The organism is Pseudomonas sp. P1_A1 (genome assembly GCF_056406935.1).
In genome coordinates this window covers 286,333-383,883 of the sequence record NZ_JBFTZE010000003.1, presented here as the reverse complement: position 1 = coordinate 383,883, position 97,551 = coordinate 286,333, and the positions used below count along the sequence as shown (strand labels likewise).

At 58.8% G+C, this 97,551-nt stretch carries 86 protein-coding genes and 3 pseudogenes (1 of these 89 only partly in view); 31 read left to right on the top strand and 58 right to left on the bottom strand.

Annotation, left to right across the window (positions count from 1 at the left end; all coding sequences use genetic code 11):
• Window positions 1–129 precede the first annotated feature (129 nt).
• Together treS and glgB are read left to right on the top strand one after the other, a co-directional pair.
• On the top strand, window positions 130–3,471 hold the full coding sequence (gene treS / locus AC1D2Q_RS06875; RefSeq protein WP_477812710.1) for a maltose alpha-D-glucosyltransferase: 3,342 nt from the start codon (window positions 130–132) through the stop codon (window positions 3,469–3,471).
• Between the two features lie 2 nt (window positions 3,472–3,473).
• Window positions 3,474–5,705: a 1,4-alpha-glucan branching protein GlgB gene (gene glgB, locus AC1D2Q_RS06870; protein ID WP_477812709.1), complete on the top strand. Its 2,232-nt coding sequence runs from the start codon at window positions 3,474–3,476 to the stop codon at window positions 5,703–5,705.
• Window positions 5,706–5,768: 63 nt separating this feature from the next.
• Here glgB and AC1D2Q_RS06865 read toward each other — a convergent pair whose 3' ends face one another.
• From AC1D2Q_RS06865 to AC1D2Q_RS06805, 13 genes are all read right to left on the bottom strand, one after another.
• The gene (locus tag AC1D2Q_RS06865; protein WP_477812708.1) at window positions 5,769–6,833 is read right to left on the bottom strand and encodes an autotransporter domain-containing protein; all 1,065 of its coding nucleotides are present in this window, start codon (window positions 6,831–6,833) and stop codon (window positions 5,769–5,771) included.
• Between the two features lie 426 nt (window positions 6,834–7,259).
• Window positions 7,260–8,060 (bottom strand): endonuclease/exonuclease/phosphatase family protein, encoded by an 801-nt coding sequence (locus AC1D2Q_RS06860; protein ID WP_477812707.1) that lies wholly within the window; start codon window positions 8,058–8,060, stop codon window positions 7,260–7,262.
• A 120-nt stretch (window positions 8,061–8,180) separates the two neighbouring features.
• A complete protein-coding gene (locus tag AC1D2Q_RS06855) occupies window positions 8,181–8,939 on the bottom strand; it encodes a PIG-L deacetylase family protein (protein WP_305412580.1) in 759 nt (252 codons plus the stop codon).
• A gap of 267 nt (window positions 8,940–9,206) precedes the next feature.
• Window positions 9,207–11,363: a glycogen debranching protein GlgX gene (gene glgX / locus AC1D2Q_RS06850; RefSeq protein WP_477812706.1), complete on the bottom strand. Its 2,157-nt coding sequence runs from the start codon at window positions 11,361–11,363 to the stop codon at window positions 9,207–9,209.
• Window positions 11,364–11,456: 93 nt separating this feature from the next.
• Window positions 11,457–11,801 (bottom strand): DUF2934 domain-containing protein, encoded by a 345-nt coding sequence (locus AC1D2Q_RS06845; protein ID WP_477812705.1) that lies wholly within the window; start codon window positions 11,799–11,801, stop codon window positions 11,457–11,459.
• A 21-nt stretch (window positions 11,802–11,822) separates the two neighbouring features.
• Complete coding sequence (locus AC1D2Q_RS06840; protein WP_477812704.1) at window positions 11,823–14,618, bottom strand: malto-oligosyltrehalose synthase; 2,796 nt, start codon at window positions 14,616–14,618, stop codon at window positions 11,823–11,825.
• The gene (malQ, locus tag AC1D2Q_RS06835; protein WP_477812703.1) at window positions 14,615–16,693 is read right to left on the bottom strand and encodes a 4-alpha-glucanotransferase; all 2,079 of its coding nucleotides are present in this window, start codon (window positions 16,691–16,693) and stop codon (window positions 14,615–14,617) included. The genes AC1D2Q_RS06840 and malQ overlap by 4 nt, the downstream gene beginning before the upstream one ends.
• On the bottom strand, window positions 16,690–18,486 hold the full coding sequence (gene treZ, locus AC1D2Q_RS06830; protein ID WP_477812702.1) for a malto-oligosyltrehalose trehalohydrolase: 1,797 nt from the start codon (window positions 18,484–18,486) through the stop codon (window positions 16,690–16,692). The genes malQ and treZ overlap by 4 nt, the downstream gene beginning before the upstream one ends.
• Window positions 18,487–18,499: 13 nt before the next feature.
• Window positions 18,500–20,086, bottom strand: a complete 1,587-nt coding sequence (gene glgA / locus AC1D2Q_RS06825) for a glycogen synthase GlgA (RefSeq protein ID WP_477812701.1) — start codon at window positions 20,084–20,086, stop codon at window positions 18,500–18,502.
• 568 nt (window positions 20,087–20,654) lie between these two features.
• Window positions 20,655–21,608 (bottom strand): D-2-hydroxyacid dehydrogenase family protein, encoded by a 954-nt coding sequence (locus AC1D2Q_RS06820; RefSeq protein WP_477812700.1) that lies wholly within the window; start codon window positions 21,606–21,608, stop codon window positions 20,655–20,657.
• Window positions 21,609–21,644: 36 nt separating this feature from the next.
• The gene (locus tag AC1D2Q_RS06815) at window positions 21,645–22,091 is read right to left on the bottom strand and encodes a YqaA family protein (RefSeq protein WP_477812699.1); all 447 of its coding nucleotides are present in this window, start codon (window positions 22,089–22,091) and stop codon (window positions 21,645–21,647) included.
• On the bottom strand, window positions 22,091–22,537 hold the full coding sequence (locus tag AC1D2Q_RS06810; RefSeq protein ID WP_123722935.1) for a DUF411 domain-containing protein: 447 nt from the start codon (window positions 22,535–22,537) through the stop codon (window positions 22,091–22,093). The genes AC1D2Q_RS06815 and AC1D2Q_RS06810 overlap by 1 nt, the downstream gene beginning before the upstream one ends.
• Window positions 22,538–22,867: 330 nt before the next feature.
• Complete coding sequence (locus AC1D2Q_RS06805; RefSeq protein WP_477812698.1) at window positions 22,868–23,863, bottom strand: aldo/keto reductase; 996 nt, start codon at window positions 23,861–23,863, stop codon at window positions 22,868–22,870.
• A 115-nt stretch (window positions 23,864–23,978) separates the two neighbouring features.
• Here AC1D2Q_RS06805 and AC1D2Q_RS06800 point away from each other — a divergent pair, with 115 nt between their 5' ends.
• Entirely contained in the window at window positions 23,979–24,905 is a 927-nt protein-coding gene (locus tag AC1D2Q_RS06800; protein ID WP_477812697.1) for a LysR family transcriptional regulator, read from the top strand.
• On the opposite strand, the gene AC1D2Q_RS06795 is transcribed toward AC1D2Q_RS06800, so the two are convergent.
• From AC1D2Q_RS06795 to AC1D2Q_RS06770, 6 genes are all read right to left on the bottom strand, one after another.
• Window positions 24,894–25,853 carry a GNAT family N-acetyltransferase gene (locus AC1D2Q_RS06795; protein WP_477812696.1) on the bottom strand — a complete coding sequence of 320 codons (960 nt, stop codon included), beginning with the start codon at window positions 25,851–25,853 and terminating at the stop codon, window positions 24,894–24,896. The two genes, AC1D2Q_RS06800 and AC1D2Q_RS06795, sit on opposite strands and share 12 nt — an antisense overlap.
• On the bottom strand, window positions 25,853–27,142 hold the full coding sequence (locus AC1D2Q_RS06790) for an AMP-binding protein (RefSeq protein ID WP_477812695.1): 1,290 nt from the start codon (window positions 27,140–27,142) through the stop codon (window positions 25,853–25,855). The genes AC1D2Q_RS06795 and AC1D2Q_RS06790 overlap by 1 nt, the downstream gene beginning before the upstream one ends.
• 39 nt (window positions 27,143–27,181) lie before the next feature.
• Entirely contained in the window at window positions 27,182–29,584 is a 2,403-nt protein-coding gene (locus tag AC1D2Q_RS06785) for an aldehyde dehydrogenase family protein (protein WP_477812694.1), read from the bottom strand.
• Between the two features lies 1 nt (window position 29,585).
• Window positions 29,586–30,716, bottom strand: coding sequence for a LuxE/PaaK family acyltransferase (locus AC1D2Q_RS06780; RefSeq protein ID WP_477812693.1), 1,131 nt, complete (start codon window positions 30,714–30,716; stop codon window positions 29,586–29,588).
• Window positions 30,717–30,737: 21 nt separating this feature from the next.
• Window positions 30,738–31,979: an MFS transporter gene (locus tag AC1D2Q_RS06775; protein ID WP_477812692.1), complete on the bottom strand. Its 1,242-nt coding sequence runs from the start codon at window positions 31,977–31,979 to the stop codon at window positions 30,738–30,740.
• A 298-nt stretch (window positions 31,980–32,277) separates the two neighbouring features.
• Entirely contained in the window at window positions 32,278–32,415 is a 138-nt protein-coding gene (locus AC1D2Q_RS06770) for a hypothetical protein (protein WP_477812691.1), read from the bottom strand.
• A gap of 158 nt (window positions 32,416–32,573) precedes the next feature.
• Here AC1D2Q_RS06770 and AC1D2Q_RS06765 point away from each other — a divergent pair, with 158 nt between their 5' ends.
• Complete coding sequence (locus AC1D2Q_RS06765) at window positions 32,574–32,762, top strand: hypothetical protein (protein ID WP_018926107.1); 189 nt, start codon at window positions 32,574–32,576, stop codon at window positions 32,760–32,762.
• On the opposite strand, the gene AC1D2Q_RS06760 is transcribed toward AC1D2Q_RS06765, so the two are convergent.
• Window positions 32,752–33,153, bottom strand: coding sequence for a hypothetical protein (locus tag AC1D2Q_RS06760; protein ID WP_018926106.1), 402 nt, complete (start codon window positions 33,151–33,153; stop codon window positions 32,752–32,754). The two genes, AC1D2Q_RS06765 and AC1D2Q_RS06760, sit on opposite strands and share 11 nt — an antisense overlap.
• A gap of 234 nt (window positions 33,154–33,387) precedes the next feature.
• Here AC1D2Q_RS06760 and pvdQ point away from each other — a divergent pair, with 234 nt between their 5' ends.
• Window positions 33,388–35,733 carry a bifunctional acylase PvdQ gene (gene pvdQ / locus AC1D2Q_RS06755; protein ID WP_477812690.1) on the top strand — a complete coding sequence of 782 codons (2,346 nt, stop codon included), beginning with the start codon at window positions 33,388–33,390 and terminating at the stop codon, window positions 35,731–35,733.
• 56 nt (window positions 35,734–35,789) lie between these two features.
• Here pvdQ and AC1D2Q_RS06750 read toward each other — a convergent pair whose 3' ends face one another.
• Together AC1D2Q_RS06750 and AC1D2Q_RS06745 are read right to left on the bottom strand one after the other, a co-directional pair.
• The gene (locus tag AC1D2Q_RS06750; protein WP_477812689.1) at window positions 35,790–36,791 is read right to left on the bottom strand and encodes a FecR family protein; all 1,002 of its coding nucleotides are present in this window, start codon (window positions 36,789–36,791) and stop codon (window positions 35,790–35,792) included.
• Window positions 36,792–36,889: 98 nt separating this feature from the next.
• Window positions 36,890–41,713 carry a dermonecrotic toxin domain-containing protein gene (locus tag AC1D2Q_RS06745; protein ID WP_477812688.1) on the bottom strand — a complete coding sequence of 1,608 codons (4,824 nt, stop codon included), beginning with the start codon at window positions 41,711–41,713 and terminating at the stop codon, window positions 36,890–36,892.
• Between the two features lie 229 nt (window positions 41,714–41,942).
• On the opposite strand from AC1D2Q_RS06745, the gene AC1D2Q_RS06740 reads away from it, so the two are divergent.
• Window positions 41,943–42,983 carry an Ldh family oxidoreductase gene (locus tag AC1D2Q_RS06740; RefSeq protein ID WP_477812687.1) on the top strand — a complete coding sequence of 347 codons (1,041 nt, stop codon included), beginning with the start codon at window positions 41,943–41,945 and terminating at the stop codon, window positions 42,981–42,983.
• A 23-nt stretch (window positions 42,984–43,006) separates the two neighbouring features.
• Here the strand turns inward: AC1D2Q_RS06740 and AC1D2Q_RS06735 are convergent, their stop codons facing one another.
• Window positions 43,007–43,324, bottom strand: coding sequence for an ElaB/YgaM/YqjD family protein (locus AC1D2Q_RS06735; RefSeq protein ID WP_477812686.1), 318 nt, complete (start codon window positions 43,322–43,324; stop codon window positions 43,007–43,009).
• Window positions 43,325–43,490: 166 nt separating this feature from the next.
• Between AC1D2Q_RS06735 and AC1D2Q_RS06730 the strand changes: the two genes are divergently transcribed.
• Window positions 43,491–43,742: a hypothetical protein gene (locus tag AC1D2Q_RS06730; RefSeq protein ID WP_007983592.1), complete on the top strand. Its 252-nt coding sequence runs from the start codon at window positions 43,491–43,493 to the stop codon at window positions 43,740–43,742.
• On the opposite strand, the gene AC1D2Q_RS06725 is transcribed toward AC1D2Q_RS06730, so the two are convergent.
• Window positions 43,735–44,655: a LysR family transcriptional regulator gene (locus tag AC1D2Q_RS06725; protein WP_477812685.1), complete on the bottom strand. Its 921-nt coding sequence runs from the start codon at window positions 44,653–44,655 to the stop codon at window positions 43,735–43,737. The two genes, AC1D2Q_RS06730 and AC1D2Q_RS06725, sit on opposite strands and share 8 nt — an antisense overlap.
• An 85-nt stretch (window positions 44,656–44,740) precedes the next feature.
• Here AC1D2Q_RS06725 and AC1D2Q_RS06720 point away from each other — a divergent pair, with 85 nt between their 5' ends.
• Together AC1D2Q_RS06720 and AC1D2Q_RS06715 are read left to right on the top strand one after the other, a co-directional pair.
• Window positions 44,741–45,664: a carbon-nitrogen hydrolase family protein gene (locus AC1D2Q_RS06720; RefSeq protein ID WP_477812684.1), complete on the top strand. Its 924-nt coding sequence runs from the start codon at window positions 44,741–44,743 to the stop codon at window positions 45,662–45,664.
• Window positions 45,665–45,732: 68 nt separating this feature from the next.
• The gene (locus tag AC1D2Q_RS06715) at window positions 45,733–47,295 is read left to right on the top strand and encodes an alkaline phosphatase D family protein (RefSeq protein WP_477812683.1); all 1,563 of its coding nucleotides are present in this window, start codon (window positions 45,733–45,735) and stop codon (window positions 47,293–47,295) included.
• An 8-nt stretch (window positions 47,296–47,303) separates the two neighbouring features.
• Here the strand turns inward: AC1D2Q_RS06715 and AC1D2Q_RS06710 are convergent, their stop codons facing one another.
• Together AC1D2Q_RS06710 and AC1D2Q_RS06705 are read right to left on the bottom strand one after the other, a co-directional pair.
• Complete coding sequence (locus AC1D2Q_RS06710; RefSeq protein ID WP_477812682.1) at window positions 47,304–47,777, bottom strand: LEA/WHy family protein; 474 nt, start codon at window positions 47,775–47,777, stop codon at window positions 47,304–47,306.
• Window positions 47,778–47,926: 149 nt separating this feature from the next.
• The gene (locus tag AC1D2Q_RS06705; RefSeq protein WP_477812681.1) at window positions 47,927–48,820 is read right to left on the bottom strand and encodes a LysR family transcriptional regulator; all 894 of its coding nucleotides are present in this window, start codon (window positions 48,818–48,820) and stop codon (window positions 47,927–47,929) included.
• Window positions 48,821–48,921: 101 nt separating this feature from the next.
• On the opposite strand from AC1D2Q_RS06705, the gene AC1D2Q_RS06700 reads away from it, so the two are divergent.
• The 6 genes from AC1D2Q_RS06700 (at window position 48,922) to AC1D2Q_RS06675 (ending at window position 54,030) form a co-directional block, all read left to right on the top strand.
• On the top strand, window positions 48,922–50,013 hold the full coding sequence (locus AC1D2Q_RS06700) for a polyamine ABC transporter substrate-binding protein (protein WP_477812680.1): 1,092 nt from the start codon (window positions 48,922–48,924) through the stop codon (window positions 50,011–50,013).
• Between the two features lie 22 nt (window positions 50,014–50,035).
• On the top strand, window positions 50,036–50,995 hold the full coding sequence (speB, locus tag AC1D2Q_RS06695; RefSeq protein ID WP_477812679.1) for an agmatinase: 960 nt from the start codon (window positions 50,036–50,038) through the stop codon (window positions 50,993–50,995).
• Window positions 50,996–51,108: 113 nt separating this feature from the next.
• Window positions 51,109–51,825: a helix-turn-helix transcriptional regulator gene (locus AC1D2Q_RS06690; RefSeq protein ID WP_477812678.1), complete on the top strand. Its 717-nt coding sequence runs from the start codon at window positions 51,109–51,111 to the stop codon at window positions 51,823–51,825.
• Between the two features lie 52 nt (window positions 51,826–51,877).
• Complete coding sequence (locus AC1D2Q_RS06685) at window positions 51,878–52,219, top strand: nuclear transport factor 2 family protein (protein WP_007897370.1); 342 nt, start codon at window positions 51,878–51,880, stop codon at window positions 52,217–52,219.
• A gap of 70 nt (window positions 52,220–52,289) precedes the next feature.
• Window positions 52,290–53,408, top strand: a complete 1,119-nt coding sequence (gene zapE, locus AC1D2Q_RS06680; protein ID WP_477812677.1) for a cell division protein ZapE — start codon at window positions 52,290–52,292, stop codon at window positions 53,406–53,408.
• A 130-nt stretch (window positions 53,409–53,538) separates the two neighbouring features.
• Window positions 53,539–54,030 (top strand): GNAT family N-acetyltransferase, encoded by a 492-nt coding sequence (locus AC1D2Q_RS06675; protein ID WP_477812676.1) that lies wholly within the window; start codon window positions 53,539–53,541, stop codon window positions 54,028–54,030.
• Between the two features lie 112 nt (window positions 54,031–54,142).
• Here AC1D2Q_RS06675 and AC1D2Q_RS06670 read toward each other — a convergent pair whose 3' ends face one another.
• A complete protein-coding gene (locus AC1D2Q_RS06670; protein ID WP_477812675.1) occupies window positions 54,143–55,888 on the bottom strand; it encodes a phosphoethanolamine transferase CptA in 1,746 nt (581 codons plus the stop codon).
• Between the two features lie 207 nt (window positions 55,889–56,095).
• Window positions 56,096–56,278, bottom strand: coding sequence for a DUF6026 family protein (locus AC1D2Q_RS06665; RefSeq protein ID WP_476213779.1), 183 nt, complete (start codon window positions 56,276–56,278; stop codon window positions 56,096–56,098).
• A gap of 272 nt (window positions 56,279–56,550) precedes the next feature.
• Between AC1D2Q_RS06665 and gnd the strand changes: the two genes are divergently transcribed.
• Genes gnd through AC1D2Q_RS06650 form a run of 3 tightly spaced genes read left to right on the top strand, consistent with a single transcriptional unit; the run spans window position 56,551 to window position 59,869 of the window.
• Entirely contained in the window at window positions 56,551–57,531 is a 981-nt protein-coding gene (gene gnd / locus AC1D2Q_RS06660; RefSeq protein ID WP_477812674.1) for a phosphogluconate dehydrogenase (NAD(+)-dependent, decarboxylating), read from the top strand.
• Entirely contained in the window at window positions 57,528–59,051 is a 1,524-nt protein-coding gene (zwf, locus tag AC1D2Q_RS06655) for a glucose-6-phosphate dehydrogenase (protein ID WP_477812673.1), read from the top strand. The genes gnd and zwf overlap by 4 nt, the downstream gene beginning before the upstream one ends.
• Window positions 59,048–59,869 carry a Cof-type HAD-IIB family hydrolase gene (locus AC1D2Q_RS06650; protein WP_477812672.1) on the top strand — a complete coding sequence of 274 codons (822 nt, stop codon included), beginning with the start codon at window positions 59,048–59,050 and terminating at the stop codon, window positions 59,867–59,869. Before zwf ends, AC1D2Q_RS06650 begins: the two co-directional genes overlap by 4 nt.
• Window positions 59,870–59,924: 55 nt before the next feature.
• Here AC1D2Q_RS06650 and nhaB read toward each other — a convergent pair whose 3' ends face one another.
• The 3 genes from nhaB to AC1D2Q_RS06635 form a co-directional block, all read right to left on the bottom strand.
• On the bottom strand, window positions 59,925–61,427 hold the full coding sequence (gene nhaB, locus AC1D2Q_RS06645) for a sodium/proton antiporter NhaB (RefSeq protein WP_477812671.1): 1,503 nt from the start codon (window positions 61,425–61,427) through the stop codon (window positions 59,925–59,927).
• A gap of 67 nt (window positions 61,428–61,494) precedes the next feature.
• Window positions 61,495–62,784, bottom strand: a complete 1,290-nt coding sequence (locus tag AC1D2Q_RS06640; RefSeq protein WP_477812670.1) for a hypothetical protein — start codon at window positions 62,782–62,784, stop codon at window positions 61,495–61,497.
• 283 nt (window positions 62,785–63,067) lie between these two features.
• Window positions 63,068–63,334 carry a hypothetical protein gene (locus tag AC1D2Q_RS06635; protein ID WP_477812669.1) on the bottom strand — a complete coding sequence of 89 codons (267 nt, stop codon included), beginning with the start codon at window positions 63,332–63,334 and terminating at the stop codon, window positions 63,068–63,070.
• Between the two features lie 343 nt (window positions 63,335–63,677).
• On the opposite strand from AC1D2Q_RS06635, the gene AC1D2Q_RS06630 reads away from it, so the two are divergent.
• Window positions 63,678–65,003: a sigma-54 dependent transcriptional regulator gene (locus tag AC1D2Q_RS06630; RefSeq protein ID WP_477812668.1), complete on the top strand. Its 1,326-nt coding sequence runs from the start codon at window positions 63,678–63,680 to the stop codon at window positions 65,001–65,003.
• Between the two features lie 67 nt (window positions 65,004–65,070).
• Here the strand turns inward: AC1D2Q_RS06630 and AC1D2Q_RS06625 are convergent, their stop codons facing one another.
• The 9 genes from AC1D2Q_RS06625 to AC1D2Q_RS06585 form a co-directional block, all read right to left on the bottom strand.
• Window positions 65,071–66,351 carry a coiled-coil domain-containing protein gene (locus tag AC1D2Q_RS06625; protein WP_477812667.1) on the bottom strand — a complete coding sequence of 427 codons (1,281 nt, stop codon included), beginning with the start codon at window positions 66,349–66,351 and terminating at the stop codon, window positions 65,071–65,073.
• Window positions 66,352–66,397: 46 nt separating this feature from the next.
• Complete coding sequence (locus AC1D2Q_RS06620; protein ID WP_477812666.1) at window positions 66,398–67,225, bottom strand: hypothetical protein; 828 nt, start codon at window positions 67,223–67,225, stop codon at window positions 66,398–66,400.
• A 32-nt stretch (window positions 67,226–67,257) separates the two neighbouring features.
• Window positions 67,258–67,941: a C39 family peptidase gene (locus AC1D2Q_RS06615; RefSeq protein ID WP_477812665.1), complete on the bottom strand. Its 684-nt coding sequence runs from the start codon at window positions 67,939–67,941 to the stop codon at window positions 67,258–67,260.
• Between the two features lie 62 nt (window positions 67,942–68,003).
• Window positions 68,004–69,311, bottom strand: coding sequence for a heme utilization protein (locus AC1D2Q_RS06610; protein ID WP_477812664.1), 1,308 nt, complete (start codon window positions 69,309–69,311; stop codon window positions 68,004–68,006).
• 52 nt (window positions 69,312–69,363) lie between these two features.
• Complete coding sequence (locus AC1D2Q_RS06605) at window positions 69,364–69,936, bottom strand: adhesin (RefSeq protein ID WP_477812663.1); 573 nt, start codon at window positions 69,934–69,936, stop codon at window positions 69,364–69,366.
• A gap of 1 nt (window position 69,937) precedes the next feature.
• A complete protein-coding gene (locus AC1D2Q_RS06600; protein WP_477812662.1) occupies window positions 69,938–70,375 on the bottom strand; it encodes a hypothetical protein in 438 nt (145 codons plus the stop codon).
• A 317-nt stretch (window positions 70,376–70,692) separates the two neighbouring features.
• Window positions 70,693–71,274, bottom strand: a complete 582-nt coding sequence (locus AC1D2Q_RS06595) for an AAA family ATPase (protein ID WP_477812718.1) — start codon at window positions 71,272–71,274, stop codon at window positions 70,693–70,695.
• Window positions 71,271–71,834, bottom strand: a complete 564-nt coding sequence (gene pnuC, locus AC1D2Q_RS06590) for a nicotinamide riboside transporter PnuC (RefSeq protein WP_428632937.1) — start codon at window positions 71,832–71,834, stop codon at window positions 71,271–71,273. The genes AC1D2Q_RS06595 and pnuC overlap by 4 nt, the downstream gene beginning before the upstream one ends.
• Window positions 71,835–71,955: 121 nt before the next feature.
• The gene (locus AC1D2Q_RS06585) at window positions 71,956–73,590 is read right to left on the bottom strand and encodes a methyl-accepting chemotaxis protein (RefSeq protein ID WP_477812661.1); all 1,635 of its coding nucleotides are present in this window, start codon (window positions 73,588–73,590) and stop codon (window positions 71,956–71,958) included.
• A 295-nt stretch (window positions 73,591–73,885) separates the two neighbouring features.
• Here AC1D2Q_RS06585 and AC1D2Q_RS06580 point away from each other — a divergent pair, with 295 nt between their 5' ends.
• Both AC1D2Q_RS06580 and AC1D2Q_RS06575 read left to right on the top strand, forming a co-directional pair.
• The gene (locus tag AC1D2Q_RS06580) at window positions 73,886–74,716 is read left to right on the top strand and encodes an undecaprenyl-diphosphate phosphatase (RefSeq protein WP_477812660.1); all 831 of its coding nucleotides are present in this window, start codon (window positions 73,886–73,888) and stop codon (window positions 74,714–74,716) included.
• Entirely contained in the window at window positions 74,713–75,141 is a 429-nt protein-coding gene (locus tag AC1D2Q_RS06575; protein ID WP_477812659.1) for a DUF1294 domain-containing protein, read from the top strand. Before AC1D2Q_RS06580 ends, AC1D2Q_RS06575 begins: the two co-directional genes overlap by 4 nt.
• 9 nt (window positions 75,142–75,150) lie before the next feature.
• Here AC1D2Q_RS06575 and AC1D2Q_RS06570 read toward each other — a convergent pair whose 3' ends face one another.
• On the bottom strand, window positions 75,151–75,510 hold the full coding sequence (locus tag AC1D2Q_RS06570) for an MmcQ/YjbR family DNA-binding protein (RefSeq protein WP_477812658.1): 360 nt from the start codon (window positions 75,508–75,510) through the stop codon (window positions 75,151–75,153).
• Window positions 75,507–76,415, bottom strand: coding sequence for a LysR substrate-binding domain-containing protein (locus AC1D2Q_RS06565; protein ID WP_477812657.1), 909 nt, complete (start codon window positions 76,413–76,415; stop codon window positions 75,507–75,509). Before AC1D2Q_RS06565 ends, AC1D2Q_RS06570 begins: the two co-directional genes overlap by 4 nt.
• Before the next feature lie 130 nt (window positions 76,416–76,545).
• Here AC1D2Q_RS06565 and AC1D2Q_RS06560 point away from each other — a divergent pair, with 130 nt between their 5' ends.
• Window positions 76,546–77,157 (top strand): FMN-dependent NADH-azoreductase, encoded by a 612-nt coding sequence (locus AC1D2Q_RS06560; protein ID WP_477812656.1) that lies wholly within the window; start codon window positions 76,546–76,548, stop codon window positions 77,155–77,157.
• Window positions 77,158–77,326: 169 nt separating this feature from the next.
• Window positions 77,327–78,364 carry an alpha/beta hydrolase family protein gene (locus AC1D2Q_RS06555; RefSeq protein WP_477812655.1) on the top strand — a complete coding sequence of 346 codons (1,038 nt, stop codon included), beginning with the start codon at window positions 77,327–77,329 and terminating at the stop codon, window positions 78,362–78,364.
• A gap of 49 nt (window positions 78,365–78,413) precedes the next feature.
• Here AC1D2Q_RS06555 and AC1D2Q_RS06550 read toward each other — a convergent pair whose 3' ends face one another.
• From AC1D2Q_RS06550 to dapF, 4 genes and pseudogenes are all read right to left on the bottom strand, one after another.
• Window positions 78,414–79,601 carry an MFS transporter gene (locus AC1D2Q_RS06550; protein WP_477812654.1) on the bottom strand — a complete coding sequence of 396 codons (1,188 nt, stop codon included), beginning with the start codon at window positions 79,599–79,601 and terminating at the stop codon, window positions 78,414–78,416.
• Between the two features lie 169 nt (window positions 79,602–79,770).
• Entirely contained in the window at window positions 79,771–81,360 is a 1,590-nt protein-coding gene (locus tag AC1D2Q_RS06545; RefSeq protein WP_026286413.1) for an ABC-F family ATPase, read from the bottom strand.
• Window positions 81,344–81,615: pseudogene (locus AC1D2Q_RS06540) on the bottom strand (hypothetical protein); the annotation flags it as partial. The pseudogene AC1D2Q_RS06540 and the gene AC1D2Q_RS06545, both read right to left, overlap by 17 nt.
• A gap of 217 nt (window positions 81,616–81,832) precedes the next feature.
• Window positions 81,833–82,669, bottom strand: coding sequence for a diaminopimelate epimerase (gene dapF, locus AC1D2Q_RS06535; protein ID WP_477812653.1), 837 nt, complete (start codon window positions 82,667–82,669; stop codon window positions 81,833–81,835).
• Window positions 82,670–82,823: 154 nt separating this feature from the next.
• On the opposite strand from dapF, the gene AC1D2Q_RS06530 reads away from it, so the two are divergent.
• The gene (locus AC1D2Q_RS06530) at window positions 82,824–83,165 is read left to right on the top strand and encodes a hypothetical protein (protein ID WP_305412645.1); all 342 of its coding nucleotides are present in this window, start codon (window positions 82,824–82,826) and stop codon (window positions 83,163–83,165) included.
• On the opposite strand, the gene AC1D2Q_RS06525 is transcribed toward AC1D2Q_RS06530, so the two are convergent.
• A complete protein-coding gene (locus AC1D2Q_RS06525) occupies window positions 83,135–83,347 on the bottom strand; it encodes a hypothetical protein (protein ID WP_305412646.1) in 213 nt (70 codons plus the stop codon). The genes AC1D2Q_RS06530 and AC1D2Q_RS06525 overlap by 31 nt on opposite strands.
• A gap of 182 nt (window positions 83,348–83,529) precedes the next feature.
• On the bottom strand, window positions 83,530–84,207 hold the full coding sequence (locus tag AC1D2Q_RS06520) for an SOS response-associated peptidase family protein (RefSeq protein WP_477812652.1): 678 nt from the start codon (window positions 84,205–84,207) through the stop codon (window positions 83,530–83,532).
• Window positions 84,208–84,441: 234 nt separating this feature from the next.
• Between AC1D2Q_RS06520 and lpxO the strand changes: the two genes are divergently transcribed.
• The gene (gene lpxO, locus AC1D2Q_RS06515; protein WP_477812717.1) at window positions 84,442–85,341 is read left to right on the top strand and encodes a lipid A hydroxylase LpxO; all 900 of its coding nucleotides are present in this window, start codon (window positions 84,442–84,444) and stop codon (window positions 85,339–85,341) included.
• Window positions 85,342–85,420: 79 nt separating this feature from the next.
• Here the strand turns inward: lpxO and ku are convergent, their stop codons facing one another.
• Window positions 85,421–86,281, bottom strand: coding sequence for a non-homologous end joining protein Ku (ku, locus tag AC1D2Q_RS06510; RefSeq protein ID WP_477812651.1), 861 nt, complete (start codon window positions 86,279–86,281; stop codon window positions 85,421–85,423).
• A gap of 205 nt (window positions 86,282–86,486) precedes the next feature.
• Between ku and AC1D2Q_RS06505 the strand changes: the two genes are divergently transcribed.
• Both AC1D2Q_RS06505 and AC1D2Q_RS06500 read left to right on the top strand, forming a co-directional pair.
• Window positions 86,487–86,846 carry a hypothetical protein gene (locus AC1D2Q_RS06505; RefSeq protein ID WP_477812650.1) on the top strand — a complete coding sequence of 120 codons (360 nt, stop codon included), beginning with the start codon at window positions 86,487–86,489 and terminating at the stop codon, window positions 86,844–86,846.
• 51 nt (window positions 86,847–86,897) lie between these two features.
• Window positions 86,898–88,055, top strand: a complete 1,158-nt coding sequence (locus AC1D2Q_RS06500) for a PQQ-dependent sugar dehydrogenase (RefSeq protein ID WP_477812649.1) — start codon at window positions 86,898–86,900, stop codon at window positions 88,053–88,055.
• A 32-nt stretch (window positions 88,056–88,087) separates the two neighbouring features.
• On the opposite strand, the pseudogene rimI reads toward AC1D2Q_RS06500, so the two are convergent.
• Window positions 88,088–88,534 (bottom strand): annotated as a pseudogene (gene rimI / locus AC1D2Q_RS06495) (ribosomal protein S18-alanine N-acetyltransferase); the annotation flags it as partial.
• A gap of 200 nt (window positions 88,535–88,734) precedes the next feature.
• Here rimI and AC1D2Q_RS06490 point away from each other — a divergent pair.
• On the top strand, window positions 88,735–90,213 hold the full coding sequence (locus tag AC1D2Q_RS06490) for a RimK family protein (RefSeq protein WP_173861192.1): 1,479 nt from the start codon (window positions 88,735–88,737) through the stop codon (window positions 90,211–90,213).
• On the opposite strand, the gene AC1D2Q_RS06485 is transcribed toward AC1D2Q_RS06490, so the two are convergent.
• Entirely contained in the window at window positions 90,188–90,505 is a 318-nt protein-coding gene (locus AC1D2Q_RS06485) for a DUF2834 domain-containing protein (RefSeq protein WP_477812648.1), read from the bottom strand. The two genes, AC1D2Q_RS06490 and AC1D2Q_RS06485, sit on opposite strands and share 26 nt — an antisense overlap.
• Window positions 90,506–90,752: 247 nt before the next feature.
• On the opposite strand from AC1D2Q_RS06485, the pseudogene ilvA reads away from it, so the two are divergent.
• A pseudogene (gene ilvA, locus AC1D2Q_RS06480) lies at window positions 90,753–91,748 on the top strand (threonine ammonia-lyase, biosynthetic); the annotation flags it as partial.
• Between the two features lie 30 nt (window positions 91,749–91,778).
• Here the strand turns inward: ilvA and eco are convergent.
• Window positions 91,779–92,261: a serine protease inhibitor ecotin gene (eco, locus tag AC1D2Q_RS06475; protein WP_477812647.1), complete on the bottom strand. Its 483-nt coding sequence runs from the start codon at window positions 92,259–92,261 to the stop codon at window positions 91,779–91,781.
• Between the two features lie 389 nt (window positions 92,262–92,650).
• Between eco and AC1D2Q_RS06470 the strand changes: the two genes are divergently transcribed.
• Complete coding sequence (locus AC1D2Q_RS06470; RefSeq protein ID WP_477812646.1) at window positions 92,651–92,920, top strand: DUF1652 domain-containing protein; 270 nt, start codon at window positions 92,651–92,653, stop codon at window positions 92,918–92,920.
• Here the strand turns inward: AC1D2Q_RS06470 and AC1D2Q_RS06465 are convergent.
• From AC1D2Q_RS06465 to AC1D2Q_RS06455, 3 genes are all read right to left on the bottom strand, one after another.
• Window positions 92,917–93,315: a hypothetical protein gene (locus tag AC1D2Q_RS06465; RefSeq protein ID WP_477812645.1), complete on the bottom strand. Its 399-nt coding sequence runs from the start codon at window positions 93,313–93,315 to the stop codon at window positions 92,917–92,919. The genes AC1D2Q_RS06470 and AC1D2Q_RS06465 overlap by 4 nt on opposite strands.
• A 90-nt stretch (window positions 93,316–93,405) precedes the next feature.
• Window positions 93,406–93,675, bottom strand: coding sequence for a DUF2790 domain-containing protein (locus tag AC1D2Q_RS06460; RefSeq protein ID WP_477812644.1), 270 nt, complete (start codon window positions 93,673–93,675; stop codon window positions 93,406–93,408).
• A gap of 138 nt (window positions 93,676–93,813) precedes the next feature.
• Entirely contained in the window at window positions 93,814–94,380 is a 567-nt protein-coding gene (locus tag AC1D2Q_RS06455; RefSeq protein ID WP_477812643.1) for a hypothetical protein, read from the bottom strand.
• Between the two features lie 372 nt (window positions 94,381–94,752).
• Between AC1D2Q_RS06455 and AC1D2Q_RS06450 the strand changes: the two genes are divergently transcribed.
• Window positions 94,753–95,049: a hypothetical protein gene (locus AC1D2Q_RS06450; RefSeq protein ID WP_105341879.1), complete on the top strand. Its 297-nt coding sequence runs from the start codon at window positions 94,753–94,755 to the stop codon at window positions 95,047–95,049.
• A 68-nt stretch (window positions 95,050–95,117) separates the two neighbouring features.
• On the opposite strand, the gene AC1D2Q_RS06445 is transcribed toward AC1D2Q_RS06450, so the two are convergent.
• The 3 genes in view from AC1D2Q_RS06445 to tssI are tightly spaced (at most 14 nt apart) and all read right to left on the bottom strand, a layout consistent with a single transcriptional unit that may run on beyond the window.
• Window positions 95,118–95,765: a DUF2931 family protein gene (locus AC1D2Q_RS06445; protein WP_477812716.1), complete on the bottom strand. Its 648-nt coding sequence runs from the start codon at window positions 95,763–95,765 to the stop codon at window positions 95,118–95,120.
• A gap of 14 nt (window positions 95,766–95,779) precedes the next feature.
• Entirely contained in the window at window positions 95,780–96,430 is a 651-nt protein-coding gene (locus tag AC1D2Q_RS06440) for a DUF2931 family protein (RefSeq protein ID WP_477812642.1), read from the bottom strand.
• Window positions 96,423–97,551: the final stretch of a type VI secretion system tip protein TssI/VgrG gene (tssI, locus tag AC1D2Q_RS06435; RefSeq protein WP_477812641.1), read on the bottom strand. Its footprint extends 2,354 nt past the window's final position; 1,129 of the gene's 3,483 nt are visible here — the last part of the coding sequence; the start codon falls outside the window, past its right edge; its stop codon occupies window positions 96,423–96,425. Before tssI ends, AC1D2Q_RS06440 begins: the two co-directional genes overlap by 8 nt.

Genomic DNA, 97,551 nt, shown 5'->3' with positions numbered 1-97,551 from the left:
TGCGTGGGAACGCCGCCCTGGACGCTCTGCGTCCGCCGCTGTGACGCAGAGCGTCACTGTATGCATTCCCACGCAGAGCGTGGGAACGATCTCGGCCAAGGCGTTCTCTAGTATTCACAGGAGTTACAAATGGCGAAGAAACCCAGGTCAGCCACCTTTATCAAGGATCCGCTCTGGTACAAGGATGCAGTGATCTATCAGGTTCACGTTAAGTCTTTTTTCGACTCCAACAATGACGGGATCGGCGACTTTCCCGGCCTTATCGCCAAACTCGATTACATTGCCGATCTGGGCGTCAATACCATCTGGCTGTTGCCGTTCTACCCCTCGCCACGCCGCGACGATGGCTACGACATCGCCGAATACCGTGGCGTGCACGCCGACTACGGCACCCTGGCCGATGCCAAGCGCTTTATTTCCGAGGCGCACAAACGTGGCTTGCGGGTGATTACCGAACTGGTCATCAACCACACCTCGGACCAGCACCCGTGGTTCCAGCGCGCGCGCAAGGCCAAGCCCGGCTCGGCGGCCCGCGACTTCTATGTCTGGTCCGATGACGATCAGAAATACGACGGCACCCGCATCATCTTTCTCGACACCGAAAAGTCCAACTGGACCTGGGACCCGGTGGCCGGTCAGTACTTCTGGCACCGCTTTTATTCCCACCAGCCGGACCTGAATTTCGACAACCCGCAAGTGATGAAAGCGGTGCTGTCGGTGATGCGCTACTGGCTGGACATGGGCATCGACGGCCTGCGGCTGGACGCGATCCCGTACCTGATCGAGCGCGACGGCACCAACAACGAAAACCTCCCCGAGACCCACGACGTCCTCAAGCAGATCCGCGCCGAGATCGACGCCAATTACCCCGACCGCATGCTGCTGGCCGAGGCCAATCAGTGGCCGGAAGACACTCAGCTGTATTTTGGAAACACCGACGCCAAAGGCCAGAACGGCGACGAATGCCACATGGCCTTTCACTTCCCGTTGATGCCGCGCATGTACATGGCGCTGGCCCAGGAAGATCGTTTCCCGATCACCGACATTCTGCGCCAGACCCCGGAAATCCCCGCCAACTGCCAGTGGGCGATTTTCCTGCGCAACCACGATGAGCTGACTCTGGAGATGGTCACCGACAAGGAGCGCGATTACCTGTGGAATTACTACGCGGCCGACCGTCGGGCGCGGATCAACCTGGGGATTCGCCGGCGTCTGGCGCCGTTGGTGGAGCGTGATCGCCGCCGCGTGGAACTGCTCAACAGCCTGTTGCTGTCGATGCCCGGTACACCGACGCTGTATTACGGCGATGAAATCGGCATGGGTGACAACATCTACCTCGGCGACCGCGACGGTGTGCGCACGCCGATGCAATGGTCAATCGACCGTAACGGCGGCTTTTCCCGCGCCGACCCGGCCAGCCTGGTGTTGCCGCCGATCATGGACCCGCAATACGGCTATCTGTCGGTCAACGTCGAAACCCAGGCCGGCGACCCTCATTCATTGTTGAACTGGACCCGGCGCATGCTCGCGATACGCAAGCAGTCCAAGGCCTTCGGTCGCGGCACGCTGAAGATGCTGTCGCCGAGCAATCGACGGATTCTGGCCTACACCCGCGAATTCACCGGCGCGGACGGCAAGCACGAGATCATTTTGTGCGTGGCCAACGTGTCCCGCAGCGCGCAAGCGGCGGAGCTGGATTTGTCGGCGTATGTCGGCATGGTCCCGGTGGAGATGCTTGGCGGCAACGCGTTCCCGCCCATCGGTCAGTTGAATTTCCTGCTGACGCTGGCGCCTTACGGTTTCTACTGGTTCGGCCTGGCAGCGGAAAATCAGATGCCGAGTTGGCATGTGGAACCTGCGCAAAGCCTGCCGGACTTCACCACCCTGGTGCTGAAGAATCGCATGGAAGAGCTGCTTGAGGCACCGTCCCGCCGGACGCTGGAACAGGCCATTCTGCCGAGCTGGCTGCAGAATCGCCGCTGGTATGCCGGTAAGGACGGCACCATCGACAGCGTCAGCCTCGCCTACGGCGTGCGCTTCGGCGACCCGCAGCATCCGGTGCTGTTGAGTGAAATCGACGTCACCAGCGCTGGCCAGACCAGTCGCTATCAGTTGCCGTTCGGCTTTATTTCCGAGGAGCAGGTTGGCGCGGCCTTGCCCCAGCAATTGGCGCTGGCCAGGGTTCGGCGCGGTCGGCAGGTCGGCCTGATCACCGACGCCTTCAGCCTCGACAGCTTTGTTCATGCGGTGTTGCAGGGGCTACAGGCCAGCACGGTGCTGCCGTCGGACGGAGGCGAGATCCGTTTCGAGCCAACCGACGAATTGGCCAAACTGGGGCTGAGCGCGGAGTCGCAGGTGCGTTACCTGTCCGCCGAGCAATCCAACAGTTCAGTGGTGATCGGCGCCAGTCTGGTGTTGAAGCTGCTCCGCAAGGTCGCGTCGGGGGTGCATCCGGAACTGGAAATGAGCGCGTATCTGACCCATGCCGGTTTCAAAAATATTTCGCCGCTGTTGGGGGCGGTGATCCGTCGCGATGCGGCGGGCGAGGACACGCTGTTGATGATTGCCCAAGGCTATTTGAGCAATCAGGGCGATGCGTGGGAATGGACCCAGAACAACCTCGAACGGGCGCTTCGCGATGAACTCGCCGATGCCGTGTCCGAGCAGGAGCAGCACTACAACGCCCTCGGCGAGCTGAAGGATTTTGCCGGCATGCTCGGCCAGCGCCTGGGGGAAATGCATCAGGTGCTGGCGACCCCGAGCGTCAACCCGGACTTCGCCCCACAAATCACTAGCCAGAAAGATGCGCTGGCCTCGGCCAAGGATGTGGCGGCGCAACTGGAGCACGCGCTGAAGTTGCTCAAGCAGCATCAAACCGAACTGAGCACGGCGGACCAGACATTGGTCAGCCGATTGCTGGACAACAAAAAAGCCATTCTCGGTCATGTCCAGGAGTTGGGTGAAAAGGCGTTGGGCGGCTTGCGCATTCGCGTCCACGGTGACTTGCACCTGGGGCAAGTGCTGGTGATCAAGGGCGATGCCTACCTGATCGATTTTGAGGGTGAACCGGCGCGGCCGCTGCATGAGCGCCGTGGCAAACACAGCCCCTATAAAGACGTTAGCGGCGTGTTGCGTTCCTTCGATTACGCCGCGGCGATGGCGATAAATGTACACAACGTCGACAACACGGCGGATGCCCAGGCGGCGCGTCAACGGGTCGCCGAGCGTTATTTGAAAGAGGCGCGACAATCATTTGTCGACGCTTATCGGCTGGCGGCAGCTAGTCTTGCTCATGCATGGCAAGATCCTGAAGGCGAGGATGCTGCGCTGGCGTTGTTCGGTCTGGAGAAGGCGGCTTACGAAGTGGCCTATGAGGCTGAAAACCGCCCCACTTGGCTACCGGTGCCGTTGCACGGTTTATATGGATTATTGAGTGGGCTTAAACCCTTTTCCGATCTTGGTGGAGAGTAGTCATGAGTTTCTCGAACAAGGAACAGGGGCACGTTGAAGAGGCGCTGCTGCCCAGGGCGCGGGACATCGACGCATTGGTACGCGCCGAACATCAGGATCCCTTTGCAATTCTCGGCCCGCACAGCGATGGCGCTGGCGGGCAGTTCATACGGGCCTATCTGCCGGACGCCTTGAGCGTGCAGGCGGTGGACAAGGCCTCCGGAGAAGAACTCGGTAGCCTGGAGACGACCCAGACTCCGGGACTGTTCGTCGGGCACTTCGAGCGGGCCCAGCCTTATTTGTTGCGAACCCGTTGGGCCGGCGGCGAGCAACTCGCCGAAGACCCTTACAGCTTTGGCCCGTTACTCGGCGAGATGGACTTGTACCTGTTCGCCGAGGGCAATCACCGGGATCTGAGCAGTTGCCTCGGCGCGCAGCTGAAGACGGTCGATGGCGTGGATGGCGTGCGCTTCGCCGTGTGGGCGCCGAATGCCAAACGGGTGTCGGTGGTCGGCGACTTCAACAACTGGGATGGTCGCCGGCATCCGATGCGTCTGCGCCATCCTACTGGTGTCTGGGAACTGTTCATCCCGTGCCTGCAGGCAGGGGAGGCCTACAAATACGAAATCCTGGGAGCTCACGGTATTCTGCCGCTCAAGGCCGATCCGGTGGCCCTGGCCACAGCGCTGCCGCCAGACACCGCCTCGAAAGTCGCCTCACCGTTGCAAATCGACTGGCAGGACCAGGGCTGGATGCTGTCCCGGGGCGAGCGTCAGCGAACCAGTGCGCCGCTGTCGATCTACGAGTTGCATGCTGGCTCCTGGCAATGCGAGCTGGATGACCTGGGCGAAGTCGCCCGTCAGTACACCTGGCCCGAGTTAGCCGAGCGGCTGATTCCTTATGTGAAGGAGCTTGGTTTCACCCACATCGAACTGATGCCGATCATGGAGCATCCGTTCGGTGGCTCATGGGGTTATCAACTGCTGTCGCAGTTCGCCCCGAGCGCCCGTTACGGCTCGCCGGATGATTTCGCTGCTTTCGTCAATGCCTGCCACCAGGCCGAAATCGGCGTGATCCTCGATTGGGTGCCGGCGCATTTCCCGACCGATGTCCATGGCCTGGCGCAGTTCGACGGCACCGCGTTGTACGAGTACGGCAACCCGATGGAGGGCTTTCACCAGGATTGGGACACGCTGATCTACAACCTGGGCCGCACCGAGGTGCACGGCTACATGCTGGCGTCGGCGCTGCACTGGCTCAAGCATTTTCATGTCGATGGCCTGCGGGTCGACGCAGTGGCGTCGATGCTGTATCGCGATTACTCGCGCAAGGCTGGCGAGTGGGTGCCCAACCGTCACGGCGGCCGGGAAAACCTGGAAGCCATCGATTTTCTGCGCCATCTCAACGACGTAGTGGCTCTGGAAGCACCGGGCGCACTGGTGATCGCCGAAGAATCCACGGCGTGGCCGGGTGTCAGCCAGAGCACGCAACAGGGCGGGCTGGGTTTTGCCTATAAGTGGAACATGGGCTGGATGCACGATTCGCTGCATTACATTCAGCAGGATCCGGTGTACCGCGCCCATCATCACAACGAACTGAGTTTCGGCCTGGTGTATGCCTGGTCCGAGCGTTTCATCCTGCCGATTTCCCACGACGAAGTGGTACACGGCAAGCATTCGCTGATCGACAAAATGCCTGGCGACCGTTGGCAGAAATTTGCCAATCTGCGGGCTTACCTGAGTTTCATGTGGACCCATCCCGGCAAGAAACTGTTGTTCATGGGCTGCGAATTCGGCCAGTGGCGTGAGTGGAATCACGATCAGCAACTGGACTGGTACTTGCTGCAATATCCGGAACACCAAGGTGTGCGCAAACTGGTCGGCGACTTGAATCGGTTGTATCGCGAAGAGCCGGCCCTGCACGATCAGGACGATGTGCCGCAGGGCTTCCAGTGGTTGATCGGCGACGACGCGATCAACAGCGTTTATGCCTGGCTACGCTGGAGCAAGGAGGGCAGGCCGGTGTTGGTGGTGGCCAACTTCACCCCGGTGCCGCGTCAGTCCTACCGCATCGGCGTGCCGTTTGCCGGGCGCTGGGTCGAGTTGATCAACAGCGACGCCGACACCTATGCCGGGTCCAATTACGGTAACGGTGGCGGGGTGTTCACCGAGGAAGAACCGAGCCATGGGCAGGCACTTTCCCTGGTGTTGAATTTGCCGCCGTTGGCGGTGTTGATTCTGCGGCCGGAGGGTTAGCATCCTGATCGTTCCCACGCAGAGCGTGGGAACGATCATCGACACACATCTTGAAACTTTCACTCACCAACGCATCCGCACCCCAAGGCTGCCAATCAACCCGTTCAAATCATTTTCAACCACATTGCTGCTGTAGTCGGCGCTGACATACAGGCTGACCGAAGGCGTCACTCTGGCCACCAACCCCAGACCCACGTCTACTGTCGATGAATTGCGACTGCTGCTGATTTTGTCGACCTGATCCAGGCTCACGGTGTTGCCCGTGTAGACCGTGTGCCACAAATTGGTCCGCACATAGGGTTCGACCGGCAGGCCGTTGATATCGTAATTGCCTTTCAAGCGTGCACCGACCCGACCGCTCCAGGAGGTCAGGTCGCTGGACGAGGCGTTGCCTGACCCGGCATACGGCGTATCCAGCGTGATGCGTTGATTGATCAACTGCGCCTGGGGTTCAACCACCCAGTTTTCGCTCAGGCCAATCGGGAAACCACCTTCCAGCGACACTGTCACCGCGCTGCCTTCGGTGGTTTGTCGCACGCCCTGGTCGTTGCGGCTAAAACCGCTGACCCGGCCACCGCTGGCCGTCAAGTCGACGTGCCAGCCTTGCGGCCCGGTCAGGCTCCAGTAGGCACCAAGGCTTTGGCCTTGAAGGTTGAGCGTGTCATGGCTGGGGTCGGCGAGGGCGCGACTGGTCAGCAGGCCGTTGTCGTTGCCCTGGAATTGAGCGGTGCCGCCGATCAGTCCGACCCGTTGGGTACTACCGCTGTTGCTTTGCACGGTCAGGAGCGCCGGGCCTTTGAATTCGCTGGCGCCGGGGATCGTGCCCTGGGCCAGATAATCGGTTTGGGCCTGCCGCGACGTCGGGCCATAGGCGTGGTCCCAGGCCAGGGGCGCGGCGTCTTCGATCGTCAGGCGTGAGCTGGGTAAGTCTGAGTTGACGCGTAAGTGGTCGGGATACGTGGCCAAGCCGAAGGGCAAGGTAGTTGTCGGCAGTTGCTGGCTGTACCAGGGCGTGGTTCCGTCCTCGACAGGTGACGCTCGCACCTCCATGGATGAGCACAGCAGGAGTGAACCGGAGACAACGCAGAAAGTGAATTTTATCTCTTGTGAGGTGAATGAAGTTCTCATGGAGGTCTACCTTGCAATCGCATGCGTATCTCGCTTTGGCGTCTCTCCTACCCCGAATGAGGGGCGACCGAATGGATTGAGGCAAGGTCCGACCCGCCCGTTTTAGGGGTGTCTGGAGGCATGCCCCTGATGGATTTCCGGGGGTAGTAAGGACTAGCTAAGAAGACCGATGGCGCTGCGTCAAGAAAATGGCCGATAAGTGGTACGGCTATTTTAGAGTCTGTAAATGACTGATTTTTGGCGCTGATCTAAGTTATTGTTTGTGCAAAAAATCATGCTGAAAGGTGCGGCCCAGACGTGTTGGGTAGTGGGCTATCGATTGCATGAAGGAGGAGCTGTGCAAAATTCATGAGCAAGTCGGGTACGCGATTGCTGTCATTTTTTCTGTTGCAGGCGGCAGTTCTTGGCGCCTGTTGCTTGACGGTGTTACAGACGTACCTCCACCGCCAGCGGTAAATGATCCGACAGGTGCGTCCAGGGCTTGTAGCCGAGTATGCGCGGCTCATGACTGCTGGCATTGCGCAGGTAGATGCGGTCCAGGCGCAGCAGGGGAAAACGCGCCGGGTATGTTTTCGCCGGTCGACCGTGGTGGCGTTCGAACGCTTCATGCAGGTAGTCGCGTCGGGCGAGGGTGGCATTGCCTTGCAACTGCCAGTCGTTGAAGTCGCCGGCAATGATGACCGGGGCGTCGTCTGGCAACGATTCGAGTAACAGGCAGAGCAACTGCAGCTGGAGTTGTCGATGGCTTTCCAACAGGCTCAGGTGCACGCAAATGGCATGCACTTCGGCATGGCCCGGCACATCCAGCACACAGTGCAGCAAACCGCGCCGCTCGGGGCCGGTGATCGAGACATCGAGGTTGCGAAATTCGCGGATCGGGTATTTCGACAGCAGGGCATTGCCGTGATGGCCGTCGGGGTAGACCGCGTTGCGACCGTAAGCGAAATCGCTCCACATGCTGTCGGCCAGGAATTCGTACTGTGAGGTCGGTGGCCAGTCGTTGTAGCGGGAAGAATGCCGGTCGTGCTCACCGACCACTTCCTGCAGAAACACCAGGTCCGCCGACGTACTGCGTACCGCTTCGCGCAGTTCCGGGAGGATGAAACGTCGGTTGAGGGCGGTGAAACCCTTGTGAGTATTGACCGTCAGCACTCTGAGTCGATGAATCGCCGAGGGCGTGTTCGATGGCACTGATTCGACGGCTTGGCGTTCGGCATCGTGGGTCACGTTCACTCCTCTGAATCAGGGCTGCTGTATGTATGCGACTGATGCGTGGGCGAGCAGTTCAAACACATTCACCGCAACCCCGTAGCAGCTGCCTCGCAAGCTCGACAGCTGCTACAGGCATCAGACAAACACAATTTCATACGGCAACCGCATGCGTTCCAGAATCACTCGCGGCAGCAGCGGGGCGATGCCGATCGCCGGTTCGCCGTCGAGCTGGCTGGCGTAGGCATAGGTGGCGTGGCTTTTGCGCGCGACAGTCCAGGTGTCGAGGCGTAGCTTGCGCGCGCGATGCCAAGGAAGCTGCCCGTGGTCGCGCATCGGCCAGTGCCAGGCCCAGACCGGTATTTCGTTGAGCGTCGCCCCGACCAGGGCGGCGGCCCTGGCGCTGGCCCGGCCGACAGCGTCGTGGTCGACGATGCCGTCTTCGCGCCAGGTGGTGAACACCACATCGCCGGGGCGCAGGTAGCGGACGATGAATTGGGTCAATTCAGACTCTCGCTCGGCCAGAGCGTTGTCGGTGAAGCCGCCGCGAATCCACTTCAGGCTGTGCATCGGCAAGCCGAGTCGACGCAAGGCTTCGACACTTTCCTGGGGGCGAAACACGCTCAGGCGTTTTTCCGACCACTGTCGCGACCCCGGATGGCTGGCGCTGCCGTCGGTGATCGAGATCAGTTGCAGAGGATGACCAAGGGAGCACAACAGTTGCAGCAGGCCGCCGCAGGTCACCACTTCATCACCGGGATGCGGGGCGATCACCACCGCGCGAGCTCCGGCCGGGACCAGTGTTTCGGTGTTAATGACAGGGATGTTGTCCAGTTGCGGCGCGCTGTTCCAGATCTGCGCAGGCAAGCTGTTTTCGCTGATGGAAACCGGTTTCATAGGCGCTACGTCCTTGTTCTGTCTGGCCCTCAGTCGTGCGCAATGCTTGCGGGAGCAAGCCTGGCAGACCCGTGAAGGCGGGTAGATAGCAATGTGCGGCGCTCCGAACCCTGGATTGCCGCGGTAGAGTATTGCCCATGAAACGCTATTCGTCGCCTCAGCCTTTGGTCTGATGCGGTTTTTTTAACCGGACCTGTGTCAGGCTTCGCAAATAATTCCCGAAACCTCGAAGGAAGCACAATCCTCGCTCCTACAAGATGCACCTGATCACTCTTCTTCCTCATGCTGCAGTTCAAACAACAGCAGCGAACGGCCGGTGACCGAATATTGGCGACCAAATTCAAAGCGTTCCTGGCCCCGAATCGACGGTTGATTGGTATCGATCATACAGGTCCAGAAACCGCCGTCAGGCACTTCCGGCAGCAGGAAGTTGACGATGTCATGGTGGGCGTTGACTACCAGTAACAGGGTTGCGTCGGCACCCTTGCGGCGAATGCCGGTTTCCTGGGCGCGGCCATCGAGCAGTATGCCCATGCAGCGACCGTGGCCTTCTTCCCATTGTTCATTGGACATTTCGCTGCCGTCCGGGGCCAGCCAGGTCACGTCCTTGACGCCGATGTCTTCGTTGTAATTACCCACCAGAAAGCGCCCGCGCCGCAGGATCGGATAAGCCAGGCGCAACTTGATCAAGCGTTTGACGAACTTGAGCAGCGCCTTGCCGTCTTCGCTCAGGTCCCAATTGACCCAGCCGATCTCGCTGTCCTGGCAATAGGCATTGTTGTTGCCTTCCTGGGTGCGGGCGAACTCGTCGCCGGCCACCAGCATCGGCGTGCCCTGGGACAGCAGCAACGTGGCGAAGAAGTTGCGCATCTGCCGCTGGCGCAGGGCATTGATCTCGGGATCGTCGGTGGGGCCTTCGACGCCGTGGTTCCAGGACAAATTGTTGTTGCTGCCGTCCTGATTGTTCTCGTCGTTGGCCTCGTTGTGTTTGTCGTTGTACGACACCAGGTCGTTGAGGGTGAAGCCGTCATGGGCGGTGATGAAGTTCAACGAGGCATACGGTCGACGGCCGCGCTGGTTGAACATCTCGCCGGAGGCGGTCATGCGGCTGGCGAAGTCGGCGAGCTGGCCGTCGTCGCCTTTCCAGAATGCGCGCACGGTGTCGCGGAACTTGTCGTTCCATTCGACCCAGCCCGGCGGGAAGTTCCCGACCTGATAACCGCCGGGGCCACAGTCCCACGACTCGGAAATCAACTTCACCTGACGCAGCACCGGGTCCTGACGGCAGGCGACGAGGAAACTGTGTCGTTCGTCGAAGCCGTCGTGGTAGCGGCCGAGAATGGTCGCCAGGTCGAAACGGAAACCGTCCACGTGCATTTCCGTGGCCCAGTAGCGCAGCGAGTCGGTGACCATTTGCAGCACGCACGGGTGGCTCAGGTCCAGGGTGTTGCCGGTTCCGGAATCGTTGATGTAGTAGCGCTTGTCGTCGGGCCTCAAGCGGTAGTAAGAGGCGTTGTCGATGCCACGCATCGACAGGGTCGGTCCTTGTTCGTTGCCCTCGGCGGTGTGGTTGTAGACCACGTCGAGGATCACTTCCAGATTGGCCTCGTGCAGGTGCGCGACCATCTCCTTGAACTCGGCGATCTTGCCGCTGGCCAGGTAGCGCGGGTCCGGGGCAAAGAACGCGATGCTGTTGTAACCCCAGTAATTGGTCATGCCTTTGTGCAGCAGATGCTGGTCATTGACGAAGGCATGGATCGGCAGCAGCTCCACGGTCGACACGCCGAGCTTGCGGATGTGTTCCAGCACGTCATCGACCATCAACCCGGCGAAGGTGCCGCGCAGGTTCTCGGGGACGGCGGGGTGACGCATGCTGAAACCGCGTACGTGAGTCTCATAAATGATCGTCTTGTCCCATGGCACGCTGACCCGATGGTCGTGGCCCCAGGTGTGGGCGGGGTCGATCACTTTGCATTTGGGCACGAAAGGCGCGCTGTCCCGTTCATCGAAACTGAGGTCGGCGTCGGGGTGGCCGATGGTGAAGCCGAACAACGCTTCGGACCATTTCAATTGGCCGACCAGCTGTTTGGCATAGGGGTCGATCAGCAGCTTGTTCGGGTTGAAGCGATGACCGTTGGCCGGGTCATACGGCCCGTAGACGCGATAGCCGTAGATCAACCCCGGGTGGGCGTCGGGCAAGTAGCCGTGGTAGATCTCGTCGGTGTATTCCGGCAGCTCGATACGTTCGAGTTCCACCTCGCCGGCATCGTCGAAGATGCACAGTTCGACCTTGGTCGCGTTAGCCGAAAACAGCGCGAAATTGACTCCCAGGCCATCCCAGGTCGCGCCTAGCGGGAAGGGTAAGCCTTCACGGATTCGCGAGGCCTCGTGAGGTTCGGGCGCGGTTTTCTTTGGACTGGTCATAGCTGCTCCTGCAACGGTATTTTTCGAGGGCGAATGCGCTCTCGGTGGCGAGCGGGCTCGCCACGAAGTCAATCAGGACAAGACAGTGAAGCGTCAGACCTCGGGTGGTTTACGCGCGGCGCGAGGCTTTTTTACGGTGGCTTTTTCGCCCGGCGGGATCACTGTCGAAGCGGCGGCGGGTTTGGCTTTGGGCTTGGCACGGGGTTTGGTTTCGATGCCCTTGGCATTGACCAGCTTGCCGTCGGGTTTGCCGACCGCGGGCTTGGCGCTGGCGGTTTTGCTGCTGCTCGCTTTGGCTGGTTTGCCGGGCGCCAGCGCTTCGGCCTCGGCCAGTTTGCAGGCCATCTCCCAATGGCGCGCTTCCTGGCCCTCGGGTTTTCCTTCGGATTCCCAGATTTGATAGGCAAATTCGCGAATGCGTTTTTCGTCGGTACTCATCGCAATGCTCCTGAACTGAACTCAAGTTTGGGTAGTTTGGATAAAGAGATTGACCGGGAAATCCCCCAGCGCGGCGCCGACCATCAGCTCCCTGTGTTTTGTGACTGCGACGCTGGTAAAAAGTCCCTTCAGATTTTCTTCGGCAGCCGCGTACGGCAATTTGATTCGGGTATCGCCCCACAGCGACGCGTCAATCTGTGGTTCGGCACTGTTTTCCAGCAGTTCGGCACAGCGTATCGGTACTGCCACGACAGCCCGTTTTCCCTGCCATTCTCGAGCAAACGCCAGCACCCGGTGAGCCTGGCTGCCGATCACTTCAAGGGCTTGATAAGTGCCTTTTTGAAACAACCCGACATGCTCGGCACGCCGGTTCAGCGCCCGGGCGATCAAGGTTTGCTTGATGCGCCCGTCACGCCAGTTCGCCAGCAGATCGGGCAGGTCAAGCGGTAGGTGCATGGCCTGCTGACGGCTGACGTAATCCACCGGCCGGCGGTTATCCGGATCGACCAGCGAGAAGTCCCAGAACTCGTTGCCCTGATAGAGATCCGGCACCCCCGGCACGGTCATTCGCAGCAAGGTTTGCGCCAATCCATTCAGTGCACCCGGGACGGCTATGCGTTGAGCGGCTGCATCAATGGCCGCGCGCAATGGCTGACCTTCGGGGCTCAGCAGCAGGCGTTCGAGAAACCCGTGGGTCGCCTGTTCATACGCCTCGTTTGACGCGCTCCAGCTGCTTTGCAACTTGGCTTCGCGCAGGGCTTTGCGTTGCCACTGCCAGAGGCGTTTGGCGTAGTCTTCGAGCGCAGGTTGATCGTCGCTACACAATTCCAGTGGCCAACTGCCGAGGATTGCTTGATAGAGAATCAGCTCGTCGCCCGCCGAGGGCGCGCCGGGGTCGCTGCGCAGTTCGCCCGCGAGGGTTCGCCAGTGCTCGACCTGTTCGGCGTACCAGGCGCTGCGCTCGCTCAACACCGCCAGCCGCGCGCGGGTGTCTTCACCGCGTTTGTGGTCGTGGGTCGCGGTGGCCAGCAGGTTGTCGGGGAACTCGGTGAGGCGATTGGCGCAGGCGGCATGGAAGTCGGCAACCGGGGCGCTGAACTGCTCGGTGTTGTAGCCGACATCGTTGCGCGACAGCAACACCGCCGAGCGATAAAGCGCGGTGTCTTCCACCGCTTTGGCCGCCGTCGGTGAGGTCAGTTGCTGGAAGCGCACGCACGCATGCTTGAGCAGTTTGCGTGAACGGCCCACCGGGCGCTTGCGCCAGGGTTGGCCACCGAGCCAGCCGGCCAGGCAATCGAGCACCGGCCAGTCGGCCTCGCCAAGGGTTTGCCTGGCACCGGCCATGGCCTGCTGGAAAAACGCCTCGTCCTGGGCCGCGCGACCCAACGGGCTGATGTAAGTGCGGTACACCGGGAAGTGCACGATCAGTTCCTGCAAGGCCCGCCGGATCGCGCCGAGGGTCAGGTCCCGGGTCATCAGGTCGTCCCGGGCCACTTGCAACAGGGCGTGGGCAACACTTTCGAAATCCCCGGCGAGGGAGCCGTTGAGTATCTGCTGGCGCGCCAGTTGTGCTTCCTGGCGGAAATCGGCGGGCCGCTCGCTGTGCCGGCTCCAGAGTTCGCCCAAGGTCTGTGCGCCTTCGGGGTCGTGTTGCAGCAGCGACAACTGGTTCATGAGTTCGTAACCGGTACTGCCATCGACGCACCAGTCGCGGTGCAGGGTTTCGCCTTCGCCGAGGATCTTTTCGACGTAGATCGGCAGGTGTCGGCCGGGTGCCAGATGATCGACCCGACGTCGCAGTTTGCGGCAGTAGCCACGCGGATCGGCGAGGCCGTCGATATGATCAATGCGCAGTCCGTCGACCAGACCTTCGGCCACCAGCTCGAAGATTTTTGCATGGGTCGCCTCAAACACCGCTGGCCGTTCGACGCGCAGGCCGCCCAGTTCATTGATATCGAAAAAGCGCCGCCAGTTGATGTCGTCCGCCGCGGTGCGCCAACTGGCCAGGCGATAACTCTGGCGCTCCAGCAGCGTGTGCAGGCGCTGGAAACCGTCGGGAGTGAGCGAGTCGTAAGTGTCGAGGGTGTGCTGGATGGCGTGCAGAATGGCCGGATCACTGGCCAGTTCCCGCAGCTCGGCTTTCAGTGGAATCGCCAGGCTGTACACGTCGGACTGATAACTCAAGGTGTCGAAGCGGTCTGCCAGGGATTTGAGCCGTTCAGCCTGCTCGGCATTCAATCGGTCATCGGCCTTGAGCAGTTCGCCGTAGTCGGTGGGGCATATCGGGAAGTGGTGTTCATAGTGCTCGACATGAAAGGCACCGCGCCGGGCATCGAAACGCAAGGGCAGGGTGCCGTCTTGCAGGGCGATGCCGTAGTCGCTACCTAGAAAAGGCAGCAGCAACTGGCCTTCCATCAACGGGTCGGGTGAGTGCCATTGAATGTCGAAGAACTCGCCGTAAGGGCTCAGCCGCCCCCATTCCAGCAAGTCGAGCCACCAGGGATTATCGCCCCCGCCGACAGCCATGTGGTTGGAGACGATGTCGAGAATCAGCCCCATATGATGTTCGCGCAACGCAGCGACCAAACGGCGTAACGCCGCTTCGCCGCCCAGTTCAGGGTTGACCGTGGTCGGGTCTACCACATCGTAGCCGTGCATGGAGCCCGCGCGGGCGGCGAGCAGCGGCGAGGCATAGAGATGGCTGATGCCCAGGCTGGAAAAATACGGCACCAGCGGCACCGCCTGATCCAGGGTGAAGCCTTTATGAAATTGCAGCCGCAGGGTCGCCCGCAGCGGCTGGCTGAGCGGTTGATTCATTGGTCACGCTCGGCCGCCTGAAGTCGCGCACAGGCGAGCAGTTCCAGGCGTCGAGCGGCATCCGGATCATCGAGCAGGGTTTCGCTGTCGCCGGGCAATCGGCGGGACCAGTTGGGGTGGGTGTCGGTGGTGCCGGGCAGGTTGGCCTGCTGTTCGATACCCAGGGCATCCTCCAGTGGCAGCAACACCAGCGGCGCGCGGGTATGACCGAGGAACCGGATGGCGGCGTCGAGCACCTGATCGGTTTCATGGGACTCTTCACGGAAATTCTGCGGGTCCTGACTCAGCACCCGACGCAAGCCTTCGCGCTCGCGTTCGCGATGTTGGCGCCATTGGATTTCACCCGTGGCGTCGACCAGGTCCAGGCGCGCGCTCCAATCGATATCGCGGCCATGCCACCAGCCATTGAGCGTCGGCAGGTCATGGGTGCTGGTGGTTGCCAGCGCATTGTCGGGCCAGTCGAGAATCGGCTTGAAGTGGGCGTTGTCCTGTTCGAACAGCAGCACGCGCATCCCGAGGATCGAGCGCGCGATGAGTTTTTCGCGCAGGCCATCAGGCACGGTGCCGAGGTCTTCGCCGAGGACGATGGCCTGATGCCGATGGGATTCGAGGGTCAGGAGGCGCAGCAGATCATCCACCGGATAATAAAGGTACGCTCCGTCGCTGGGCGGTGCGTCTTTAGGGATCACCCACAGCCGTTGCAGGCCCATGACGTGATCGATGCGCAGGCCGCCGGCATGGGCGAAATTGGCCCGCAGCATTTCGATAAACGCGCGAAAGCCGTTACGCACCAGACCTTCGGGGGAAAACGCGGAAATCCCCCAGCCCTGGCCGGTGCGGTTGAGGATGTCGGGTGGCGCACCCACGGTCAGCGAGGCGAGCAATTCGTCCTGGCGACTCCAGGCCTGGCTGCCGCCGCCGTCAGCGCCCACCGCCAGGTCGGCGATCAGGCCGATGCCCATGCCGGCACCACGGGCGGCGGTTTGTGCGCGCTCAAGGCTGCGCGCAATCAGCCATTGGCAGAACGCGTAATAGCCGATGCGGGCCGAGTTCTCTTCGGCAAATTGCGCCAGAGCGACGCTGCGCGGGTTACGCCATTGCTCGGGCCACTCGCGCCAGTCGAGGCTTTCACCGCGCCTTGCACGGGCTTCCTGGATCGCCTCGAAGCGGCAATGATTTTCCAGCGCTTCGCCACCGGCGTGACGGAAGCTGCTGAAGTCGGCATGCAAGGGGTGTGCGCCGTGGGTGAATCCTTCGTACAAGGCTTCCAGCAAGCGATGTTTGGCCTCGGCGGCGGTGGGCCAGTCGATCAGCGGCAATGCTTCGAGATGCTTGAGTTCGGCGGCCAGACCCGTGGCGTCGATCGCGGTGCGCAGGGCACGCTCACCGAGAATTGCACCGGGCGCCGCGTACAGGCTATTGAGGAACAAACGGCTGGACGGCGAGTAAGGGCTGTAACGCTGGGTGTCGCCGCTGAACATCGCATGCAGCGGGCTGATCGCCAGTGCTTCGGCGCCCCGTTCGCCGGCCACCCGGGCCAGGTCCTCAAGCGCCTGGGTGTCGCCGAAACCGCCATCGCCGGGCCGGCGCAGCGCATACAACTGCACGCTCAGGCCCCAGGCACGCGGGGTTTGACTGTCAACGGCGTCGCCGACGCTGTAGCAGCGCTCGGGCGCCACCGCCAGGGTGAACGACTGATCGTCGATGCTGACGTGCTGATAACCCACCGGCACCAAACCGGGCAAAACGGCGTTGTCATCGAGCTTGAGGTTGAGCCGCGAGCCGTCTTCGAGATGGATTTCACACGGGGTTTGCGGTGCGAAGTAGTGGGCCAGATCAAGGCCGACGCCCACGTCGCAGGTCAGCAGCGGCGGCAGATGGCGGGTTTGTTGCACCTCCTGCAGTTGCAGCAGGCTGGCATCGATTTCCTGGGCGGTGCTGGCGGGATGGCCAAGCCCGGCCAGCACTGAACGCAGCACCGCCGGGGTCACTTTCTGTGGACGGCCATTGGCGTCGATCCAGTCGACGGCCAGGCCGGCTCGGCTGGCCAGTATTTCCAGTTGCGTATCGCTCATGGGCGCTCTCCATCCGGGGGTAGCAAAGGGGCTGCGGCCGTGAGGCTGACGAGCGCGCAATACGGGGCAAGCATGCCCCGATTCAACAGACCGGCCGAGTGCGGCGGGTATTCGAACAGCAGTGTCGCGTCGGCCTGTGGGGAGTGGACCACGGGTGCGTCGCTGAGGTTCAGGTCAATGCGCAACTGACTGCCATCGCCCAGCCGCCAGCGTGCCGACACCGCACCCTCGGCCAGTACCTGCGCCCCCAGCGCGTGGGCGCCGGGCAGGTGCGGGATGATATGACGGTGGCGGATTTGCAGCAGTCGACGATACAGCTCATGAATGGCCGGTTGCCGGGTGGCGGTCAGCTTCGGCCGCGACGCTTCGAAAGTCTGCATCGCGTTCGGGTCGGGAATCTGCTCGCGTTTGTGCGGGTCGGCAAAGGCGCTGAAGGCCGCGAATTCGTTGCGTCGACCTTCGCGCACCAACTCCGCCAGCTCACCGTGGTGGCTGGTGAAGAACAGGAACGGTTGTTCGGCGGCGAACTCATCGCCCATGAACATCAGCGGGATCATCGGCGACAACAGCAGTAACACGGTGGCGGCGTTGAGCGCCTCGGAACGGGCCAGTTGATGCAGCCGCTCGCCAAAGGCGCGGTTGCCAATCTGGTCATGGTTCTGCAGGAACAACACGAAGGCTGTCGGCGGCAAGTGACCGCTCGGCTCACCGCGCGGCGTACCGTGACGGGTGATGTGCCCCTGAAACACGAAGCCCTGGCTCAGGCAGCGGGCGAGTTGTTCGGTGGGGTTCTGGGCATAGTCGGCGTAATAGGCATCGGTTTCGCCGGTGAGCAAAACGTGCAGGGCATTGTGGCCGTCGTCGTTCCACTGTGCGTCGAAACCTTGCTCCAGCAGGCTGGCCTGGTTGTGCTCGTTTTCCGCGATGAGCCACACGTGGCGCGGCGGGTCGATATGCTGGCGAACCCGCCGTGCCAGCTCCTGGAGGAAATCCGGGTCTTCGATGGCATGTACCGCATCCAGGCGCAGGCCGTCGAAGCGATATTCCAGCAACCACATCAACGCGTTGTCAATAAAGAAGTCGCGCACCTCGCGCCGCCGGAAGTCAATGGCCGCGCCCCACGGCGTGTGTTGGTCTTCGCGGAAAAAGCCTTTGGCGTAGCGATGCAGGTAATTGCCGTCCGGGCCGAAGTGGTTGTAGACCACGTCGAGAATCACCGCCAGGCCATGGCCGTGGGCCGTGTCGATCAGGTGCTTGAGTTGTTCGGGCGAACCGTAGGAGGCCTGCGGTGCGTAAGGCAGAACCCCGTCATAGCCCCAATTGCGCTCGCCGGGAAACTGCGCCAACGGCATCAGTTCGATGGCGGTAATCCCCAATTCGACCAAGCGCGCCAGATGCTGCTCGACCTCGCTGAAACCGCCGAGCGCACCGACATGCAGTTCGTAGATCACCGCCTCGTTCCATGGCCGACCTTGCCAGGCATTGTGTTGCCAGCGATAGGCGAGGGGATCGACCACCACGCTGTGGCTGCCGATATCGCCCGCTTGCGCGCGGGAGGCCGGGTCAGGCACCTCCAGTTCGCCATCGATGTTGTAGCGGTAGCGGGTACCCGCGGGGCAGCGGGTCTTGAGCACAAACCAGCCATCGGCCTGAGGCAGCAGTGGCAGGGATTGTCCGTTTTCCAGTTCAAGACTGACGTAATACGCATCTGGCGCCCACAAGGCAAAACGCGTGTGTTCAGCGTCCAGCATGATTGCGCCGTGGGGCCAGGTTTCAAGAGTCCGTAACGGCATCGTTGAAAACCTCTTACTGTTTGCCCGATTTACCCAGCGCTTTAGCCACCAGTTGTTCGTAGAGTTCGGCGTAGGGCTCGACCGCCTTGCACCAGTTGAAAGGCGCCGCCATGGCCCGGCAACGCATGGCGTTGAGCAGGCCGGGGAAGGCGAATACCTTGAACGCGCGGCTCAGGGCTTCGCGATAGCTCTCCACGGTGGATTCGTCGAAAAGAAAACCGGTCACGCCGTTTTCAATGGTGTCGGCCAGGCCGCCGGTATTGCGCGCCACCGGCAATGAGCCGAAGCGCTGGGCGTACATCTGGCTCAGGCCGCAAGGTTCGTAACGCGAAGGCATCAGCAGGAAATCACTGCCGGCAAACATCCGGCGGGCGTCGGTTTCATTGAAACCGATGTGCACGCCGATTTGCCCGGGGAAGCGCAACGCCAGCTCACGCATGGCTTGTTCTTCTTCCGGTTCGCCGCGGCCGATGATCGCAATCTGGCCGCCATTGGCGACAATGTATTCGGCCACCGCTTCGGTCAGGTCCAGGCCTTTCTGGTAGACAAGCCGCGAGACCACCGCGAACAGCGGGCCTTCGGAATCATCCAGGCCGAACAACCGGCGAACGTGCGCCGCGTTGACCGCTTTGCCGTCCCAGTCGCCGATGCCGAACGGGTGGAACAGGTGGGGATCGGTGGCTGCGTCCCAGCTTTCATCGATGCCATTGGGAATCCCGCTGAGCAGCCCTTGCTGGGTCTTGGCGGCGAGAAAACCGTCGAGGCCGCAGCCGAAGGCCGGCGTGGTGATTTCCTGGGCATAGGTGGCGCTGACGGTGGTGATGTGGCTCGAGTAGGCCATGCCGGCCTTGAGGAACGACATCTTGCCGTAAAACTCCATGCCTTCCTGCTGCAAGGCATGCACGGGAATACCGAGTTCCGGGCATGAGCCGAGGCTGGTCACGCCCTGGTACGCCAGGTTATGGATGGTGAACAGGGTCGGGGTGCGTTGGCCACGCCAGTGCATATAGGCAGGGGCCAGGCCGGCGGGCCAATCGTGGGCGTGCACCAGATCCGGGCACCAGTGAATTTGAGCGAGGTTGGCCGCGATATCGGCGGCCGCAAGGCCCAGGCGGGCGAAACGAATATGGTTGTCCGGCCAGTCGCGGCCGTTGTTGGCGCCGTAGGGCGAACCTTCGCGCTCGTACAGTTCTGGGCAGATCAACACGTAAATGACCAGGCCGTCGGGCATGTCCATGCGCCCGATCTTGCAGGGCGGCAACGCGGCGTGCCCGCCCAGTTCACCGATGATATGAATCGGATTTTCGCTGTTCAGCACTTGCGGGTAACCGGGGATCAACACCCGGACATCGTGCAGGTGAGCCATGGCTCGCGGCAGCGCGGCGGAAACGTCTCCCAGGCCACCGGTCTTCACCAGATCGGCAATCTCCGAGGTGACGAACAATACTTTTTTCTTGTTGGGATTCTGACGGACTACCGGTGCCAACGCCTTGGTGACCGGGATGCTGACCGATTTGGCTTTAAGGGCTCCCACGGTGCTGGCTTCGCCGACCTGTTGATGAGCACGTTCTCCCTGAACATCTAACGCCGTATTGATCATATGCATCTCCCCGTGTTGTTGATCTGATTCCAAACCTGGCACAAACGGTGTTGGCCAATTCCTGTGGCCGGGCGCAAACGCGCTACGCATCGGTGAGCAAGTGCTGCCCATGCGCTGAAGCTCAATGGGTGAAGTGGCTGTTGCAAGGAATGCACCAGTCGCTGTGCCCTACCTTTCAGCTGACCTGACGCCAGTACCAAAAGTTTCTATTTATTTCACCGAATGACCAGTCGGTTTTATTCCCCGAAAACAGTCTAGGCCAGAACCTGGAGGGGGGTGGTCAACCGGACAAATTGTTCGACAATCGGTTGGAGGAAGGTACAAAACACACGGGGTTTATGGGGGAACGCACCGACGAAGGGCAGGTTTGTTTTTTTGGGTGGGTCAAATCGGGACCGCGAGGTCACGATAGTTGGGCACGATGGAATAGGGGTTGCACCATTGCGGTGCGCAGGATTTAGGGGGTGTGATGGCATTGAGGGCCTCTTCGCGGGCAGGCCTCGCTCCCCAAGGGAATGCATTTCACTTTTGGGAGCGAGGCTTGCCGGCGAAGAACGATAACGCAGTCTCAGCCCAGCAACCGAATCGGCGCCCCGGCCCTCCAAGCCTGAATGTCCTCGATCATCTGCGAAAAGAACAGCTGATAGTTCTGCCGGCTGACGTACCCGACATGGGGCGTGGCCAACACATTGTTCAGCGTTCTGAAGGGATGATGGCGAGGCAGCGGCTCGTGCTCGAACACGTCCAGGGCCGCGCCCGCCAGGCGCTTTTTCTGTAGCGCCTTGATCAGCGCCGACTCATCGACAATCGGCCCGCGCGCAGTATTGACCAGCCATGCCGTGGGCTTCATCCAGTCCAGCGCCTGAGCGTCCACCAGCCCGCGACTGCGCTCGCTGAGCACCAGATGGACCGACAGCACATCGGCCTGCTCGAACAGTTCCTGCTTGCTGACATAGGTCACGCCGACTTCGGCCGCTCGTTCACTGGTGAGGTTTTCGCTCCACGCAATGACGCGCATGCCGAACACCAGGCCGAACCGGGCGACCCGTTGACCGATGCTGCCCAGGCCGAGGATCGCCAGCGTCTTGCCCTGCAAGTCGCCGCCCAGGCCTTGCTGCCAAAGGCCCGCGCGCAACGCGTTGGCTTCGGCCACCAGGTTGCGGGTCGCGGCCATGATCAGTGCCCAGGTCAGTTCTGGCGCGGCATGTCTGTAGCTGTCGGTGCCGCAGACCTGGATGCCCAGCGCGGTGGCGGCTTTCAGGTCCAGGGCGGCGTTGCGCATGCCGCCGGTGACCAACAGTTTGAGGGTGGGCAAGCGGCGCAGCAGGTCTTCGTCGAACCGGGTGCGCTCGCGCATCACGCAGATCACCTCGAATGCGCCCAGACGCTCGGCCAGGGTTTCGTTATTGGCCGGGTAGTCATGGATAAAACTCACCTGGCCGATGTTGTCCAGCACTGACCAGTCCACCACGTCGCGCGCCACGTCCTGCCAGTCATCGATCACCGCAATCTGCACCGCCATCAGCCTTACCTCTTCAACGAACGGGATTTGTTTTGTTCAGCCAGTCGGGAAACCCATCCAGCCTAGTGTGGCCATTGCCAGCACGCCATAGCGGGCACCCTTGGCGAGGGTCACGATCATCAGGAAACGCCCCAGCGGTTCACGCATGACGCCGGCCACCAGCGTCAGCGGGTCGCCAATGATCGGTACCCAGCTCAGCAGCAAGGACCAATGACCGTAGCGCTGATAATGCTTTTGGGCTTGTTGAAGATGACGAGGGCTGACCGGAAACCAGCGCCGCTCGCGAAACCGCTCGATGCCGCGCCCCAGCCACCAGTTAAGCAGCGACCCCAGCACGTTGCCCAGCGTTGCCACTGCCAGCAGTGACCAGAGCCAATACCGGTCGCTGAGCAACAGCCCCACCAGCACCGCTTCGGACTGCAAGGGCAGCATGCTGGCGGCGCCGAACGCCGCGAGAAACAGCCCGATGTAGGCGCCGAACATCAATGGGCGGGGTAGTCCGCCACCACCACATCAGTGCCGTCCTTTTTCAGGCCAATCACCTGATAGGCATCACTCATGCCGTCCATTTCCATGCCGGGCGAGCCCATCGGCATGCCGGGGGCGGCAACTCCCAACAGATCGTCACGCTTGCTCAAGGCCAGCACCTGATCGGCCGGCACATGGCCTTCGACGAATTTGCCGTTGATCAAGGCGGTGTGGCACGACGCCAGGCGAGGCGGCACGCCGTGTTGTTGCTTGAACTGGCTCATATCGGCTTCGACGTGGTCTTCGACCTTGAAGCCGTTGGCTTCCAGATGGCTGACCCATTTTTTGCAGCAGCCGCAATTGGCGTCGCGGTGAACTTCGATCGGGATCAGGTCGGCGGCCTGGGCCAGGGAGGAAATGAAGAGGGCGCTCAGGGCGGCCAGACGCAGGTGGGTTCGCATGGGAGTTTCGTCTCGGGTTGCGGCCAAAAAGATGCATTTTGACTCTTTTATCCGACTGGGTATTGCGCGAGTGTTTCGAAGTTATACAAGGTCGGCTAGCCAGATCATCACAGATCAATGCTGTCAGCTGAATGAGCGAGGAATGACAAAATTGTCAGGTGTGCCCCCCTGAGCGTCGAAAACCGGCGCTCAGGGGACTTACTGTAAAACTTGCAAGCCTACGGCAAGGGCAACGGGACAACACTACCCACTGACAAGGGCGTGAAGGCCAGGGCCTGACGTGGTCGGTTGCGTTGGCCCGCTCGAACTGCCCAGCGGGCCAGACAACGGCTACCGATCGAGCAACTTCATGACCTCTTCCGGATAGCGCAAGCCAGCGGTGGCATTGGCCGGGAATATCGCTTCAAGGGCCTGCAACTCTTCGCGGCTCAGTTTCACCTCCAGCGCGGCCACATTTTCCTCCAGGTATGTACGCTGTTTGGTGCCCGGAATCGGGATCAGGTAATCCCCTTGAGCCAAGACCCAGGCTAAGGCCAATTGGCCGGCTGTCACGCCTTTGTCGGCGGCCAGCGTTTGTACCTGCTGCACCAGCAACAGGTTCTTGGCAAAGTTTTCCCCTTGGAAACGCGGGCTGAAGCGACGGTAGTCGTCGGCGGCGAAGTCATCCGGGCTTTTCAGTGCCCCGGTCAAAAAGCCCCGGCCCAATGGGCTATAAGGTACAAAGGCCACGCCCAGGCGCTGGCATGCGGCCAGGCAACCGTTCTCTTCCTGATCGCGGCTCCACAGCGAATATTCACTTTGCAGGGCGCTGATCGGATGAACCTTGTTCGCTCGCTCCAGAGTGGCGACCGAGGCCTCACTCAATCCCAGGTAACGCACCTTGCCGGCCTTCACCAGTTCGGCCATGGCACCGACGGTTTCCTCAATGGCCACCTGCGGATCGATGCGGTGCTGGTAATACAAATCCAGGGTTTCCACGCCCAGGCGCTTGAGGGTGCCGTCGATTGCCGCGTGAATGTATTCCGGGCGACCGTTGACGCCACGCGCGCCGGGGTTGGACGGGTCGCGGACAATGCCGAACTTGCTGGCCAGGAACACTTGGTCACGCTTGCCGACAATCGCCTTGCCGATCAGCTCTTCGTTGGTGTGTGGGCCGTACATGTCTGCCGTGTCGAGCAGGTTGATCCCCAACTCCAGCGCGCGATGCAGCGTTGCCGTGGCTTCGCGGGTGTCCACGCCGGTGGTGTAGAAATCGGTCATGCCCATGCAACCCAGACCGATGGCTGACACCTGTGGTCCGTTCTTGCCCAGTTGACGTGTTTGCATGAAATGAACTCCCTGTGGATGTAGGCGCTTAGTGTCGATCTCGACAGAACGAAGATAAACCGGCTAAAAGTGCTATCACTGTTCGTAATTTCTAAATAATCATCGAGCCCTGACCATGGATCGTTTAAACGCCATGCGTGTATTCACGCGAATCGTCGAACTGGGCGGCTTCGCCAAGGCGGCGGACAGCCTGCAATTGCCGCGTGCCTCCGTGACCATTCTGATCAAGCAACTTGAGGCCCACCTGGGCGTGCAACTGCTGCAACGCACCACCCGGCAAATCAGCCTGACGCTCGATGGCGCAGCCTATTACCCGCGTTGCGTGCGGTTGCTGGCGGATCTGGAGGAAACCGAAGCCGTGTTTTCCGCTGCTCGCCACAACCCCAAAGGCCTGTTGCGAGTGGATATGCCGGCGGGAGTGGGGCGTTTGATGGTGATCCCGGCATTGCCGCAATTCACTGCACGCTATCCCTTGATCGAGCTGGAAATCGGTTTGAATGACCGGACTGTGGATCTGATCCGCGAAGGTGTCGATTGCGTGTTGCGGGGCGGCTCGGCCCTGGACGAATCACTGGTGGCGCGACCTCTGGCCACACTGGATCAGGTCACGTGTGCGAGTCCCGAATACTTGCAACGTTGCGGGACTCCTCGGTGTCTGGAGGATCTGAAGGGGCATCGGATGGTGGAGTACTTTTCCAATAGCACGGGCAAACGCTACGGACTGGAGTTTGTCGTCGATGGGCAGTTGCGGTTGATCGACCTGCCCAAGCACGTCGCGGTCAACAGCTCCGATGGCTATCTGGCAGCGTGTGAGGCGGGATATGGCTTGGTCCAGGCTCCGTATTATCACGTTGCCCGTCAATTGAAGGAGGGACGTTTGATCGAGGTCCTGAGGGATGTGCCGCCACCGGGTATGCCGCTGACGGCGCTCTATCCTCCTCATCGCCAGTTGTCCCGGCGGGTTAGGGTGTTTGTCGACTGGCTGGTGGAACTTTGCGCTCATTCGGATAATGGTTTTTACAGAGAAGACTCACGCGGCTGAGCGGGCACCGATGGGGACGTCGGCGCAGCGGTGGCCTATCGTGGCGTTGGCGTTCTGCTGTAGATCGTCATGCAACTGTTGCATGTGTGGGCAGTTCAGGTTGAGGGGGCGAGACTGGACACCTCGATGAAACAGCGCGAACCAACCATTGTCGCCTGGCGTAGGCATCAGGCCGGTGAAGGCGAAGCCCAGCGCCGAAAAGCTTCGCAAGTCTTGGGCGAAGTGCCGGGACAGTTCGAGTCGTGCCGAGATCAGCCAGTGCCTGGGCAGTCGCCAGAGTTGATCAAGCAAATCTTTGTTCAAACGCTGAATGACAATGTCGACTCGATGCTGGTTTTGCTCGATTTGCAAGGGCATCGCGAGGCGCGACGTGTCCTGGTGAGTTCCGAACACCGAGCACAAGTGCTGCATAAACGCTCGGCAGCTTTCGGGCCAGGAGATGTCGGGGAGCGGCCGTGTGTGTCCTTCGATTATATGGCAGCCCATCACCATGGTTTCCCGGAGTGGTTCGACAAATGGCGAAGGGACGTAATCGGGAAGCAGTCCAGTGCTGTGAAAACCGATTTTTTTTGCCATGCGTTGCGTGTAGGGATGGTGGGTCACTTGCTTGATCGAGACGTTTTCAAGCCCCAGAGCAGCTGCCTGCCTCAGCAGTTCGCGGCTCAGACAGGTCGCGAGACTCTGTCCCTGGGCAGACGGATGTACCACGGTGAGGGCCAGTTCCGCGGTATTCGAATGCGTGTCGCGTCGCAACGCGGCATGCCCGAGAACGCCAGCGTCGTCCACAGCCAGCATTGATTGCCAGTGACCCTCGGCATTGTGCCGACTGATCATGCTCGGCAGGTAAACATCCGGCTGAGGGTAATCATCGCCGTAGACTTCTTGAAACAATCGGCTCACTGCGTTTGCGTCGCAGGGACGGTAGGCGCGAACTATCAACCGGGTCATCACGCGAACTCCGGCGGGGCAACGTCATACACTCGCAAATCCAGCACCCGCAGTTGTTTGCCCGAGCGGGGGTGGAGCTTCAGGTCTGTGGCTGCGCAGGACAGTACCTGAAACTCCAGCAGACCCTCGCGGCCCAGGTCGTTGATGGCAGGGTATTGGGCAAGCAGCGCTTCACGTAATGCGCGAAGCACCGATTCGACGGGTTGTAACTGAAGTTCGGGCACCCACTTCACGCTCAACAAGTCCTTGGGGCCGGTCTGTTCGATCAGCAATTGCCATTGTTCGCTGTGTGCTACACGCTGAACGATCTCGTGTATTTCTTCGGTGAACAGCGACAACACACCTACTCGTATTCGTTGACTGTGGGCGCTGCGACCTTTGAGCGCGAATTTACGCATTGGGGTTTTGGTCGGCTCGCGCCAACAGGCACGGTCGCCCACCGGGTAACGCAGCAGCGGCATGAGCCGGCGTGACAGGTTGGTCAGTACCAACAAACCGGTGCGATCGCATTCCTCAATCACTTCACCGGTGTGTTCATCGACGATTTCCAGCAGGGTTTGTTGATCGAACACCCGATGCTCGCCCAATGCACAGTCGCGACCGCTGGCACCTATGAGCCCGGCGTCTACGCTGGCATAACCCATGGAGGCGATACGGGCATTGGGGAACACTTCCCCGAGGATTGCCAACTGCGGGGCAAACAGGCTTTCACCGCCATACAACAGCGTCTCGACCCCATACAACACCTGCTGATGCTGCGCCAGGTAGGCGCAGAATCGCAGCAGTTGTGCCGGTACTCCGACCAGAACGTTGATCCGATACCGCTCTATGGCATCTGCCAATACGTCCGACTCGACGTTCCCGGTAAATGGAAACTCACAGATGGATCGCTCGACATGGGCCAGGGAGTCGTGGACGAACAAAAAGCTGGCGTAGAGATCCCCTGAAAAAAACAGGTTGGCAACCCGGTCGCCATTGTTCAGTTGAGCTGAGAGGCTGGCGCCGAACGTGCTGACCAATGCTTGCCATTCCTCGGAGGAGTAAACCGCAAGTTTGCCCTGGCTGGTCGAGCCTCCGGTTTTAAATACCAGTGCGTCATCGACCTCTCCGGTCAGGACTGCCCAATGACTCAAGTCGTTGCTACCGGACCAATAGTCGGCCACATTGGTTAATGGCAGATCTTTTAAAGTAAGCCCGTTCGCGGGCAAGTGTTCCAGGTGTTTACGGTAGAAGTTGGAGTGTTGTCTTATATAAGGTACAAGTTGTTCAAGCGAGTAAGTTGGCTTCACGGCGTTCTCTTTTATAGTGAGCGTCTTGCGTCGACTTTTTTATTTTCGTTGATCGATAATTAACGGTGTTTTGCCACTGTGTTTGTTTCGGGTGAATGCTTGTTCAGTGCATGTCGTCACCTCCACAATTAAAAGTTCAGCGCGCACCGCATTCGCCAAGGCTTCGTGGGTCAGCAGTTTTTCGTGTACCCACGCGGCGTCTGCATCCGCGCGAACGTGCATTCGTTCGATCCCGTCGGCGTTGTAATCCAGGACCACTTGAATGGGGGATTCCACACTGAGCTCCAGCGCCGCAGGCTCAATGAATTCCGTGCCAATGCGCACCAGTTTGCCGTGCCGCTGCAGCAGTTCGAATCGTGGCGTCTCCAGTCCGCAAGGGCAGGCTCCGGGTATCCAGCGGCCGGTGTCCCCGATGTCATATCGGCGCACGTGCTGACCTTGCCGGGCGCGGGACGTAAACAGCAGCCGGCCGATCTCATGGGTCTGTACCGGCACATCCTGTTCGAGATCAACGATTTCCAGATGCTGGGTTTCGCTCATCAAATGGAATACGCCGTCCGCCGTTGCCCGGCAGGCGTGCCCCAGGGGGCCGGCATCGACGGAGCCATACATGGCGGAGCGAATCGTCGACACCCCACAACTTTCCATCAGGCGCCGACTGGCTTCTCCCGGATGTTCGCCGCCAAGGAATACTTTTCCGATACCGGCATAAGCGCGAAGTCGGGCCTGCTCTTTGAGAAACAGGCGATGCAGCGTACTGGGCATGCCGATCAGCACGGTGACACGCTGTTCCACGATCAGCCGGGCGATTTCGCTGAAGTCATCGTCCTGAGGAGCCCCCATGGGCAAATGCACAACACCCATCTGTTGAAGAATGTTGGAAAAACTGAAAAACCCACCATAAAGGTTGCCGCCGTAGAACAGGTTCATCACCCGGTCCAGTGACGGATCGAGGCCGACGCAGAACATGCCATCGGCTGCGGCGCGCATTTGTCGTTGAAAGTCTTGATAGCTGAATCCAGCCAACGCCGGCGTCCCGCTGCTTCCGCCGGAACGGAAGTACAGCTGTGCTGCGGACCCGATCGGCTGGGCCATAAAAGTGCATTTGTCCATGATCGCGTCATTAGATGTGTCAGGGGCAGGCGGAACCGGGTCGAGCGTCGCACGGCCCGTCGACACATGCGGGGGCAAACTCACCGAGAGGCGGCGACTCAGACGCGACAGCGCGTAGACGCCATCGTGGGGCTCACCGGTGTATCCGTCATGGATCGACTCGCAAGGCGCAATGCGACTGACGCCGGCATTGATCAATGTTCGAACGAACTCAGGCGTTTTTGCTGGGGGGCACATCAACGCGCAGCTTTGCAGGAAATTGCGCCAGGGCTGCAGCGTCTCGGCGAGCAGATGCTGCGGAACCGGTTTAAGCATAATCGTACGAAACAGTGGTGACGGCGCGAGCGTTTGATGGTGCTCCCAGATGACACGCCATCCGAGGCCGGTCCACACCTGGCCGGTCTGATTGGCAAAGCACTGGTCGAGCTGCGCCATGGCGGTTCGGGTAGTGATTTCCGATGCTTCCTGATCTGTCGGCGTTAACGCCGGCCAGTGTGGGGCGCGACGGATGAAGGCTTCGGCCAGTCGATCTCCGAGGTTCTGCAAGACGGCCGGATCGTTGCTGTCCACCAGCACCCATTGAGGGCTGGAACACGCCTGCTGATCCAGTCGACAGACTTCATCCACCAACGCATCGAGCGCCGAAGGGGTCGCCGCGTCAGGTGACAGATAGGCGAAGCTGATTTTGTGTCCCCAATCGATCCAGCGACAGCCGGACGGGATCTGCTGACGGATAGATTTAAGCGCCGTTTCTCCGCCCCAGGCGGACACTCCATCGGCCTTGGCGCAGAGTTGAGCAATGCACGAGGTGTTCACCGGCAGAACCGCTACGAATTCGGCCAGTCTGCCGCTGGTGTCGCACCGCACAAGGGCGGCGAGCAACTGTGCGGTCAAACCCTGATCGCTGGAGCTGGGGCGAAGCCAGTTGATGTTGCCGGCCAGCAGGCTTTCGAGGATCGCGCAGAACGCCAGCATCGGCGCATTGCCCGGGGTGATATGCACCACCAGCCCCAACGGGTGCCAGCTTTCGAAGCACGGCTGCCGGTAATCGATACGTCGCAGCGAACGCGGTTGCATGCCCAGTTCCCGCTCAAGCTTGGTGCTCAGGTTGCCGTGTTGGCAGAAATCGATAAGCCCTTGATATTGATCGTCGTCGAGGGGCAGATCCAGGCTACGAGTTTGCAACTGCGCCGCAAAGCGAGCGGCGGAGTCGATGACGGTCTCGCTATCGATCGGTGCAGAAAGCAGTCGCGGCAATGACTCTTGAAGGAGTTGCAGGGCGCTTTGCGGGGTGATGTCGTCACGCAACTGGCCATTGATCAGGTACATATCAAGCCTCCCCGATCAGTTCTGAAGCGGCCATGGCACAGCTGCGACTGGCGGTAGTGCCGGCACGTCCATGCAGCTCAAACCAATCGGTCGCCAAGCCGCATCCGCAACTTGTGCCGGGGTGCAATGTCGCCAGATCGCCCATGACCACAGCATGAGCAGGGCTGGATGAGATGTACGGGGAGACGAATTCCAGCAAGCCGCGCTGGCCGTAGGGCTGGACAGTGAAATCGTATGGGTTGCGCACGAAAACCTTCGAGTAAATCGGTACATGAAAATGATGGTGGGCACACTGGATATAGGGCACGGCATGCTCTACTGCGCCGTAACCGTCCCGACAGCGGGGCAGGTCGATACCCAATTGCCGGTTGATTCGGGCATACAACTTATGCAGGGGAATCTCCTGCGCGGCCTGGGTTTTCCAGCCACCCCCCAGAAACACCAATGACTGGGCAGGCAACTGCAAATCGGCCACGCAGGTGTCCTCCATGCATTGAAGTGCATGTGAAAGGAATGCCGGAAAACCGAGAATGCGAACGGGCAATCCTTCCTCGGCAAACTCCTGCAAGGCACGAATTACACCGAAAGGGTCGAATTCGTGGCCTTTTCCGGTCAGGCGCAAGCCGTAAACGACTCGGTTGACGGGGGCGTAGCTGCAAAGAAACTGATCGGTGTAGGCCGTGCCCAACGTGATGGCCGCCTCGGGTTCATAGCTCAGGAGCAGGTAATTGCAGGGGGTGTGCGGAGTATCCCAGCCGTAATGCCGGAAGATGTGGCTCACCATGCCTTGTGCCGCGGTCATGCTGCGATGGTCGTAGCGCATGCGACTCTTCTGGCCGCTGGTGCCGGATGATGTCAGCTCCAGCGCGTCTTCGCCTGAGGGGCCGAATACCAGATGACGTTTGAAGTAATTGGCGAAAATCGGCGGCAGCCTTGACCAATCGTCCAGTGTCTCCAGGGTGTTGGCATCAAGACCGTTGGCGTTCAGCCAGCGTTCGTATCCGGGCGTGTGATGGCAATGAAACAGACTGATTTCCCCCATGGCCTGATCGAACAGACCTTCTGGCATGGATTCCAGGCAATAGGGTTGCGTCAACGCGCAAAGCGCATCGGTGTGAGGTAGATGGATCATCAAAAGACCTGTGGGGTGGTGTCAGACGGCAAGCGTGATATGAGAGCGGCGCAGAAACAGTCGCAAGGGCGCCAGGCACGAGAGTCCCGCGAGACCGGCCATCAGGGCGAAGGTTTCAAGGCTGTCACCGGCACCCAGTGCGGCAATAATCGAGCCGCCGCCACCCATGACGGCGATGGAGATCATGCCGATCATGGCGGAGACCAGGCCTTTGCTGTCGTCGCTGGAGAACAGGGCGAGCCGGTACAGCGCGGCATTGCTCATGCCAAGACCGATGGCGTAAAGCGATAGGCAACTGACCAACAGCACCGTTGAAGCACCGGTGAACGTTATGGTGATCAATGCAATGAGCCCGCCGCAAAATGGCCAGAGCGCATATCGAATCAGTTGGGGCAGTTCAGTGTTGGCAATCAATCGGTTGAGTATCAGATTGCCGAGAATGACGGCCGCAAATACCGGGATTTGCCACAGGCCATACTGCAGAGGAGAAAGTCCCTGGCTCTGGATCAGCAAGATTGGCGCCAAGCCGATCCAGGCAATCAACGGCAAGCTCATGAGTCCCAGGGCGACGGTAGCGCTCAGGAATTGTGTGTTGGTGAGCAACGCGGCGTATCGGCGCACAGTGCCACTCCATTCAAAGGGCACTGCGGCCAATTGTTGACCGTCCTGGCGCACAGTGCCCACGGTTTCCGGCATGAACAGGTAAAGCCCGAGCCAGACCGTCGCGCCGCCGACACCCAACACTAAAAACAGCTCCCGCCAGGAAAGCCATTCCAGCGCCAGGCTGCCAAGCAGGGGGCCGAGCAGCGGGGAGAGCAGCGCAACGTTCCCCAGCAACGCCATGATTTTTACCGCATCGGCTTCACAGAAGACTTCTTGCAGGGCTGGATAACTGACTGCAATGACAAATCCCAATCCGATGCCCTGAATCAGGCGCAAGCCGTTGAAGGCAAGAATGCTCTGCACGTAGAACGCCATGGCACAGGCCAGGGCGAACACTGCACAACCGATGAGCAACAGCCTGCGACGACCGAAGTGATCGGACAATGGTCCGATAAGCCACTGCAGCAGAATGCCGCCAATCAAGTAAAGATTGAAGGCATATGGAACGTGACTCGGACTGGCATCCAGCTGATGGGTTACGGTCAACATGGCCGGCATAATCATATCGCTGGCCATATAAGTCAGCAGCTCGAAAAGAGTGATCGCAAGACAAAAACCAAATAATCGAGGCGGACTTATATCTATCAAAGGCTTGCGCATGGTGTTCCTGTTGGTGCTAGAAGTTGGATAAGGCAGTAGCGCAAGAGTAACCGTGGTACATGAATAATTACATGTGCTTATTTGAGGCTAAGAGTTTCAAAATTTTTCGTTATGTGTCTGATTGGAAGTTAAGGGGAAAGATGAGTGGGGTTCGGTAAAAAAAATACAGCGAAATAAGAATAGTCCTACACAAAAAATGCCCGCTATAGAGCAGGCATTTGTACGCGACTTGTAGGATAAGTTCTTGCTCTTGTGAGTGAATAGCAAGTTATTCACTGGTCAAGAAAGCAGTTTAGCGTTATCGATGCTGATAGTAGCCGTGTCCGTCACGGTCGTAATGGTGGCCGCCATGCCAGCCGTTATTAGGAAAAATGATGCAGCCACTCAGGGTCAGGAGGGCGAGCAGTGGAATCAGCCGTGTGATTCGACGGAGCATTGTAAAAATCCTCATGGTTATCGCCGCAATGAAGTCAAAACTCTTCATCGGCTGTAACATGAGACCCCGTTTGCAGCCCCGCATTCGTACAGAACTGTAGGGGGTTGGTATGCAATTGGATACAAACCGGATACATTTTTTTGGTTCAGGAACCCGTAATGACCCAGTCGCAACGTTTGAAATACTCGATTCTGATTTCCCTGGTGGTACTGGGGATCATGTTCGGCCTTTCCTGGCTGCAGAACGCAGGGTTCATCAGCGAGAAGCTGTTCCAGTACATCGCCATTGGCGTGGCGGTGGTCGTGGTGGTCATCAATGGCGTGATGCGTCGCAAGGTCAAGCCTTGAGCGACGCCTGCTGGCCTGATTGCTCACCATGAAGGACAGCTACAGCCTGTGGATGCAGGCTGTAGCTTTTGTCCGGATTGAGCGTGATCACGCCTTCACTGCACAGGCGTTTCAACACTTCGCGGACACTGAGAAAGGACAGGGGAATGTCCAGGTCCAGCAAATGACTGTGCACACCGCGCACACCCAGGCTGCGGTCGCCTTCGGCGGCGCTTAGCAAGGCGTCGATGACTTTCAGGCGAATCAGGCTGGTCCGCAGGCCAAAGCACTTGAGCAAAAACCTGATCCGTTCGTTGCCCTGGCGTTCGGTCTGTTGATTGCAGGCACCGGAGCTCATGGCGCTGCCCTTTGATGCATGGCTACCATCCGTTGGCAGTTGCGGGTTGTACATGCAAAAACTCCTTTCCAGAGCCTGATCATGAAAATGTGATGGGTGCTCTTGATCAATAAGACGAACGAGCCGGGAAATAATGAAGACCTGCATGTAGAAAATTTGTCGCCGCGACGTCAGCGCTCTGTGAGAAGGGCATTGGGGATGCCCTCAAAGACCTAATTTTTTTGGTGTTTGCTTCGTTTTTCTGGAAGGCGCATTGCGTGTCATACGTCTTTTCGATCAGGAGCGAGCGTGATTATTTCCAGGCAGTTAACCAGGTTGAGCCTGGCGGGTGTGTTTCTGGGGCTGAGCTTTGCGGCAAACGCGCGCAGTCAGCCAGAGCAGGCGACGGCCGACATCCGTCGAACCAGTTTCGGCGTACCGCATATCCGCGCCGAAAACGAGCGCGGGCTCGGCTATGGCATTGGCTATGCCTACGCTCAAGACAACTTGTGCTTGCTGGCCAATGAGATCGTCACCGTCAATGGCGAGCGTTCGCGGTATTTTGGCCCGGAGCAGGTGACGCTCGAGGAGCGCGGCAACCTGGCCAGCGATCTGTTTTTCAACTGGCTGAACACCCCTGAGGCTGTCGCCGGTTTCTGGCAGGCGCAAACTCCGGAAGTCCGTGAGCTCATTGAAGGTTATGTGGCGGGTTACAACCGTTCGCTGACAGAGCGTCGAGCGCAAGGTTTACCGCAGCAATGCCAGGCTGAATGGGTGCGCGCAATTACCGCCCAGGACCTGGTCAAGTTGACTCGTCGATTGTTGGTCGAAGGCGGCGTGGGCCAGTTTGCCGAAGCACTGGCCGGTGCGACTCCGCCTAAAACCATCGCTCATGCGGCAGACGACCCGGCGTCGTTCCAGTTGGCGGTTTCGCGCATGCAACGCTTCGCTCTGGATCGCGGCAGTAACGCCGTGGCGATTGGCAGCGAGCGTTCGTTCAACGGTCGTGGAATGCTGCTGGCCAACCCACATTTCCCTTGGGGCGGCGGGATGCGTTTCTATCAGATGCACCTGACCATTCCCGGCAAACTGGATGTGATGGGCGCCGCGTTGCCCGGTCTGCCGATGATTAACATCGGGTTCAATCAGCATCTGGCATGGACCCACACCGTGGATTCGTCCAAGCACTTCACCTTGTATCGCCTGCAACTCGATCCGAAGGAGCCGACCCGCTACCTGCTCGATGGCAAGTCCTTGCCGATGAAAAAGCAGACCCTGGCAGTCAGCGTGAAGCAACCCGATGGCCAGACCCGGCAGATTTCCCATGTGGTCTATAGCTCGGCGTTCGGGCCGATTGTGCAATGGCCCGGAAAACTGGACTGGAACAATCAGTTTGCCTACAGCCTGCGCGATGCCAACCTGGATAACGACCGGGTCTTGCAGCAGTGGTACGCGATGAACCGGGCCGCAAGCCTCAAGGATTTACAGGCTTCGGTGCACAAGATTCAGGGGATTCCATGGGTCAACACCCTGGCGGTGGACGATCAGGGGCAGACGCTTTACATGAACCTGTCGGTGGTGCCGAACGTCAGCGCCGAGAAGTTGGCCAAGTGCAGCGATCCACGGGCCGGATTGCAGATGATCTTGCTCGATGGCTCCAACAGCGCCTGCGCCTGGGACATCGACCCGCACGCCGCGCAACAAGGCATTTATGCCGCAGACAAATTGCCGCAACTGTTGCGCAAGGATTTTGTGCAGCATTCCAACGATTCGGCCTGGATGGCCAACCCGGCACAACCGCTCACCGGTTTCTCGCCATTGATCAGTCAGGACAGCCAGCCATTGGGGCTGCGTTCGCGCTTCGCCCTGGAGCGCCTGAGCTTTTTAAACAAGGCGGGTCCTATCGCGGCGGCGGATCTGCAACACATGGTGATGGACGATCAGGTGTATCAGGCGGCCCTGGTGATGCCAGACCTGCTGCAATTCTGTGCCGCGGACCTCGGCACCGATGCGCCGACGCTGACGCCCTTGTGTGCCAGTCTCAAGGCTTGGGATCACCGAGTGAATCTGGACAGTGGGCTGGGCTTTTTGCATTTTCAGAACGTCATGCTGGCGTTGCAGCAAACCCCTGACTTCTGGCGTGTGGCGTTCGATACGAAGGATCCGCAACACACCCCGAGTGGCCTGGCCACCGAACGGCCGGAAGTCGCCAAAGCGGTTCGGGCGGCGATGCTGGCTTCGGTAGAAAAGGTCGAGACCCTTGGCCTGAAGGCCGACAGCCGCTGGGGCGATATCCAGGTGGCCAGCAGTGGCGGGCAGCAAACGCCGATCCATGGCGGGCCGGGCACGCTGGGGGTGTATAACGCCATTCAAAGTGTGCCGAGAACCGACGGCAAACGTGAAGTCGTCAGTGGCACCAGCTATTTGCAGGTGGTGACGTTCGATGACAAGGGGCCGCAGGCTCAGGGTTTGCTGGCATTCTCGTTGTCCAGTGACCCGGCGTCGAAGTATTCCCGGGACCAGACACAGGCCTTTTCGAAGAAACAGTTGAGTGTGTTGCCATTTACCGAGCAGCAGATCACGGCTGATCCGCAGTACCAGGCTCAGACGATCCGCGAGCAGGATGAAAAAGCAGGGAAGATCGCCGCGCAGTAACAGCGATAGCGTTTAAATGAAAAAGTGAAGGCCGCACCCCGCAAGGGTGGCGGTCTTCAGCTTTTTGGGGCTTGTTGCGGCATTGAGTTGAGGACCGGATTGCCGTCCTGGTTGCGGGTCAGGTAGACCGGCAGCACCTTGGGCAGCGACGCCACCAGGTTATTGAGCTCTTTGATGTTGTAGATACCGCCGAGGCGAATCGAACCAGCGCTGTGGTCCGCGAGCATCACCGGTTTGTTCAGATAACGATTGATCAAGGGCAGGGCGTCGGTCAGCGCCAGATTATCAAGCACCAGTTTGCCGCTGCGCCAGGCCAGCGACTGGTCGTTGGCATAGGTCTGGCTGATTTGTGGCGTGAAGTCGCCGTGCCTGTAACGTGCCTGCATCGCAGGTTCCAGGCGTAGACCGTCGCCGGGCAGGGCGTCGTTGCTGGTCACCAGCACGGAACCCTCGATCAGGTTCACGCGTACCTGGTCTTCATACATCCAGACGTTGAATTGGGTGCCGGTGACGCGAATCCTGCCGTCGCCCGCCCTGACAGTGAACGGGTGCTGCAGGTCGTGGCTGACGCTGAAGAAGGCTTCGCCTTTTTTCAGCGTGACACGTCGTTGATCCTTGTAATTGCTGAACGTCAGTTCACTGCCCAGGTTCAGTTCCACCTGGCTGCCGTCACCCAGCGTGACCTGACGAACATTATCGGTCGTCTCGAAATGCTGGTACGCATTGGGCAGCCACCCCAGGTTCCATCCGGTATACGCCGCCAGTGGCAGCGCCAGGGCGCAGACGGTGGCGGCGATGCCGAAGGTTCGCCAGGGCGTTGCCAGTTTGAGCCGAACAGCCGGTGTGACGGATTCGGGACGAGGCAAATCCCCCGCAACATCCCAGATCTCCAGCATGGCTTCGTACTCGAAGGCGTGCAGCGGATGAGCATCACGCCATTGCTCGAACGCCAGGCGTTCTTCTGCCGTGCAGTCGGTGGCGTGCAGACGCATGCACCAGTGCGCAGCGGCATCGGTGATGGCGTCGTATTGGGCTTGCGAGAGAGAGTGGTCGGTCATTGACTCATCCTGATTTCCTGCATTCTAACCTTGAGGGGAAGTCTGCGAGAACAACCGTCATGGCATTTCCCCATCAAAGTGGCGCTTATTTTTCTGGTTCAAGGAGTGCTGGTGTGCAATTGGCGCCCTAATTGACCGATTAACCAGGACACGCTATCAGCATTGCCGAGTTGCACAGCCAGTCTGGTCGTTGAGTCCCCCATGAAGCGCTTTCGGGCATCGTCCAGAGTCTGTTTACCCGTTAATTTCAAAACATGTTCCAGCATCCGATCAGTATTCTCGTAAGTAGTACTGCCAAAATCTTCCCATAGCCCGGAATCAGCATTCTGGAGCTTGAACAGTTGATTCAAGGGTGACTTGCTCGATAATGCGGTCCGCTGAACATCAGTCAACGTTTTTTTGAGTTCCCTGGCCCGGGAGCTCGACGTTTCTATCAGGTCGGCAAAAGGTCTGGAGGCGTCGAGATAACCAAGGTCTTCTGTGCCGCATACCATGTGCGACAGTTCGTGGATCAAGGTGGAGGCACGGGCATGAGGCCGGATGGGGAAGGATGCATCAGACATATAATTGCGGTAATGGTCGAAATACGGGAGAAAGAATTTCTCTGCCAGATAGACTTTCCGCTTGCGGTCCGAAGGAATCGTGAAGGCAAAGGTGGTTTCCCTGTCTTCATGGACTTTCCCGACCACAAATCGCTTGGACTTGGCATCCCTGAGTGTGGGATCCAACAACGCACCAAAAATATCGCCGACGACTTTTTCGAGCATCGTCATATGCTCCGGCAGCACTGTCGGCACATCGAGAAACTCCATAATGAGCTGATGTACAGGAGTAACCTTGTTACCCGGGGTTTTGAGTAGTTGCAGGTTGCGAAAAGCGTTCCAGGCATACGTAGTCGCCTGGTCAAGACTTTCGTCGATCAATCGAGCCCTGACGGGAAACAGCATGCGGATTTCTGCCATCCCATCGGCTTCGACATTCATGCCTCCCCTTACCGTAAGAGCTGTCTCCAATCGGTTGAGCATGCTGTAGCGCGGCGCCAGCGCTTTCAAATCCAGCACCCATTGTTTGGAGGTGTTCTGGCGTAGATTGGGACCGTGGGCATCGTCGCCTCCGATGCGCCAGCGAGCACCCTGTTTTTCGAGTGGATACACTTTGCCTTCAACCGGACCATAGTGTTTTTTTGTCGTCGGATGGGTATAGAGCCCAAGCGTCGGGTTCGGCGTCAACGAGCCCAGGTCGACATCGGGACTCTCATAACGCTGCAAGTGAGTGCGTTCGGGAGCGGTGATATCGACGTCTTTCCATTTGAACCGGGTGTCGGGTGTTGCGGGTGTCGGCTCATTCACGGCTGAAGATGTGGGCGTCTGGTTTTCCATCGATTGACGCAAGGTGGCGAGTTGCGCGATGCCGCTGATGAATGCCTTTATCGCGGCGCCCCACTTGTGCGTTTGCAGGTCTTCGGCGGACTGTTTGATGTCCCGGTAACTGCGCCATACCGTGATCGGATAAGCGAGTTTTCCCATGAAAAACGTAAAAGCCTGATGCAAGTCCTCACCCAATACATGCTTGATGGTTGCCCATTCGCCCTGAGCATGGTTGTCCGACTGACACCCCAGTAAACGGGCGAGTAACGCAGCATTGTCGTTGAACAAATGCCTGAACAGGTTTCCCTTGATCGGACTGGACGCCAGGGTGACTTCGTTGAGGCGATGACTGGTGTGCGCCATCCGGGTTTCCACCAGGATCCGATCAGGCTGGGGCAGATTCATGAGTACCCAGTTGTGCAGCGCACCCCGGGTCTTCATTTCTGTCACCAGTTGTTGTTCATTTTCATATTCTTTCACCCCGTGCCGAGGACTATAGGGCGCTATAAGGACCTGTGGTCCTGCGCTGTCCGACGTTGAGCCGATCAAATAGAGGCCTGGCACTTTGATTGTCTGCCCGCGCTTGATACCTATGAACTCAAGTGGGCGGATGATCGCCGTTGCGCCGTCGATTGCGGCACGGGCGATGGCGTCGGGCATGTCCATGACTTGCCGGATCAGATCAAACCCGGTCTCGCTCAGGCGCTCCTGCAGTTTTTCCGAATGGGCGTAATGCATCAATTGCCAGGGCAATTGTGTGGCGAACCGCTTTCTGCGATCCGCCGCGTCGACGTGCGTATCGGCAAACGCTGTGCTCAATATCGCTTGCTGATGCTCGCCCAGCTTCAGGTTACGTATCAGGTCTTTGATGTAGCTTTGGTCCATGTCGTCAGGAATGGCGGTGGCATTAAGCGGCACCATTTTGAAGACGGTTTGTTCCAGATCCTTAATGTGGGTCAACGCAAACTCGGTCAGGGTTTGTATCACTGCCCCAGATGTCGGACGGGGGCTGATGTGTATCTCCACATTGTCTGGGTCAATGTCGAAGGCATCTGTCTTGAGTTGCTTCTGCAATTCATGGTGTGCCGTGCGCGCCAACGTGCGAATGCCACTCAAGTAGTCTTTGTCATCGGTGGCGTTATTCAGATATTGCTGAAGCAGTTCGCCGTGCAGCATCTGGTCTGCGATAGAGGCCTTTGCCAGCCATGCCGGAAGCATTTGCTGGGTTGTCAGGGACCGGGCGATGTCCGTTGCACGTTGTAACCCCGTCTTCGGTTCGCGCAGTGCCACCAGGTTCAGCAGTCTGGATAGGTTCGTGACGGGAAGCGGTGTCTTCAGTGCATTCTCGATGGACGTCAGGTCGAGGTGGACATTGGGCTTTTGTACATGATCGAAGAAATTGCCGTGCACCCGTTGCAGCGGCGCCAGGTTCACTATCTGCCTGGGCAATCGCTGGCCGCGTTCGAGGTTTTCCAGCAGTGTGGTTCGTTCATCTTCGTCTTGCAGGCGTCTTTCAAGTTCGGTCAGCAAGGGTTTGAGTGACGGGAATGCTTCGAAGCCAAGCGCCGGGGTCCATACAATGGCCTTGCCCGAATGTGTCGGGTCCAGTCCGCCTCGTTCAGTCAGCACAAAACAACTGGCGAGTTTCAATAAGTCGGCGGAGTCACCCACCTTAAGCGCCAGAGAAAACACGTCGGGCAGAAAGCCGTTAAGTGCCGCGCGTTGCAGGCGCACCGGGGTATCGAGCACCGTTTTGATGATCGCCTGTTCCGTTGCACCTAACGTATGGGCGACGGTTCGCAGTTTGAGTTCGCTGCGCAGTGCCGTTGACAGGGTATGGGTAAAGTTCGATTGCAAGCCTTCCAGCGATGAACCGACGATACGCTGCGCTTCAGCGACCGTGCGGGTCGTGGCGGGAATGGCGGGGTGGTTTTCAAGGCGTTGTTCGAGCGCCTGTTCGACCGTGGAGAGCAGGCTCAGCTGTGCTTTGGCTGATTCGGCGCGCACTGTGGCCGGTTGCGCGCTCCAGCGCTGGTCTGCCTGGGTGCTCCAGCGCCCGGCAGTGTCGGGGACCAGCAGCCGATCGTCGATCAGGCCTCGAACATCCAGCGCTTTGTCGAGCAGGGCGTGGAGGTTGAGCGTGCCTTCGCTTTCACGGTACCGGCTCAAGGCGTAGCTCAGGTTTTGCAATTGTTTGGCAAGCACGTCTGCCATCAGTTGTTCAAACACCGGACCGACAATCGGTTCACCGATAATCACTGGATCGTGGGGTTTCAGGTCAAGAAACGTACCGCGTTCATCCAGCGACATGAAATTGAGCAGCGTGTCTTCATGGCCTTCGCTTTTCAGCATGCGCAACACGATGCTCTTGATGGCGGGCAGGTCGCTCGTGGCTTCGATGCCTCGGGATTGGGTGTACAAAAAGCCGAGAGTATCGTCACCGCCGATCATCAAGGTCGAGGCCAGTTCCGCATAGTGCTTGTAGGGGGCGGTGATGCGCATTTTTTCGATACGCAGAGAAGCGCCCGGGGTGGGCGTGAGGCTGACGCTCATCAGGCGCAGGTATTGCTGTGTGGACAGAATACCTTGCTGGCGTTTGAGCAACAGATTCACGTGATAAGTGTCGCGCATGCACTCGGTCAAAAACTCCGAGCGTGATCGTCCGCCATTCATGGGCGTGTTCCAGAACGTCTCGAGCAAGCTTTGCAGGTGCGGTGTAAAACTTTGCGCGATTTCCGTGATCGCACTTTCCCATGCCTGGTTATCGGCGTCGCTGCTTACGCCATGTCGGGGGTGGGAAAAAATTCGGTAGTCGCCAACAGGCCATTGATTGGTCAGGTAATACTGCAGGAGGGCGTCACCCAGCGGTAGCGCGGACATCTTATGGCTATATTCGGTATTGTCGAAGGCGGAAACGGTGTTGATAAAGCTCTCCAGTCGCGTGTGGCGCTGGTCCAATCCAGGGAAGGATCTGGCCAAGGCAACCTTGAGGGTTTCATCGAGCATCGACTGCAGGGTTGGAGTCTTTATCAGCTCGCCCATCATCTCTTGGATGTTGTGCGCTCCATTGCGCTCAAGGGCGGCCTCCTGATCCTGAAATACCGCCCCTTCGATGGCCTGTGTCGTGATGTCTGGCGTGGCGGCTGCCAGCACAGCGGTGCGTTGTTCGATTGAGAGATAGCGCAGTAATTCTCTCTTTCCGGTGTCCTGCACCAGCCACTCCTTGAGTTTGCTTTTCACGTCGTCCATGTCGGCGAATTTGATCAGCCCTTTCCAGGGTGTGTAGAGCGTTACCTCGCCATCATTGGGCCGGCTTATGGCAAAGGCACCGGCCAGTGGAATGTCGGCCGCGCCGCTCTGGCTTAGAAGTAGTCGGTCAACGTGCATAGGTTTGCTGTGTGTCGTGCGCGCTACCTGGGTAGGGAGGTAAACACCCTTTAACCATTTCAGGTCATCAAGGGTGAAGTTCAGCGCTTTCTCGCGGTCGCCGGGTTGCCTGGCATTGGATGCACGTTCTGCTTCGTCGAAAAAATACGGCAGTGGTGGAGCGGTCATGATTTTTCCTCGATGGGCTGCGATCGATGGAGATCGCAGGTCGTTGGGTCGAGGGAAAACAGTAGGGCCAATGGAAAGTCCGGGTGCGGTGCATATTGCTTGAGCTGATCCTTTGTCGCAGGCTTGACAGGACGCCGGTAATACAGCGCTTAATCGACGACTTTTTTCGGTTGCCCTGCAACCTCGTTTGACCTGTTGCCCATACCCAATAATAAAACCGGAGCTTCAGATGACCGCATCGCCTGAAATGGCCGTCAACTCGAACACTCAATCGCTCGATTTCGACGCGCTCGTTCAATTGCTCGAACAGATTTTCCTGCGCCATGGCACCTCAGCCGATGTCGCCAGAACCCTGGCCCTCAACTGCGCCGGCGCCGAACGTGACGGGGCTCACAGTCACGGTGTTTTCCGTATTCCCGGTTATGTGTCGACGTTGCAGAGTGGCTGGGTCAATGGCCATGCCGTGCCGGTGGTCGAGGACGTGGCCTCGGGTTTTGTCCGGGTGGACGCCGGCAATGGATTTGCCCAACCGGCCCTCGCGGCGGCGCGGTCCTTGCTGGTGGAAAAAGCCCGCAGTGCCGGCATTGCGGTGTTGGCGATCCGCAATTCCCATCATTTCGCCGCCTTGTGGCCGGACGTCGAGCCGTTTGCCGATGAAGGACTGGTGGCGCTGAGCGTGGTCAACAGCATGACCTGCGTGGTGCCGCACGGTGCCGATCGTCCGCTGTTCGGGACCAACCCGATTGCCTTCGCCGCGCCCAGGGCCGGCGGTGCGCCGATTGTCTTCGACTTGGCGACCAGCGCCATCGCCCATGGCGACGTGCAGATCGCCGCGCGTAAAGGCGAACGCTTGCCAGCGGGCATGGGGGTGGACAGTCTCGGCCAGCCGACCCAGGACCCGAAAGCAATTCTCGAAGGTGGCGCGTTGCTGCCGTTTGGCGGGCACAAGGGCTCGGCGCTGTCGATGATGGTGGAGTTGTTGGCGGCGGCGTTGACCGGTGGCAATTTCTCTTTCGAGTTCGACTGGTCGAACCATCCAGGGGCCAAAACCCCCTGGACCGGGCAACTGCTGATCGTGATCGACCCGAGCAAATCGGCGGGGCAGAATTTTGCCGAACGCAGTCAGGAACTGGTTCGGCAGATGCATGGTGTGGGGCTCAAGCGTTTACCGGGGGATCGGCGTCACCTGCAGCGTGCCAAAGCCAATGTTGAAGGCATTGCGCTCGATCCACAGACGCTGGCGAATCTGCGGGAACTGGCCGGGTTCTGAGCCTGTTCCCACAGATCGATGGTTCAACGCCGGCCCAACAACAGACCAACCACCAGGCCGAAACCCGCAGAGATGGCCACGGTTTGCCATGGATGGCCGCCAATGTAGGTTTCGGTGGCGTCGACCGCGGGTTTGGTCCGGTCACGAACACTGGTTATCGAGTCCCGGGCCTGCTGGAGTTTCTGGGCGATTTGTCCGCGAAGGGTGTCGGCTTCCTCACCAACCAGTGAAGCACTGCTTTTCAGCAGTTTTTCCGACTCTTCGATCAGGGCCTGAAGTTCGCTGAAGACCTGATCCTTGATTTGATCTTCGGCGACTTTATCGATGATTTTGCGCGCCATTGGAGTACTCCTTGCAGGTGAATGGACAGTGAACAATGGAGTCTGCCGCCATGGCAAAAGTTGCAGCCATTTTGCGCGGTGACTCACCCCTGACGAAAAATCCAGGGCAGGACATTTCTTCCTACAGTGTAAGATGTCGCCTATTTTACGCAGCAGGTAATTCCCCATGAGCTTCAATCTGGCCGACAAACCCCTTGCCGAGCGCGCCGCGCTTGAAGATGAGAAATCCCGTCTGTTCGAACTCTGGCAAAACAACCTGGGCAAAGCCAAGGGCGAAGCCGCACGCTTGTTCGGTGAGCGCGCCAAGCGCAAAGGCAAATGGGCCGAATGGGTACGCGCCGAACTCGACGGCATGTCGCCGCCGGAATTCGCGAACATGGTGCGCAGTGAAGTCAATCGCCTGATGGCCGCTAAATAAACGCCCCGGAAAAAATCGCGACAATCGCCTCACGCACTTTCAACACCACCGGATCGAGTTGCGTGCTGGTGCGCCAGCCCAGTTCGATCGGGTAACGCGGCAGCGCCAAAGGGCAGGGGAGCAACGCCAATCCGCACAGCGCCGCAATACTTTGCGCCGCATGGGCCGGAATGGTCGCCACCGCCTGACTGCCCTTGAGCAGATACGGCAACGCGGCAAAGTGGGTGGTCGACGCGCATACCCGCCGATTCAATCCCAGCGCCGCCAGACCTTCATCGGTAATCCCGATAAAACCACCCGAAGACACCAGAATGTGTTCGCGGGTGACGAACTCATCAAGACTGAGACTCTGTTGTCCCTCGGCCAGACTGAGGGGATCCACCAGGCACAGATAACCCCCTTCACCCAGCACCTGACGGCTGAGCAAACGCTCGGCAAACCCGCCTGCGGTGATCGCCAGATCGATGCTGCGTTCCATCAAGGCCCGGGCGACGATCTGGCTATGGGTCTGGCGAAAGATCAGCCGCAGCTTCGGCGCACGGTGAGCGATTTCCTCGATCAATCGTCGCCCGTAGGCGATTTCGAAATCATCCGACAAACCTACGGTCACCGAGCGCCCGTCGTATTGATGGGCCGCCGGATCGACCATAGCAAGGCTCTGGCGGCATTTGTTCAGCGCATCGCTAACTACCGGTTTGAGCTGGTTGGCCTTGAGCGTCGGCGCAAGACCTCGGCCAGTGCGCACGAACAACTGATCGCCATACACCTCGCGCAACCGGCGCAACGCCGCGCTGACCGCCGATTGCGTCACGCCAAGACGCAGCGCGGCACGGCTGGCGCTGGACTCCTCATGCAGTGCTTCGAAGACTTTGAGCAAGTTGAGATCGACGGTGGCGATATTCATTTGGTTCATATCATTCAGCAGTGAGTCGGGCTTTATTCATGATCCTGTGGCGCCGGAGAATGAGCAACACCTCATTCCTGACGGAGCCACCGTAATGCCCAAGTCAATCGTTGCTGCCCTGCAAATCGGTGCCTTGCCCGGCGGCAAGGCCGACACCCTCGATCAAATCCTCTCCTGGGAAACCGCCATTATCGAATCCGGCGCGGCGTTGGTGGTCATGCCTGAGGCGTTGCTCGGTGGCTACCCCAAAGGCGAGAGCTTTGGCACGCAACTCGGCTATCGACTGCCGGAAGGTCGTGAAGCGTTTGCCCGGTATTTCGCTAACGCCATCGACGTGCCCGGCGCCGAGACTGACGCCTTGGCCGGATTGTCCTCACGCACCGGCGCCAATCTGGTGATCGGCGTGATCGAACGCGCCGGCAGCACCTTGTACTGCACCGCGCTGTATTTCGACCCGCAGGCAGGGCTGGTTGCCAAGCACCGCAAACTGATGCCCACCGGCACCGAGCGACTGATCTGGGGCAAGGGCGATGGCTCGACCTTGCCGGTGATCGACAGCCAGGTCGGGCGAATCGGCGCGGTGGTGTGCTGGGAAAACATGATGCCGTTGCTGCGCACCGCGATGTACGCCAAGGGCGTGGAGGTCTGGTGCGCGCCGACTGTGGACGAGCGCGAAATGTGGCAGGTCAGCATGCGCCACATCGCCCATGAAGGACGCTGCTTTGTGGTCAGCGCCTGTCAGGTCCAGGACTCGCCGCAAGCCTTGGGCGTGGACATCGCCAACTGGCCGGCGGAGCGCGCCTTGATTGCTGGCGGCAGCGTGATTGTCGGGCCGATGGGCGACATCCTCGCCGGGCCGCTGCGTGGTGAGGCAGGTTTGCTGACTGCGCAAATCGACACCGATGATCTGATCCGCGCCCGTTATGACTACGACGTGGTCGGGCACTATGCGCGCCCGGACGTGTTTGAGTTGACGGTGGATGAGCGAGCCAGACCGGGCGTGCGGCTCAACGCATAATCCGTCGGGGGGCGTGATTGTCGTCTAGTCTCCAGGCGTTCACACCCCCGTCAACGGATGGACTCGCCATGAGTTTGTTACTCGGCCCGATTCTGCAGTTTCGTGGCATCAATAATAATGTCTACAACGTGTCTGCCCTGGTGGTTTCACCCTTGGGCGAGCCACCACCCACGGTAAAAGTGCCCAAGGGTGTGACTGCCGACACACCCTTGGCCATCGCCGATATCCCGCTGCTCAACCCTAAGTCCCGCGTCTGGCGCGTCGATTTCAAAGCGGCGCAGGATCAGGCCGTTGCCACCAGTTACACGGTCATCGTAGACGGTGCGCAGGCCAACTTCGTCGTTCCGGCCAAGGGCCAGTCGCCGCGCATTGCCTATGTGTCGTGCAACGGTTTTTCCGACCCCAAGGAGATGGAGAAGGTCGACCGGAACAACGAGCGTTGGGAGCACATGTGGGGCGCTCACCAGGGCGAGCCCTATCATCTGCTGTTGATGGGCGGCGATCAGGTTTACAGCGACGACATGCGCAGCAGTGTGCCGTCGATGAAAGCATGGTTCGCCAAACCCTTCGCCGACCGTCAAAAGGCCGCTTACAGCAAGGTAATCGAAGCCGATCTGGATAAGTTTTTCGCCAGGCTCTACCTGGAATGCTGGAAACAGCCCGAGATGGCCAAGGTGTTCGGCGCCATTCCGACGGTGATGATGTGGGATGACCATGACATCATCGATGGCTGGGGTTCCTACGATGAGATATTGCATTCAAGCCCAGTGTTCCAGGGGCTGTTTGCCACGGCCAAACGCTATTTCAGGATTTTCCAGCAACAACTGATCCAGACGCATCCTCACCTCAAACCATCCGCTGATACCCATCCCTGTGCGATTCCTGGCACTGCTGATGGCTTTCACCTGGGGTTCACCGGCCTTGGCGAGTTGGCCTTGCTGGTTCCCGATTTACGCAGCGAACGTGCACCGGACTTGACCACCCCGCAGGCCCAACAAACCCGGGTCATTTCCCCGGTCAGTTGGGATGCGATTTATGCCTGGCTGGACAAGGTCCCGGCGCACAAACACCTGTTGCTGATGTCGAGTATTCCGGTGGGTTACCTTGATTTACAGGCGGCTGAAAAGACGCTGGACCTGATGTCGGGGCAACAGGAACTCGAGGACGATTTACGCGACCACTGGCGAAGCCTGCCGCACCGCAACGAACGCAAGCGCTTGATCATGCGGCTGCTGGATTTCGCCAATGCCCAATCATGCAAGGTCACGTTGGTATCCGGCGACGTTCATGTGGCCGGAGCCTGTGTGATCGAATCGAAGTTGCCCCGGCATGGCAGCGATGGTGCGGGGAAAATCTACCAATTGATTTCCACCGGCGTCGTCCATCCTGCGCCGCCGGTGTTGGCGGTGCACTTTCTGGAGTCCATCGGTGGCAATCAGGAGCAGATCGATTACGGCATCACCGGAACCATGTTGCCCGTCGGCGCAAGGGGCCGTTACCTGATCGCCGCACGAAACTGGCTGGCGATAGAGCCGGATGAAGGCGGCAACGGCAAGACCCGACTGTGGGCCAACTGGCACGTAGAAGGTCTGAAGCATAGTGTGACGCAGGTGATCGACCCCGTTACATAGCGGGGGCGTTACCAGGTGCCGGAGATCGAGCCCGGCAGGCTGAGCTTGCCGCTATCGACAAAACGCATGGTGCCGAATGCACCGCCGGCCAGTTTGCCGCGCAGTACATAGGGCAGATTGTCCAGTGTTTGCGTCTGACTCAGCCCGAGGGTCTGACGCAGCACCGAGAAGGCCGAAACGCTCACCGGCACCACGATCACTGCTTCGGAGAATCGTGGGATCGAGCCCGACTGATCGCTGACGCCGGAAGCTAGCGGCTGGCCATTAACCTCCAGGTCCAGCGCCACGCCGTTGTAGGCGATCGCCGTTTCATTAGGGTTTTGCACGCGCAGTTTTATCGCGAAGCGCACTTCCAGTTCCTGGCTTTGCAGCGGCTCGATACCGACCACGTTGATGTGCAGCGGGTCGCGACTGGGGAACAGGGCGCAGGCGCTCAGGGAGAGCAATAGAAGGGATAGGGACAGGGCTAGCAATCTGCGCATGGACGGGCTCTCGTAGAGAAAAAGGCCGAACCGCTCAAGGCTCGGCTTTCGAGCATTACGGACGGTTCAACTGTGCGACAGCCATCGGTGACGCGGGTTCACCCTTGGCCGCAACATCCGGGTTCTGCAGTGTGGCGAGTCCCTGCTATTCAAGCAAACGCCGCCAGCAGATCCTCTTCAAACGCCTTTTGCGCATCCCCCGGCACCTGCGCGCGATGGCGCGCCAGGTGGAACGCCACTTCGAAGCTCATCTCGCCCTGGCGCACGGCACGGAGCAACCCTTTGTCTTCCCAGCTACGGGCGAAGTGATCGGGCAAATACCCAACATGCTTGCCGGACAGAATGAAAGCGAGGGTGCCTTCGACCTGCTCGGACCGCGCCGAACACAGCTTCCCGTGGAACGGCTCGTCGCTGCGCAGGAAACGATAGGGATGATCGACCCGGTCGCAGGCCTGGAGCGCTTGATCGTCAGGTGCGTCATCGGTGAACAGCGGATGCCCGGAGGCGCAGTACAGGTGTTGGGTTTCGGTGAACAGTTCACGGTAGTCAAAAGCACGCTGCGCCTGTGAGAAATAGCCGATCGCCAGGTCCAGCCGTTGTTGCAGCAACAGCCGTTCCATTTCACCGGGCATGGCGCTGATCAACTCGATACGCACCGATTCGTCCCGTTCGCGAAAGCGTCGGATCGCCTCGGCCACCCGTTGCAGCACCGACTGATCAAGCGCTTCGGACAAACCCAGGCGCACTTCGCCGATCAAACGTCCGGCCACACCGTTGGATTGATGGCGGAACGCTTCAATGGATTGGAACAAGGCACGGCTGGCAACGAGCAACTGTTCGCCCTTGGGCGTGATCTTGAACCCGCCCTTGCCGCGACTGCACAGGCGATAACCGAGCCGGGTTTCGAGCTTGGCCATCTGCTGGCTGATGCTCGACTGGCTCAGCCCCAGGTCACCCTGGGCCGCGCTGAAGCCTCCGTATTCCACCACGCTGACAAACAGGCGCAGCAGGTGCAGGTCCAGATCATGCAGTTGACCGAGCATCAAACATTACTCCGCAATAAAGTCAGGATAACTAACCTGGTATTTTTTCAATGTAACCGACGACGCATCCTGCAACCACTTCCTCCAGTCAGGTGTTCGTCATGGCTCCGCTTTTCAAGCTGTGTTTACCCGCGCTGTTCCTCGCCATGGCTGTGCCGGCCCAGGCTGAGGAAAAAGTCCTCAATCTCTACAGTTGGGCCGATTACGTGGCGCCCGAGACCTTGCAACGGTTCGAAAAGGAAACCGGCATCCATGTGCGCTACGACACGTTCGATACGCCGGAGGTCCTGGAAACCAAACTGCTCACCGGCGGCAGCGGTTACGACGTGGTGGTGCCGTCGTCCAGCGTCCTGGCGCGCGGCCTGGCGGCGGGAGCGCTGAAGGAAATTCCTCACGATGGCCTCAAGAGTTACGCCAACCTCGACCCGGACATGCTGGAAAAACTGGCGGCGGTCGACCCCGGCAATCGCTATGGCGTGCCTTACACCTGGGGCACGCTCGGGCTAGGGATGAATGTCGAAGCGGTAAAACAACGTTTGCCCAACGTCCCGCTCAACAGCCTGGACCTGCTGTTCAAGCCCGAATACGCCAGCAAACTGAAAGACTGCGGCATCGCGATTCTCGATTCGCCGCAAGAGGTGATTGGCCTGGCGCTGCATTATTTGGGTAAAGATCCCTACAGCACCGACAAGGCTGATCTGACAGCCGCCGACGCCCTGTTGCGTCAACTACAGCTGTCTGTGCTGTACGTCGCCACCGGGCGGCAGATCAACGATCTGGCCAATGGCAGCGTCTGCCTGGCACTGACCTACAACGGTGACGCGAGCATGGCCGCCGATCAGGCGCGCAAGGCCAACAAACCGTTCGAGGTGGCTTACCGCATTCCACGTGAAGGCACGCTGGTGTGGCAGGACAACCTGGCGATTCCCAAGGACGCGCCGCACCCCGAAGCCGCCCGAGCCTTCATCGAGTTCATGTTGCGCCCCGAATCCGTTGCCGCACTGACCAATACGCTGTTCTTCGCCACGGCCAATCAGGCGGCGACGCCACTGGTGGATGAGGCGGTGCGCAGCGATCCCGACATCTACCCGCAGGCCGAGGTGCGTGAGCGGCTTTACGCCGACCGCAGCATGAGCCTCAAGGACATGCGTCAGCGCACCCGCCTGTGGACCACTTTCCGTAGCCACCAATAAGCCAACAATAAGGAACACACCCATGGACGTCCCTGCACAGAACGATCAGGCCATGACCCGCGACAGTCTTTACGGGACTGCCGCCGAAAGCACCTACGCCGGTATCACCAGTTTCATGCGTCGGCGCTACAGCCGCGACTTGCGTGGCGTCGACGTGGTGGTCAGCGGCGTGCCGTTCGACACCGCCACCAGCAACCGCCCCGGTGCGCGTTTCGGACCACGCGGCATTCGGGCGGCGTCCACCGGGATCGCCTGGGAGCGCCATTGGCCGTGGACGTTCGACCCGTTCGATCACTTGGCGGTCATCGACTACGGCGACTGCGCCTTCGATTACGGCGCGCCGCATTCGGTGCCGGAAAGCATTGAAGCCCACGCCGGGCACATCCTGGATAACGGATGTGCGATGCTGACCTTCGGCGGCGATCACTTCATCAGTTATCCGCTGCTCAAGGCCCATGCCCGCCAACATGGCCCGCTGTCATTGATTCACTTCGATGCCCATAGCGACACCTGGCCGGATGAAGAGGGCAAGCGCGTCGATCACGGCACGATGTTCTGGCATGCGGCCAGGGAAGGGCTGGTGGATCCGTCGCGTTCGGTGCAAATCGGCTTGCGCACCACCAATGACGATCATCAGGGCTTTCAGGTGCTGGATGCGCGGCAGGTGCATCGGCAAGGGTGCGAGGCGATTGTCGAGGCGATACGTGCGCGAGTCGGCGATCACCCGGTGTATTTGACCTTCGACATCGACTGCCTCGACCCAGCCTTTGCGCCCGGCACCGGGACGCCCGTGTGCGGCGGCTTGAGCACGGTGCAGGCGCTGGAGATTCTCGGCGGTTTGCGCGGGATCAATCTGGTGGGGATGGACGTGGTGGAGGTGGCGCCGGCCTACGACCACGGCGACATTACCTCACTGGCCGCGGCGACCTTGGCCATGGAAATGCTGTGTTTGTATGCGGCCAGGCATAAGGTCGATCGGTAGTCCTGATTTGTGGTGTCTGGCGTGACACCTTCGCGGGCTGGCATCGCTACTGCCACTTTCTGACAGCAGCCTCTGCTAAGCTCCGGCGACTTCCAGAAAGGAGCCTGCCGACCGTGTCGCGAACCACTCGTTTACTGACCTTGTTACAAGTGCTGCGGGGCAAAAGTCGTCCGGTGACTGCCGCGACATTGGCCAGCGAGCTGGAGATTTCCGAACGCACGCTATACCGCGACATCGCTGAACTCACTGCACTCGGCGCGCCGATTTTTGGCGAGGCGGGGATCGGCTATGTGTTGCGCAGCGGTCTGTTTCTGCCGCCCTTGATGCTCAATGCCGATGAGACCGAAGCCATCGTGCTCGGTTTGCGCTACGTGGATCAACGCGGTGATGAGGTCTTGAGTAAAGCCGCGGCCGATGCCCTGGCAAAAATCGCCGCGGTGCTCGACCCGACGGCTCAGGATGCCTTGCGTAACCCGACAGTGCTGCCGGGGCCGCCGGGTTGTGGCTATCCGCAAAATGCCGTGCCGTTGAATGTGTTTCGCCAAGCCATCCGCGATCAGGCCAAGTTGCATATCGATTACGCAGACGCCAACCAGGTGCCCAGTCAGCGGCTGATCTGGCCACTGGCCCTGGGGTTTCTCAATGAAGTGCGGATCATCGTCGCCTGGTGTGAGTTGCGCGGTGCCTATCGCACGTTCCGCACCGACCGGATCTCGGCCGCCAGTGAACAGGGTGAGCGCTATCCGGGGCGGCGCAGCGACCTGTTGCGCACTTGGCGCAAGCAGATGCAACTGGACGAAGCAGGGCGTTTCACTCCTGACAAGAACTGACACTGGCTTGTTTTAGCATGGCTCCAGAATCAACTCACAAGGAGCCGTAAACATGTCCAATCCAGCCTCTTCACTGGCCCCCGCCATTGCCGCCTACATTGCTGCCGCCAATGCTCGCGACACCTCGAGGGTCGCCAGTTTTTTCGCTGAGGATGCCAACGTGTTCGATGAGGGGCAGCATCAGGTCGGCACACAAGCCATCGCCCAATGGATGCAAGACACTGCGCAACGTTATCAGCCGCGGGTCGAGGTGCTCGACGTTCAACTGCGCACCGGCAAAGTGCTGGTGCACAACCTGATCTCCGGCACCTTTCCCGGCAGCCCGCTGGAACTGCGGTACATGTTCCGCCTCAATGAACAGGGCAAGATCGCCCGGCTGGACATCTCGCTGTAACCACCGGCTTATGTAGCAGCTGCTACGGGCCAGGCTTGGCGAGCCGCTATAGAGACGTATACTGCCGCGCATGAATGTCGACTCTCCCTTAAGCGCCTGGCAACACGCCATCGAACAGAAGGGCTTCGTCCAGGACGAAGCCCAGGAACATGCCGTGTGGGCGCTGCAAAAATGCCACGAAGCCTTGCAGGAAGGTCGTGCGCCCATCACCGGCGTGTACCTCTGGGGCCCGGTCGGGCGGGGCAAGACCTGGTTGATGGATCAGTTCTATCAAAACCTGCGCGTCCCGGCCCGGCGGCAACACTTTCACCACTTCATGGGCTGGGTGCATCAGCGCTCCTTCCAGTTGACCGGCACCGCCGACCCGCTGAAGGCCCTGGCCCGCGAGCTGAGCCAGGAAGTGCGGGTGCTGTGTTTCGATGAACTGTTCGTCAACGACATCGGTGACGCGATCATTCTCGGGCGCTTGTTCCAAGTGATGTTCGAGCAGGGCGTGGTAGTGGTCTGCACCTCCAACCAACCGCCGGATCAGCTGTACGCCGATGGCTTCAATCGCGACCGCTTCGTGCCGGCGATTACTGCGATCAAGCAGCACATGCAGGTCATTGCGGTGGACGGTGGGGAAGATCATCGTCTGCACCCTGGCGCTGCTCTGCAACGTTACTGGGTGAACATTCCGGGTCAGCCTGGTGCCCTTGGTGAAGTGTTCAAGGCCTTGACCGTCGGCCAGTCGCTGTCCAGCGCTCCGGTGCAGATCGGCTACCGTTCGGTCAATGTCATGCAGGCCAGTCGAACCGTGCTCTGGTGCCGTTACGCCGAGGTCTGCGAGCAGCCTTTTGCCGCCATGGACTTCATGGCCCTGTGCGACACCTTCAGCGCTATTCTGTTGAGTGACGTGCCCAATCTCAGCGCGCAAAAACGCGAAGGACGCATCGCCCGCGGTACTGAAGACGGTGTCGAGCGGGTGGCGGCAGGGGATCGCGAGTTGCCGCAATTGTCGGTGCATGACGACGGCGTGCGGCGGTTCATTGCCCTGGTGGACGAATGCTACGACCGCAAGGTGCCGCTGTACCTCGAAGCGCAGGTGCCGATGGAGGCGTTATATACCGAGGGCTATCTGGAATTCCCGTTTCGCCGCACCCTCAGCCGTTTGCAGGAGATGCAGCTAAAACGTTTTGCCGAGGCTTGATGTCCGGGAGAAGGTGCAACGGGGTGAGAGGATCCGGTTGTCGGCACCCCGGCGCTCGCGATAAGGTCGCAGGACCTTTCAGTGCGCAAGAAGCGAACTGGGGCAACTTCATGTGTGATCGAGGGTGGAAATGGAATCCGCAGAAATTCTTGTGCTTCAGGCCAGTTACAGCAACCCGACACATGCCGAGGCGATTTGTCTTGTACTGAACCATTACGCCGAAGACCCGATGGGTGGCGGTCAGTCGTTGCCCACCCATGTGTTGCAACAACTGCCGGGGGAGCTGGCCAAGCGGCCCCATGCGTTCAGTGTATTGGCGTTTGTCGGTGGCGAGCCGGCAGGGCTGGTCAATTGCTTCGAAGGCTTTTCGACCTTTGCCTGTCGGCCATTGGTCAACGTGCACGATGTGGTCGTGGTGTCGAAGTTTCGCGGGTTGGGACTGAGCCAGAAAATGCTGCACAAAGTCGAGGACATCGCACGTCAGCGCGGCTGCTGCAAAATCACCCTGGAAGTGTTGGAAGGCAATCCAGTGGCCCAGGCGTCTTATGGCAAATTCGGTTTTTCACCCGGCATGTTCGACCCGGCGCACGGCCGGATGCTGTTCTGGACCAAAGCGCTTTAGCCCTTCGAGCCATAAAAAAGGGCGCCCATCAGGACGCCCTTAAGTCATTTGTAGCAGCTGCCTCGCAAGCTCGACAGCTGCTACAGCGCTCCAGGTCGCGGGCCCCTCAAAACTACTGCTTGGCAACCGCCGGGCTGACAGGCTCGACCTTGGGTTTCATCAGGCTGAAGTCGATCAACGGCCGCTGCTCACGCTCGTAAGGGTTGCCGATCATCAATGGCCGAGGCTTGAAGCTGTCGCTGACCAGGCTTTTACCGCGGTCCAGTTCATCGAAACTCAGGCCGGCCAGATCCGCCCAGGTGTGAATCAGCTGGGAGCTGCTGTACGGTCGACCCAGATCAGCGGCAAAACTCCAGTCATGGGTTTCGCGCCATTTCGGCGAGGCCCAGGCCATGAATGGAATGGTGTACATCGGCGCGGTCGGCTTGTTCTCGTTGCGGCCCAGGGTGTTGTGGCCAGCGGAGTCGAACACGTCTTCGCCGTGGTCGGAGAGGTACAGCAGGAAGCCGTTCGGATCGGTCTTGGCATAGTCCTTGATCAGGCTCGAGACCACGAAGTCGTTGTACAACACCGCGTTGTCATAGCTGTTGTACGTCGGCACTTGATCATCACGTACGCCGTCCGGCACGCCTTTGCGGTCGGTGAACTTGTTGAACGTCGGCGGGTAACGGTACTGGTAGCTCATGTGCGTGCCGAGCAAATGCACGACGATCAGCTTGCGTGGCGCCGCATCGGCCAGCGCCTTGTTGAACGGCTCGATCACATCGCCATCGTACTGGGCGGCGTTCTGGTTGCGGTTGTTGTTCAGGTACGCCTGCTCGTCGGCCTGTTCGGAGAAGGTCGTGAGCATGGTATTGCGCTTGGTCATGGTCTGCTGGTTGGTGATCCAGAAGGTTTTGTAACCTGCCTGTTTCATCATGCTGACCAATGACGGCGTCGTCAGGTAGAGATCCGGGTTTTCTTCGTCGGCGAACGTCAGCACCTGCTGTAGCGCTTCGATGGTGTAGGGGCGTGGGGTAATGACGTTATCGAAAACCGCCAGTTGGTCCTTGAGCTTATCCAGTTCCGGGGTGGTTTCCCGCGGGTAGCCGTACAGGCTCATGCGCTGACGGTTGGTGGACTCGCCGATCACCAGCACCAGGGTCGCCGGCTGATTGGCCATCGAGTCGGTGAAGTTCTTCAGCGGCGGAATCTTGCTGGCGCTGTCGAGCATGTCTTGCATGCCGGCCAGGGTACCGAGATAACGGTGATAGGCCACGGCCATCTGCCACGGCACCGCGGGCTCGATGCGGGTTTCGAATTTATCGAAGCCTTCCGCCAGGCTGCCGGTGTGCGCGGTCTGCTTGATCAGCGGGTAACCGATCACGGCCAGCACAATCGCCGTCGCGGCAATCAGCGCCTGGGCGCGTGGCAGGTGCACCGGACGCACGCGGGTCCAAAGGAAGTACGCGAACGCGGTGTGGGCGAGGAACGCCAGCACCATCCACCAGGCAAAGTATTGCGTCATGTACTCGCCGGCTTCAGACACGTTCGATTCGAACATGATGAAAATGACGCTCTGGGAGAATTCCTGCTGATAGATGAAGAAATAACCCAGGCTGGCCATCGAACAGGCCCACAGCACCACGCCGATCAGCGCGGACATTACACGGGTTTGTTTGGGGAATAACAGCATTGGCGCGAGCCAGACGGCGCTCATCACAAAGGCCTGGCGGAACCCGCTAAAACCGGAGGTGCCCGTCAGTTGAATCAGCAGTTGGGTGATACCGGAGAAATACCAGAAGAACAGAAATAACCAGAGAAATCCTGCCCAATCAAAACCATTCGCAGACGTTTTGCTGCGTTTAAACAAAGCCATTCAACACTCCAGCCTGATGATCGGCCGTCGGCACTCTCCTTGTTACAGACGAACGGATGYCGCTCGCAAAGCAAGCAGCCACAAAGGGCCGGAGTATCGCCAAGCAAGTGTGAAAACTTTGTGAGTTGTCGCAGCGGACAGGATTGCAGCGAGAAGGAAACAGCGGTGGCTGATCCCTTCTCTCAAATGAAGGAGCAGGCGAGGAGATCAGGCGTGAGGAGCACGTTGGGTGACGGGCAAGGGCTGAGCCTGATTGCCTTGGGCCAGCAGGCGCAATTGCGCAACTTCCCGTTTCAACTGATCGCGCTCGTCTTTCAACTGGCGCAGTTCATCGCGACGGATCGTGACGTAAAGGGTTTGTGCTGGCAGTGCTGTGTGTACGGTGCCCATTGCTCACCTCGCAAATGGCGGTATCAACTGTAAGTCGGCTCCCGAAATCGGGTGCTCACTTACTATCGGCGCCAATTTTGATTTCTTTTGCCCTTGAAGGGAACTTTTTTATTTTTCATGGTCGTTGTGTCTTCGGCACGATTCCCGACGTTATCAGTCTGGATCGGGCACAATGCCCGGAAACTTCATCCCGCCGCTCTGGACTAACCTTCACTAGTCGCGTTGGGCTATAACCTTAGACACACTTTATTTGTAGTAGGGAGCATCAGTACATGCAACTCGGGATTATTGGACTGGGCCGCATGGGCGGTAATATTGCGCGGCGCCTGATGCTCAACGGGCACACCACCGTTGTTTACGACCGCAATACCGCTTTTGTCGACACCCTGGCCGAAGAGGGCGCCACTGGCGTCGCCGATTTGCCAGCCCTGGTCGCTGGCCTGGCCAAGCCGCGCGCGGTGTGGGTCATGCTCCCCGCCGGCGCACCGACCGAAGACACCATCGACACCCTGAGCACCTTGCTTGAAGCGGGCGATACCATCATTGATGGCGGCAATACCTTCTACAAGGATGACATCCGCCGGGCCAAAACCCTGTCGGAAAAAGGTCTGCATTACATCGACGTCGGCACCTCCGGCGGCGTCTGGGGCCTGGAACGTGGCTACTGCATGATGATCGGCGGCGATGCCGAGACGGTTAAGCGTCTTGACCCGTTGTTCGAGTCCCTGGCCCCGGGTATGGGCGACATTCCGCGCACCAAGGATCGTAAGTCCGATGACGATCGCGCCGAGCGCGGTTACATCCACGCAGGCCCCGCCGGCGCCGGCCACTTCGTCAAGATGATCCATAACGGCATCGAATACGGAATGATGCAGGCCTTCGCCGAAGGCTTCGACATCCTCAAGACCAAAGCCAGCACCAGCCTGCCGGAAGATCAGCGTTTCGACCTGAACGTGGCCGACATCGCCGAAGTCTGGCGTCGTGGCAGCGTGGTCTCGTCCTGGCTGCTGGACCTGACCGCCGATGCGCTGGCGTCCGATCCGAAACTCGACGGCTACTCGGGTGAAGTGGCCGACAGCGGTGAAGGGCGCTGGACCATCGAAGCCGCCATGGAACAAGCGGTGCCGGTACCGGTGCTGTCGAACTCGCTGTTCTCTCGCTACCGTTCGCGCGGGCAAGGCAACTTTGGCGACAAGATTCTCTCGGCCCAGCGCTTCGGTTTCGGCGGCCATGTGGAGACTGCGAAAAAATGACCCACGTGATCCGCAGGAAATCCAAGGCAGAACCCGCACCGCCCACCACGCTGTTTCTGTTCGGTGCCCATGGTGATCTGGTCAAGCGCCTGCTGATGCCGGCGCTGTACAACCTGAGTCGCGATGGTTTGCTGGGGAATGGACTGCGGATCGTTGGCGTTGATCACAACGCCATCAGTGACGAAGCCTTTGCCAAAAAACTCGAAGACTTCATTCGGGCGGAAGTGGCAGCCAAGGTCGGCAAGGGCGATCACGCCCTTGATCCGGCGTTGTGGGCCAAATTGGCCAAACACATCAGCTACGTTCAGGGCGATTTCCTGGATGAACGCACTTATGACGCGCTGGCGGCGAAAATCGACGCCAGCGGCACCGGCAACGCCGTTTTCTACCTGGCCACCGCACCGCGCTTTTTCAGCGAAGTGGTGCGACGTCTCGGGGCTGCCGGATTGTTGCAAGAAGCCCCCGAAGCGTTCAGAAGGGTGGTAATCGAAAAGCCTTTCGGCTCGGATCTGTACACCGCCGAAGCCTTGAACGCGTGCTTGCTCAATGTGATGACGGAAAAGCAGATCTACCGGATCGATCACTATCTGGGCAAGGAAACCGTGCAGAACATTCTGGTCAGCCGGTTCTCCAACAGCCTGTTCGAAGCCTTCTGGAACAACCATTACATCGACCACGTACAAATCACCGCCGCTGAAACCGTCGGCGTGGAAACCCGTGGCAGTTTTTATGAGGTCACCGGCGCCCTGCGGGACATGGTGCCTAATCACCTGTTCCAATTATTGGCGATGGTGGCCATGGAACCGCCGGCGGCGTTTGGCGCCGATGCGGTACGCGGCGAGAAGGCCAAAGTGATCGGTGCGATTCGCCCCTGGTCGACCGAGGAAGCTCGAGCCAACTCAGTGCGTGGCCAATACACCGCCGGCGAAATCGATGGCAATCCGCTGCCCGGTTATCGCCAGGAAACCAACGTCGCGCCCGACAGCACCACTGAAACCTATGTCGCGCTCAAAGTGATGATCGACAACTGGCGCTGGGTCGGCGTGCCGTTCTACCTGCGTACCGGCAAGCGCATGAGCGTGCGCGACACCGAGATCGTCATTTGCTTCAAGCCGGCGCCGTATGCGCAGTTCCGCGATACCGAAGTCGAAGAGTTGCAGCCGACCTACCTGCGAATCCAGATCCAGCCCAACGAGGGCATGTGGTTCGACCTGCTGGCCAAGCGGCCGGGGCCAGCGTTGAACATGGCCAATATCGAGCTGGGCTTTGCCTACAAGGATTTCTTTGAAATGCAGCCTTCCACCGGCTACGAAACCTTGATCTACGATTGCCTCACCGGCGATCAAACGCTGTTCCAGCGTGCCGACAACATCGAGAACGGCTGGCGCGTCGTGCAGCCGTTCCTCGACGCCTGGCAGCGGGACGCAACCGTGGAGAGCTATGCGGCCGGTGAAGACGGACCCAAGACCGCTGACGAACTGCTGACCCGCGACGGTCGCGTCTGGCACAGCCTCGGATGAGTGACGTCACGCAACAATCCATCCGTTTTCTACTCAGTGACATGGACGGCACGTTGTTGCTGCCCGATCACAGCCTCAGCCAGCGCACCATCGATGCCGTCCGCGCCTTGCGTGACGCCGGCGTGCTGTTCAGCCTGGCCACCGGACGTCCGCCCAAAGCCATGTTGCAGCAGATCGAAGCCCTGGGCGTCGATCTGCCGACGGCGGCGTTCAATGGCGGCACGATCGTCAACCCGGACGGCAGTTTGCTGGTGGCGCATTATCTGCCGGCAACCGCAGCGCTGACGGCGTTGGCGCTGTTTGCCGATCAGCCGGACATTGAAGTCTGGGTGTTCAGCGGTGGCGACTGGCTGTTGAAGGACCCGTACGGCCCGATGGTCCCGCGAGAGCAACATGGCCTGGGTTATCCGCCGGTGGTGGTCGAGAGTTTCGAGCCTTGCCTGGCCCGCATCGACAAGATTGTCGCTGCCAGCAACAACACCGAACTGTTGATCGAGCTGGAGGCGCGGTTGCTGCCCAAGGTCGAAGGGCAGGCGCAGGTGTCGCGTTCACAACCGGTCTATCTGGATGTGACGGCGGTGCAAGCCAACAAGGGCGCGGCACTGGCGACGCTGGCCGAGTTTCTCGGTGTATCGCTGGAACAGACCGCCGCCATGGGCGATGGCGGCAATGACCCGGCGATGTTTCATCGTGCCGGGTTATCGATTGCGATGGGGCAGGCGGAAGAGGCGGTGAAGCGTCAGGCCGACGTGGTGACCGGGGCCAATACCGAAGACGGCGCGGCCGAGGCGATCGAGCGATACATCCTCTCTCGATAAGCACACAAAACCAATGTGGGAGCGCGCAGGCACGCTCCCACATTTTTGTTCTGGGTTACAGCCAGTAACTTACCGCATACCAGCCAAGAACCCCCATCACCACGGTGTATGGCAGCGCCATCCACACCATCCGCCCGTACGACAGACGAATCAGCGGGGCAATCGCCGAGGTCAGCAGGAACAGGAACGCCGCCTGACCATTAGGCGTCGCCACGCTCGGCAGGTTGGTTCCGGTATTGATCGCAATCGCCAGGGTTTCAAAGTGCTCGCGGCTCATGTGGCCGGAGATGAATGCCTGTTTCACTTCGGTGATGTAAATGGTCGCCACAAACACGTTGTCGCTGATGGCCGACAGCAAGCCGTTGGCAATAAACAGCATGCCCGGCTGTTGATCCGCCGGCAGCGCTAACACCCACTGGATCAGCGGCGCGAACAGTTGCTGATCGTGAATCACCGCCACCACGGCGAAAAATACCACCAGCAGCGAGGTGAACGGCATGGCGTCCTTGAAGGCGGTGCCGAGGCGGTGTTCGTCAGTGATACCGGTAAACGCGGTGATCAGCACGATCACCATCAAGCCGATCAGGCCGACTTCGGCGATGTGAAATGCCAGCCCGGCAATCAGAATCAGCGCCGCCGCCCCTTGAACCAGCAACGCGGCGCGCTGACGGGAAGTGCGCTCGGCGTTGTCTTCGGCGGCGTAGTTGGCCAGCACCGCACGCACGTTGTCCGGCAGCAGCGTGCCATAACCGAACCAGCGCAGTTTCTCCAGCAGTACGCACGTCACCAGGCCTGCTGCCAGCACCGGCAACGACACCGGGGCGATCTTCAGAAAGAACTCGGCGAAGTGCCAGCCCATCTCATGGCCGATCAGCAGGTTTTGCGGCTCGCCAACCAGTGTGCAAACACCACCCAGCGCTGTGCCGACCGCGCCGTGCATCAGCAGGCTGCGCAGGAAGGCGCGGAATTGTTCGAGGTCGGCATGGTGCAACGTCGGCAACTGCCGGTCATCGCCGAACTCACTGTCCTGACGCGGATCGTTGCCCGAGGCGACGCGGTGATACACCGAATAAAACCCCACGGCCGCGCTGATGATGACCGCGGTCACGGTCAATGCATCGAGAAACGCCGAGAGAAACGCTGACAGGAAACAGAACATAAACGCCAGCAGCGCCTTGGAGCGAACTCCCAGCAGCAGGCGCGAGAACAGAAACAGCAGCAGGTCTTTCATGAAGTAGATGCCCGCCACCATGAACATCAGCAACAGGATCACCGGGAAGTTGTGCACCAGTTCGTCATAGAGCGCCTGGGGCGTGGTCATTTTCAGCAGCAGTGCTTCGATCAGCAGCAACCCGCCGGGCATCAGCGGGTAACACTTGAGCGCCATGGCCAGGGTGAAAATGAACTCCAGCACCAACAACCAGCCGGCCGCCACCGGACCGATCGTCCACAACACCAGGGCGTTGAGAATCAGGAATCCGATAATGCTGGCTTTGTACCAGCGGGGTGAATGCCCAAGAAAATTGTGTGCGAAGGCCTGGGCCATTGAGCCGGACATCGGCTACTCCTTGTATTAAGAAGCGCGCAACTTGCCGTAAGCGGAAGGGAAGATCAAGTGCAGGAGACTAGGGTTGATAACGGGCGACGACGGCGCGGTAGTTGCCATCCAGTGAATAACCGCCGACGACGATGCAACCATCGGCCTGCACAGCCAATGAAGTGGCGGTGTCGGGGCCTCGACTCAGGCGTGTGCGGACCCAGCCCATGCCATTGGCGAAGCTGCGATCCAGCGCCCCATTGGGTAAGTACCGGGCGAGAATGAAATCGCCTTCGAGCCCGCCTCCCGTCGCTCCGACCGTCAGCACACAGTCGTCCGGTTGTATCTGGGCGGCGGTCCACTGGCAGCCACTGTGGCTGATTTCCAACAGTTGTGGCTGGCCGCTATTGCAATGCATATCAGGTCGGCCATTGCTGTGAACGTTCAGGGCGAGGCAGTGCATCGGGTCGCGGCTGCTGCCAAAACAATGCAAATCACCATTTTCGTGCTGGACGATCTGGCAGACCCGGGCACTGTGACCCCAGGCCTTGAAGGTCATGAACCCATCCACGGCGAAGCCGTCATCCAGCTGGCCATCGGTGTGATAACGCGCCAGCAAACCTTCCTCGGGGAAGTTGATCGATCCGCCCACCAGGATTCGGCCGTCATATTGCACCATCAGGCTGTTCAGCCAGGTGTTCATCAATAAGTGCCGGACCATGACAAAACCACGACCGTTGAAGGTGCTGTCCAGCGAGCCGTCGGCATTGAGCCGAATCAGCATGCCGACGTGATCGGCCAATTCAAAGTGATGATTGGCCAGCAGCAGGATTCGACCGTCGTCCTGCACGCGGATATCACAGGCCTCGGTACCCGGCACGCCGGGTGGTAACCAGGCGTCGCGAGCGCCTTGGGAAAGATTCCCCGGCAGGCGCACCACGCAGCGGCCATGCTCACCAAAACCCTGTATCGGGCAGCCTCGTTGATCAAGCATCGCCAGGGCGGGCAGCGTACGATGAGCATTTTCGTAGTGCAGGCCGGCCACCAGAATGTTCCCGTCGGCCAGCACCCGCACCGTGCCCGCCATGGCCTCGTAGCCGTGGGCGAATTGCCCGATGATGCTGCCTTGTTTGCCGAAGGCCAGATCCGCCGAACCGTCCTCACGCAGGCGGGCCAGGCCAAAGCGGCTGCCACCTGGCGTGCCGACCTTGGCTGCCACCAGTATTCGGCCGGTGTGGTCAATCGCCACACCATTGACCCTGCTGGAGGTACTGCCGGCGAAATACACTTGAGTCTTGCCGCTGCCGGCGAAATGGCTATCGAGTTGCCCGGCGTCTTTCACCGTTGTCGGTATGGCAAAAGCAGTCTGGAGTGACATGCACGCATCTCCTTGCCAGTCATCCTTGTCCGGGTGCCCGGAGGTTGACTGTCTGAGCAGAACATTCAATCCCTGAATTCGATGATGTGCAACTGCCATTACGCTCGGGAGGAGCGGCGTTTTGTGCCAGAACAGTGTCTTTTCGAACCACTGACAAGCCTGCCAAGTAATCTGGCGGCTAGAAGTTGGAAAACGTGAGTGGCGTTATGCAGTTGACCGTAAAAAACCGTCAACTAAAGAGAAGAAGGGGCGCGGATTACCGGGCGGTAATCCGCGAAAAAGATTAATGCGGCATGGACCACGATTGCAGTGTGTAACCTTCCTTGCTCAGCTCGGCGCGGGCTTGTTCCAGCAAGTGTGCAAGTTGCTCCGGATCGGAATAGGCACTGCTGGGGATTTGTTTGCGGCTGATACGAGTGTTAGTGCGATCAATGATGGTCAGGCTGAGCTCGCCATTACCGTCTTGTGGGGCCCAGGCTACGCATTGAAAGGGTTGGAATGCGCGGTCGGCAATCAAAAGAGCTTCGTTGATACGGAGCGGGGCGTTCATGGGGTCTTCTCTCTGTGTGCCCAATCAAGTGATGTGCCGTCGGTTGGGCTTACCGTTCGGCTGGTTACTTGTACTGATGTCCGCAACCGGGGGTTGGGTCACACACAATCAAAAGAAATTTCAACTTTCTTTGATTCGCCGGCGATTCAGGCAGTTGCTGAAAGCTGAATGAAAGGTTCAATTCGTTAGGCAACTCATTAAGTGATTTTTTATAACTAATAAGCCGACGTCCCTATAAGCAATCGATACAAGCCCGCGTCAATTTTTTGCTAGTGTTACACCGAAGCCCGCCAAATGACTGTTTTTAATAATATTTCCTAAAATTTGGCGCCAAGGAACAGTCATGATCGAAGCGCCTGCTTTACGACGTCTTTTAGTAGTGGATCCTTGCGACGACTGCCACCGTTTGCTGCCGGGTTTACGCGCTGTGGGTTGGGATGTCGACAGCAGTACCCTGGAAAACGCCGCGGAACGAACCTGCGACGTCGGCCTGTTGCGCTTGCAGCCATTTCATCTGGAACGTCCGGAAGCCGTCAAGGAACTGATCACCCGTAGCGGTACCGAGTGGATCGCCGTGCTCGATCAGGATGTCCTGCGAATGCAGAATGTCGGGGATTTCGTCTGCGAATGGTTTTTTGACTTCCATACCTTGCCGTTCGATGTTTCAAGGGTTCAGGTCACTCTGGGCCGAGCGTTCGGCATGGCGCGCCTGCGCGGGCAGGGCACGGTTCATATCGATCAGCCTGAACACGAACTGCTCGGCGACAGCAAACCGATTCGCGAGCTGCGCAAATTACTGAGCAAGCTGGCGCCCACCGAATCGCCGGTGCTGATCCGCGGCGAAAGCGGCACCGGTAAAGAATTGGTGGCCCGTACCCTGCATCAACAATCCCAGCGCCACCGCAAGCCATTCGTGGCGATCAACTGTGGCGCGATTCCCGAACACTTGATCCAGTCCGAATTGTTCGGTCACGAGAAGGGGGCCTTTACCGGCGCCCATCAGCGCAAGGTCGGGCGGATAGAAGCGGCCAACGGTGGCACCCTGTTTCTCGATGAAATAGGCGATCTGCCCCTGGAGTTGCAAGCCAATCTGCTGCGCTTCCTGCAGGAAAAACACATCGAGCGGGTTGGCGGCCATCAGCCTGTTCCGGTGGATGTGCGGGTATTGGCGGCGACGCACGTCGACCTTGAAGAGGCCATCGAGAACAAACGCTTTCGCGAAGATTTGTACTACCGTTTGAACGTGCTGCAAGTGGTCACCGTGCCGCTGCGTGAACGCCATGGCGATCTATTGATGCTGGCCAACCACTTTTCCCATTTCTACAGCAGTGAAACCGGTCGTCGTCCGCGCAGCTTCAGCGAAGATGCATTGGTTGCCATGGGCAAGCACGACTGGCCGGGCAATGTCCGCGAGCTGGCCAATCGGGTCCGTCGTGGGCTGGTATTGGCCGAAGGACGGCAGATCGAGGCGCGAGACCTTGGGCTGCTCAGTCAACACGCCTTCGCCACGCCGATGGGCACCCTTGAAGACTACAAGACCCGCGCCGAACGCCAGGCGTTGTGCGATGTGCTGAACCGGCACAGCGACAACCTGAGTGTTGCCGCCCGGGTCCTGGGTGTGTCGCGGCCGACTTTTTACCGATTGCTGCACAAGCACCAGATCCGCTAGGGCGGGTAAACGAAAAGGCCCGCTGCGACATCCATCGCAGCGGGCCTTTTCCATTGGGGTGAGGCGGTCAGAAGTAGTACGGGAATTTCAGGCTGAAGGAAAAGTCCGGCGAGTCGTCGGTCAGGCCGATGGCCAGGTTGGGAACGATCGTCAGGTTATCGGTTGCTGCCAGGGTCATGCCGATGTTGAAGTTGGCCGAGTTGTAATCGCTGTTGGAAATCGATTGCCAATCGCCACCGTCCGGCTTGATCTTGCTCTTGCGGGCGAACTGATCGGTGAACGAGAACGACATGCTCATCTTCTCGTTCAAGGCGAATGCAATGCCGGCGCCAACCTGCCAGGAATCGCCCAGTTTCACGTCTCCAGACACCTTGGAGTTGATCTGAGGGCTGATGTCGCTGAAAGAGTCTTCCATGTTGTAGGTGTAGGCCAGGCTGCCGAACAGCACGGCCGGGTCGAAGCTCTTGACCAGCGAAATACCCGGAGTGATCGACCAGACACCATTGCCGGTGGGCAAGTCCTGGGGTACCGATAGGTTGTCGTTGTTCGGGTCATTGACCAGCTTGATGCCGTAAGGGTCCTTACCGGTCGGCGCCTTGACGCGCAGTGTAAATACCGCGTCGGGCAGGTTGGGCGACTCATCCAGAAACTTGTAAGCGACGCCAAAGTTCACATCACCGATGGTCGGGTCGCGGGTAACGGTTGCGTCCGACGTCGCCGGCCCTGCGCCACCGGCGCCACCGGAGGAATACGTTGATTCGCGATACACCACGGGGACGTTAATGTCGAACTGCCAACGTTGTGCCACGTTGTAGCGGGCAGTCAGGTCCAGGGTCCAGTTATCCGCCTTGATACGGTCGAGGTTGATGTTACCGAGGAAAATCGAGTCCAGTGCCAGGAAGCCATTGAGCACCAATGCACGGGTATCGTAGTGCGTGTAGGTCAGGCCGGTTTCGACGCTGAACTTGCCGCCACCGAAGAAGCCGCTGGCTTCGTCATACAGGTTGGAAACGCTTTGCGCAGGCTCCGAATCCTCCTTGAGCGACTGGCCGTATGAACTGCCTGTGGCTCCCGGCGCACCGGCAGCCACCGTCTGACCACTCCTGGGCGTTTGCGCGGGAGATTTGGTCAGGCGTTTGGGAGCAGGTGTCGCAGGAGCTGCTTCAACTTGGCGAACGCGTTGCTCGAGTACCATCAGCGCGTTCTGTTGTGCTTCGTAACGCTGTTTCAACGCCATGAGTTCTTGTTTTAGTGCTTCAACCTGGGGGTCCGTTGCTGCGTACAGCAGTGTGACCGGGGCCAGGCTACTCAAACAAACGATAGCTCTGAACGTCAACGATCGGTGCATGGGTTAGCCGTCCCTTTTGACTACATTCGGTGACACTGAGCGTAGATCAGAATCCGAGAGTGCGAAGACCTTTGAGTTGGTCCAGATTGCCGCTCACCGATCTGGCTGTCGGCACGTTGTCACGCAGCACGATATTGAAGGACGTGAGGTTGCGGACCTGGTTGCTACTGCCGAGCAAAGTCGTGTTCTGCATCAGCCCACCCTGGGCCAGGCGTTGTACGGTACTGCCCTGGTTGTTGTTGGCCACGATATTGAGTTGCACACCACTACCGGTCGAGGAAATGCTCAGTGAGCCTGCGCCATTGTTGCCAACCAACGTCGAGCCTGCGGCCAATGCCTGGCCCTGCTGTTGTGCGGCCACTGCCTGGTCCTGCTGTTGCGTTGCTGGCGCTTGGCTAGCCTTTGTGACGTTGATCTCAACGTTGTTGTAGGCAGTATTATTGTCGCCGGCAGCACGCACGACTTGAGTGACGCCTTCGGTGCTGTTGAGGCCGCTGCCGCCAGTGACGGTACCGGTATTGGTACTGGTATTGGTGCCATTGCCATTGCCATTGCCATTGCCATTGCCATTGCCGTTGCCTTGCGTGCGCGCTGAGCCATGACCTTTTTCGTCGATCATAGACACATAAAGTTGTGGCTTGATGGTTGATTGTTGAATTTTCATCGAGGAAGTTGCCCCGATCACGTCACCTTTGGCATTTTGCCAAGTGCTGGTCATGACAACGCCGAAACTGATGATCCGTCCCGGCATGACATAGCGGCCTCGCAGGGTCGCCAGTTCCTGATCCTTCAGTTCAATGGGTTTGAACGTCTGTGCCTGGGTCGGCAGGCTGGCGGCCAGACAAACCACGGCCAGCCAGATTGGAGTCTTCATTGGATGCTCCCGGAGCGTCGTGCTCCTTGTCATTAGAAGAAGTCACTTTGGATGAATCCGAAATCCATCAGCTCTGCGTCTCGCACCGGGGCGAAAGTGTTGATGCGGTTCTTGGCGGTCAGTGGCACGGGTGGGTCGAGCAACGCATTGGTTTTGTCGTAACCCTGACCGATCACGGCAAAGATGATGCCGTTCCAGCCTTTTACAAAGTCGTCGACTTTGTAGCGTTTATGGCCGAGTACCGGATCTCCTATATAGACCCAGCCCTGATGGACTCTTTGCATGACCACAAAATGTTTGTAGCCACGGATATCCAGGAGCACCACCACCGGAATTCTGATTTCGCTCAGCGTTTGCGGCGCTACCCGGTAGCCACGGGCCCGCATGCCGATACTTTCCACGTAACGCTTCATGTCGAGCATGGAGAAGCCCTGAACGCGGACAAGATCCTGGTCGGAGTGTGCCAGCATGCCTTCGATGATCTGTTCTTCATTCACGTCCAGCCAATAGGCCTGGCGCAATATGGTCGCCAGCGCAGCCGCGCCGCAACTGAAGTCGGTTTTCTGTTGCACCAGGTCGGCAAATTTACGCTCGCGCATGCTCTGGATCGGCTTATACACCACCGCGCCGCCCGGCAGGACGGAAAGCGGCATTTGTGCAGCCTCGCTCACACTGGTCACACAGAGTAAAAATGCCAGGGCGATGATAATGCGCATGGTGGGACGCCTTCTGGTTGTGTTGAAAACGGCCCCCGTAAGGGGGCCTCCAGAAACAGCCGTTAGAACGAGTTGTTGGAAATGGCCAGCGAGTTACTTTGTTGGTTACCCACACCGGCAGCCACGTTGACGCCCAGGTTGCCACTGCCACCATTCACCGAACCGTTCAGGGTCGCAGTGTTGGTCACAGGGTTTGCCCAGCCAGTTGGAGTCAGCACTTGATAGGAGTAGGTGTTGCTCAAATCAAAAGAACTGCTCTCACTGAACGTTTTCGATTTATCGAACGAAGATTCGGACGCTTTACTGCCCGATTTTTCGAACGAGGAGTCGGACGAGTTCTCCCACGATTTATCGAACGATTTTTGGAACGAGGAATTGCTCGATTTATTGCGCGATGCGTCGAGGGATGCATCGATCGATGCGGTAAGCGATGCGTCTAAAGTATCGGTGCGGGTGCGTTCGCGACGGCCATCATCCCGAGTCACGGTCCTGGTGGCATTCGCAGCAGCGTCCACGGCAGCGTTCAAAGACGCACTGAGAGTAGAGCTGCTATCCGAGCTTCTGGAGCCGCTCACATCAACGCTCTTGGAACCACTGGCCTCAGAGCTCCTGGAACCACTCACGTCAAAGCTCGAAGAAGCGCTTTTATTGACGCTCAAATCGGAAGATTTATCGCGAGAGAAACTACCGCTGGCCGTTGTGGTAACGGTTATCGTATCCAGGCGGGTCGTCCGATCGGCGTAGTTATTCACGACCAGGCCAGGCCCTTGTTGATCGGCAGAGGCGGTGGCTGTCGCGTTACCGAGCGGAGCATTGGTGTTGGCAATCGCCATGGTATTTTTCTGCTGGTTAAGGTCGCCACCAGCAATGTTGATCCCCATATTACCGCTGCCGCCATTACCCGATCCGCCCATCACGGCAGAGGCTGTGCTGCCGAAGTTGGTGACCCTGTTATTGTTGCTGTATTGCGTGACGTCGGCGGTGGCTTCGGCTGTGCCAAACACGAAGCTGTTATCTTGACTTGAGTTTGAGGCAGCGTTTGCGATAGCGGACGCGTTGTCTTGTTGGTTGCCGTTACCGGCCGCCACGTTGACGCCGACGTTGCCGCTGGCGCCCGTGGCAGAGCTGTTCATCTCGGCTTCGTTGACAGTCCCTTCATTGTGGATGCGGTTGCCGGTACTGCTCTGGCTATCCCACGCATTGGCAGTCGCATAGACAGGGATCTTTGTTGGAGGAGGAGGTTGATGGTTGTTGTGATGGCCATGGTGGTGGTCATTGTCACGCCAATCGTTCTGCCCAGCTTGTACAGCAACAGCCATGACCGCAGCAATTGCGAAAACCAGAGGCTTGAGTGCCATCGAAGGTTTCATGGTGATTCTCCGTACTTATTTTAGGTTAAGTGTTGTTTCCTACCTGTTTGGGTCAGTCCGTGACCCGTACGCTCAGGGTGTTGGCCGTTCGGTTTCCCACCCCGGCGCTCTGATTCAACTGGATCACCCCACGGCTACCGGTGAAGGCCTGATCGCTGGTAGCGACCTGGCGATAGCCTGGTGCAGAGTCAGTTGGATCGGAGTTGGTGATCAGCGTCACGTTCTGTTGCATGAGGACGCTGTCGTCGATACTTTGCGGCTGTGTGCCGATGCTTATCCGCAGGGCATTGGCTTGCTGGTTGCTGGCGCCCGCGCTCTGGTTGACGCCCAGTACGCCGTTGCCGTGGCTGAAGGAGTCGCCTTGAATGCTGGATCGAGCATCGACCCTCGAGTCGACCTGCGTACGCAGCCGTTGGCGAATCTGTGTGGTAGCACTGGCGTTGTTGCCAATGGCGATGGCCCGGGCGTTGGCCTGTTGCTGTTGATCGCCCGCCGCCTGATTGACCGAGAGGTTGCCCTGGTGCTGCATGCCCGACGCGTCGATTTCGGCGTTATCGATGACGGGAGACTGGGCAAAGGTCGATGCACTGCAAAACAGGGTGAGCAGCAGCAGCGTACGATTCATCTTAACGGTCTCCCGTTACGACTTTCAGAGCACCCAGGCCTTGCTGGATGTTTGAATTGACCATGTTGGCAATACCGGTTCCCGAGTTTCCTGAACGTCCGGCGGGGAGGTTGGAAAGCTGGGTCTGGTTGCTGATATTGCCGCCCAGGTTATTGGTGTTTTGATTGACCAGGCGGGAGATGCTGGCACCACTGGCGACGCTGGCAAAGTCGCCGTCGCTCAGCTCGTTCGTTTGCCTGAGGACTTGTTTGGACGGGTTGGCATTGGCGGTCGTGGGGCTAGGATCGGGAATCACCGGCGCACGCGTTGCCATGCGCGGTTGGACATCACGTTTGATAATGATGATGCCGTTGTCAGCCTGGACAGGCAGGCAGACGCTTGAACTCAATGCGCATCCGATCAGCAGGAGGCTGAAGATGCTGTTATCAAATTTTCCCACGGCGGCAATTCCTTCTTTGTGTGGGCTGGTCCTGATCAGCGTTGTGAAGGAGAGAGCGAAAGCCGTGCCGCTTTTGGATAATTGTTTTGATTCAGAGGGTTATCGATCAAGGAAAGAAGATCGACGGTTTAGATGTTTCAAGTCTGAGACAAAGCCAGGGGCTGCAACGGGAAAAAAGCCGGTATAAAGCTCAGGATCCATGGTTTGCGCTGTGATGTATCAGTGCATTAACACATGGCATGACAGGATGATGAACGGCGCTGAAACGGGCGTTTCGGGAGCAGAGGTATGTTTCAGAAGCGGACGCATTTGCAAAATTACCGCAACAAATGCTGGGGTGCCGGGGTGTTGGCGACTGCTACGGCTGGATACAGCTCAGCGCCAAGCAGCAGAGTGACGGCCTGCAACGCTTGGGCACGGCGTTCTGCCCAGTCGCCCTGGATCACTTGAACAGGTTGGCGATGCTGCTCCAGCCACGCCTGAGTCGCGTTGAAAAAAGCCCGGCGTTGATCCAGCTGCGGCTGACAGCGCTGGCCGTCGTCGGTCCAGTCGACAAGTTCAGGCGACAACAGCAAGTGCAAGTCGTAATGCCGGGCGATCAGCGCTTGTTCGAGCCAGGCCGGGCAATCGCCAAACAGGGTCTGGCTCCAAAGCATGTTGCTCAGCAAGTGCGTGTCGAGAATCAGCAATGGTGGCGCCAGGGCGCGGGCATCATCTTCCCATTGCAACTGGCCGCGGGCGATCTTGGGGATATCCGCGAGGCAGGTGTCCCGTGCCTCCTGTTCAATGAACCAGCGCACGTATTCGCCCACCAGAACGCCGCCAAATTGCTGTTGCAGCTCGGTGGCGAGCCAGCTCTTGCCGCTGGATTCTGGCCCTGTGAGCACCAGCACTTTCATGTGCGCAACGCCGGGTCGGCGCGCCACGTCCGCCAGCCTTGCACCGCCAGCAGGGCGAAAACCCCATAGAGGGCGGCGGTCAGATACAGCTCTTTGTAGATGAACAGGCCGACGAAGATGACGTCCAGTGCGATCCACAGCGGCCAGCATTGCAGGCGTTTTTGCGCCATCCATAACTGTGCTACCAGGCTGAAACCGGTCAAGGCGGCGTCGAGCCAGGGTTGGGCGGCGTCGGTCCAGTGAGCCATCGCAGCCCCCAGCAGCAGGCTGCCGACCGCGCCCACGGCCAGCCCGAGCGCGACGGATTTGCCATCGAGCAGGCTGACGTGCCGCCCGTCATGCGTCACGCCCGGGCGAGTCCACTGCCTCCAGCCGTAAAGCTGCAACGCGGCGTAGATCACTTGCAGCAGCATGTCTGAATACAGCTTCACCTCGAAAAAGATCCAGCTGTACAGCAGCACCATGACCAGACCGACCGGCCAGCACCAGGGGTTCTGTTTGACCGTCAGCCAGACGGCAATCACACCGAGGGCGGCGGCAAACAGTTCAAGCCCGGACATGGGGGATCCTTGGGGAAGACGAAAGGGGGGAGGATTGTAGCGGCAGGCGTGGCCAAGTAGAACCGGCTTGCGCGGTCCGGTGTAGCAGCAGCCTCGCAGGTTCGGCAGCCGCTACAAGTGATCAGACGCGAAACTGCTTGAGCAACCCGTTCAACTGTTCACTCAATTCCTTGAGGTGAACACTGGCCACGCTCGACTGCTCGGCCGCCAATGCCGTGCTGTGGGACAACCCGGCGGCCTGGGTGACGTTCTGATTGATGTCTTCCACCACATGCGCCTGCTGCAAGGTTGCACTGGCAATCGAGGCATTCAAGCCGTTGAGGTTGCGCAAGGCCTGGCCGATGGCATTCAGGCTGGCACCGGCCAGGCCGGCCTGCTCGATGGTGATTTGCGAGGCACGGCTGCTGTCGCCAATGACCTTGACCGCCGCTTCGGAATGGCTTTGCAGGCGTTCGATCATCGACTGGATTTCTGCCGTCGACTTCTGGGTGCGCTGGGCCAGCAGGCGCACTTCATCGGCGACCACCGCAAACCCTCGACCTTGCTCACCGGCCCGGGCGGCTTCGATGGCGGCGTTGAGGGCCAGCAGGTTGGTTTGCTCGGCGATGGAGCGAATCACTTCCAGGACACTGCCGATTTGCGTGCTTTCGTCGGCCAGCGTACGAATCACTTCGACCGCTTGATCGATGGTCGAAGACAGTTTATCGATCTGCTGCAGGCTGCCATCGATATTGATCTGCCCCTGCTGCGCCTGAGATTCGGCATCGCGCATTTCACTGGCCGCATGTTCGGCATTTTTCGCTACGTCCTGTACGCCGTAGGTCACTTCGTTGATCGCGGTCGCCACCAGTTCCATTTGCTGGGATTGCTGCTGGCTGCGTTGCTGGGCTTGCGTGGCGTCGTTGCCCAGTTCGCTGGAAGACTGGCCCAGCGCGCCGGCGGATACTTGCAACTGACTGATCACCAGGCGCAGCTTGGCGGTAAAGGCATTGAAGTGCCGGGCCAGTTGCGTGACTTCGTCCTGGCCATGGGTATCGAGGCTGCGGGTCAGGTCGCTTTCACCGCTGGCGATGTTGGCCATGGCGTTCACGGTTTCCTGCAACGGGCGCACGATGCTGCGGGCAATCATGATCACCAGCAGCGCCATGATCAGGGCAATCACCAGGCCGACGAAAGACGCCTTCCACACCTGCGCATTAAACTCGGCCTGCATGTCGTCGATGTACACGCCCGAACCGATTACCCAACCCCAGGGCTCGAACAGTTTGACGTAGGAGGTTTTTTCCACCGGCGCACTGGCACCCGGCTTCGGCCAGCGATAGTTGACCATGCCGGCGCCCTTGGCCTTGGCGATGGCAGCCATTTCGTTGAACAGTGCAAAACCGTCCGGGTCGCGGATCGTCGAGAGGTTCTGGCCTTCAAGTTTTGGGTTGGTCGGGTGCATGACCATGACCGGCGTCAGGTCGTTGATCCAGAAATAGTCATTCTGGTCGTAGCGCAAACCACGCACGGCGGTCAGTGCCTGCTGCTGCGCGACGGCGCGGGTGAGGGTGCCGGCGGTTTCCAGATCGTGGTAGTAGGTCAGGATGCCACTGGCGGTCTGCACCACATGCTGGGTCTTCTGGGCCTTGGCCTGATAGAGGTCGTCGTGGATCTGCTTGAGCATCAACGCACCCAACGTCAACAGCATCACCACGGCCACGATCAAGATAAGCCACAAGCGTCGACTGATCGACACACTGCGCAAGCTGTTCATAACGCTGTTACTCCGTTTTCTTGTTCTTGTCATAAACGATCGCCAGCATCCAACCACACGTTGCCGATCGAGGCCTATCCGACTCAGGTCCTATTACGCGGCAGCGTAAATGAGGCTTGTCTGATAGGATTTCGGCCCCGCGCGGGAAAACCTGAGTCCAAGTCGATTTTTCACGGAATTTTTACGGTTTTGTGTAGATCTTGTGCGCGCGGGGTTTCAACGCACGCTGATCGCGAATAACGCTCTACAAATTATTAACGGGGCATGCCTGGGGGCATGGCTTCTTGGGGGAATGATGGATCTTTGGACAGCCTTTCAGGCATTGATTTTAGGCGTTATAGAAGGGCTGACCGAGTTCTTGCCCATTTCCAGTACCGGGCACCAGATCATTGTGGCGGACCTGCTCAATTTCGGCGGCGAGCGGGCAATGGCTTTCAATATCATCATTCAGCTCGGCGCGATTCTGGCGGTGGTCTGGGAGTTTCGCCGCAAGATCCTCGACGTGGTCATCGGTTTGCCGACGCAACCCAGCGCTCGACGCTTTACCGCGAACCTGTTGATCGCCTTCCTGCCGGCCGTGGTATTGGGGGTGATTTTCGCTGACCTGATCCACAAGTACCTGTTCAACCCGATCACCGTGGCCAGCGCATTGGTCGTGGGCGGGGTCATCATGTTGTGGGCTGAACGCCGGCAGCATGTCGTGCATGCCGAAAGCGTCGATGACATCACCTGGAAAGAAGCCCTGAAAGTCGGTTTCGCCCAGTGCCTGGCGATGATCCCGGGGACCTCGCGTTCCGGTTCGACGATCATCGGCGGTTTGCTGTTCGGCTTGTCGCGCAAGACGGCCACCGAATTCTCGTTCTTCCTTGCCATGCCAACCATGGTCGGCGCAGCGGTGTACTCGGGCTATAAATACCGCCACCTGTTTGTGCCGGCTGATTTCCCGGTGTTCGCCATCGGCTTCGTCACCGCGTTTATCTTCGCAATGATCGCCGTCCGGGGCCTGCTCAAGTTCATCGCCAGCCACAGCTACGCGGCGTTCGCCTGGTATCGCATTGCGTTCGGCCTGGTGATCCTGGCGACCTGGCAGTTCGGTTGGGTCGACTGGACCGCGGCCAAGCCATGAGCGACGCCACCGCACGCAACAACCCCGGGCGCAAGTCCGGGGGAGCGATTCAAAACCTGCGGTTGAAATTGCTGGTGTTCGTTGCGCTGTGCGCAGTGCCGTTGTTTGGCTCGGTGTCGCTGTGGCTGCGCGGGGTGTCGGTGATTCCCCTGGCCGCCTATGGCGTCGTCAGTGTGCTGGCGTTTTTCCTGTACTGGGGGGACAAGTACAAGGCCCGCGCCGACAGTTGGCGCACGCCGGAGAACGTCTTGCACGCGGTGGAACTGGCGGGTGGTTGGCCGGGTGCCTTGCTGGCCCAGCAAGTGTTTCGGCACAAGACCCGCAAGGTTTCGTTTCAACTGGTGTTCTGGCTCATCGTGCTGATGCATCAGGTGTTCTGGATCGACCAGTTGTTTCTTGGGGCTAATCTGTTTGCGCTGTTCTAAGCGCAGGCTTTAAAGCAGCAAGCCGACCTGCGTGCGCTTGGGCAACTTGCTCACCACCAATTGGTGGGAACGTTGCAGCAAGCCTTGCAGCTCTTCGATGCCCAGCGGGTAGGGCGTTTCCATGATGATCCACTGCGCCCGGGCCAGATACGGCGCCGGGTGAATGCCCGGTCGGTCGCAATGGCCCAGGAACAGGTCCTTGTCGACCTTGAAGGCCAGGGACTGGCCCCGCAGGTTCTGCAAGGCGAACATCTTGTTCCCGGCAATCGAAAACACCCGCACGCCACCCCACTTGTAATCCTCCCGCGCGCCGGGCAGCGCCAGGCAGAATTGCGCGACATCCTCTTCGCTCATTGGTCTTGCCTTCATAACAGTCGATCCCCACAGGCATTGAATGATTCGATCAAATGGTCGATCCAGGCGCGCACCGCCGGCATCACCCCGCGTCGATGAGGGTAGACCGCTTGCAGCCAGCCGCCCGGCAATGACCAGTCGGGCAGTAATTGCACCAGCGAGCCGTTTTCCAGTTCCTGCTCGCAGTACAGCATCGGCAGCACGGTGAAACCCAGCCCGGCCAGCGTACAAGCCTTGCGCACGATAAAGTCATCGATCCCCAATCGGGCTTCGAACGTCATGTCACAGGCCTTGCCGTGCTGGTCAAGCATGCGCAGATGCACCAGCCGATCAGCTTCCAGGGCGCCCAGAATCGGTACGTTTTTCAAGTCGTCGGGGGTCTTGATCTGCCGTTCACGAAGAAACCCCGGACTGGCGACCATAACGGTCTGCGCCTGCCGTAAACGGCGGGTGACCAGCAACGGATCTTCATCCCCCAGATCCCGCACTCTCAAGGCAACGTCGACGCCCTCGGTCACCAGATCAACCCGACGGTTGAGCAGCATGACCTCCAACTGAACCTGAGGGAATTTCTCCAGAAAGTCACTGATCACCCCCGGCAGCATTTGATGGGCCAACCCGACGGGGCAGGAAACCCGCAGCCGCCCCCGGGGTTCGCTGGACATGCTGGCCACCGCTTCGTCGGCCATCTCGGCTTCCAGCAGCATCGCCTGACAGTGCCGCAGGTAGCGCTCGCCCACCGCGGTCAGGTTGAGTTGGCGGGTGGTGCGTTGCAGCAGGCGTGCGCCCAGGCGTTCTTCCAGTTCGGCGATGCGTCGCGACAACCGGGACTTGGGAATCCCCAGCAAACGCCCGGCCGCCGCGAAGCCGCCGGCGTCGACCACTTTGGCGAAATAGTAGAGGTCGTTGAGATCTTGCATGATTTAAATCCGACTGTTCTATCAGTGGGACGAACTATCGCATTATTGCCGGCTAATCAGCTATTGGTTTCGTCGGTAGGATTGTTTCCATCAGATCGCCGGGTGGCGATCCTCACCTTGGAGATCCCACATGAAATTACTGCATATCGATTCGAGCATTCTGGGTGACAACTCGGCTTCCCGTCAGTTGAGCGGCGAAGTCGTCAAAGCCTGGCAAGCCGCCGAGCCTGGCGTCGTGGTGACTTACCGCGACCTGGCCGCCGACGCCATCAGCCATTTCTCCGCCGCCACCTTGGTCGCCGCTGGCACCGCCGCTGAACTGCGCAACGCCGCGCAACAGCATGAAGCCGATTTGAGTGCGCAGGCCCTGGCCGAATTCCTCGCCGCCGATGCCGTCGTGATTGCAGCGCCGATGTACAACTTCACGATCCCGACCCAACTCAAGGCCTGGATCGACCGCATCGCCGTGGCCGGCCAGACTTTCCGCTACACCGAAGCCGGCCCTGAAGGCCTGTGCGGCGGCAAGAAAGTGGTGATCGTTTCGACGGCTGGCGGTTTGCACGCTGGCCAACCGACTGGCACTGCTCACGAAGAGTACTTGAAGGTGATGTTCGGCTTCCTCGGTATCACCGACATCGAGTTCGTCCGCGCCCACGGCCTGGCCTACGGTGATGAAGTGCGCAGCAAAGCCATGAGCGACGCTCAGGCGCAAATCAGCGAACAATTGTTCGCCGCCGCGTAAGGCTTGCGTAAAGTCGTAAACAGCTCGGGCAATACCCCTGAAACTCTGTATTCTGGTCATCGTGATGGCCAGGTACAGAGTTTTTTGTTTCTGGCGGCGATCAGTTTCTGGCCCAGGTTATGCAGTCGAGGGTTAACATCTGCGGTCAGGTAATAAGGTGGGGCATCCCATGGTGCGTCTTTGTGCAACATTACTGATTTGCCTGTTCGGCAGCCTGAATTCGGTGCACGCCGCGCCTGTGCTGTTTCCTCACTGGAGCGTCGGTTTCCATGAGATGACATTCCTCGACCCGCTGGACTTGCAGCCGATGCGCGCCATCGCCTTTTATCCGTCCAGTGAGAGGGAACATTCCAGCAAACTCGAGGGTTACACGGTCGAAGCCGGTGAAGACACCAAAGTCGCCATCGGACGCTTCCCGATGCTGATGCTGTCTCATGGCAATACCGGAACTCCGCTGGCCCTGCACGATCTGGCCACCTCGCTGGCACGCAAAGGGTTTGTGGTGGTGGCGGTGATCCATCCCGGCGACAACTCCAAAGACCACAGCCGCCTCGGCACCTTGAGCAATCTTTACGGGCGGCCGATCCAGATTTCCGAAGCCATTACCGCGACCTTGGGCGACCGTATGCTTGCGCCCTTCGTCAATGCCGATCAGGTTGGGGTGATCGGCTATTCGGCGGGCGGTGAGACCGCGTTGATCTTGTCCGGCGCTACTCCGGACCTGGACCGTCTGCGCCGTTATTGCCAGGAGCGCCCGGACGACCACGACGCCTRCAACACCCAAGGCGAACTGATCGTCGACCGCGATGACTTGCAGCCAGTGCCAGACCCGCGAGTGCATGCCTTGTTGTTGATGGCACCGCTGAGTCTGAAGTTCGGCCGCCAGACCCTGGCCGACGTGCATGTGCCGGTGCTTCTATACAGCGGCGATGGCGACAAACTGGTGGCGTTCGACAAAAACGCCGCAGCGCTGGCGCGCAAACTGCCGACTGCACCGGATTTCAGATTACTGGCCGGGGCAGGGCACTTCGTGTTCCTGGCACCGTGCAACGAAGAACAGATCGCCGCCATGCCGGCGCTGTGCACCGACGCCGACGGCGTCGACCGCAAGGACATTCACCGTAACCTGATCTCCGAAGCCGGACGTTTCTTCTCCCATGCCCTGGGCAAACCGAGTCGGGCCGGCATGCAAACCGCGGATCAATAAATCAATTCTGGCCAATGACTCAATGACGCAGCTCCGGGGAGGGTGGAGATCAGGCGATGGCGCGGTGTTTCAGTAATAGGGTCAAACCGAGCCCGGTCACGGACAACAACGCCGCACTGAAGAAAATCCACGCATACCCCAGGTTCAACGCCACCGCGCCCATCAACGGCCCGGCAATCGCCAGCGCCAGATCGAAAAACACCGCATAAGCACTCAAACCCGCCCCGCGACTGGAACTGGGCACCTGCTTGATCGCTTCCACCCCCAGCGCCGGATAGACCAGCGACAGGCCGAACCCGGTCAGGCCTGCGCCGATCAAGGCGTAAACGGTCGAGGGCGCCAGCCACAACAGGGCCAGCCCCACGGTTTCAATGCTCATGCAGGCAATGGCCGAGGTGAAACCACCGAAACGGTTGATGCTGGAAATGAACAACAGCCGCGACAGAATGAAACACACCCCGAACACCGTCAGACAGTAAGCCGCGCCGGTCCAGCCACAACTGGCGTAATACAGGGTAATAAAAGTGGTGAGCGTGCCATAACCGATAGACGCCAGGCTCAGGCTCGCGCCGAAGGGAGCGATGCGCCCGAACACCGCCCAGAACGGCAGGCGCTCGCCGCGAATCACGGGCACCGAGGGTTTGTTACGGATCAACAGAAGTGCCAACAGGGCCAGTAACGACAGCACGATCCCGAGGCTGGCGAAGCCCAATTCAGCCACCATCACCACGCCCAATGGTGCGCCGATGGCGATGGCGCCATACGAGGCAATCCCGTTCCAGGAAATCGACTGCGCGGCGTGTTCGGCACCGACTTTGCCCAAGCACCAACTGACGGTGCCGACCGCGATCAACCCTTGGGCAATCCCCAGCAACAACCGGCCGGCGATCAGGATGATCAGGCTCAACAAAGGGAAACTTTGCAGCAGGGTCGATATCAGCGTCAGTACGCCGCTCAACACAATCCCCGAAAACCCGTAAACAATCGCCCGTTTGGTGCCGACGCTGTCTGACAAGCGCCCGGCCATCGGACGGCTGAGCAGGGTGGCCAGGTATTGCGAACCAATGGTCAGCCCCGCGACGATGGCGCTGAACCCCAACTGTTCATGGACATACCCCGGCAACACGGCAATCGGCAGGCCAATGCAAAGGAAGGCAATAAAGCTATAGAAAACGATGGAAACGATCTGCAGGGTGATCGCCATGGAGCTTTGCGGGGGCAGTTGCTGCACAGACATGAGAGCTCGTTCGCGGGCGGCGGTAGGAGAACTGCATCATGGCGCGGGTGGGGGATAAAAGGAAGCAGGCTAACGATGTGGATGACAGATCGGCAGTAAGTGGATCAATCTGAAATGCAAAAAGCCCCGTCACCAGGACGGGGCTTTCCATTTGCAGCCAGAAGCCGCCTTACATCAACACACCCTGACTACGCAGGTAGTCGTCATAGGTGCCGCTGAAGTCGATCACGCCATCGGCGCTCAACTCGATGATGCGGGTGGCCAGGGACGATACGAACTCACGGTCGTGGCTGACGAAAATCAGCGTGCCCGGGTAGTTCTCCAGCGCCAGGTTCAGCGCCTCGATGGATTCCATGTCCAAGTGGTTGGTCGGTTCGTCCATCACCAGCACGTTCGGCTTTTGCAGGATCAGCTTGCCGAACAGCATGCGACCTTGCTCACCACCGGAGATGACCTTGACCGACTTGAGGATCTCGTCGTTGGAGAACAGCATGCGCCCGAGGGTACCGCGAACCAGTTGCTCGCCGCCCTGGGTCCATTGGCCCATCCAGTCGAACAGGTTGCAGTCGTCTTCGAAGTCGTGCGCGTGGTCCTGGGCGTAGTAGCCCAGCTCGGCGGCGTCGGTCCATTTCACGGTGCCGGCGTCCGGGGTCAATTCGTTGACCAAAGTGCGCAGCAGGGTTGTTTTACCGATACCGTTCGGGCCGATGATCGCCACGCGCTCGCCGGCTTCAACGGTGAAGCTGAAGTCCTTGAACAGGGTCTTGCCGTCGAAGCCTTTGGCCATGCGCTCGACGATGACCGCCTGACGGTGCAGCTTTTTGGTCTGCTCGAAACGAATGAACGGGCTGACACGGCTCGAAGGTTTGACTTCGGCCAGCTGGATCTTGTCGATCTGCTTGGCGCGGGAAGTTGCCTGCTTGGCTTTCGAGGCGTTGGCCGAGAAGCGGCTGACGAACGATTGCAGTTCCGAGATCTGCGCTTTCTTCTTGGCGTTGTCCGACAGCAGTTGCTCGCGGGACTGGGTCGCCACGGTCATGTACTCGTCGTAGTTGCCTGGGAACAGGCGCAGCTCGCCGTAATCAAGGTCAGCCATGTGGGTGCACACGCTGTTCAGGAAGTGACGGTCGTGGGAGATGATGATCATCAGGCTGGAGCGCTGGGTCAGCACGTTTTCCAGCCAGCGGATGGTGTTGATGTCCAGGTGGTTGGTCGGTTCGTCGAGCAACAGCACTTCAGGATCGGAGAACAGCGCCTGCGCCAGCAACACGCGCAGTTTCCAGCCCGGCGACACTTCGCTCATCGGGCCGAAGTGTTGCTCGATGCCGATACCCAGGCCCAGCAACAGCTCGCCGGCCCGGGACTCGGCGGTGTAGCCGTCCATTTCGGCGAATTCGGTTTCCAGCTCGGCCACGGCCATGCCGTCTTCTTCGGTCATTTCCGGCAGCGAGTAGATGCGATCGCGCTCGGCCTTGACCTTCCACAGCTCTTCGTGACCCATGATCACGGTGTCGATCACGGTGAATTCTTCGTAGGCGAACTGGTCTTGACGCAATTTACCCAGACGCACGTTCGGCTCAAGCATGACCTGGCCGCCGGACGGCTCGAGATCGCCACCGAGGATTTTCATGAAGGTCGATTTGCCGCAACCGTTGGCGCCGATCAGACCGTAGCGGTTGCCCGCGCCGAATTTGACCGAAACGTTTTCGAATAGCGGCTTGGCGCCGAACTGCATCGTGATGTTAGCTGTGGAGATCAATTACTTTACCTATCAATGGGTTGCGAGCTGCGCATTTTGGCGCTTGGGCCATACCTGGGGCGTTTTGGAGTTTCTCCATCTCTCCCCAGTCACCGCTAGACTTCAACCGGCGCGCATAAGTCGAGAGCAGCATCTGGACGCTTGTCCAAGCTGTTGGGCAATAAAGGCGGGATTCATGCCAGACATTCCGCATATTGTCGCATAAGTGTGACGGCAGTTGTACGGCGCGCGATAACGTGTCGCGAGCTTCTTCAGGTTGGCCCCCCGCTGTTTAGGTCTGCCCGATGAGGGTGGTTCGTCCTGGTGGGTGACGAGACGTAGGGAAAACCCTTGAACGGACCCCAATGTTATTTTTGTTCAGCGTTGTGTTCGGGACACTGGGCGCGGCTCTGGGTAAAGTCGGCAGCGCTTGCCCGGCCAGGTGTCTTTCAGAAGGATTGCTGAATGGCCAGCACTTGGTCAGGGTGGGCACCTATTCGGATTCGCCTCTGCGGGGGGGACGATATAGCTGATCGGTAATTGTTCCCGAAAAAATAGTCTCTACCGGCCCGATGAGAAAGACAGGGCCCACGCCATCCCATTGAACCGTTACGGTGCCGCCATCACATTCAACCTCAACGGAATGGTCTAATAAACCACGACGAATTCCGCTGACAGCGGCGCCACAAGAGCAAGAACCCGAACCAAGTGGAATACCACCCCAGCGCTCCCAGATGCGCAACCGTATGTGTTGTCGGTTAATGATCTGGACGAAATGCACGTTCGTCCTGAGGGGAAACAGTGGGTCGGTTTCAATGGTCGGTCCGATTGTCGCTATATCAATGGCTGTCAGATCATCCACAAAATAGGTGCAGTGAGGATTGCCCATGCTGCAGGCTGCCGGTCCACCAGCCAGTGGCAAAACAGCAGTATCCAGTTCCTGAGCCAGGGGAATGTCCGACCAGCCGAAAAGCGGTTCGCCCATGTTGACCGAAACTGCGCCGGTTGAAGTTCGTTCGCAAGTGAGTAGACCACGGTTGGTTCGCAGCGCTATCGAAGTCATATTGGATTCGCGCATCAGCATGTCCGCGGCACCCCGCGTTGCGCTGCCACAAGCATCCAGCGTGGAGCCATCTGCATTCCAAAACATCAAGCGGGCATCGGCATCATCGCAATCAACCACTGCTGCGAGTTGATTGAATCCGACGCCTCGGTTCCGATCACCCATTCGCCGAGCCAAACTACTTGTCACTGGATTGGCCGAGTTTCGCGAGTCCACAATGACGAAGTCATCGCCATTGGCGTGCATTTTATGAAAACTCAGCGGCATAAATAGATCCCGGGTGAACTGGCGTTTGAGAACGATCTAGCCCCAATCACATAACCTTTGCAAGCCGTGAGCGGGTAAAGAAAAACACCGGCCCTCAAAACCGATAACGATTGATCGACTCTTGAATTAGTATTCCATCCCCCACCCAAGGAACATGGAAGTGAGAAACAAATTCGCAGCAGGTATGTTCTGTTTCCTGACGATTGTGACGGTTCAATACGCTTACTCCAGCGCTACGGATGAGTCCGCCGAAAACGCCTCATTACTCTGCAAAATCCTCGATGGCAATGACGCCTTGACCCAGGCCTCCGAGTTCTCGGCCGAGGATCGTACGGTCAATATCTCGGTAGACCGTTCTCCAGAGGAAGCCAAAAAGCTTTGCCCGGAAATCAGCGCCATCGTCGAGTATCACGAGATGACTTTTACGCAAGGCTGGACTGTGCAGATCACTTCTCCAGACAGTGGTTATGACGTTGTTGCTATCTGCCCGTTGTAATGATGGTGGTTGTCCTGTACGCCAGTGATCAGGTGCAGTGGAATGTGCTGTTGCTCATCAATGCATATGATTTCGAAACTGCCCACTATTTGAGGGTGTCGCTCACTCAGCCCGGTCGACTCTTCTTCCTTTGCCTTAGCCATTCTCGCGTGGTTCGCTGCGATTTCGTTGAGAGTTGACACGTTACATCTCCCGGTGACTGACCAAGCGGATCGCTGGAGTCCTTAAACGTTAATGTGAATGCCGCCGCGTCAGAATTACGTCGTTTTGGGGCAGCTATCGCCGGCATGTGCAAACCCTAAGCCAGACATTGACGCGTATTCCGCGCCACGCTTTCTATGCGACGAATGGTGTCGCGCGATGTTCAGATAGGTTCGATCAGGCCAGGGCCATCGTTGTGCACATTGCCCACGGCCTGATCAACCTTGAACCACTCGAATGTCTCGGCCGGCTCGCCCTGCGACAGTACTATCTGCTCGGCTCGCTCTTTCGGCGTGGCCGGGTCCAGCCATTCCCGGGCCAGTTCGGCATTCAGCGTCACCGGCTGCCGATCGTGAACATCCACCATGCCGCCCTTGCTGTCGGCGGTGATGATCACGAAGCCGTCATGTTCGTCCGGCTGATGTTCGTACCTTGGGTATTGACCGATCGCCGCGCACAGGATCGGTGCGCGATCCTTGCGGCGGATGAGGTAGGGCTGCTTCTTCGGGCCGCCCTCGTAAACCCATTCAAACCAGTTATCGATGGCAACAATCGCCCGGTGCGGCCATATGGTTTTGAAGAATGGGCCGTGACTGACTTTCTCGACCCTGGCATTGATCGGCATAGGGTGTTCTTCGGACCAATGCGGCCGCCAGCCCCAGCGAACCCTGTCGGCGTGCAGCACGTCGCCTTCCTGGTGGAAGAGGGCGAGCTGAGTCGTCGGCGCGGCGTTGTAGAGCTCGAATGGCTGATCGCCGGCATTGTTGACCAAGGCGTTGGGCATGCTCAGCGCCTTGACGAAGTCGTGAATGCCTCGGTACTGCGAAAGTCGTCCGCACATGGCTGAGCCCTCATGCTTACATCTGAGCTTAGACGATCCTTTGAACTAATAGGGCGTTAAAGCCGCGTGGCGTTTTGGCGGGCATGAGTAGACACATTTTCACAGTTGAAGGTTAACTATTGGTTACAAAGTATGGCTAAAATGACATCTTTCGCCCCCATGCCGATTGTCGGCATGGCTCAAGAACGCGCCATCGGGACGCACTTTGTTCATTTCAGACGTGTGACGATTTCCGTGAAACTCATTATTGCCGCTATCTATGTCATCTCCATCGCGTATGTCCATTTGCGCGGTAAGGTGCGCCACAAACTAGGCCGCCAACTAAGCGACCACTCGACGTTTCTGGCGCCGATCAATTGCTTCCTTTATATGTTCTCGAAAACCCCCAATCGGCCTTATCTCAATCCGGCGGACTTTCCTGACTTGAGCCCTTTGCAGGCTCATTGGGAAGAGATTCGCGCCGAAGGCCAGAACCTGCTCAAGGCCGGGGAGATCAAGCGCTCGAATCAGTACGACGACGTCGGTTTCAACTCGTTTTTCAAAAGTGGCTGGAAGCGTTTCTATCTCAAGTGGTATGGCGACAGTCACCCGTCGGCCGCGAAGCTCTGCCCGCGGACTACTGAACTGGTGCAAAGCATTGGCTCGATCAAGGCAGCGATGTTTGCCGAACTGCCACCGGGTTCCAAACTGGTCCGCCACCGCGATCCGTATGCCGGCTCGTACCGTTATCACCTGGGGCTGGAAACGCCGAACGATGCCGGTTGCTATATCAACGTCGACGGTGAGAGCTACCATTGGCGTGACGGCGAAGCGGTGATGTTCGATGAAACGTTCATTCATTACGCTGAAAACACCACCCAGCAGAACCGCATCATCCTGTTTTGCGACGTCGAACGGCCGATGAAGTATCGCTGGGCTGCGGCGTTCAACCGCTGGTTCAGCCGCACAGTGATGGCGGCGGCGGGGGCACCGAACGATGCGGGAGACAAGACCGGTGCTATCAACCGTTTGTTTGCCAAAATCTACAAGGTTCGCTTGCGCGGCAAAGCGCTCAAAAAGCGTAACCGCGCTCGCTATTACCTGGAGAAGTGGGCGATTTTTGGCGGGTTGCTGGCGATTTTTGTGCTGATCTGAGTTTGCTTTGCGGCGCATTTAGTCATTGCGAGCAGGCCAGTATTTTCAGCGCATAACGTACGGGCACTCCACTAACCGATCAGCCACGAGAACGCTTCGTGGCTTTCTTATCTGTGCTCGCTTTGGCTTTTTCTGCCGTTTTACCGGCACTCCTGGTACCGAGGCTGCGCTTGAGCAGTTCAGTCAGATCGATGACATCTGCCGTCTTGCGTTCCTCCTCGCCCGTAGCGGTTTCGACGATTTCAATCTTGCCTTCATTCGCCTTCTGCTCAACCAGCGCCATGATCTTTTCTTCGAAGCTGTCGCGGTACTCCTCGGGCGTCCAGTCGGCGCTCATGTCCTCCACCAACCGTTTCGCCATCTCCAGTTCGCCCTTGGCCAAGTCCGGCTTGGTCACTTCGCTACCAAGCTCCAGTTGATCCAGGCTGCGTACTTCGGCCGGCCAGCGCAGCATCACCAGAACCAGGGCCGATTCCAGCGGCATGAGAGCCGCCAGGTGCTGACGGGTATGCAGCACAACGCGAGCGAGGGCGACCTTGCCCGTTTTGTTGAGCGTTTCGCGTAACAGCGCATAGACCTTGCCGCCACGTTTGTCCGGCGCCAGGTAATAGGGTGTGTCGATGTTTTGCAGGGGGATCTGCTCGCTGTCGACAAAGGCAAAAATGTCGATGGTTTGGGTCGACAGCGGGTGCGCCGAGCGAATTTCTTCTTCACTGAGCACCACGTAACGCCCCTTTTCGTACTGGACGCCTTTGACGATGTGTTCCTGGGTGATTTCCTTGCCAGTGACCTTGTTGATGCGCTTGTAGCCCACCGGCTCCATGCTGCGTTTGTCGAGCCAGTCGAAATCCACCCCGTGGGAAGACGTTGCCGAGACCAGCGCCACGGGGATATGCACCAGACCGAAACTGATTGCGCCTTTCCAGATTGCCCGTGCCATCGCCGTGTTCTCGTCAGTCGGTTGATGTTCAGGTGACCTGCACGCAAGGGCAAAAGTTTCAGTCGCCTGCGGCCCGGTTCGGCGGGCGGATCAGCGGTGCAGTCAACTGGTGTTACATCTTCTGAAGGAGGTTTTAGTTAACAAAACCGAAGTCCGGGCGTAGCGTGAGGCTAATCACGTTGCACGCTCATTTCGAGAGGTCCCCATGATCCGATGTGTGCTTGGCATCATCGTCCTGACATTAAACGGCGTGCTGAGCCATTGGGCTCTGGCGGACACCGCGATGCCGTCCTCACCCTTGCTGCTGGCCCAGAACCTGCCGGGCAGCACCAATAACAATCCTTACAACAACCCGATCCGCCGAGCCAATCCCAACAGCATGCAAGGCACGCGCCCCGGCATCCCGGTGATCCGCGGGCCGAGTACGGCGCCTGTACCGCGAGCACCGACTCTGGAGAACGGCGGTATCGGCAACCGTTATCCGCAGAATCGCCAGGCTCCCGTCAGCCCACCGACATTCATACCCAATCCGCCTCATCGGGACGCAGACACCAGCAACCGTTGAACGGCAGGACAGAGGTCTTGCCAGCCATTTTGACCACAAAAGGAATCGTGCATGTTGCGTAAGACCCTCCTGACCACACTATTTGCCGGCGTACTGATCACCAACGCGCCCGTGTTTGCGGCGCCTGCCCAGGAACTGAAAAGTGAGGAGGGCACCCTTGAGGTCACGCCTGTCGTTAAAGGCCTGGAGCATCCCTGGGCGCTGGCGTTTTTGCCCGACCGCCAAGGGATGCTGGTGACCGAACGGCCGGGCAACCTGCGGGTGGTCAGTGTCGATGGCAAACTTTCGAATCCGCTCAGTGGTGTGCCTCAGGTCTGGGCCAAGGGGCAGGGCGGGTTGCTCGATGTGGTGTTGTCGCCCGACTTCAAGCAAGACCGCATGGTTTATCTGTCTTATGCCGAGGGCGGGGGGGAGGGCGGCAAGGCCGGTACGGCGGTCGGTCGCGGACGGTTGTCGGAAGACCTCACGGCCCTCAAGGATTTCAACGTGATCTTCCGTCAGGAGCCCAAACTTTCAGTTGGTAATCACTTCGGCTCCCGACTGGTGTTCGACCGCGACGGTTATCTGTTTATCACCTTGGGCGAGAATAACGACCGGCCCACGGCGCAGGATCTCGACAAGCTGCAAGGCAAGGTCGTGCGGATCTATCCCGACGGCAAGGTGCCGAAGGACAACCCCTTCGTCGGGCAAAAAGGCGTTCGCCCGGAAATCTGGTCCTACGGCCATCGCAACCCGCAAGGCGCGGCGCTCAACCCCTGGAGCGGCACACTCTGGGAAAACGAGCACGGTCCTCAGGGCGGTGACGAAGTCAACATCATCGAACGTGGCAAAAACTACGGCTGGCCGATAGCAACCCATGGCATCAATTATTCCGGCCTGCCGATTCCGGAAGCCAAGGGCAAAATCGTCGAAGGCACCGTGGGCCCACAGCATGTCTGGGAAAAATCCCCCGGCCTCAGCGGCATGGCGTTCTACGATGGCGATCGCTTCAAGGCCTGGCAGCACAACGTGTTTATCGGCGCGCTGGTGGGGCAGGAACTGATCCGCCTGCAGTTCGACGGCGACAAGGTTGTTCACGAAGAGCGGCTGTTGGGTGAGCTGAACAAACGGATTCGCGATGTGCGACAGGGGCCGGATGGTTATCTGTATGTACTGACCGATGAAGACGATGGTGCGTTGTATAAGGTTGGGTTGAAGCAGCCTTTGTAGCAGCTGGCGTAGCCCGCGTTCGGTAGCTGCTACAGAACGTGTTTCTCAAGTCGCAGCGCGTCGGCATGGTCCTGGTAATAGTCATGAATCAGCCCGAATCGCCGATAACCGTTGCGTTCGTACAGAGCGATTGCCATCGGGTTGTCGATGCGCACTTCAAGTCGCAGGTAGGCGCAATCGTGCTCAAGGGCGCAGGCTTCGGCACGTTCGAGCAATTGCCTGCCCAACCCACTGCCGCGAGCATCAACGGCGATCGCAATCGAGTACAGACGTGCCCGTGAAGTACCCCGGTGAAACAACACCAGCGCATACCCCACCAATCGCTCGCCACGTTGGGCCACCAGTAGTTGCCCGTGAGCCCGGCTGATCATCCATCGAAAACTGCGCCGGTTGAGCCGGTCGGTGGTGAAGCATTGCTGTTCGAGTGCCAGCAGTGCTGGAAGGTCTTCAATGACCGCCAGGCGAAAAACAGGATTCATATGACCGCCGTAAAAGTTGCGTAACGAAACGGGACTTTCGAAAAAGTTCGTGCTTAATAGGAAAGGTCTTGTTCTCCAACGGATCAATCACTATGTCAGCGGTACAAGGTCATTGGCGCGAAGTATCCGAACAAACGTTGCCGACAGCAATAACTTCTGCAAACTATTTAAATGCCTCGATCAGAACTTCCAGCCCGTTGATGATAATCGTCGAACGCAAGGAAGACTGGGCCTCCTACTTTCCCAGTGAAGACATCGTCACCGCCCAGGAATACCTCGAACAGACCCGCAACAACGAGCAGGGCAAACGGGTTCAGGTGATCAACCTGTGCCGCAGTTACAAGTACCTCGGGCACGGTTATTACTGCTCGCTGCTGGCCGAGGCACGGGGGCATAAGGTGATTCCGTCGGTGCGGACCATCAGCGAACTGACCCGAAAGTCCCTGTATGGCCTGGCCTTGGACGATCTGGATAAAACCCTGGAAAAAGCCTTAAGTCATCATGTTTACAGCGACACCGAAGGCTTCACCTTGACCCTGTACTTCGGCCAGACCTCCATCGAGCCATTACAGGAATTGGCTCGACAGTTATTCGAGGTTTTCCCTTGTCCGATATTGTTAGTTGAATTTCGCCGAACTAACGGTTGGCACATCGAAGGTGTAAAGTTTGGCACCCTGCATAAGTTGCGTGAAGATCAGGAAGATCAGTTTGCTAACGCGCTGGATAGTTTCAGTCGCAAGATCTGGCGCCTGCCACGCTCTCGGCGTTTGGCCCGTTATGACTTGGCCATTCTGCACGACCCGCAAGAAGCATTACCGCCCTCCAACCCCAAGGCTCTGGACAACTTTGTCAGGGTCGGCAAGATGCTGGGTATCGACGTTGAGCTGATCGAACGCAAGGACTACGCCCGAATCGCCGAATACGACGGGCTGCTGATACGCGAGACGACAAGTGTCGACAATCACACCTACCGTTTCGCGAAAAAAGCCGAGAGTGAAGGCCTGGTGGTGATGGACGATCCGGCGTCGATCCTGCGCTGCACCAACAAGGTTTACCTGACTGACTTGCTCAAGAGCCATCAACTGGGCATGCCGGCCACTGAAATCCTCTACAAGGAGCGACCGGAAGACTTTGAGCGGGTAGGCGAGCGACTCGGGTTTCCTTTGGTGTTGAAAATCCCCGACGGCTGTTTCTCAAGGGGCGTCATCAAGGTCGAAAGCCAGCAAGCCTTGCTCAAGGCCACCGCCGAACTGTTCGAACACTCGGTGTTGCTGCTGGCCCAGGAGTTCTTCTACACCGAGTACGACTGGCGCATTGGTGTGCTCAACCGCAAACCAATTTTTGCCTGTCAGTACTTTATGTCCAAGGGCCACTGGCAGATCTACAACCACAAGGCCAAAGGCCAGGACATCAACGGCGAATGCCGCACCCTGGCGGTTCACGAAGCGCCGCGCGCGGTGGTTGAACTGGCGGTGAAAACCGCGAATCTCATTGGCGACGGACTCTATGGCGTCGACCTCAAACAGTCCGGCGACAAAGTGGTGGTGATCGAAGTCAACGACAACCCGAACATCGACGCCGGCATCGAAGACGCGTACCTGCAGGACGATCTGTACACGTTGGTGCTGGAAGAGTTCGTCCGGCGGCTGGAGCTTAAACGTCGTGGTCAGGCTTGGTGAGCCCCCGCACCACCAGATACAACAACGGCCCCACAGACACGAAAATCGCCGTCACCAACAAATAAGGAACCACCGACAACCCTGACCGCCCACGCTTGCGTGCATCCCGGTACATCCAGATACCGGCAAGCGTTGCTAACAGGTACAAATCAATGACCACCTGCGCGGTATCGGGCCGTGACATCAGGCTGATACCGAAGTCGAGCAACGACTGTTCGGCTTGCAGCATCACCGAAACGGTGTAGCTGGCGAAAACGATCAGGGCAACGAGGGGCAGGGCGACAGACTTCATGGTTTCCTTCCTTGGACGATGAGCAGAATCGCCAGCCTACAGAGCCCGTTGAAAATTGGCCATTGACTTGCCATCAGCGGCCGGCTAATTTCCAGCCATGACTTCCACCGTATTGCGCTGCCAGCCAAGCATTATTACCGCCATTCCTTATTTGGCGGGCTAGCTCACGACTGCAGCACCCAACCCGCCCTAGAGGCGGGTTTTTACTTTCTGTCTCTTGGGCTCCGATCAAAGTCAGGAGGCGACCATGAACAGCACCCCCGCCCAGCAGAGTTTGCTTGAGCATTACGTGAAAAAGATCCTCGCCGCGCCGGTGTACGAACTGGCGGTGCGCACGCCGTTGCAAGCGGCACCGGCGTTGTCCGAGGCGTTGGGCAATCAGATCCTGCTCAAGCGTGAAGACCTGCAACCGACGTTTTCCTTCAAGATCCGCGGCGCCTACAACAAGCTGGTGCACCTGAGCGATGAACAGAAGGCCCGAGGCGTGATCACCGCCTCGGCGGGCAATCATGCCCAAGGCGTCGCATTGGCGGCACGCGAATTGGGGATCGCCGCCACCATCGTCATGCCCTGCACGACACCGGAACTGAAGGTAGCGGGCGTGCGCAGCCGGGGAGCCGATGCGGTGCTGCACGGCGAGAGTTTTCCGTTCGCCCTGGCTTATGCGCTGGACCTGGCGCAGCAAACCGGCCGCACCTTTGTCTCGCCCTTCGACGACCCGGATGTGATCGCCGGGCAGGGCACCGTCGGCATGGAGATCCTTCGTCAGCACCAAGGGCCGCTGGATGTGATCTTTGTGCCGGTGGGCGGTGGTGGCTTGATCGCCGGTATCGCCGCGTACGTCAAATACCTGCGCCCGGAAGTGCGCATCATCGGCGTCGAGTCGGAACATTCCGCCTGTTTGCAGGCGGCCTTACAGGCCGGCGAACGGGTTGTGCTGCCAACCGTCGGCACCTTCGCCGATGGTGTGGCCGTCGCTCAGATTGGCGCGCACGGTTTCGAGGTCTGTCGGTTTTGTGTCGATGAAGTGCTGACCGTCAGCAACGACGAGCTCTGCGCCGCGATCAAGAACATCTACGACGATACCCGCTCGATCACCGAACCTTCCGGCGCCTTGGCCGTGGCCGGGATCAAGCAGTACGTGGCGCAAACCGGCGCCCGGGGACAGACTCTGGTGGCCATTGATTCCGGCGCGAATATCAACTTCGACAGTTTGCGCCATGTGGCCGAGCGCGCCGCATTGAGTGGCGCCCCGGCATAAGGGATGGGCGGATTATTCCTGAGCGGCTTTCTCGACGCGGTTCGACGCCGACCAGATCCGGTAGCGCACTTCGACGTCTTTGGGCACATAGAGCACGATCGGCAGTTTGCTGTTGTAACGCAGCCGGAAACCGTCACCGACCACCGGCACGAAGTCCTTCTTGCTCTTGCCGTCAGGGCAGGCCATCAAGGTGCTCATCGGGCCGGTGACTTTTTCCAGCCGGTAAAATGGATAGCCCCAGCCATCGAGGTTCTTTTCTTCAAGCATCCCCCCCAGGCGCTGACGGTTGCAGTCGACGGTCAGGGTCATGCCGGCCAGGATTTCGACCTGATAGCCGTCTTCCTGATTTTGCGGGGCGAGGTGAATGACCTGGCGGGTAAAGCCGCTCTCCGGCTTGGGATACGGCGCGACGTCTTCGAGTGTCGCGGCCTGGGCAACGGACGACAGAACGGTAACTATCAGCCCGACGGTCGTATTAAAGGGCAAAGCACCCATAATGCCTCCTTGCGTGTGCGTGGGGTCAGCGGATACTGAACAGATGGCCGCATTCTCACTGCCGTCCTCGGTCAATGCAAACCCGCCATCAGAGATGGGTTGCAAAATGCAGGAGTCGAAAACAGTCCTTTCTTGCATTTTGCATGGTGCGATGTGTTGCCTGCTTCGTTAAACCCCTGATTGGCCGACGAGCCGCAGGGCGAAATTCTGGGCATGTTTTATGCTGAAGCTGTCTTGAGCTGACCGCGATCCCGGTGAGTCGGCTCTGAAACAAGAAAACGGTCGGACGTTGGAACGATTAAGCCCGCAAAGAAGAAAAGAATGGGCGATCTGCGCTCCAACCGACATTGATTTTTGATTGGCAATCTCACAATACCGAGAGGGTGGCCATGTTTCTTTCTGCCTTGGAACTACGCAATATCGTTGAAAGCAGTTTTCTCCCGAAACGCTGCCAATGCACCCTGTCGCCGGATCTGTCGATGACCGTCAAGGTGTATTCGGATAACGAGACCGACCATGTCGACCTGTTCGTCACCGGCATAGACGCCCATCACCTCAACGGCTGTCGGGAGATCAATAATCTGATCGCCGAGTTGCGCACCGACCTTGAGCACAAAACCCATAGCCAAGTGTTCAGTGCAAAATCAAAAGCCCATTAACCGGCCGTTTCACCCAGTTCGACCGATACGCGCCGGGTCTGGATAAACCCCAGGCCCAGCGCTGATTCAACCAGGATCGCCAGCAAAATACCCGGCCCGGCATGACCATTGAGCCATTCGCCGAAGCCCAGCGTTGCCAGACCGAAACAGCCAACGATAAAGCCGCTGCATATCGCACTTCTCGCCGCCGAGGGCGGTGCCTGCCGCACGAGATAAAACATCACCCCCAGCGCGCCGAACAGCACCGCACTGCGCCTGGCCACAAAACCCGCCGCGGACGAATACTCGATACTCCAGATCGCCAGCAACCATTGCGGCATCAAACCCCACACCAGCGCCAGCAGAAAGCAAAGCGCGGCGGTGAACGTCGACAGCGTGCGAAACGAGAACGGCATGGCGAATCCTTTCGGCGGTAGAGGGGACGTCAAAGCATAGCGTCAGAATCCCAGCAGGCCTACCGCCAAGTGCCGAATCAGAATCGTCTGTCAGCTCTGATAATTGCACGCGTCAGAAAGTTTTCGATAGGTAATTTCCGCAGGTTTACCCGAAGTGCTATCGATGTACTTCATGTCCGCCGTGACCACTTGGCAGTCCAGCGTCGACGGTTCAGTCATGGAGACGATCTTGCCCACATGCAGCGGCATGCCGTAGTGATAGGGCACGGCCTGGGAGGGCGATGTGTCGTCGGCTTGAGCGAAACCTGCGATCGCGGTGCAGGTGAGGGCAGTGGTGATCAGTAATGCTCGCATGTTCATGATGGGGCTCCAGTGCAGAGGGGAAGTCAGTTCGATGCGAGAGCGTCGAACCTGCCGCACCGGGCGTCAGAGGGTGCTGAGGGAGTGCGGTCCAGTAAAGTTTTGGACCGCAGGATTAATCGAAGGTTAAGTAGCGGGCTAATGGTTGTTGCGTGCCGGTTGTGCGGTCATCTGTTCGAGGCGCACAACCTTGAACCCACGTCGATCTGGAGGCGTCTCTATCCCAGCGGGTCCTTCCAGCTGCCCCTTTCCCGCAACATAGTCATAGACCAGAAACTTCGCCGACACTTCATACCCGATATTAGGAATGACCAGCCGGATCTGCTCTCGTCCGAGGTACATCCAACGTGGTAGCGCCTTCTCGGCAAAATCGATTCGCTCGACGGTGTGACTGACAGGGTTTTTGCGCAAAACGACGCCTTTTAAATATGGCGAGCCGTATGCGAAGGCGAATATCAGGCTGGAAGAAACACACTTTGCCAGGAAGACTTCGCCGAAAAAGTCGAAATCCGGGATGTCGGTAAAGGCCGGTTGGATTTTGCTGTCGAGTTTCACAAACAGGCGCTGGCCTTGCGCATTCGTTTCCGCCAGCAAGGACACCTGAGTTCTATCGACCAAAGGGCAGGTGAGGATTGTCTGGAGTGGTTGCGCGTAGGCTGGGACGGCTAGCAGTGCCGCGATGATGTACTTCCATGGTGTTTGCATTCGGAGAAATCCCTTCTGTTGTCGGGTCCTACATTACTGCCCGTGAGTCGTAATAAATCCCAAGAAAGCTTCGTCCCGTTCCTACAGGCTCGGGCGTGTTGTCGTCTTTCGCCGGCTGGTTTCCAGCGGTTACTGTTTGGCGTCGCTGCAAAATCAGCGAACAGGTTTGGTCACCTGTTAACGTCGCACATATTTGTGCCCTCATTCGCACTGCGGACTTCTACGTCTCGTATTGCGTTGTAATGGCGGCTGTGTGCGGGACGCCTTCGGGCGAGCCGATTTGGCGTTATCGGTTGACCAAGCCTGTGCACAGCCGCCACCCATCGTTTGGTCACGGTGCTGGCGATTACTAATTAATGCCGAGTAATTACTATGCCAACGATAAATCCGTTTCCCGATCGTTATCGTTCAATCAAAAGCGATATAACCGACTCAAACCCCTTGGTGATCGACACAGAAGCCAATCCCCAAGACATCCTCGAATCCGCCCTCCAGCGCATCCGCGCCTCCAGCCAGTTACTTGAAACTCTCCACTGCCTATGTTTCAAACACGGTGATGTTCAGGACATCCCGCACATTACCCATGCGCTTTATTTGCTGACTCAGGATGGTTACGACCTGCTGCAAGTTGCGCAGCAGCGGATGATGGGGTGGAAAGCGCCGGTCTGACGGTTCACCCCCACAGGAAGCTGGCTTGCCTGTGGGGGTAGCTTTGTTTGTGAAGGGTTTGATGAGCGTTACCAAGAGCCGTATGGCACGCCAAACTTCTCGACATAGGCTTTGGAAACCGCTGAAAGGGGCCGGTAGTGACCTCCAGATTTACCTTCATACGGGCCACGCGGATCAATCACGGCTTTTACCGTCGTCACCTCGATCGGTGTCATGCAAGGCCCACCTACCCAGACTCTGGCGACTCCTCCGGGAACCAGCCTTATGCCGATTGAATCACGATAACCAGTGATCCATTTCCCATCAAAGGTACAGAAAACCTTTTCACCCTTGCGCATGATGTCCCTGGTAGCCTCCGGGATTTTAATCACCATCAGGTAGGTTTGCGGCTCGACCAACGATTGCCAGCGGACATAGATCTGTTGGGGCAAGTCGGCTCCTGTCACACGTTTTCCGCCCCCGGCAGCCCCTCTTTTCGGCCAGCCACGTGGATTGCCCGCGTTGTTGAGAGGCGCTTGCATTGATGCGATGCCACTCGCCGCACGTGGAAACACATGGTCCTGAATGTCGACGACATCGGCTGTTTCGATCCAGACCTCCATGTAGTCGGGGGCTGAAAACCCCAAGCACCATGCGTCATACGGCAAAGAACGGCTATCAACGAGTGCACACCCGCTGAGCAAAAACGCGACGATGGCGATTAGGAAGTTACGAATGTCGGGCACTGTCGCTACCAAGAGCCATACGGCACGCCAAACTTTTCGACATAGGCTTTGGAAACCGCTGAAAGGGGCCGGTAGTGACCTCCAGACTTACCTTCATACGGGCCACGCGGATCAATCACGGCTTTTACCGTAGTCACTTCGATCGGTGTCATGCAGGGACCGCCTACCCAGACTTTGGCAATGCCTCCGGGGACCAACCTTATACCGATTGACTCACGATATCCGGTGATCCATTTTCCATCGGCAGCACAGAACACCCTTTCACCCTTGCGCATGATCTCCCGAGTCGACTCTGGAATGTTAATCACCATTTGGTAAGTTTGCGGTTCGGCCAGCGACTGCCAGCGGACATAAATTTGTTTGGGTAAATCGGCCCCTGTTACATTTTTGCCTTTGCCGATGCCAGCTCTTTTCGGCCAACCTCTAGGATCGCCGGAGTTGTTGGGGGGCGTTAATATCGACGCTACACCACTCATCGCACGTGGATACACCTGTTCCTGAATATCGACCACATCCGCCGACTCGATCCAAACTTCCATGTAATCGGGTGCCGTGAACCCTAGATACCAAGATTTGTAGGGCAGTGACTGACTATTAGCAAAGGTGCAACCGCTGAGCAGAAAAGCGGCAATAGCGACACGTATGAAATTACTCATTGGGATGCACCGTGCGCACAGAGTTTTCGTCTGGTCGATTAATGAATACTATATTAAGGTCGCTATTATTTCGATTTTTAGCAGCGTTCCAGTTATCGGAGATATGAACATATCGCTGGAACAGCAGTTCTTCCTCCTGCGAAGTCAGTCCAGTTGTTTTACTTTTTCCCTGAGCATATGTCATCAGTTTTTCGGAGATGGGAACGAGTTCCGCAGGTAGTGTTAGTCGCGGCTCGCCTTCGTCAATCTCGCCAAACGGTACCCCGTTTTCCACGGCCAATTTGCGCATGATCCGAAAGTAGATCAAGGACAAATCACTGCGGACTTCGCGCTGACTGCTGACTGCTGCATAAACGTGTTTCATGTTTTTGCGATTGTCTTTGTCAGTGCTACGAAACGGCACTTCCCAAGTTCTAACCTCCAAAGAAAGGTGATATTGGGCCAGTTGGTCTTGAAGCTGTCTCAAGTCCTGCTGGGCAAGCTTGTAACTGTTGGCCTCAGCAAAATGAACTTTCTCTTCAACCTCGCTTTTTCGTGGTTTGCTAAGCAAGATGCGCTCCACTGCTTTAGGTAAGTAACCACCACCCAGGTCTGAATGCACACCAGGCAAGACAATATCCGCCGCGCCAAGACTGTTGAGGGCGAAGTTATAACGGCGCTCATTTCGGGCGACCAATTGGACGACTTTCTTAGCCGCGTCTGGGGCCAAAATGATGTTGATCCCAGGGTTGTCGGCGTTATTACCAGTCCAGTCCCCTACCAGAGGATTGGCAATGGCCGCGACAGTGTCGTAAACGCCAATAAAATTTATGGAAACGTCGGAGTGTGGTTTCCAGCCAAAGCTTTCAGATAATATCGGCGACCCAATTGGTAACGCCTTGGCGAGAATACTTTGACTGCCTTTTAATACCTCGTTGGCAAAGTCCCTTGCCGCTGCAGATCCACGGCTGAAACCGAAAATATCGAACTCGATTTTCTCCACGCGCTTATCGGGATTGTTCTCTTGAAAGGCCCGGATAGCCTTGAGAATAAGCTGTGGTGCTTCTTCGACTCGGGTCCTGACGCCCTGCGCGCCTAAACCTGTACCTTGCGAAAAGGTGGAATCCTCGGCAGTACTGCTG

What these genes read in the sequence shown, in the direction of transcription:
- treS (WP_477812710.1), top strand. Translation starts at nt 130, where the DNA reads ATGGCGAAGAAACCCAGGTCAGCCACCTTTATCAAGGATCCGCTCTGG.
- glgB (WP_477812709.1), top strand. Translation starts at nt 3,474, where the DNA reads ATGAGTTTCTCGAACAAGGAACAGGGGCACGTTGAAGAGGCGCTGCTG.
- AC1D2Q_RS06865 (WP_477812708.1), bottom strand. Translation starts at nt 6,833, where the DNA reads ATGAGAACTTCATTCACCTCACAAGAGATAAAATTCACTTTCTGCGTT.
- AC1D2Q_RS06855 (WP_305412580.1), bottom strand. Translation starts at nt 8,939, where the DNA reads ATGAAACCGGTTTCCATCAGCGAAAACAGCTTGCCTGCGCAGATCTGG.
- glgX (WP_477812706.1), bottom strand. Translation starts at nt 11,363, where the DNA reads ATGACCAGTCCAAAGAAAACCGCGCCCGAACCTCACGAGGCCTCGCGA.
- AC1D2Q_RS06845 (WP_477812705.1), bottom strand. Translation starts at nt 11,801, where the DNA reads ATGAGTACCGACGAAAAACGCATTCGCGAATTTGCCTATCAAATCTGG.
- AC1D2Q_RS06840 (WP_477812704.1), bottom strand. Translation starts at nt 14,618, where the DNA reads ATGAATCAACCGCTCAGCCAGCCGCTGCGGGCGACCCTGCGGCTGCAA.
- malQ (WP_477812703.1), bottom strand. Translation starts at nt 16,693, where the DNA reads ATGAGCGATACGCAACTGGAAATACTGGCCAGCCGAGCCGGCCTGGCC.
- treZ (WP_477812702.1), bottom strand. Translation starts at nt 18,486, where the DNA reads ATGCCGTTACGGACTCTTGAAACCTGGCCCCACGGCGCAATCATGCTG.
- glgA (WP_477812701.1), bottom strand. Translation starts at nt 20,086, where the DNA reads ATGATCAATACGGCGTTAGATGTTCAGGGAGAACGTGCTCATCAACAG.
- AC1D2Q_RS06820 (WP_477812700.1), bottom strand. Translation starts at nt 21,608, where the DNA reads ATGGCGGTGCAGATTGCGGTGATCGATGACTGGCAGGACGTGGCGCGC.
- AC1D2Q_RS06815 (WP_477812699.1), bottom strand. Translation starts at nt 22,091, where the DNA reads ATGTTCGGCGCCTACATCGGGCTGTTTCTCGCGGCGTTCGGCGCCGCC.
- AC1D2Q_RS06810 (WP_123722935.1), bottom strand. Translation starts at nt 22,537, where the DNA reads ATGCGAACCCACCTGCGTCTGGCCGCCCTGAGCGCCCTCTTCATTTCC.
- AC1D2Q_RS06805 (WP_477812698.1), bottom strand. Translation starts at nt 23,863, where the DNA reads ATGCAAACACGTCAACTGGGCAAGAACGGACCACAGGTGTCAGCCATC.
- AC1D2Q_RS06800 (WP_477812697.1), top strand. Translation starts at nt 23,979, where the DNA reads ATGGATCGTTTAAACGCCATGCGTGTATTCACGCGAATCGTCGAACTG.
- AC1D2Q_RS06795 (WP_477812696.1), bottom strand. Translation starts at nt 25,853, where the DNA reads ATGACCCGGTTGATAGTTCGCGCCTACCGTCCCTGCGACGCAAACGCA.
- AC1D2Q_RS06785 (WP_477812694.1), bottom strand. Translation starts at nt 29,584, where the DNA reads ATGTACCTGATCAATGGCCAGTTGCGTGACGACATCACCCCGCAAAGC.
- AC1D2Q_RS06780 (WP_477812693.1), bottom strand. Translation starts at nt 30,716, where the DNA reads ATGATCCATCTACCTCACACCGATGCGCTTTGCGCGTTGACGCAACCC.
- AC1D2Q_RS06775 (WP_477812692.1), bottom strand. Translation starts at nt 31,979, where the DNA reads ATGCGCAAGCCTTTGATAGATATAAGTCCGCCTCGATTATTTGGTTTT.
- AC1D2Q_RS06770 (WP_477812691.1), bottom strand. Translation starts at nt 32,415, where the DNA reads ATGCTCCGTCGAATCACACGGCTGATTCCACTGCTCGCCCTCCTGACC.
- AC1D2Q_RS06765 (WP_018926107.1), top strand. Translation starts at nt 32,574, where the DNA reads ATGACCCAGTCGCAACGTTTGAAATACTCGATTCTGATTTCCCTGGTG.
- AC1D2Q_RS06760 (WP_018926106.1), bottom strand. Translation starts at nt 33,153, where the DNA reads ATGTACAACCCGCAACTGCCAACGGATGGTAGCCATGCATCAAAGGGC.
- AC1D2Q_RS06750 (WP_477812689.1), bottom strand. Translation starts at nt 36,791, where the DNA reads ATGACCGACCACTCTCTCTCGCAAGCCCAATACGACGCCATCACCGAT.
- AC1D2Q_RS06745 (WP_477812688.1), bottom strand. Translation starts at nt 41,713, where the DNA reads ATGACCGCTCCACCACTGCCGTATTTTTTCGACGAAGCAGAACGTGCA.
- AC1D2Q_RS06740 (WP_477812687.1), top strand. Translation starts at nt 41,943, where the DNA reads ATGACCGCATCGCCTGAAATGGCCGTCAACTCGAACACTCAATCGCTC.
- AC1D2Q_RS06735 (WP_477812686.1), bottom strand. Translation starts at nt 43,324, where the DNA reads ATGGCGCGCAAAATCATCGATAAAGTCGCCGAAGATCAAATCAAGGAT.
- AC1D2Q_RS06730 (WP_007983592.1), top strand. Translation starts at nt 43,491, where the DNA reads ATGAGCTTCAATCTGGCCGACAAACCCCTTGCCGAGCGCGCCGCGCTT.
- AC1D2Q_RS06725 (WP_477812685.1), bottom strand. Translation starts at nt 44,655, where the DNA reads ATGAACCAAATGAATATCGCCACCGTCGATCTCAACTTGCTCAAAGTC.
- AC1D2Q_RS06720 (WP_477812684.1), top strand. Translation starts at nt 44,741, where the DNA reads ATGCCCAAGTCAATCGTTGCTGCCCTGCAAATCGGTGCCTTGCCCGGC.
- AC1D2Q_RS06715 (WP_477812683.1), top strand. Translation starts at nt 45,733, where the DNA reads ATGAGTTTGTTACTCGGCCCGATTCTGCAGTTTCGTGGCATCAATAAT.
- AC1D2Q_RS06710 (WP_477812682.1), bottom strand. Translation starts at nt 47,777, where the DNA reads ATGCGCAGATTGCTAGCCCTGTCCCTATCCCTTCTATTGCTCTCCCTG.
- AC1D2Q_RS06705 (WP_477812681.1), bottom strand. Translation starts at nt 48,820, where the DNA reads ATGCTCGGTCAACTGCATGATCTGGACCTGCACCTGCTGCGCCTGTTT.
- AC1D2Q_RS06700 (WP_477812680.1), top strand. Translation starts at nt 48,922, where the DNA reads ATGGCTCCGCTTTTCAAGCTGTGTTTACCCGCGCTGTTCCTCGCCATG.
- speB (WP_477812679.1), top strand. Translation starts at nt 50,036, where the DNA reads ATGGACGTCCCTGCACAGAACGATCAGGCCATGACCCGCGACAGTCTT.
- AC1D2Q_RS06685 (WP_007897370.1), top strand. Translation starts at nt 51,878, where the DNA reads ATGTCCAATCCAGCCTCTTCACTGGCCCCCGCCATTGCCGCCTACATT.
- zapE (WP_477812677.1), top strand. Translation starts at nt 52,290, where the DNA reads ATGAATGTCGACTCTCCCTTAAGCGCCTGGCAACACGCCATCGAACAG.
- AC1D2Q_RS06675 (WP_477812676.1), top strand. Translation starts at nt 53,539, where the DNA reads ATGGAATCCGCAGAAATTCTTGTGCTTCAGGCCAGTTACAGCAACCCG.
- AC1D2Q_RS06670 (WP_477812675.1), bottom strand. Translation starts at nt 55,888, where the DNA reads ATGGCTTTGTTTAAACGCAGCAAAACGTCTGCGAATGGTTTTGATTGG.
- AC1D2Q_RS06665 (WP_476213779.1), bottom strand. Translation starts at nt 56,278, where the DNA reads ATGGGCACCGTACACACAGCACTGCCAGCACAAACCCTTTACGTCACG.
- gnd (WP_477812674.1), top strand. Translation starts at nt 56,551, where the DNA reads ATGCAACTCGGGATTATTGGACTGGGCCGCATGGGCGGTAATATTGCG.
- zwf (WP_477812673.1), top strand. Translation starts at nt 57,528, where the DNA reads ATGACCCACGTGATCCGCAGGAAATCCAAGGCAGAACCCGCACCGCCC.
- AC1D2Q_RS06650 (WP_477812672.1), top strand. Translation starts at nt 59,048, where the DNA reads ATGAGTGACGTCACGCAACAATCCATCCGTTTTCTACTCAGTGACATG.
- nhaB (WP_477812671.1), bottom strand. Translation starts at nt 61,427, where the DNA reads ATGTCCGGCTCAATGGCCCAGGCCTTCGCACACAATTTTCTTGGGCAT.
- AC1D2Q_RS06640 (WP_477812670.1), bottom strand. Translation starts at nt 62,784, where the DNA reads ATGTCACTCCAGACTGCTTTTGCCATACCGACAACGGTGAAAGACGCC.
- AC1D2Q_RS06635 (WP_477812669.1), bottom strand. Translation starts at nt 63,334, where the DNA reads ATGAACGCCCCGCTCCGTATCAACGAAGCTCTTTTGATTGCCGACCGC.
- AC1D2Q_RS06630 (WP_477812668.1), top strand. Translation starts at nt 63,678, where the DNA reads ATGATCGAAGCGCCTGCTTTACGACGTCTTTTAGTAGTGGATCCTTGC.
- AC1D2Q_RS06625 (WP_477812667.1), bottom strand. Translation starts at nt 66,351, where the DNA reads ATGCACCGATCGTTGACGTTCAGAGCTATCGTTTGTTTGAGTAGCCTG.
- AC1D2Q_RS06620 (WP_477812666.1), bottom strand. Translation starts at nt 67,225, where the DNA reads ATGAAGACTCCAATCTGGCTGGCCGTGGTTTGTCTGGCCGCCAGCCTG.
- AC1D2Q_RS06615 (WP_477812665.1), bottom strand. Translation starts at nt 67,941, where the DNA reads ATGCGCATTATCATCGCCCTGGCATTTTTACTCTGTGTGACCAGTGTG.
- AC1D2Q_RS06610 (WP_477812664.1), bottom strand. Translation starts at nt 69,311, where the DNA reads ATGAAACCTTCGATGGCACTCAAGCCTCTGGTTTTCGCAATTGCTGCG.
- AC1D2Q_RS06605 (WP_477812663.1), bottom strand. Translation starts at nt 69,936, where the DNA reads ATGAATCGTACGCTGCTGCTGCTCACCCTGTTTTGCAGTGCATCGACC.
- AC1D2Q_RS06595 (WP_477812718.1), bottom strand. Translation starts at nt 71,274, where the DNA reads ATGAAAGTGCTGGTGCTCACAGGGCCAGAATCCAGCGGCAAGAGCTGG.
- pnuC (WP_428632937.1), bottom strand. Translation starts at nt 71,834, where the DNA reads ATGTCCGGGCTTGAACTGTTTGCCGCCGCCCTCGGTGTGATTGCCGTC.
- AC1D2Q_RS06585 (WP_477812661.1), bottom strand. Translation starts at nt 73,590, where the DNA reads ATGAACAGCTTGCGCAGTGTGTCGATCAGTCGACGCTTGTGGCTTATC.
- AC1D2Q_RS06580 (WP_477812660.1), top strand. Translation starts at nt 73,886, where the DNA reads ATGGATCTTTGGACAGCCTTTCAGGCATTGATTTTAGGCGTTATAGAA.
- AC1D2Q_RS06575 (WP_477812659.1), top strand. Translation starts at nt 74,713, where the DNA reads ATGAGCGACGCCACCGCACGCAACAACCCCGGGCGCAAGTCCGGGGGA.
- AC1D2Q_RS06570 (WP_477812658.1), bottom strand. Translation starts at nt 75,510, where the DNA reads ATGAAGGCAAGACCAATGAGCGAAGAGGATGTCGCGCAATTCTGCCTG.
- AC1D2Q_RS06565 (WP_477812657.1), bottom strand. Translation starts at nt 76,415, where the DNA reads ATGCAAGATCTCAACGACCTCTACTATTTCGCCAAAGTGGTCGACGCC.
- AC1D2Q_RS06560 (WP_477812656.1), top strand. Translation starts at nt 76,546, where the DNA reads ATGAAATTACTGCATATCGATTCGAGCATTCTGGGTGACAACTCGGCT.
- AC1D2Q_RS06550 (WP_477812654.1), bottom strand. Translation starts at nt 79,601, where the DNA reads ATGTCTGTGCAGCAACTGCCCCCGCAAAGCTCCATGGCGATCACCCTG.
- dapF (WP_477812653.1), bottom strand. Translation starts at nt 82,669, where the DNA reads ATGCCGCTGAGTTTTCATAAAATGCACGCCAATGGCGATGACTTCGTC.
- AC1D2Q_RS06530 (WP_305412645.1), top strand. Translation starts at nt 82,824, where the DNA reads ATGGAAGTGAGAAACAAATTCGCAGCAGGTATGTTCTGTTTCCTGACG.
- AC1D2Q_RS06520 (WP_477812652.1), bottom strand. Translation starts at nt 84,207, where the DNA reads ATGTGCGGACGACTTTCGCAGTACCGAGGCATTCACGACTTCGTCAAG.
- ku (WP_477812651.1), bottom strand. Translation starts at nt 86,281, where the DNA reads ATGGCACGGGCAATCTGGAAAGGCGCAATCAGTTTCGGTCTGGTGCAT.
- AC1D2Q_RS06505 (WP_477812650.1), top strand. Translation starts at nt 86,487, where the DNA reads ATGATCCGATGTGTGCTTGGCATCATCGTCCTGACATTAAACGGCGTG.
- AC1D2Q_RS06500 (WP_477812649.1), top strand. Translation starts at nt 86,898, where the DNA reads ATGTTGCGTAAGACCCTCCTGACCACACTATTTGCCGGCGTACTGATC.
- AC1D2Q_RS06490 (WP_173861192.1), top strand. Translation starts at nt 88,735, where the DNA reads ATGATAATCGTCGAACGCAAGGAAGACTGGGCCTCCTACTTTCCCAGT.
- AC1D2Q_RS06485 (WP_477812648.1), bottom strand. Translation starts at nt 90,505, where the DNA reads ATGAAGTCTGTCGCCCTGCCCCTCGTTGCCCTGATCGTTTTCGCCAGC.
- eco (WP_477812647.1), bottom strand. Translation starts at nt 92,261, where the DNA reads ATGGGTGCTTTGCCCTTTAATACGACCGTCGGGCTGATAGTTACCGTT.
- AC1D2Q_RS06470 (WP_477812646.1), top strand. Translation starts at nt 92,651, where the DNA reads ATGTTTCTTTCTGCCTTGGAACTACGCAATATCGTTGAAAGCAGTTTT.
- AC1D2Q_RS06465 (WP_477812645.1), bottom strand. Translation starts at nt 93,315, where the DNA reads ATGCCGTTCTCGTTTCGCACGCTGTCGACGTTCACCGCCGCGCTTTGC.
- AC1D2Q_RS06460 (WP_477812644.1), bottom strand. Translation starts at nt 93,675, where the DNA reads ATGAACATGCGAGCATTACTGATCACCACTGCCCTCACCTGCACCGCG.
- AC1D2Q_RS06455 (WP_477812643.1), bottom strand. Translation starts at nt 94,380, where the DNA reads ATGCAAACACCATGGAAGTACATCATCGCGGCACTGCTAGCCGTCCCA.
- AC1D2Q_RS06450 (WP_105341879.1), top strand. Translation starts at nt 94,753, where the DNA reads ATGCCAACGATAAATCCGTTTCCCGATCGTTATCGTTCAATCAAAAGC.
- AC1D2Q_RS06440 (WP_477812642.1), bottom strand. Translation starts at nt 96,430, where the DNA reads ATGAGTAATTTCATACGTGTCGCTATTGCCGCTTTTCTGCTCAGCGGT.